The organism is Solibacillus sp. NPDC093137 (assembly GCF_050280445.1).
GTDB classification, from domain to species: domain Bacteria; phylum Bacillota; class Bacilli; order Bacillales_A; family Planococcaceae; genus Solibacillus; species Solibacillus isronensis_B.
The window spans coordinates 979,752-1,095,094 of record NZ_JBNNVH010000001.1 but is presented as its reverse complement, the minus strand read 5'-3'; the positions used below and the strand labels follow the sequence as shown (position 1 = coordinate 1,095,094).

The 115,343-nt window shown below is 35.7% G+C and carries 107 protein-coding genes, 1 pseudogene and 1 riboswitch (2 of these 109 cut by a window edge); of the genes and pseudogenes, 44 read left to right on the top strand and 64 right to left on the bottom strand.

Annotated features, from left to right (window positions below; genetic code table 11):
- The 6 genes from fabG to ACQKN3_RS05565 all read left to right on the top strand — a co-directional run.
- Window positions 1–252 carry the end of a 3-oxoacyl-ACP reductase FabG gene (fabG, locus tag ACQKN3_RS05590; RefSeq protein ID WP_427710005.1) on the top strand. 492 nt of this gene lie to the left of the window's left edge, so the window shows 252 of its 744 coding nt (coding positions 493–744); the start codon falls outside the window, past its left edge; the stop codon is at window positions 250–252.
- A 32-nt stretch (window positions 253–284) separates the two neighbouring features.
- The gene (locus ACQKN3_RS05585) at window positions 285–1,172 is read left to right on the top strand and encodes a branched-chain amino acid ABC transporter permease (RefSeq protein ID WP_427710003.1); all 888 of its coding nucleotides are present in this window, start codon (window positions 285–287) and stop codon (window positions 1,170–1,172) included.
- Window positions 1,126–2,940 carry an ABC transporter permease subunit gene (locus ACQKN3_RS05580; RefSeq protein WP_427710001.1) on the top strand — a complete coding sequence of 605 codons (1,815 nt, stop codon included), beginning with the start codon at window positions 1,126–1,128 and terminating at the stop codon, window positions 2,938–2,940. The genes ACQKN3_RS05585 and ACQKN3_RS05580 overlap by 47 nt, the downstream gene beginning before the upstream one ends.
- A gap of 3 nt (window positions 2,941–2,943) precedes the next feature.
- Entirely contained in the window at window positions 2,944–3,651 is a 708-nt protein-coding gene (locus tag ACQKN3_RS05575) for an ABC transporter ATP-binding protein (RefSeq protein WP_427709999.1), read from the top strand.
- A 77-nt stretch (window positions 3,652–3,728) separates the two neighbouring features.
- On the top strand, window positions 3,729–4,589 hold the full coding sequence (locus ACQKN3_RS05570) for an AraC family transcriptional regulator (protein ID WP_427709997.1): 861 nt from the start codon (window positions 3,729–3,731) through the stop codon (window positions 4,587–4,589).
- A gap of 52 nt (window positions 4,590–4,641) precedes the next feature.
- On the top strand, window positions 4,642–5,871 hold the full coding sequence (locus ACQKN3_RS05565; protein ID WP_427709995.1) for a CaiB/BaiF CoA transferase family protein: 1,230 nt from the start codon (window positions 4,642–4,644) through the stop codon (window positions 5,869–5,871).
- A 320-nt stretch (window positions 5,872–6,191) separates the two neighbouring features.
- On the opposite strand, the gene ACQKN3_RS05560 is transcribed toward ACQKN3_RS05565, so the two are convergent.
- On the bottom strand, window positions 6,192–6,602 hold the full coding sequence (locus tag ACQKN3_RS05560; RefSeq protein ID WP_427709993.1) for a protein-disulfide isomerase: 411 nt from the start codon (window positions 6,600–6,602) through the stop codon (window positions 6,192–6,194).
- A 525-nt stretch (window positions 6,603–7,127) separates the two neighbouring features.
- Here ACQKN3_RS05560 and ACQKN3_RS05555 point away from each other — a divergent pair.
- The gene (locus ACQKN3_RS05555; protein ID WP_251688048.1) at window positions 7,128–7,868 is read left to right on the top strand and encodes an alpha/beta fold hydrolase; all 741 of its coding nucleotides are present in this window, start codon (window positions 7,128–7,130) and stop codon (window positions 7,866–7,868) included.
- A gap of 37 nt (window positions 7,869–7,905) precedes the next feature.
- Here the strand turns inward: ACQKN3_RS05555 and ACQKN3_RS05550 are convergent, their stop codons facing one another.
- A complete protein-coding gene (locus ACQKN3_RS05550) occupies window positions 7,906–8,727 on the bottom strand; it encodes a TetR/AcrR family transcriptional regulator (protein ID WP_251688046.1) in 822 nt (273 codons plus the stop codon).
- A gap of 93 nt (window positions 8,728–8,820) precedes the next feature.
- Here ACQKN3_RS05550 and ACQKN3_RS05545 point away from each other — a divergent pair, with 93 nt between their 5' ends.
- On the top strand, window positions 8,821–11,907 hold the full coding sequence (locus tag ACQKN3_RS05545) for an efflux RND transporter permease subunit (protein WP_427709990.1): 3,087 nt from the start codon (window positions 8,821–8,823) through the stop codon (window positions 11,905–11,907).
- A gap of 100 nt (window positions 11,908–12,007) precedes the next feature.
- Entirely contained in the window at window positions 12,008–13,186 is a 1,179-nt protein-coding gene (locus tag ACQKN3_RS05540; protein ID WP_427709988.1) for a M14 family zinc carboxypeptidase, read from the top strand.
- A gap of 48 nt (window positions 13,187–13,234) precedes the next feature.
- Here ACQKN3_RS05540 and ACQKN3_RS05535 read toward each other — a convergent pair whose 3' ends face one another.
- Window positions 13,235–14,635: an MDR family MFS transporter gene (locus ACQKN3_RS05535; RefSeq protein ID WP_251688040.1), complete on the bottom strand. Its 1,401-nt coding sequence runs from the start codon at window positions 14,633–14,635 to the stop codon at window positions 13,235–13,237.
- Between the two features lie 159 nt (window positions 14,636–14,794).
- Between ACQKN3_RS05535 and ACQKN3_RS05530 the strand changes: the two genes are divergently transcribed.
- The 6 genes from ACQKN3_RS05530 (at window position 14,795) to ACQKN3_RS05505 (ending at window position 20,076) form a co-directional block, all read left to right on the top strand.
- Window positions 14,795–15,331, top strand: a complete 537-nt coding sequence (locus tag ACQKN3_RS05530) for a TetR/AcrR family transcriptional regulator (protein ID WP_427709986.1) — start codon at window positions 14,795–14,797, stop codon at window positions 15,329–15,331.
- A 263-nt stretch (window positions 15,332–15,594) separates the two neighbouring features.
- On the top strand, window positions 15,595–16,551 hold the full coding sequence (locus ACQKN3_RS05525) for a cation diffusion facilitator family transporter (RefSeq protein WP_427709984.1): 957 nt from the start codon (window positions 15,595–15,597) through the stop codon (window positions 16,549–16,551).
- 42 nt (window positions 16,552–16,593) lie between these two features.
- On the top strand, window positions 16,594–16,905 hold the full coding sequence (locus ACQKN3_RS05520) for an ArsR/SmtB family transcription factor (protein WP_079528762.1): 312 nt from the start codon (window positions 16,594–16,596) through the stop codon (window positions 16,903–16,905).
- A gap of 189 nt (window positions 16,906–17,094) precedes the next feature.
- The gene (locus ACQKN3_RS05515) at window positions 17,095–17,634 is read left to right on the top strand and encodes an NADPH-dependent FMN reductase (protein ID WP_427709982.1); all 540 of its coding nucleotides are present in this window, start codon (window positions 17,095–17,097) and stop codon (window positions 17,632–17,634) included.
- A gap of 381 nt (window positions 17,635–18,015) precedes the next feature.
- On the top strand, window positions 18,016–19,536 hold the full coding sequence (locus tag ACQKN3_RS05510) for a succinate CoA transferase (protein ID WP_251688032.1): 1,521 nt from the start codon (window positions 18,016–18,018) through the stop codon (window positions 19,534–19,536).
- A gap of 30 nt (window positions 19,537–19,566) precedes the next feature.
- Window positions 19,567–20,076, top strand: a complete 510-nt coding sequence (locus tag ACQKN3_RS05505) for a YfiT family bacillithiol transferase (protein ID WP_427709979.1) — start codon at window positions 19,567–19,569, stop codon at window positions 20,074–20,076.
- 60 nt (window positions 20,077–20,136) lie between these two features.
- Here the strand turns inward: ACQKN3_RS05505 and ACQKN3_RS05500 are convergent, their stop codons facing one another.
- Both ACQKN3_RS05500 and aac(6') read right to left on the bottom strand, forming a co-directional pair.
- Window positions 20,137–20,577: a GNAT family N-acetyltransferase gene (locus ACQKN3_RS05500; RefSeq protein ID WP_427709977.1), complete on the bottom strand. Its 441-nt coding sequence runs from the start codon at window positions 20,575–20,577 to the stop codon at window positions 20,137–20,139.
- A 15-nt stretch (window positions 20,578–20,592) separates the two neighbouring features.
- A complete protein-coding gene (gene aac(6'), locus ACQKN3_RS05495) occupies window positions 20,593–21,027 on the bottom strand; it encodes an aminoglycoside 6'-N-acetyltransferase (RefSeq protein ID WP_251688026.1) in 435 nt (144 codons plus the stop codon).
- 173 nt (window positions 21,028–21,200) lie between these two features.
- On the opposite strand from aac(6'), the gene ACQKN3_RS05490 reads away from it, so the two are divergent.
- Complete coding sequence (locus ACQKN3_RS05490) at window positions 21,201–21,572, top strand: VOC family protein (RefSeq protein WP_427709975.1); 372 nt, start codon at window positions 21,201–21,203, stop codon at window positions 21,570–21,572.
- Window positions 21,573–21,650: 78 nt separating this feature from the next.
- Here ACQKN3_RS05490 and ACQKN3_RS05485 read toward each other — a convergent pair whose 3' ends face one another.
- Window positions 21,651–22,892, bottom strand: a complete 1,242-nt coding sequence (locus ACQKN3_RS05485) for an erythromycin esterase family protein (RefSeq protein ID WP_427709973.1) — start codon at window positions 22,890–22,892, stop codon at window positions 21,651–21,653.
- Between the two features lie 341 nt (window positions 22,893–23,233).
- On the opposite strand from ACQKN3_RS05485, the gene ACQKN3_RS05480 reads away from it, so the two are divergent.
- Window positions 23,234–23,797 carry a glutathione peroxidase gene (locus ACQKN3_RS05480; RefSeq protein ID WP_251688020.1) on the top strand — a complete coding sequence of 188 codons (564 nt, stop codon included), beginning with the start codon at window positions 23,234–23,236 and terminating at the stop codon, window positions 23,795–23,797.
- A 43-nt stretch (window positions 23,798–23,840) separates the two neighbouring features.
- On the opposite strand, the gene ACQKN3_RS05475 is transcribed toward ACQKN3_RS05480, so the two are convergent.
- The gene (locus ACQKN3_RS05475) at window positions 23,841–24,665 is read right to left on the bottom strand and encodes a Ku protein (RefSeq protein WP_427709970.1); all 825 of its coding nucleotides are present in this window, start codon (window positions 24,663–24,665) and stop codon (window positions 23,841–23,843) included.
- 102 nt (window positions 24,666–24,767) lie between these two features.
- Between ACQKN3_RS05475 and ACQKN3_RS05470 the strand changes: the two genes are divergently transcribed.
- A complete protein-coding gene (locus tag ACQKN3_RS05470; RefSeq protein ID WP_427709968.1) occupies window positions 24,768–26,609 on the top strand; it encodes a DNA ligase D in 1,842 nt (613 codons plus the stop codon).
- A 63-nt stretch (window positions 26,610–26,672) separates the two neighbouring features.
- Here the strand turns inward: ACQKN3_RS05470 and ACQKN3_RS05465 are convergent, their stop codons facing one another.
- From ACQKN3_RS05465 to ACQKN3_RS05450, 4 genes are all read right to left on the bottom strand, one after another.
- A complete protein-coding gene (locus ACQKN3_RS05465; RefSeq protein WP_251688014.1) occupies window positions 26,673–26,828 on the bottom strand; it encodes a uroporphyrinogen-III decarboxylase in 156 nt (51 codons plus the stop codon).
- 116 nt (window positions 26,829–26,944) lie between these two features.
- Window positions 26,945–27,118 carry a hypothetical protein gene (locus tag ACQKN3_RS05460; RefSeq protein ID WP_251688012.1) on the bottom strand — a complete coding sequence of 58 codons (174 nt, stop codon included), beginning with the start codon at window positions 27,116–27,118 and terminating at the stop codon, window positions 26,945–26,947.
- A gap of 121 nt (window positions 27,119–27,239) precedes the next feature.
- The gene (locus ACQKN3_RS05455) at window positions 27,240–27,575 is read right to left on the bottom strand and encodes a L,D-transpeptidase (RefSeq protein WP_251688010.1); all 336 of its coding nucleotides are present in this window, start codon (window positions 27,573–27,575) and stop codon (window positions 27,240–27,242) included.
- Between the two features lie 194 nt (window positions 27,576–27,769).
- Window positions 27,770–28,657 carry an effector binding domain-containing protein gene (locus ACQKN3_RS05450; RefSeq protein WP_427709966.1) on the bottom strand — a complete coding sequence of 296 codons (888 nt, stop codon included), beginning with the start codon at window positions 28,655–28,657 and terminating at the stop codon, window positions 27,770–27,772.
- A gap of 451 nt (window positions 28,658–29,108) precedes the next feature.
- On the opposite strand from ACQKN3_RS05450, the gene ACQKN3_RS05445 reads away from it, so the two are divergent.
- On the top strand, window positions 29,109–29,663 hold the full coding sequence (locus ACQKN3_RS05445; protein WP_427709964.1) for a GNAT family N-acetyltransferase: 555 nt from the start codon (window positions 29,109–29,111) through the stop codon (window positions 29,661–29,663).
- A 356-nt stretch (window positions 29,664–30,019) separates the two neighbouring features.
- Here the strand turns inward: ACQKN3_RS05445 and ACQKN3_RS05440 are convergent, their stop codons facing one another.
- Window positions 30,020–30,367: a hypothetical protein gene (locus ACQKN3_RS05440; protein WP_427709962.1), complete on the bottom strand. Its 348-nt coding sequence runs from the start codon at window positions 30,365–30,367 to the stop codon at window positions 30,020–30,022.
- Window positions 30,368–30,739: 372 nt separating this feature from the next.
- Here ACQKN3_RS05440 and ACQKN3_RS05435 point away from each other — a divergent pair, with 372 nt between their 5' ends.
- On the top strand, window positions 30,740–31,372 hold the full coding sequence (locus tag ACQKN3_RS05435) for a DUF6944 family repetitive protein (protein WP_427709960.1): 633 nt from the start codon (window positions 30,740–30,742) through the stop codon (window positions 31,370–31,372).
- A gap of 37 nt (window positions 31,373–31,409) precedes the next feature.
- On the opposite strand, the gene ACQKN3_RS05430 is transcribed toward ACQKN3_RS05435, so the two are convergent.
- Window positions 31,410–31,577: a hypothetical protein gene (locus tag ACQKN3_RS05430; protein WP_427709958.1), complete on the bottom strand. Its 168-nt coding sequence runs from the start codon at window positions 31,575–31,577 to the stop codon at window positions 31,410–31,412.
- Window positions 31,578–32,095: 518 nt separating this feature from the next.
- Window positions 32,096–32,260 carry an aspartyl-phosphate phosphatase Spo0E family protein gene (locus ACQKN3_RS05425; RefSeq protein WP_427709957.1) on the bottom strand — a complete coding sequence of 55 codons (165 nt, stop codon included), beginning with the start codon at window positions 32,258–32,260 and terminating at the stop codon, window positions 32,096–32,098.
- Window positions 32,261–32,608: 348 nt separating this feature from the next.
- Here ACQKN3_RS05425 and ACQKN3_RS05420 point away from each other — a divergent pair, with 348 nt between their 5' ends.
- Window positions 32,609–32,944: an STAS domain-containing protein gene (locus ACQKN3_RS05420; RefSeq protein WP_427709956.1), complete on the top strand. Its 336-nt coding sequence runs from the start codon at window positions 32,609–32,611 to the stop codon at window positions 32,942–32,944.
- A 455-nt stretch (window positions 32,945–33,399) separates the two neighbouring features.
- On the opposite strand, the gene ACQKN3_RS05415 is transcribed toward ACQKN3_RS05420, so the two are convergent.
- Entirely contained in the window at window positions 33,400–34,278 is an 879-nt protein-coding gene (locus tag ACQKN3_RS05415; RefSeq protein ID WP_427709954.1) for a LysR family transcriptional regulator, read from the bottom strand.
- Between the two features lie 95 nt (window positions 34,279–34,373).
- Between ACQKN3_RS05415 and ACQKN3_RS05410 the strand changes: the two genes are divergently transcribed.
- The 6 genes from ACQKN3_RS05410 (at window position 34,374) to metA (ending at window position 42,117) form a co-directional block, all read left to right on the top strand.
- The gene (locus tag ACQKN3_RS05410) at window positions 34,374–35,033 is read left to right on the top strand and encodes a YczE/YyaS/YitT family protein (protein WP_251687997.1); all 660 of its coding nucleotides are present in this window, start codon (window positions 34,374–34,376) and stop codon (window positions 35,031–35,033) included.
- A 389-nt stretch (window positions 35,034–35,422) separates the two neighbouring features.
- Window positions 35,423–35,629 (top strand): hypothetical protein, encoded by a 207-nt coding sequence (locus tag ACQKN3_RS05405; RefSeq protein WP_427709952.1) that lies wholly within the window; start codon window positions 35,423–35,425, stop codon window positions 35,627–35,629.
- A 160-nt stretch (window positions 35,630–35,789) separates the two neighbouring features.
- The gene (locus ACQKN3_RS05400) at window positions 35,790–36,215 is read left to right on the top strand and encodes an acyl-CoA thioesterase (RefSeq protein WP_251687993.1); all 426 of its coding nucleotides are present in this window, start codon (window positions 35,790–35,792) and stop codon (window positions 36,213–36,215) included.
- Window positions 36,216–36,336: 121 nt separating this feature from the next.
- The gene (locus ACQKN3_RS05395; RefSeq protein WP_427709950.1) at window positions 36,337–40,083 is read left to right on the top strand and encodes an AAA domain-containing protein; all 3,747 of its coding nucleotides are present in this window, start codon (window positions 36,337–36,339) and stop codon (window positions 40,081–40,083) included.
- A 15-nt stretch (window positions 40,084–40,098) separates the two neighbouring features.
- Window positions 40,099–40,842, top strand: a complete 744-nt coding sequence (locus ACQKN3_RS05390) for a nucleoside-diphosphate sugar epimerase (RefSeq protein ID WP_427709948.1) — start codon at window positions 40,099–40,101, stop codon at window positions 40,840–40,842.
- Window positions 40,843–40,914: 72 nt separating this feature from the next.
- Window positions 40,915–41,022, top strand: a riboswitch (SAM riboswitch).
- 153 nt (window positions 41,023–41,175) lie between these two features.
- Entirely contained in the window at window positions 41,176–42,117 is a 942-nt protein-coding gene (gene metA, locus ACQKN3_RS05385; RefSeq protein WP_014823882.1) for a homoserine O-acetyltransferase MetA, read from the top strand.
- 50 nt (window positions 42,118–42,167) lie between these two features.
- On the opposite strand, the gene ACQKN3_RS05380 is transcribed toward metA, so the two are convergent.
- The 4 genes from ACQKN3_RS05380 to plsY all read right to left on the bottom strand — a co-directional run bounded on the left by ACQKN3_RS05380 (window position 42,168) and on the right by plsY (window position 44,840).
- Window positions 42,168–42,938: an ABC transporter ATP-binding protein gene (locus ACQKN3_RS05380; protein WP_427709945.1), complete on the bottom strand. Its 771-nt coding sequence runs from the start codon at window positions 42,936–42,938 to the stop codon at window positions 42,168–42,170.
- Window positions 42,939–43,063: 125 nt separating this feature from the next.
- Window positions 43,064–43,690: a YczE/YyaS/YitT family protein gene (locus tag ACQKN3_RS05375; protein WP_427711603.1), complete on the bottom strand. Its 627-nt coding sequence runs from the start codon at window positions 43,688–43,690 to the stop codon at window positions 43,064–43,066.
- A gap of 146 nt (window positions 43,691–43,836) precedes the next feature.
- On the bottom strand, window positions 43,837–44,127 hold the full coding sequence (locus tag ACQKN3_RS05370; RefSeq protein ID WP_251687986.1) for a HesB/YadR/YfhF family protein: 291 nt from the start codon (window positions 44,125–44,127) through the stop codon (window positions 43,837–43,839).
- Window positions 44,128–44,237: 110 nt separating this feature from the next.
- Window positions 44,238–44,840, bottom strand: coding sequence for a glycerol-3-phosphate 1-O-acyltransferase PlsY (gene plsY, locus ACQKN3_RS05365; RefSeq protein WP_079526708.1), 603 nt, complete (start codon window positions 44,838–44,840; stop codon window positions 44,238–44,240).
- Window positions 44,841–45,143: 303 nt separating this feature from the next.
- Between plsY and parE the strand changes: the two genes are divergently transcribed.
- From parE to ACQKN3_RS05350, 3 genes are all read left to right on the top strand, one after another.
- Window positions 45,144–47,117: a DNA topoisomerase IV subunit B gene (gene parE / locus ACQKN3_RS05360; RefSeq protein WP_427709943.1), complete on the top strand. Its 1,974-nt coding sequence runs from the start codon at window positions 45,144–45,146 to the stop codon at window positions 47,115–47,117.
- A complete protein-coding gene (gene parC / locus ACQKN3_RS05355) occupies window positions 47,117–49,546 on the top strand; it encodes a DNA topoisomerase IV subunit A (protein ID WP_427709941.1) in 2,430 nt (809 codons plus the stop codon). Before parE ends, parC begins: the two co-directional genes overlap by 1 nt.
- Window positions 49,547–49,720: 174 nt before the next feature.
- On the top strand, window positions 49,721–51,337 hold the full coding sequence (locus ACQKN3_RS05350) for an SWIM zinc finger family protein (protein WP_427709939.1): 1,617 nt from the start codon (window positions 49,721–49,723) through the stop codon (window positions 51,335–51,337).
- A gap of 220 nt (window positions 51,338–51,557) precedes the next feature.
- Here ACQKN3_RS05350 and ACQKN3_RS05345 read toward each other — a convergent pair whose 3' ends face one another.
- From ACQKN3_RS05345 to ACQKN3_RS05320, 6 genes are all read right to left on the bottom strand, one after another.
- Window positions 51,558–51,698 (bottom strand): hypothetical protein, encoded by a 141-nt coding sequence (locus ACQKN3_RS05345; protein WP_176142089.1) that lies wholly within the window; start codon window positions 51,696–51,698, stop codon window positions 51,558–51,560.
- A gap of 112 nt (window positions 51,699–51,810) precedes the next feature.
- Window positions 51,811–52,233, bottom strand: a complete 423-nt coding sequence (locus ACQKN3_RS05340; RefSeq protein WP_427709937.1) for a hypothetical protein — start codon at window positions 52,231–52,233, stop codon at window positions 51,811–51,813.
- A gap of 127 nt (window positions 52,234–52,360) precedes the next feature.
- A complete protein-coding gene (locus ACQKN3_RS05335; protein WP_251687976.1) occupies window positions 52,361–53,905 on the bottom strand; it encodes a solute symporter family protein in 1,545 nt (514 codons plus the stop codon).
- Window positions 53,902–54,228, bottom strand: coding sequence for a DUF485 domain-containing protein (locus tag ACQKN3_RS05330; protein WP_251687974.1), 327 nt, complete (start codon window positions 54,226–54,228; stop codon window positions 53,902–53,904). The genes ACQKN3_RS05335 and ACQKN3_RS05330 overlap by 4 nt, the downstream gene beginning before the upstream one ends.
- 492 nt (window positions 54,229–54,720) lie before the next feature.
- Window positions 54,721–56,271, bottom strand: coding sequence for a solute symporter family protein (locus ACQKN3_RS05325; RefSeq protein ID WP_251687972.1), 1,551 nt, complete (start codon window positions 56,269–56,271; stop codon window positions 54,721–54,723).
- 2 nt (window positions 56,272–56,273) lie between these two features.
- The gene (locus ACQKN3_RS05320; RefSeq protein ID WP_427709935.1) at window positions 56,274–56,612 is read right to left on the bottom strand and encodes a DUF485 domain-containing protein; all 339 of its coding nucleotides are present in this window, start codon (window positions 56,610–56,612) and stop codon (window positions 56,274–56,276) included.
- A gap of 543 nt (window positions 56,613–57,155) precedes the next feature.
- On the opposite strand from ACQKN3_RS05320, the gene ACQKN3_RS05315 reads away from it, so the two are divergent.
- Complete coding sequence (locus ACQKN3_RS05315; protein ID WP_427709933.1) at window positions 57,156–57,695, top strand: GNAT family N-acetyltransferase; 540 nt, start codon at window positions 57,156–57,158, stop codon at window positions 57,693–57,695.
- Window positions 57,696–57,713: 18 nt separating this feature from the next.
- Window positions 57,714–59,237 carry a transglutaminase domain-containing protein gene (locus tag ACQKN3_RS05310; protein ID WP_427709931.1) on the top strand — a complete coding sequence of 508 codons (1,524 nt, stop codon included), beginning with the start codon at window positions 57,714–57,716 and terminating at the stop codon, window positions 59,235–59,237.
- Window positions 59,238–59,949: 712 nt separating this feature from the next.
- Here ACQKN3_RS05310 and ACQKN3_RS05305 read toward each other — a convergent pair.
- From ACQKN3_RS05305 to ACQKN3_RS05285, 5 genes are all read right to left on the bottom strand, one after another.
- A complete protein-coding gene (locus tag ACQKN3_RS05305; RefSeq protein WP_427709929.1) occupies window positions 59,950–61,446 on the bottom strand; it encodes a WD40/YVTN/BNR-like repeat-containing protein in 1,497 nt (498 codons plus the stop codon).
- A 405-nt stretch (window positions 61,447–61,851) separates the two neighbouring features.
- Window positions 61,852–62,115 carry a hypothetical protein gene (locus ACQKN3_RS05300; RefSeq protein ID WP_427711662.1) on the bottom strand — a complete coding sequence of 88 codons (264 nt, stop codon included), beginning with the start codon at window positions 62,113–62,115 and terminating at the stop codon, window positions 61,852–61,854.
- A gap of 446 nt (window positions 62,116–62,561) precedes the next feature.
- Window positions 62,562–64,052, bottom strand: a complete 1,491-nt coding sequence (locus ACQKN3_RS05295; RefSeq protein ID WP_427709927.1) for a hypothetical protein — start codon at window positions 64,050–64,052, stop codon at window positions 62,562–62,564.
- 23 nt (window positions 64,053–64,075) lie between these two features.
- Entirely contained in the window at window positions 64,076–65,191 is a 1,116-nt protein-coding gene (locus ACQKN3_RS05290; RefSeq protein ID WP_427709925.1) for a hypothetical protein, read from the bottom strand.
- 64 nt (window positions 65,192–65,255) lie between these two features.
- Window positions 65,256–66,248 (bottom strand): DGQHR domain-containing protein, encoded by a 993-nt coding sequence (locus ACQKN3_RS05285; RefSeq protein WP_427709923.1) that lies wholly within the window; start codon window positions 66,246–66,248, stop codon window positions 65,256–65,258.
- A 126-nt stretch (window positions 66,249–66,374) separates the two neighbouring features.
- Here ACQKN3_RS05285 and ACQKN3_RS05280 point away from each other — a divergent pair, with 126 nt between their 5' ends.
- On the top strand, window positions 66,375–66,722 hold the full coding sequence (locus tag ACQKN3_RS05280; RefSeq protein ID WP_427709921.1) for a helix-turn-helix domain-containing protein: 348 nt from the start codon (window positions 66,375–66,377) through the stop codon (window positions 66,720–66,722).
- A gap of 288 nt (window positions 66,723–67,010) precedes the next feature.
- Here the strand turns inward: ACQKN3_RS05280 and ACQKN3_RS05275 are convergent, their stop codons facing one another.
- The 3 genes from ACQKN3_RS05275 to ACQKN3_RS05265 form a co-directional block, all read right to left on the bottom strand.
- Window positions 67,011–67,709 carry a UPF0489 family protein gene (locus tag ACQKN3_RS05275; RefSeq protein ID WP_427709919.1) on the bottom strand — a complete coding sequence of 233 codons (699 nt, stop codon included), beginning with the start codon at window positions 67,707–67,709 and terminating at the stop codon, window positions 67,011–67,013.
- 115 nt (window positions 67,710–67,824) lie between these two features.
- The gene (locus ACQKN3_RS05270) at window positions 67,825–68,937 is read right to left on the bottom strand and encodes a hypothetical protein (protein WP_427709917.1); all 1,113 of its coding nucleotides are present in this window, start codon (window positions 68,935–68,937) and stop codon (window positions 67,825–67,827) included.
- 198 nt (window positions 68,938–69,135) lie between these two features.
- On the bottom strand, window positions 69,136–69,624 hold the full coding sequence (locus tag ACQKN3_RS05265; RefSeq protein ID WP_427709915.1) for an N-acetyltransferase family protein: 489 nt from the start codon (window positions 69,622–69,624) through the stop codon (window positions 69,136–69,138).
- A 93-nt stretch (window positions 69,625–69,717) separates the two neighbouring features.
- Between ACQKN3_RS05265 and ACQKN3_RS05260 the strand changes: the two genes are divergently transcribed.
- On the top strand, window positions 69,718–70,164 hold the full coding sequence (locus ACQKN3_RS05260) for a MarR family winged helix-turn-helix transcriptional regulator (protein ID WP_427709913.1): 447 nt from the start codon (window positions 69,718–69,720) through the stop codon (window positions 70,162–70,164).
- Between the two features lie 69 nt (window positions 70,165–70,233).
- Window positions 70,234–71,613, top strand: coding sequence for an NAD(P)-binding domain-containing protein (locus tag ACQKN3_RS05255; protein WP_427709911.1), 1,380 nt, complete (start codon window positions 70,234–70,236; stop codon window positions 71,611–71,613).
- A gap of 204 nt (window positions 71,614–71,817) precedes the next feature.
- Here the strand turns inward: ACQKN3_RS05255 and ACQKN3_RS05250 are convergent, their stop codons facing one another.
- The 14 genes from ACQKN3_RS05250 to ACQKN3_RS05185 all read right to left on the bottom strand — a co-directional run bounded on the left by ACQKN3_RS05250 (window position 71,818) and on the right by ACQKN3_RS05185 (window position 88,294).
- Window positions 71,818–72,537 carry a hypothetical protein gene (locus ACQKN3_RS05250; protein ID WP_427709909.1) on the bottom strand — a complete coding sequence of 240 codons (720 nt, stop codon included), beginning with the start codon at window positions 72,535–72,537 and terminating at the stop codon, window positions 71,818–71,820.
- Window positions 72,449–78,724, bottom strand: coding sequence for an ATP-binding protein (locus tag ACQKN3_RS05245; RefSeq protein WP_427709907.1), 6,276 nt, complete (start codon window positions 78,722–78,724; stop codon window positions 72,449–72,451). Before ACQKN3_RS05245 ends, ACQKN3_RS05250 begins: the two co-directional genes overlap by 89 nt.
- A gap of 29 nt (window positions 78,725–78,753) precedes the next feature.
- Window positions 78,754–78,891, bottom strand: a complete 138-nt coding sequence (locus tag ACQKN3_RS05240; protein ID WP_427711601.1) for a GNAT family N-acetyltransferase — start codon at window positions 78,889–78,891, stop codon at window positions 78,754–78,756.
- A 701-nt stretch (window positions 78,892–79,592) separates the two neighbouring features.
- Complete coding sequence (locus tag ACQKN3_RS05235) at window positions 79,593–79,868, bottom strand: Fe-S cluster assembly protein HesB (protein WP_427711599.1); 276 nt, start codon at window positions 79,866–79,868, stop codon at window positions 79,593–79,595.
- A gap of 2 nt (window positions 79,869–79,870) precedes the next feature.
- Complete coding sequence (gene arsA / locus ACQKN3_RS05230) at window positions 79,871–81,637, bottom strand: arsenical pump-driving ATPase (RefSeq protein ID WP_427709905.1); 1,767 nt, start codon at window positions 81,635–81,637, stop codon at window positions 79,871–79,873.
- Window positions 81,637–81,996, bottom strand: a complete 360-nt coding sequence (gene arsD, locus ACQKN3_RS05225) for an arsenite efflux transporter metallochaperone ArsD (protein WP_427709903.1) — start codon at window positions 81,994–81,996, stop codon at window positions 81,637–81,639. Before arsD ends, arsA begins: the two co-directional genes overlap by 1 nt.
- A gap of 18 nt (window positions 81,997–82,014) precedes the next feature.
- The gene (arsC, locus tag ACQKN3_RS05220; RefSeq protein WP_079524113.1) at window positions 82,015–82,440 is read right to left on the bottom strand and encodes an arsenate reductase (thioredoxin); all 426 of its coding nucleotides are present in this window, start codon (window positions 82,438–82,440) and stop codon (window positions 82,015–82,017) included.
- 18 nt (window positions 82,441–82,458) lie between these two features.
- Window positions 82,459–83,748, bottom strand: a complete 1,290-nt coding sequence (locus ACQKN3_RS05215; protein WP_427711597.1) for an arsenic transporter — start codon at window positions 83,746–83,748, stop codon at window positions 82,459–82,461.
- A 9-nt stretch (window positions 83,749–83,757) separates the two neighbouring features.
- On the bottom strand, window positions 83,758–84,072 hold the full coding sequence (locus ACQKN3_RS05210; RefSeq protein WP_427709901.1) for an ArsR/SmtB family transcription factor: 315 nt from the start codon (window positions 84,070–84,072) through the stop codon (window positions 83,758–83,760).
- 343 nt (window positions 84,073–84,415) lie between these two features.
- Complete coding sequence (locus ACQKN3_RS05205) at window positions 84,416–85,510, bottom strand: copper resistance D family protein (protein ID WP_427709899.1); 1,095 nt, start codon at window positions 85,508–85,510, stop codon at window positions 84,416–84,418.
- Entirely contained in the window at window positions 85,507–86,061 is a 555-nt protein-coding gene (locus ACQKN3_RS05200; RefSeq protein ID WP_427709897.1) for a copper resistance CopC family protein, read from the bottom strand. Before ACQKN3_RS05200 ends, ACQKN3_RS05205 begins: the two co-directional genes overlap by 4 nt.
- 26 nt (window positions 86,062–86,087) lie before the next feature.
- On the bottom strand, window positions 86,088–86,522 hold the full coding sequence (locus ACQKN3_RS05195; RefSeq protein ID WP_427709895.1) for a disulfide oxidoreductase: 435 nt from the start codon (window positions 86,520–86,522) through the stop codon (window positions 86,088–86,090).
- Complete coding sequence (locus ACQKN3_RS05190) at window positions 86,515–87,192, bottom strand: DsbA family protein (protein WP_427709893.1); 678 nt, start codon at window positions 87,190–87,192, stop codon at window positions 86,515–86,517. The genes ACQKN3_RS05195 and ACQKN3_RS05190 overlap by 8 nt, the downstream gene beginning before the upstream one ends.
- A gap of 67 nt (window positions 87,193–87,259) precedes the next feature.
- A complete protein-coding gene (locus ACQKN3_RS05185) occupies window positions 87,260–88,294 on the bottom strand; it encodes a flavin-containing monooxygenase (RefSeq protein WP_427709891.1) in 1,035 nt (344 codons plus the stop codon).
- A 212-nt stretch (window positions 88,295–88,506) separates the two neighbouring features.
- Here ACQKN3_RS05185 and ACQKN3_RS05180 point away from each other — a divergent pair, with 212 nt between their 5' ends.
- Window positions 88,507–88,806 (top strand): ArsR/SmtB family transcription factor, encoded by a 300-nt coding sequence (locus ACQKN3_RS05180; RefSeq protein WP_427711595.1) that lies wholly within the window; start codon window positions 88,507–88,509, stop codon window positions 88,804–88,806.
- Window positions 88,807–88,818: 12 nt separating this feature from the next.
- Window positions 88,819–91,437: a heavy metal translocating P-type ATPase gene (locus ACQKN3_RS05175; RefSeq protein ID WP_427709889.1), complete on the top strand. Its 2,619-nt coding sequence runs from the start codon at window positions 88,819–88,821 to the stop codon at window positions 91,435–91,437.
- Between the two features lie 97 nt (window positions 91,438–91,534).
- Here ACQKN3_RS05175 and ACQKN3_RS05170 read toward each other — a convergent pair whose 3' ends face one another.
- From ACQKN3_RS05170 to ACQKN3_RS05150, 5 genes are all read right to left on the bottom strand, one after another.
- Entirely contained in the window at window positions 91,535–91,888 is a 354-nt protein-coding gene (locus ACQKN3_RS05170) for a hypothetical protein (protein WP_427709887.1), read from the bottom strand.
- A gap of 100 nt (window positions 91,889–91,988) precedes the next feature.
- Entirely contained in the window at window positions 91,989–92,957 is a 969-nt protein-coding gene (locus ACQKN3_RS05165; protein WP_427709885.1) for an AAA family ATPase, read from the bottom strand.
- A 15-nt stretch (window positions 92,958–92,972) separates the two neighbouring features.
- Window positions 92,973–95,186, bottom strand: coding sequence for a hypothetical protein (locus tag ACQKN3_RS05160; RefSeq protein ID WP_427709883.1), 2,214 nt, complete (start codon window positions 95,184–95,186; stop codon window positions 92,973–92,975).
- Complete coding sequence (locus ACQKN3_RS05155) at window positions 95,187–95,825, bottom strand: TnsA endonuclease N-terminal domain-containing protein (RefSeq protein WP_427709881.1); 639 nt, start codon at window positions 95,823–95,825, stop codon at window positions 95,187–95,189.
- A 719-nt stretch (window positions 95,826–96,544) separates the two neighbouring features.
- Complete coding sequence (locus ACQKN3_RS05150; RefSeq protein WP_427709879.1) at window positions 96,545–97,033, bottom strand: N-acetyltransferase family protein; 489 nt, start codon at window positions 97,031–97,033, stop codon at window positions 96,545–96,547.
- Window positions 97,034–97,131: 98 nt separating this feature from the next.
- On the opposite strand from ACQKN3_RS05150, the gene ACQKN3_RS05145 reads away from it, so the two are divergent.
- Window positions 97,132–97,578: a MarR family winged helix-turn-helix transcriptional regulator gene (locus tag ACQKN3_RS05145; RefSeq protein WP_340801212.1), complete on the top strand. Its 447-nt coding sequence runs from the start codon at window positions 97,132–97,134 to the stop codon at window positions 97,576–97,578.
- Between the two features lie 76 nt (window positions 97,579–97,654).
- Window positions 97,655–99,055, top strand: a complete 1,401-nt coding sequence (locus tag ACQKN3_RS05140; RefSeq protein ID WP_427709877.1) for an NAD(P)-binding domain-containing protein — start codon at window positions 97,655–97,657, stop codon at window positions 99,053–99,055.
- A 161-nt stretch (window positions 99,056–99,216) separates the two neighbouring features.
- Here the strand turns inward: ACQKN3_RS05140 and ACQKN3_RS05135 are convergent, their stop codons facing one another.
- Window positions 99,217–99,801, bottom strand: a complete 585-nt coding sequence (locus tag ACQKN3_RS05135) for a hypothetical protein (protein WP_427709875.1) — start codon at window positions 99,799–99,801, stop codon at window positions 99,217–99,219.
- 145 nt (window positions 99,802–99,946) lie between these two features.
- Window positions 99,947–100,402: an NUDIX hydrolase gene (locus ACQKN3_RS05130; RefSeq protein WP_427709873.1), complete on the bottom strand. Its 456-nt coding sequence runs from the start codon at window positions 100,400–100,402 to the stop codon at window positions 99,947–99,949.
- 414 nt (window positions 100,403–100,816) lie between these two features.
- Between ACQKN3_RS05130 and ACQKN3_RS05125 the strand changes: the two genes are divergently transcribed.
- Window positions 100,817–102,208 carry an S-layer homology domain-containing protein gene (locus ACQKN3_RS05125; RefSeq protein WP_427709871.1) on the top strand — a complete coding sequence of 464 codons (1,392 nt, stop codon included), beginning with the start codon at window positions 100,817–100,819 and terminating at the stop codon, window positions 102,206–102,208.
- Window positions 102,209–102,613: 405 nt separating this feature from the next.
- Here ACQKN3_RS05125 and ACQKN3_RS05120 read toward each other — a convergent pair whose 3' ends face one another.
- The 5 genes from ACQKN3_RS05120 to ACQKN3_RS05100 all read right to left on the bottom strand — a co-directional run bounded on the left by ACQKN3_RS05120 (window position 102,614) and on the right by ACQKN3_RS05100 (window position 107,334).
- A complete protein-coding gene (locus ACQKN3_RS05120; RefSeq protein ID WP_427709869.1) occupies window positions 102,614–103,795 on the bottom strand; it encodes an MFS transporter in 1,182 nt (393 codons plus the stop codon).
- 573 nt (window positions 103,796–104,368) lie between these two features.
- Window positions 104,369–105,568: an MFS transporter gene (locus ACQKN3_RS05115; RefSeq protein ID WP_427709867.1), complete on the bottom strand. Its 1,200-nt coding sequence runs from the start codon at window positions 105,566–105,568 to the stop codon at window positions 104,369–104,371.
- A 56-nt stretch (window positions 105,569–105,624) separates the two neighbouring features.
- Window positions 105,625–106,188, bottom strand: a complete 564-nt coding sequence (locus tag ACQKN3_RS05110; protein WP_427709865.1) for a TetR/AcrR family transcriptional regulator — start codon at window positions 106,186–106,188, stop codon at window positions 105,625–105,627.
- A gap of 115 nt (window positions 106,189–106,303) precedes the next feature.
- Window positions 106,304–106,453 carry a hypothetical protein gene (locus ACQKN3_RS05105; RefSeq protein ID WP_427709863.1) on the bottom strand — a complete coding sequence of 50 codons (150 nt, stop codon included), beginning with the start codon at window positions 106,451–106,453 and terminating at the stop codon, window positions 106,304–106,306.
- Window positions 106,454–106,788: 335 nt separating this feature from the next.
- Window positions 106,789–107,334, bottom strand: coding sequence for a TetR-like C-terminal domain-containing protein (locus tag ACQKN3_RS05100; RefSeq protein WP_427709861.1), 546 nt, complete (start codon window positions 107,332–107,334; stop codon window positions 106,789–106,791).
- A gap of 153 nt (window positions 107,335–107,487) precedes the next feature.
- On the opposite strand from ACQKN3_RS05100, the gene ACQKN3_RS05095 reads away from it, so the two are divergent.
- Window positions 107,488–108,234 (top strand): SDR family NAD(P)-dependent oxidoreductase, encoded by a 747-nt coding sequence (locus ACQKN3_RS05095; protein WP_427709859.1) that lies wholly within the window; start codon window positions 107,488–107,490, stop codon window positions 108,232–108,234.
- 468 nt (window positions 108,235–108,702) lie between these two features.
- Here the strand turns inward: ACQKN3_RS05095 and arsC (ACQKN3_RS05090) are convergent, their stop codons facing one another.
- The 5 genes and pseudogenes from arsC (ACQKN3_RS05090) to ACQKN3_RS05070 form a co-directional block, all read right to left on the bottom strand.
- Window positions 108,703–109,128: an arsenate reductase (thioredoxin) gene (gene arsC / locus ACQKN3_RS05090; RefSeq protein WP_427709857.1), complete on the bottom strand. Its 426-nt coding sequence runs from the start codon at window positions 109,126–109,128 to the stop codon at window positions 108,703–108,705.
- Between the two features lie 13 nt (window positions 109,129–109,141).
- Window positions 109,142–110,437: an arsenic transporter gene (locus ACQKN3_RS05085; RefSeq protein ID WP_427709855.1), complete on the bottom strand. Its 1,296-nt coding sequence runs from the start codon at window positions 110,435–110,437 to the stop codon at window positions 109,142–109,144.
- A gap of 3 nt (window positions 110,438–110,440) precedes the next feature.
- On the bottom strand, window positions 110,441–110,755 hold the full coding sequence (locus ACQKN3_RS05080) for an ArsR/SmtB family transcription factor (protein WP_251687946.1): 315 nt from the start codon (window positions 110,753–110,755) through the stop codon (window positions 110,441–110,443).
- Between the two features lie 242 nt (window positions 110,756–110,997).
- A pseudogene (locus ACQKN3_RS05075) lies at window positions 110,998–113,129 on the bottom strand (heavy metal translocating P-type ATPase).
- A gap of 16 nt (window positions 113,130–113,145) precedes the next feature.
- Complete coding sequence (locus ACQKN3_RS05070) at window positions 113,146–113,514, bottom strand: metalloregulator ArsR/SmtB family transcription factor (RefSeq protein WP_339199373.1); 369 nt, start codon at window positions 113,512–113,514, stop codon at window positions 113,146–113,148.
- Window positions 113,515–113,723: 209 nt separating this feature from the next.
- Here ACQKN3_RS05070 and ACQKN3_RS05065 point away from each other — a divergent pair, with 209 nt between their 5' ends.
- The 3 genes in view from ACQKN3_RS05065 to ACQKN3_RS05055 are tightly spaced (at most 21 nt apart) and all read left to right on the top strand, a layout consistent with a single transcriptional unit that may run on beyond the window.
- Window positions 113,724–113,933 (top strand): spore coat protein, encoded by a 210-nt coding sequence (locus tag ACQKN3_RS05065; protein ID WP_079526732.1) that lies wholly within the window; start codon window positions 113,724–113,726, stop codon window positions 113,931–113,933.
- Window positions 113,934–113,945: 12 nt separating this feature from the next.
- The gene (locus ACQKN3_RS05060) at window positions 113,946–114,308 is read left to right on the top strand and encodes a spore coat protein (protein ID WP_079526734.1); all 363 of its coding nucleotides are present in this window, start codon (window positions 113,946–113,948) and stop codon (window positions 114,306–114,308) included.
- A gap of 21 nt (window positions 114,309–114,329) precedes the next feature.
- Window positions 114,330–115,343: the 5' portion of a zinc-dependent alcohol dehydrogenase gene (locus tag ACQKN3_RS05055; RefSeq protein WP_427709852.1), read on the top strand. It continues 123 nt past the right edge of the window; only the first 1,014 of its 1,137 coding nucleotides appear in the window; it begins with the start codon at window positions 114,330–114,332; its stop codon lies beyond the right edge, outside the window.

Here is a 115,343-nt window from a genome sequence, read left to right as displayed (position 1 = left end):
TTTTCAAAAACGCTTGCAAAGGAAGGCGGACCAAAGAATATTAACGTTAACTGTGTTGCCCCAGGTTATATTGAAACAGATATGTATAGAACTGTCCCAAAAGAAATTATCGAAGAACATATAAAGAACACTCCCTTAAGAAGGCTTGGAAAGCCTCATGAAATTGCCAGTGTTGTATCTTTCCTTTCTAGTGATGATGCAAGTTTCTTGTCGGGGCAATGCATTATTGTAAGCGGAGCTGCTACAACATGAGACGTCTAGGAAGGTAAGAGAGGAGAATATATATGCAGGAACTAATATTTGCCCTTGCTAACGGGAGCATGTATGCATTAATGGCACTTGCCATTGGAATCATTTATTCTACAACTCGCATTATTAACTTTGCACATGGCTCGGTTATTATGATAGGAGCTATGACAAGCTACTGGTTCTTAAGTGCAGTTCAAATGAATTACATCCTTGCTATTTTGTTAGCTATATCTATAAATATATTGCTAAGTATATTGATTTATAAGACAGCAGTAGAGAGGTTAGGCGATTTATCGAAAAATTCAAGTTGGATTGTCACTCTTTTCGGTGCAAGTATCATTATAGATAATATTGCTCGAATGATTTTCGGGACGGAACCAAAGGCTTTTCCATTCCTTTTTAATGGTCAGGATATCCGTATTTTTGGTGCGAATATTATGGTGCACGAAATTTTGATGATTATTATTGCAATCTCAATTGGTATCGCATATCAATTTGTAATCCAAAAAACTAGTTTTGGAAGAGCGGTGAGGGCTGTATCATATAAACCTGATACAGCAAGAATCATGGGAATTCGAAGTAATGTCGTTGTATTGACGTGTTTCGCAATTTCAGGCGGAGTTGCAGCAATAGCCGGCGCACTTATTGCCCCTTTAACTTTTGCTAGCTATACAATGACATATGCACTTGGCATTAAAGCTTTCGCAGCAGCGCTTATAGGAGGCTTAGGTAATACAAAAGGAGCGTTTATCGGTGGAATTACCTTAGGCTTGATGGAGGGGGTTGTTGGCATGATGATCCCTGGCGGATTAAAGGATGCTGTTATCTTTTTGATTATGATCGTTGTCATAATAGTTTTACCGGGAGGGATCTTAGGTGCCAAAATTTTCAATAAAGGCAACTTCACTGCAGAAAAAATATAGAACTTATTTTGTTATCCTTTGCTTAGCTCTTTTGTTGATTAGCTTACTGATTCCCCTAGTAGCAGGTAGTTACTACTTACGCTTAGTCAGTTTAATATTTATATATATTATACTGGCAATTGCCTATAACATTTCTGCGGGCTTCAGTGGCATAACCTCATTTGCTTTTGCTGCCCATTTTGGTGTTGGGGCGTATGTGTCAGCTGTGGCGATTACAGCTTACAACATGCCGTTTTTCGTCGGTCTTTTAGTAGGTTCAATAGCCGCTGCTGTTGTAGGTCTATTAGTTTCACTTCCCGCATCTAAAGTAAAACACCATTACCTAGCTCTTATAAGTATTGGTTTACTTGAAATGGCGCACCGAGTATTTAATGAATGGACTTGGTTTACCGGGGGTTCACAGGGGATGTTCGTCTCTAGTTGGAGTGTTTTTGGATTTAGTCTAGATACCCTGCAAAGATACTACTTTATTCTAATAATTGTGGTATTTTGTATTATCGTACAAAGGAATATCGTTAAAAGTCGATGGGGTAGAGATTTAATTGCTATGACAGACAACGAGATTGCGGCAGCAGGGGTTGGAATTAACTTTAGTAAATATAGGATTATGGGTTACTTTTTCAGCTCATTGCTCGCTGGAGTAGCCGGAGGAATTTATGCTAGTTATAGTGGTTATTTAAGCCCTGATACCTTCAGTTTTCAATTTACAGTTTTTATTCTTTTAATGGTGGTATTAGGCGGACAAGGGACTTTGAGTGGTCCAATAATCGGTGCGATTATCGCTACATTGATACCAGAGTTATTTAATGCTGCGCCAGATTTAAAACAGATCGTATATGGTGCCCTTCTTATCATCATACCGCAAGTACTTCCAGCCGGTATCGGAGGCACTATTAAGAAGCGTTTTAGAGAAATAGATGATAATCAATATATTATTGAAAAAAGGGAAAAAAAAGTTTTAGAGATTAAGCAAAACCTTGGTAGTAATAATACTAATTCAAATAACGATGAAATTTTAATTATCAAAGGTCTTACCAAGAAATTTGGTGGACATACAGCTGTAGAAAATCTAAACATGACAATCAAAAGAGGAACGGTCCATTCCTTAATTGGTCCAAATGGTGCCGGTAAGACGACAACTTTAAACATGATTACTGGTGTTGATAAGCCAACTGCAGGTACGGTTATTTTTAAAGAGAAGGATATTACAGGGAAAAGTATGGTTGATCTTGTAAGGCAAGGGGTTTCAAGAACATTCCAACATGTAAGACTTTTTAACAATCTTTCAGTCGTAGAAAATGTTGCGATGGGCGGCAGGTTATTTTATAGCTATTCACTGATCGATACGATGTTCCGTACACGGAAAATGAAGGGGGAAGAAAGAAAATCATTTTATGATGCAATGGATTACCTTGATTTAATCGACCTAGGCCATCAAGCGAACAATGAACCGGAGAGTCTTTCAGCTGGTCAACAGAAATTATTAGAACTAGCGCGCGCTCTTAGCATGAAACCGGAACTTCTCGTTCTAGATGAACCATGTGCAGGACTATCAGATACAGAGACTATGGAATTCTCGAAATTGCTGAAAAAAGTTCGGGAGGCAGGCGTTACTGTTTTAATGATTGAACATCACATGGATTTAGTAATGGAAATATCCGATTATATTACCGTACTTGATTATGGCAAAAAAATTGCTGAAGGAGATCCGGCAAGCGTAAATACGAATCCAGTTGTAAGAAACGCTTATTTAGGTGAGGGGGCGTAAACTATGTTACGAGTAGAAAATTTAACTATTGGCTATGGAAAAACGGAAGTTGTTCATAATATCTCTTTTCATGTAAACCAAGGTGAGGTAGTTACAATTTTAGGGGCAAATGGTGCTGGAAAAAGCACGATTCTCAATACAATTGTCGGTCTCCATAAGGCAAAAAGTGGAAACATTATTTTCGAGGACGTAGAAATATCTAATGTACGCCCTGATCAACAGGTTAGTAAGGGAATCCGTATAGTACCAGAAGGGAGACAGATCTTTCCACAACATACTGTAATGGAAAATCTTCTTTTAGGGGCTCATATTGTTAAGGATACAAAAAAAATCAATTCCCGCATTCAATCTATTTACGAACGTTTCCCGAGGCTTGAAGAAAGAAAAATGCAGTTAGGTGGGACTCTTTCGGGAGGCGAACAGCAGATGCTAGCCATTGCACGGTCGCTAATGACTGAGCCATCCTTTTTAATTCTGGATGAACCTTCACTTGGACTTGCACCAATAATCGTTAACGAGGTTTTTGATCTTTTAAAGCAAATTAGTAGTTCAGGTGTTACAGTGCTTTTAGTTGAACAGATGGCAAACAGCGCATTAAAAATATCTAATCGGGCCTATGTAATAGAAACTGGTCGTTTCGTCTTAGATGGAACAGGAGAAGAAATTAAAAATAATACGGATGTTGCAAAAGCCTACCTTGGAAATATATAAGTACTTAATTTTTATTTAATTCATATTTTATACGATAATTAAGATATAAATTAAATAACTCAAAGGTGATTAATCATATGGAAAATAACATGTTAAATATACTTTGGCTTGCAAAAAGTGAATATCCAATAGGAAGTTCTCTAGCAGAGCATTCACATGATTACTATCAAATTCACTATGTCATTAGTGGAGAAGGGGACTTCATTATAGGAAAAGAATGCGTGACAATTAGTCGTGGTATGTTTCTTTTTATTAGACCTAATGATATCCATGGTATTTCTGAAGCACGAGATGTAGATGGGAAAACTTTAAATATGTTGGAAGTTAAGTATGTAGTTTTCGATAACGAGCTTAAAGAAAGATTAAACCAAGTCCCAAATGTATGTCTTGGATCCGAAAATATAGAGGCATTTCTCGAGTTGATTTTTAAAGAAGCAATTGAATTGTCTCCTTGGTATCTACAGATTGCAACAAATCTATTAAATGCCACACTATATTATATAGTTCGAAATCAAAATATTGAAATGTTAAATAACGAAATAAAATCTAAGGAAACGGATAAAATTAAAGACTATATTAATGATAATTATACGAACGAAGTTTCTTTAGATAAAATTGCACAGCATCTTGGACATAGCAAGAATTATATTTGCAAATCTTTTAAGGAAAATACAGGTATGACGATCAATTTATATTTAAATAAGATACGAATCGAACAGGCTACGCAACTATTAGTTAGAACTAATTTAGATATAACAGAGGTTAGTAATAATGTCGGATATAATAATATTTACCATTTCATAAAGACATTTAAGAAAATTGTGGGGACTACACCGGGAAATTTCAGAAAAAACGAACTCAATGGAAATGCACTTGTAAGCTCGCAAGTTAGAGCAATTGCTACTATTCCAATACCTCAAGTGAGGAATGATGTTTAAATGTCTCTTAAGAAATATTTTTTAAATAATTAAAATGGGGTGAAATTTAGTTGTGTCTATTTTATCTGGAATTAGAGTTTTAGATTTAACACACTATATTGCAGGACCTTACTGTAGCCAGATACTTGCTGATTATGGTGCTGACGTAATCAAGGTCGAACGACCAGAAGGGGAAATAGGAAGAACTTCAGCTCCGATGCATGATGATATAAGTTTATATTTTGCTTCAGAAAATAGAAATAAAAGAGGAATTTCAATTGACTTGAAAACTACAGAGGGCAAGGAGATTTTTCAACGTTTAGTTGAAACAGCTGATGTTTTAGTAACAAATTATGGATTTGAAGTACCTAAAAGATTGGGGTTTGATTATGAAGCAATTTCAGCTATAAACCCAAGAATTAGCATGGTTCATATTACTGGATTCGGAAAAACCGGCCCTTATAAAAATTATGGAGCTTATGATGGAGTAATTCAGTCAATGAGTGGATTAGCAGAATTAACTGGACATCCAGATGGACCTCCAACATATGTAGGTTTTTTTATTGCAGATCATATTGCTGGATTGCAAGCAGCCTTAGGTAGTATGTTGGCTCTATTTCATAGGGAACGAACAGGAGTAGGTCGCTTTGTTGATATAAGTATGCTTGATGGATTGGTTTCGTTATTAGGCTTCAGTGTTGCGGAGGCTAAGTTACATGGAATTACCAGTCAAAGATGGGGGACGACTGATCGGTTTGAATTATCGAAAGCATTCCCTACGAAAGATGGATATGTATTTGTATCTTCATATTTAAATTGTCCTGATAAAAAGTGGGTAGAATTATCAGAATTAATAGGTAAAAGCGAATGGGGTAAAAGTAACTCATCATTTTACACGGAAGAGGGGAGATTTAAAAATAGGGAAGTGTTGGAAAAATCAATTTCTGAATGGACTGTTCAACATTCAAAGGAAGAAGCTTTTCAACTTTTACAACAAAAAGGTATTGCAAGCAGTCCAGTAAATGATTTGGAAGAGTTATTAAACAACCCTCAAATACAACACAGAGAAATGATTCAAACTTTAAAAATGGGAGAAAACGATGAAATTGTAGTTCCTGTTCCTGGTGTTCCAATTAAGATACAAGAAAATCCTTCAACAAAATTTACCCCGCCGCCAAAACTTGGAGAACATTCAGAGGAAATTTTGACTGAGTTAGGATTTTCAGAAAAAGAAATTCGGGATTATCAAACTAACAATATTGTAAAAATTGAAAACTGGTCTGACACCAGAATGGTTGATTAAGATGGAAGCAATCAACAATTTTAGATATACGTTGATTGCTTTTACTTGTTATCTTTGAAAAACCCTTACATTGTGACGAGTTCTGGTTCATCTGTTAGTAGATCTAACAGTGATAAGTTCTTGCCGTTTGTCTTCCGAAATGCTTAATTCTTCCTAAGGCAGCCCGCCAAGCATAAAAGCCTTTATATCAACGGTCTAGGAGAATTGCATAAATACCGTGTAGACAATGTTCCATAAAAAAGAGACAAACGTCGATTTAATAACGTTTGTCTCTTTTTTTTGTGTTATTTTGTATAGTAATGAATAAAAATGGTTCTAGGTTATTTTGCCTTGCGAATGTATTCCATTCCCACGGAATCAACGATAATATGGTTCATAAATTTAGTGAATTCTAATGAAACACCGTCATCAGCTGTAATAATATATTTATCACCTTTTACTTCAACCTTAGCATTAGTAAACTCTTTATGGATATGTGGACTATCCATTTCTTCGGATACCACAACCTTGTCAAGTATGCTCTTTCTATCATCATTTATAAAAGTTCCATCAATTGTGAGTCCATCCTCATGCAAGTATATAGTATACCTATCACTTTGATAAAAATGAGATTCAAAATCCTCAGCTTTCGTAACTTTATCAGAATTCTTTGATAAATTTTGTTGGTCACATCCAAATAGACTTAAAACACAGGCAATACTAAGCATTGCTATCGAAAGAATTTTTTTCATAAATTCCCCTCCCTATTTTTAATTAATCGATTTTATAGACCTAATTAGTTATACGGAAATGAATAAATAAAAGTTTCAATTTTCTGAACTCGAAATCTAAATAGCACTATTAGAATAACGAAATATTTCCAAAGCGAAGTTTCGGCACGTTTTAAAATATTTGTTACACTAAAACCCCCGTTAGCTTAAAGATAGGTAATCATGAGCCCATAAGCCTGTCGTTCTTCCTTATCCATTTTAAAACATGCATTTGTAAGAAGAATAATCGCTATAACCCATATTAAGATAACAAATAAAATCTGTATTACTTGTATGCCTCCATCTATCATGTTTTGCAATCTGGTCCGTTAGTTGAAGTATATCCTTTCCAAACCGCCGTTTGGTAACATTAATTATAAACTAGTCCGGTTCCTAAAATCGTATTTGGGAACCTCTTTGTATTTTCAGTTTAAAATGGCTGTTTTTGTTTATTATTATAGAAATCCGGAAAAGGATAAGAGATGAAATAAGGGGAGGACTGGTTAAATGTTAAATTATACTCGAAATGGTTCAGGGGAAGTTGTCGTATTAGTACATGGATTTTTAGGGAGTGCAGCAATATTTGAAAAAATTATGGAGCCATTAACAAAGCAATTTGACGTAATTGCAATCGATTTGCCAGGGCACGGAAAAAGCGAAATGCCGGAAGGGGAATATACAGTATATCGCTATGCCGAAGATATTATCGATGTATTAGTAACAGAAAAAGTTGAAAAGGCTTATTGGATCGGGCATTCGATGGGTGGTTATATTACATTGGCCGCAATCGAGAAACAATATTCTAAAATCGAAAAGGCTGTCTTGCTGTATTCATCCGACTCTTCGGACACACCGGAAGCAATCGATAAGAGAACGAAGCAACAAGAAGAGATTCAGGAACATGGAACTGGATCGTTCGTTGATGGTATTATTCATAACTTCCTTGCGCCTGATGCAAAAACGGAAGATGTACTGTTCGCAAAAGAAGTTGCCTATGAAGCAAAAGAAGAAGGGCTCGTTGCGGCACTTGGTGCAATGAAGTCACGTCCAAACCAACGTGATCTTGTCGATACGTTACCGATCCCAATCCTTGTAATCGAAGGAGAACAGGACAAAGCGGTTACACCGATTACGACATCCAACCCGAATGTGGAAAAAGTAAAAACAAATACAGGGCATCTCGGGATGGTGGAAGATGCTCAAACCGTAGCAAGAGAGATCATCCGTTTCCTGAACAGCGAAAACTAAAAAGAGAGGGATCCATATATATTGGGTCCCTCTCTTTTTAACTGTACTGCTTTTTCAAATATAATGTAATCCAATTAAAGCATTCGTTTTTCTCTAAATTGGCGACAAGACCCATAATGATCGCATTTCTTGGATTATCGCTTTTCAGTTCTTCTATTAATAACTGTATGGAATCGAGTTCTAATTTATTCGTTGTCTGTTGTTGAAGTGACAACAAATCCTCCATTATATGGTCAATCGAATAATTTTCGATCCGTTTGTAAAACTGGGAAGGATGTTCAAGCAGTGCGATTTTACTTTTCGTTGCTAATAAAGTAGTCTTCTCAACAAGTGAATCAGCAAATTTCCCCGAATCGAATGGCTGGCATGAATCGAAAATATACTGCATATACGATTGTACCATCCCATTTATTATAACGACTAAATCGTATTGTCTTCCTTCGATTTGCTCGCCAAACACTTCGAATAACAGCTTCTCCAAATTTTTATTGGAAAGCTCTACATAATAATGAATCCGTTCAATTAATGCTTTATTGATGGCAGAAACGTTTTCCTTCATCAAAATATCCGCAAATCCAGCATAATGTGACAATACTTTCATAGTATGAACAAAGTAGATATGGAGCTTATCTGAAGGTGTATGGCCTTCACTGACTGCTTGGTCAACTTCGCGAATTATATTGTTCATAAAATGTTCAATAATAGAAAAAACGAGCTCGTCTTTGGATTTAAATGATAAATAAAAAGCCCCTTTAGAAATGCCGCAATGATCGGTAATTTGCTGCACTGACGTAGCTTCTATCCCTTTTTCGGCAAATAAATGTAGTGCTGAATCGATGATCAATTGTTTTCTTGTCATAATATTTTCAAGCCCCTTTCAATTGACACGTGACCGACTAGTCATTATTATAGAATGGTGGTTACATATAGTCAAGAAAGGTAAGGTGGAACCGTGAAAGGCTTAGTAAATTTCGTATTGAAAAATAAGCTTGCCGTATGGTTACTAACAATCATAATCGTGTTTTCCGGTATTTATTCATCCACACGTATGAAAATGGAATCGATTCCAGATATTTCGATCCCGTTCTTAATCGTGATGGGTGTTTATCCTGGTGCAACACCCGAGCAAGTAATGGATGATCTTTCAATTCCTTATGAAAAGGCAGTTGAAAGTCTGGAAGATGTAAAGGCTGTATATTCTACATCTTCATCAAATGTTTCACAAGTTCAAGTGGAATATGAATATGGCGTGGATATGGATGAAAAGAAACGTCAGTTAGAAGCTGCTTTAGATAATATTGAGCTTCCTGAAGGTGCACAAGAACCTTCAATCATGGCAATCAGTATGAACATGATGCCTGTCATTGCATTATCAGTAAGTAGTTCGGATGAAGATATTGTTGAACTGACGTCGACAGTAGAGAAAATAATTTTGCCGAAACTAAATAAAATTGACGGTGTTGCATCTGCGACAGTTACAGGTCAACATCTTGAAGAAGTTGCCTTCACATATGATGAAGAAAAGATGGCACAATTAGGTCTAACAGAAGACTCTGTTAAGCAAATGATTCAGGCAAGTGACCTTGCAGTCTCGTTAGGATTATACGAGTTTGAAGATGGCGAGCAAGCTGTTGCAGTTGACGGCAAGTTCAAAACAGAAGAGCAGTTAAAAGAAATGCTGATTCCTGTTACGCCTTCTGAAACCAACCCGGTTCCTTTCGTGAAACTAGGGGATATTGCTGAAATCGAAAAAGTAGGTAAAGTGCAGTCTGTATCTCGAACGAATGGTAAAGATGCGATTGCAATCCAAATCGTAAAAGGTCAGGATGCCAATACGGTTACTGTAGCAAATGCAGTAAAAGATTTAATTGAAGAAGAGCAGGAAGCCATTTCTGGTCTTAAAATCGATATTTCTTTAGACCAAGGGAAACCAATTGAAGATTCTGTCTTTACAATGGTTGAAAAAGCGGTGTTTGGTGGTTTAATCGCGGTATTGATTATCCTATTATTCCTACGTGACTTTAAATCAACAATCATCTCAATCATCTCCATTCCGGTGTCAGTATTCATGGCATTAATGGCATTGCATTGGTTGGATATTACATTGAATATTATGACGCTTGGAGCGATTACTGTTGCGATCGGACGGGTAATTGATGACTCGATTGTAGTAGTAGAGAATATTTATCGTCGTATGCACTTGAAAGAAGAGAAATTACAAGGCCGTGCGTTAATTCGTGAAGCAACAATTGAAATGTTCAAGCCGATCATGTCTTCAACATTAGTTACAATTGCTGTATTCGCACCACTTGTATTTGTAGGCGGTATGGTAGGGGAATTATTCGTACCATTCGCATTAACAATGTCATTTGCATTAATCGCATCATTAATCGTAGCGGTTACAATCGTACCAGCACTTTCACATACATTATTCCGTAAGAAAATTTACGGTGAAAAGTCTGAAAGTCAGCATAAAGAAGTTGGTAAGCTTGCAGTAACATACCGTAATTTCTTGGAAAAAACATTAAACCATAAATGGATTTCATCGATTATTGCGGTAGTTCTATTAGTAGGTTCACTAGCGTTAACACCATTAATCGGCTTTAGTTTCATGGGCTCTCAAGAAGAGAAAGTGATGTACTTAACATACACACCAGGTACTGGCGAATTAATGGATAAAACACTGGAAAATATTGAAGAAGTAGAACAGGAATTACTGAAGCGTAAAGATATCGATGTTTTACAATTATCGGTGAACACAGAAACTTCTACTGATGCTGCTGCAATGATGACTGGCGGCGGTGCAGGCGGTGGTTTAATCTATGCGATTTTCGATCCGGACATGGATGATTTCCCGAAAGCGAAAAAAGAAGTAGAAGACTATATCTTTAATGTTGGCCAATCAGGCGAATGGAAAACACAAAACTTCGCGATGGGTATGTCATCGAATGAAGTTAGCTATACACTATACAGTGAAGATTTAGATAAGTTAAACGAAGCAGTTGCTCAAGTTGAAGATGTTCTAGTGGACATTAAAGGACTTGATGAAGTTGAATCAAATGCTTCAGCACCGTATGTAGAAAATGTAATTAAAGTAGATCAGGAAAATGTATTACAATACGGCCTGACTACTGCCCAAATTTTAATGGCTTTACAAACAAATACAGCAAAAGAAGTACTGACAACTGTTGAAAGTGACGGCGCTGATATTAATGTAGTTGTTCAACGTGAAGCAAAATCTGCGGCAGCGGATATTGATGAATTATTGGAAACACCGATTCAAACGGCAACTGGTCAGACAATGACAATTGGTGACATTGTTGAACTTGAAGAAGGCACAACTTTAAATTCATTATCTCGTCAAAAAGGTGAATACTTTGCGACAGTATCGGCAACGATTACAGACAAAGATATTTCAAAAGCAACATCTGCAGCAGATGAAAAAATTGCTGATTTAGATTTACCGAAAGGCGTTACGACTGGTGTAGGTGGTGTTGCAGCAGATATGACTGAAACATTTACTCAACTAGGTGTTGCGATGATTGCAGCGATTGCAATTGTTTACTTCATATTGGTAGTAACATTCGGTGAAGGTTTAGCACCATTTGCGATTTTATTCTCATTACCATTTACTGTTATCGGTTCATGGATTGGATTATTCGCAACAGGTCTTACAATTTCAGTTTCAGTTATGATGGGATTACTGATGTTAATCGGTATCGTAGTCACAAACGCAATCGTACTTGTTGACCGTATTATCCGTATGGAACATGAAGGTATGAACATGCGTGAAGCGATACTGGAAGCCGGAGCAACTCGTTTACGTCCGATCTTAATGACGGCGATTGCAACAATTGGTGCTATGTTACCAATGGCATTCGGTGGAGCTGGCGGCGGTCTGATTTCTCAAGACTTAGCTGTAACAGTAATTGGTGGTTTATTATCATCAACATTATTAACATTGATCATCGTACCGATTGTATATGAAGTATTATCAAAAATGCTGAAGAAAAATCGTAAAGATGTAAAAGACAATTAATACGAGCAGCCTGTAAGAAGTCATTTCTTACAGGCTGTTTTTTAGTGTAAAGTAATGGGTATAGATGAAAAGTTTTGATATACATAAAAGGAGGCATGAGATGAAGAAATTATTGTTGTTAAGTCTAGTAGTTGCAGCGATTTTCAGTTTCAATGCGAGTTCTGCCAAAGCAACTTCAGACACAATCGGGCTTGGCAAAAACCCTGTGCAAGTAATTGTGAAGAAAAATACGGAATTAATTGATGAACAGGGCAAGTTCATCAAAACTGTAGCAAAAGGAGACAAGCTATTACTGCAGGCGATAAAAGGGAAGTCTGGAGTAATTAAATATTCTTCTAAATCAGCTTACATTCCTTTAACCGATGTTCATTATATCCAATTAGTCGATGGTGCGAAAACAATTCCCTATGACGAAATGGCAGCAAAGCTAAAGCTTGTTTCAGCAATGTATCCGTCACTGACGAAATTGCAGGAAATCGGAAAATCGGTTGAGGGACGACCTTTATATTCATTGAAAGTTGGGACGGGTAAAAAGGAAGTATTAATGGATGCGTCTTTTCACGGACGTGAACATATGACGACAAATGTTTTGATGGAAATGATTGATTCGTATGTTAAGGCTTATGTAAACGGAACGAAAATCGAAAAATACGATGTAAAGAAAATATTAAGTGAAGTGAGCATCGTATTTGTGCCAATGGTGAATCCGGACGGAGTAACACTTGCACAAGGCGGCAAAGTAAAAACATCGATAACAAAACTGAAAGCGATGAACAATAACAGCACCAATTTCAATCGTTGGAAAGCAAACATTAACGGTGTCGATTTGAACCGTCAATTTAATGTAAACTGGCATTTAATTAAAAAGACAAAACCTTCCTTCAAAGAATATAAAGGTAAAGCGCCAAATACAGAACCGGAAGCGCTCGCAATTAAACGACTAATCGATCGCGGCAATCATTTAGCGTATGTCTCTTATCATTCTTCCGGTCAGATTATATATTGGAGCCAAGCGAAATCAAAATTCAGCCGAACGAAAAAGTTGGTAAAAGGGGTATCAAACATTACCGGTTATAAATTGATGCCTGTAACCAAAAAAAATGAACCGATTGCAGCATCTGAAGATTACTTTACAAAAGTAAAAGACCGCCCTGCGATGACGGTCGAAATCGCACCATTTGCAGGGGAAGCATCAGTACCGTTAAAACGTTGGAATAATGTTTGGAAGCAAAATAAAACAATCGGACTGTACGTAGCCAATGAAGCGCGAAATTGGTAAAAAAACTGGTGAACCCCAATTGCGGAGGTTCACCAGTTTTTAGTTTGCTTATTGAGTTGGTATTTTTCTTTTATGCTTTGGAACGAAAAGTACGATGATAAAGGCGATGATCGTTAATATGAACATATAGAAATACGTTGAGCTTGCCGCATTTGCATAACTTTCATTTGCCCGTACGGAAGAGTCAGTTAACTGCAGAGAATATACAGTTACGATAACAGCTGTTCCGATTGCCCCTGCGAGTTGCCTAATTGTATTATTCACTGCAGACCCGTGTGATGCCAGTTCTCTTGGAATCGCATTAAGCGCAGCTGTATTTAAAGGCATTGTAATGAACGCTAACCCGATCCGCAAAATAATAGTACGTACTAAAATATATACATACGTAGTTGTTGAAGATAGGTCAATAACAAGCCACATTGAAATCGCGATTAATAGTAACCCGAAAATAAATAATGGTTTCGCACCATATTTATCAAAAAGTTTTCCTGTAACTGGTGACAATAGTGCATTAATAATCGCACCGGGAAGCAGCAGCAACCCTGCATCCAATGCGGAAAATCCTCGCCCATCCTGTAAATACATCGGAAGTAAAATCAAGTCTGCATACATGATGATCGTAATTGCGACATTAATAATTGTCGTCATGGAATACATTTTATAACGGAATACCGATAAATTCAGTAAAGGATCCTGTGAAGACAGTTGACGTTGGCAAAACAGAAAGATAATGATCAATCCCGCACCAATCGTTGTTAAAATAACCCCATCATCCCATCCGCGACTTCCGGCACTACTAAAGCCGAACAACAAGAAACCAAAGCCGAAAGTTGAGTAAAGTAAGCTGATCAAGTCGATTTTTGATTTTGCGCCTTCATTTACATTCATCAAGTATTTATACGCTAAGCCAATAATAATAACGATGAAAGGAATTAAACTGATAAACAGCCAGCGCCATGATAAATAATCAATAATAAATCCGGCAAGCGTCGGAGCAATGGCAGGTGCAAATATAATTGCAAATCCCACTCGTCCCATAATCGCGCCCCGTCTTTCTTCAGGGAACAAGTAGACGATTACGGTCATCATTAAAGGTAAAATAATGCCGGCACCTACAGCCTGAATCATACGCCCTGTTAAAAGCATGCTGAAGTTCATGGCACATGCTGCGACAACAGAACCAGCTAATAAAAATAGCATTGCACTAATAAACAGTTGACGTGTTGAAAATCGCTTCATTAAAAAAGCAGTAATTGGAACTAAAATTCCGTTCACGAGCATAAATCCGGTTGCCAGCCATTGGATTGTCGTAGGCGCAACTGAAAAGGTGGTCATTAAATCACTTAAAGCAACATTGAGTAACGTCTGATTTAAAGTGGAGAAGAAACAGCCAGCGATCATGACAATCAGCAATATTTTTCTTGTTTGTTCAGATAAATCATTTTGCATTTTAAAACTCCTTACGCTACGATAACTTTATAGACAATCCGTCTAATAAGTATCATAACAAGTAAAACAAGCATTTGACTATAAACAATAAATCACGAACTGTAGACTAATCGACAAATCAGTAAAATATGTAGATATAGTAGTGTTTAATAGACAGGAATGAAGAAAATGGATCCTCGTACAATTCGTACGAAAGAAATGTTGAAGAGAGCGGTATTTAAACTTTTAAACGAAGGGGTTATGCTCAACCAGTTATCTGTACAAAAAGTAACAAAGCAAGCTACGTTAAATCGTACAACATTTTATTTGCACTATGAAGATATTAATCATTTGCTGGATGATTTAACAAAGGAGATTTTTAATGAAGTAACAGAAAAAATAAAGGATTTAAACCATATTCATTTGTTAAATGAAAAGGAACATTTAGTTGAGCTGCTCAATTATTTGGCTTCACAAAAACATGCTTTACGATTACTTTTCCAGTTTGAACAATTTGAGAAAGTGCTATTTCAATTGATGAAGCAATTAATTGATACAAGAAGGCTGAACAGTGACCGGGTTACATCGAATTCTCTTGTTGACAGCCATATAAAAGCAGCTTCCATTGTTGGTGTGATTTCTTGGTGGTTGAAAGGAGGCGGGCATTTTACTGCGGCCTATATTGCGGACCAGATTCACCTCATGTACAGAAGATAGTTTAGTTGCTCCTTGCAACTAAACTATAACTTATACGAAATTGAGAACATGAGAGGTAAAGTCGGCAGTTATTCACTTGGAATAAACCCGAGCGTTTTTAAATACTTAATTGCTGATTTTCGGTAAAACCTGTTTAGTCACAACTACTTTTATGAGTGATGCTCGTCATATACGGGCGTATGTAATTGACAATTTTCTGAATTCGTAATATGTTAATATATGAGTATATGTTCATATATAAAAGAAAAATGGGGGCGTTATAAATGGGAGAGCACCATCATCACCATCATTCACATAGTACGAACAAGAAAGTCCTTTTCATATCCTTTTTAATTATTACCGGTTTTATGATTGTCGAAGCGATTGGTGGGGTGCTGACGAACAGTCTGGCACTGCTGTCTGATGCAGGGCATATGTTAAGTGACGCCGTATCACTTGGAATTGCATTAATGGCTATTATTTTTGCGCAAAAAGTAGCAAATGCCAGTAAAACATTTGGCTACAAACGTATCGAAATTTTAGCGGCCACACTGAATGGCCTGACATTAATTGTAATTGCCCTGTTTATTTTTTACGAAGCCATTGGGCGTTTTATGAATCCTCCTGAAGTTGCTTCAACCGGAATGCTCATCATCAGCAGTATCGGATTGGCGGTTAATATTTTAGTTGCGTGGATTATGATGCGCGGGGCAGATACGAAAGATAATTTAAATATGAGAGGCGCGTACTTACACGTAATCAGCGATATGATCGGTTCAATCGGTGCCATTGTTGCCGCTTTACTTATCCTGTTTTTTGATTGGGGATGGGCGGATCCATTAGCCAGCGTTTTTGTAGCTGCACTTGTGTTACGTAGCGGATATCATTTAACGAAAGCTTCATTGCATATCTTAATGGAAGGTACACCTCAGGATGTAACTGTCGAAGAAATTATTCAAACGATTGAAAAGTATGATGAAATAACAGCGCTTCATGACTTGCACATCTGGACGATCACGAGCGGATTAAATGCCTTGTCTTGCCACGTTGTTGTAAATGACAACTTGACGATTAAAGAAAGCGAGCAACTTTTAGATAAAGTCGAACATGATTTACTTCATCAAAATATTCAGCATGTGACGATTCAGGTAGAGACAAATACGCATCAGCATGATCGTTCGGTTTATTGTACAGCAAAGCAGGATATAAGCCATCAGCATCACCACCATCATCATCATTAATCAATTACGCCTGGCGTATAGGAGAAAAGAGTGTTTAATCGTATGACAATGGAAAAAAGAACCCAACATGAATTGGATGAAGAAACATTGTTTGTCGTTTCGCAAACGTTCAAAGCGTTAAGCGATCCAACACGTATCCGTATTTTAAACATGTTATGCTGTGAAGAACATTCGGTAAATGACATTGCGGAAAAGCTTGATTTAAATCAGTCGGCGGTTTCCCACCAATTGCGTTTTTTGAAGAACTTGCGTTTAGTAAAGTTCAGGCGTGAAGGGACGACATTGTACTATACAAGCGCAGATGACCATGTTATCAACTTGCTTCATCAGGCAATTGATCATGCCCATCATTAAGTAAATAAAAACCAGCAACACGCAAAAGTTTTTTGATAAACTTTTACGTGTTTTTTATTTGGTTTCGTCACTTTAGGATGTTGGGTATATCTATAAACGGAAGTCGCAAACTAAAATCATTGCCCATTTAAGGTTAAGGCCGAAGCAAGACTATCGATTAAATCTATAATAATGGAGGTTTTTTTCTATATGAAAGTTGTAGCAATTGTAGGAAGTATCCGCAAAGAATCATATAATCTAAAAATCGCAAAATATATTCAGGGCCGTTATGCAGATCAATTCAACTTGGAAATTCTCGACCTTGCACCTCTACCAATGTACAACCAGGATATCGAATTGGAAGCTCCCGAAGCTGTACGTAATTTTAAGGCAAAAGTAAAAGAAGCAGATGCAGTTCTTTGGATAACACCTGAATACAACGCCACAATACCCGGTGTTTTGGGAAATGCAATTGACTGGCTAAGCCGTGTGGACAAGGTAATGAACGGCAAACCATCTATAATCATGGGGTCATCAATGGGAATGTTAGGTTCTGTCAAAGCTCAAATGCATTTACGCGATATTTTATTTGCAATCGGCTTAAATTCACCGGTTTTACCTGGTAATGAAGTGTATATTGGGGCCGTTCATGAAAAAATCGATGCGCAAGGACAGCTGACAGATGAAGTGACAATCGCATTTTTAGATGGCGTCATTGCAAACTTCCTGGAATGGATGAGACAGTTTTAATATTATTGGCATCTCTTTTCTTAAAGAAGAGGTGTTTTTTTATGAAATGATTTTATATGACAATATTAACACAAAAATAGGAACTTTGAGCGTAAGATAAAGCGTGAAAGGTCCGGGATCAGCGTTTTGTCAATAGATTAATGTTGCGAAAAAGCAGGTTTTTAAGTGAAAGAAAACTCCCTAAATCCGCTTTTTTATATACTATAGTTTTTTTCTATCAAAATTATAGGAAGTATCTAATGGACGAAAGACGAATCTCTCATTACAATGTAGATAAGGCGATTAAAAAATAAGGTGTAACGGATTTTTTAATTGGCTATATGGATTTACAGAAATTCATCGTAACAACGAACTAAAAATACTATTTTGGGGTGATTGTTAATGGGAAAAGATTTAAGTCAATTCATCAGAAATGAAGCGTTTTTAAACAAAGTTGTATCAGCGGAGGAAGCTGCGTCTTGGATTGAAGACGGCATGAATCTGGGTATGAGTGGTTTTACGCTTTTCGGAGAGCCAAAAGAATTTCCGCTTGCACTTTCTAAACGAGGAGAGCAAGAAAATTTCAAAGTAAATCTTTATACTGGTGCATCATTAGGGCCAACTGCTGACCAATCAATGGCAGAAGCAGGAATCATCAACTTACGTGTACCTTATCAAGGAAATGCAATTATGCGCGGTAAAATCAATAACGGAGAAATTTTCTATATTGATCAGCATTTATCACATACAGCGGAAGAAGTTCGTAAAGGTTCCCTTGGTAAAATTGACTATGCAATCATTGAAGCAGCAGCAATTACAGAAGACGGCCTAGTAATTCCAACAGGTTCTGTAGGGAACTCACCGATCTTTGTAGAAAAAGCTGAAAATGTCATTATCGAAATTAATACAACTGCCCCAAAAGCATATGAAGGGCTTCATGATATTTATGTTCAGAAAGCACAAGGTGAGCGTAAAGAAATTCCTATCTATAACACAGGGGATCGAATTGGTGAAATCGGAATTAAAGTAGACCCTGCAAAAGTAAAAGGAATTGTTTTATCGGAGCAGCCTGATATCCCTTCACCATTATTCGAGCCAAACGAGGAAACACAGAAAATTGCCGATAATTTATTAGCATTCCTGGCAAATGAAGTGGAAGTAGGGAATTTACCTGAATCATTAGCACCGCTTCAATCAGGTGTTGGTTCGGTAGCAAATGCCGTATTAAACGGCATGCAAAAGTCTCAATTTAAAGATCTTGAAGTATTCTCGGAAGTACTGCAGGATGGTGTGTTTGACCTGATTGATGCGGGTATCGTTAAATTCGCGGCAGGTACAGCATTCTCGCTTTCCAAAAAGCGCGTGGACTCACTAGCGGAAGACTTGGAAAAGTACAAAGATAAAATTATGTTCCGACCACAGGAAATTTCGAATAACCCGGAAGTAATTCGTCGCTTAGGTGTTATTTCGTTTAACACAGCAATTGAAGTCGACATTTACGGTAACGTCAACTCAACACATGTTAACGGCACAAAGATTATGAACGGTATTGGCGGTTCTGGTGACTTTGCACGTAATGCGCGCATTACAATTTTCGTAACATCTTCATTAGCGAAAAACGGGGCTATTTCAACAATCGTTCCGTTCGTTTCACATATCGACCATACAGAACACGATGTAGATGTCATCGTAACGGAGCAAGGCTATGCGGACCTTCGTGGACTTCCACCAGTGAAGCGAGCAGAGAAATTGATTGAAATTGCACACCCGAAATATAAAGAACAGTTACGTGCTTATTTCGAAGAGGCAAAAGAAAAAGTAGGCGGCCAAACACCGCATATCCTTGAAAAAGCATTCTCATTCCATAACAATTTAAAAGAGAATGGGACAATGTTATTTGAAGACGACAAAATTAAACACTAATGAGTAAATCGATAAAGGTGGCGTTTTAACATGGATGTAAGATTTCCAATTGGTCCATTGCAAATACCTGAACAAGTGACACTTGACAATGTAAAGGAATGGTTACAACAAACGGAATCATTTACGACACGTTTAAGAGAAGTTGTCGATTCATTAAATGAAGAGCAGTTAAATAAAACTTACCGTGAAGGTGCATGGAATGTTCGTCAGCTTGTACACCATATTGCCGATTCACAGCTGAACATGTATCAGCGACTGAAGCTGGCGCTAACGGACGATAATCCGACAGTACCGGGGTTTAATGAAGAAAAGTGGGCAGTTTTGCCAGACAATGACTTACCTGTAGAAAGCTCGATTAAAATGCTTGAAGGTATTAACGAGCGCATCGTTTCGTTAGGGCAACATTTAACTGAAGACCAGTTGAAGCGGGAATTTACCCATGAAACAAACGGGCCGGTCACAGTTGCCGCAAAAGTTGCAAAATTGGCATGGCATGAGGAGCATCATTTCGCTCATATTAAAATAGCGCTTGAAAATTAATCTGATTTTTATCGAATTGGCTTACCCGAATAGGTAAGCCAATTTTTAAATGGAAACGTACTATTTTATCTCCTTGTATAAAAAGACGAGTCGTTCAATTTCTTCAAAACCATTATTTTTATAAAATTGTTCAGCCGGTATATTTCGGTTTGTGAGCAGTGTCATCGATTCTACTGATTTCTCTTTCAGCTGGATTTCTAAATAGTTCAGCATCGCTTTACCAATACCTTTATTTTGCAATGTCTGATCGACGCACATTTCATGGATGAAATATTCATCGCCACTATACCATTTCCGCTGCACACCCATTATAAAGCCAAGCAGTTCACCATGTTCAATAGCAATTACGCCTAGAAAGTTCGGAGTATGGTAGTAATCGGATAAATACTGAAATGCACTATCATCATTCCAGTTATCATTCCATGGCTCAGCATTAAATACTTTTCTAAATGTTGCTGCGCATGTTGCTAAATCAGCTGCTACTATTCTTTTAAACTCCACAATTAATTGCTCCCTTTATAGTTTTTTTGTAAAGCATATAATGCGATTTGCCTCTGTAAAGCCTAGTTTAAGGTGAACATTAAAACTATCTACATTAGACAATTCACAGTCGCTTGCAAACTCTGTGCATCCTTTTGTTTTAGCCCACTGTTCACACGCTTGCACTAAATCTTGCGCAAAATGCAGTCTGCGGTAGGACTCATCGACATATAAGCCTTCCAAATAACCAACCGGACTAGAATGTGTTCCTTCCACATAATCAAACCGGAGCTGACATTGTGCAAATCCAATCGCTTTTCCATCATCAAATGCTAAGAAAACGGTACTGTTCGGATTGGTAATAACGTCTTCCATGTTCTGTACGAATTCATGTAAATCATTGCCTGGCCAAAGGAGTAAAGCAAGTTGAGCTGCTGCAGTTGCTTGGTTCAGTGTCGCTTCGTTAATCATAAGTTCCTCCTGTTTTATAGAGATGAGTATATTTGCTATTATAGAATAAAATGGAAGTGAATAGTGGTTATATACGGAATTAAAAGACTAGTTAATTTAATAATCGGAAGGGAAAATGCAAGTAGAAATGGAACTCTTTTATGTAGCCGATAAAATAAAGGGGAGAACTTGCTTTGAGTAAATCATTTATTGAACAAGTACACTATATTCGAATACCTGTAAAACATCTGGAATTATCTGCACAATGGTATAGAGATGTATTAGGGTTCCATATACTAAACAATACTCAGGAAAGAGCAATTTTAAAAATAAATGAAGGATCGTTCTTACTGATTTTAGTTCCTACTGAAGATGAAACATTTTCACATTTTACAATCGATAATAAACAAGAATTCAGTATTGGCTTTACCAGTCCTGAACTATTCAAATTTTATCAACACTTAATTGAAAATAAAGTTAAGGTAGAGGAGATAAAAGAAGATAATGGTCATGCCTTTTTCCACTTTTATGATCCCAATGGTAATAAACTTCAAGTTCACTGGTGACTTTAGATAAATAAGAAGAAAACATAATTAGATATTTGAACCTAAAATAGCAAGCCATACGATAAACGTAGGCTTACTTTATAATGGCTTTAATGCTTTTGTCTGTTCAATATAAATAAAGGCATCGTACCTTGAACCAACGTTTGACGGAACATAATTCCCATATGCTTCATATTCAGGGTGATAGACAACACCAATTGCTCGATGGCCAATCCGATCATTGAATAATTTCCGATTCTCATCAGTAAAAATCAGTATTTTATCTTGTCCGCCAGCTGCGTGGAGCTGTCCTTCCCATGTGTTGAGTTTGGAAGAGGGAACTTGGATTATTTGCAAAGGATCTCCCCAGCTGTCAGCAGCGATGACCGTACCTTCATACGTCCCGAAGCCGATCGCAAAAGTATTGTCCATTCCATATTGTTCACGAATAAGTTGACCGACGTTGATCATCTGATCTTCTTTCATGCTTGTGGCGGATGCATCTCCGATATGTGTATTATGTTCCCAAATAATGATTTTTGCATCATCACCGTGATACTTCAATAATTCATTGATCACTTCCACCATATGTGAATCACGTGTATTCCATGAGATTGCATCCTGCATCATTTCGCGGTAATACGTTTCAGCATTTTTCGCGACAAGCGCATTCATCATGACATTTAAATCTTCCTCATGTTTATTCGAGTACTGTTCCTTGTTATTTCGCAGTGATTTCAGCAAATCTGTTACTTCACGGACACATTCATCCGTAAATTGAGCAGTGGAAAGGGCATAATGTTCGGGCATTCTGTTGTAAGGTTCAAAGCAGGAAAATGCCTTCTTTGCGTGCTCAAAATCGGCTTTGTACTTAGGGTTTTCAGATAAAAATTGTATCACTTCATCCATCGATTCAAAGAGACTGTATAAATCAATCCCATAAAACCCGACTTTAGTGCTCAAAGTATTATTTTTATCCTTTAGCCATTCTACAAATTGTTCTACTTCTTCATTTGCCCACATCCATTGCGGCCATCGATTAAAAGATTCCTTCAAAATTGCAGCGGCATTTACATCATCCTCTTCATAACCTTTTACATAGCGGTTCACTGCCTGTGCAGACGGCCAATCTCCTTCTACCGCAATAATATTGAATCCTTTTTGATTAATCAGCAGTTTCGTTAGCTCGGCGCGGACTGTGTAGAACTCCGAAGTACCATGTGAAGCTTCACCGATCATCACAATTTTGGCATTTCCAATCGATTTAACGATTTGATTTAAACTTTTTTCGTTAAAGGGAAGTGCATGCTCTTTTATTGCAGCTACCAGTTTTCTTGGCATGTTTTATTCGCTCCTTTCATACAACGTTATCTTTCCCGTGCTACTCATATGAATACCCCGCTGTGTGTAATTTACTCTGGAACAATGGAAAAACCAATTTATTTTTAAATTATTATGTATAAAAGTAGATTTAAGCGGTGATACTTTTAGTGATGGTCGGTTAGCCATCGAATGATTTGGCGCATGATTCCTCGTGAATCTTATGCGCCTTTAATTTTGCTCATTTTTAAATAATGAAGACAATCGCAATCTTTTTATAACTTTCGGGTTAGTAATTTTGTACTTTAGTGATTTTTATAATATGATAGTTTTATACTATATATTGTAGGGAGAATGACTTAATGAGCATTTATAATTATTTAGTGAAAAAAACAAATGGTGAGATTCTTTCAATGGAAACTTATCGTAATCAAGTAATGTTGGTTGTGAATACGGCAAGCAATTGCGGATTTACATTCCAATATGAAGACATGCAAAAGTTATATGAACGCTATGCAGATAAAGGGTTCACAGTACTTTCATTTCCATGCAACCAATTTGGCGAACAGAATCCGGAAGACGGGGAAACGTCTGCAAGACAGTGCAAGCTTCAGTTCGGTGTTACATATCCAGTGTTTGATAAAATCGAAGTGAATGGTAATGAAACTCATCCACTATTCAACTATTTAAAACACGAAGTTGATTGTCCGGAATTTGTTCGTGAGACAATGCAGCAAAAACATTTATACAATACAATTCAAACGAATTATCCGGATTACTTAATCGGCCGCAATATTCGCTGGAATTTCACAAAGTTCCTAGTAGACCGTAACGGCCGTGTCATCCAACGTTTTGAGCCGGATGCTTCCTTCTTGGATATCGAAAAGGCGATTGAAGGGCTGTTGGAAACTGCTGCTGTAAAATAGAATATATATAAAGCCCATTTCTTTGTTGGAAATGGGCTTTATTCTAAGCATTTTTCTTCGTCCTTGTGGTTGTTGTACGTTTTCTCGTTTTCGGCTTCTTCGTTTTATCGAGTGAAGCTTGTAATGCGGACATTAAATCGGTCACATTATCAGGCAACGGTCGTCTTTCGTTTGCCACAACTGTACTTTCCGCTTTCTTTTCCTCTATCAGCTGCATAAGTGCTGTCCGGTAATCATCTGTGTATTTGGTCGGATCGAACTCGGTTGTCAATTGTTCAACAAGCATAAGGGCCGTATCTAGTTCCTTTTGAACGACTGCTTCGACACTCGGTATATTCGGTACATCTCCGACATCTCGCACTTCATCCGGGAAATGAATGATTTCCATAACAAGCGTATTTTTGTAGACACGGACAATGGCCAATTGCTCTTTAGACCGAATCGTAATTTTAGCCACCCCAATTTTACCAGATTCCTCCAACGTTTTACGTAACAGTACATACGCTTTTCCACCTGTATTATCAGGGGATAAATAGTACGTTTTTTCAAAATAAATCGGGTCGATTTCTTCAAGCTTCACAAAATCTATAATCTCTACTGATTTATCCTCATTTTCTTTTCGCAAATTTTCCAAGTCCTCTTCATCCAAAACAACGAATTTGTTCTTTGTATACTCGTACGCCTTTACGATATCTTCATCTTTCACTTCTGCCTGACACCCTTCACAAACCTTTTTGTAGCTGATTGGTGTATGACATTCCTTATGGAGCTGCCGAAGTTTGACGTCTTTATTTTCAGTTGCCGCATGAAGTTTTACCGGAATATTCACTAAGCCAAAACTAATACTACCTTTCCAGACAGTATGCATGTTGTCACCTCATTTTTCCTTACTATGGGACTAAAAATTTAATTTATGTATTGTCTGCGAAAAAAAACAAAGGATAATTGAAAAACGAAAGTTGGCCAATATGTGAAACCAATGTTATTAACCGATGCACCTGAAATTCCGTTAGGTGATGATTGGTTATATGAAACTAAATATGACGGTTATCGTTCTGTTTTAATTTGGGAAAAAGGTAATCAATCACCATTACTGAAAAGCCGAAATGGAAACGTTTTAAATGAAAAATTCCCTGAAATTATTCGTTACTGTGAAAGTATTTATGACAAAATCGAAGCTTATTTACCGCTTACCTTTGACGGGGAAGTCGTTTACTTACTAAACGATTTTCAAAGTAAATTCTCGTTTGTGCAAAAGCGGGGCAAAATGACCAACCTAAAAAATATTGAATCGAACGCAAATACATTTCCATGCCATTATATTGTGTTTGATTTGCTGAAATTAAAAGGGAAAGATAAGGGAAATAGCCGGTTAACAACAAGAAAACAATTACTATCCGACTTTTTTGAACGTCTCAATTTACCTGGAACTGTTCAATATAGCGATTCAAGAAGACTCCAAATGATCGATGTATTTGAAAATCCGCATTTACTTTGGCAAAAAGTAAAGACCTATAATGGGGAAGGGATTATCGCAAAGAAGCGCAACAGCAAATGGCTGGAAGATACGAGAACAAAAAGCTGGCTGAAAATAAAAAACTGGAAGCACGTAAATGTCATTCTTACAAAATTTGATCAGTCAAACGGTTTCTTAAATGGTGCAATATATAAAGAAGATAAGCTTATGGAGATTGTGTCGTTTAAGCATGGTTTATCTGAAGAAGAAAGCAAAACATTGGTCGCATTTTTTAAAACAAATGGTACGCTGGTGACGAAAAGTATATTTGAAATTCCTCCTTCAATTTGCGTAACCGTTGCTTGTATTGATTTTGACGGCAGTAAATTGAGAGAACCGCGCTTTCATTCTTTCCAGCATCATCTGGAAGTTTCAGATTGTAACTGGCAACAAATGCAAAGACAATTAAACCCGATTCCGGAAAATGTAACAGTCACAAATCCGGATAAACCGGTTTTTCCTGCAAGCAATATTACGAAGGATGATTATTTGTATTATTTGCAGACAGTTGCGCCGATAATGCTGCCTTTTCTGCAGGACCGGTTATTGACGGTCATCCGTTATCCTCACGGAGTTCCAGGAGAAAGCTTTTACCAGAAAAACTATACCGAAAATTTGCCGGATTATATTACGACGCAGTTAGTAGACGATACCCATTTCATTTTATGTAACAATATTGAATCACTTTTGTGGTTGGGCAATCAGCTCGCATTGGAATTGCATATTCCATTTCAGCCGGTCACTTCTAAGCAGCCGACTGAAATTGTATTTGATTTGGATCCACCGTCCGTTGATGACTTTGGATTGGCAGTAGATGCTGCACTGAAGTTCAAAACGATAATGGATTATTTTGAACTGACAAGCTTTGTTAAAACGTCAGGCGGAAAAGGTATGCAAATTTATATCCCATTGCCGCCTAGCAAGTTCTCCTATGAAGAAACGGGTGTATTTACGGAGTTCATATGCAGATTCCTGGCACAGCAATATCCTGATTCCTTTACAGTCGAACGAATGAAGAAAAACAGAGGGAAAAGGCTGTATTTGGATTATGTCCAGCATAGGGAAGGAAAAACGATTATCGCACCATATTCAGCACGCGGCAATGATAAAGGACTAATCGCCACACCGTTGTTATGGGAAGAAGTAAACGAAAAATTAACGCCCGATTTTTTCACAATTCCAAATGTAATAAAGCGTTTAGAGAGCATAGGCAATCCATTTAGAGAGTTTAGGGAAGCAGGTGAGCGTCAGTCATTCCAAGCTGTTCTTGAGCAAATAAAAGGAAAGCAAGTGTAGTTGCAGCGCAAGCAGTCAACTTTAAAAAAAGCCTTTCGCAAATTATGCGAAGGCTTTTGCATGTTAGGAAGGATTGATCACTATTGGGGCGTCCTCATGATGGGCTTGATGAGCCGGGGAGAGCTCATACGCAATCAGTGTTACATTTAATTTTTGCTCCAGTTGTTTAATTGCATCGAGTTTATTCATATCCAGTTCCGCAAATTTCGTATCTTTCACAAAAGCACATCCTTTACAGTTTAGCTTTAGTATGAAAAGTTAATTTATATTTATCCATATTGTTTGTTATTGGTAAACAGGTGGAGACAAATAAAAAAGAGAGATAACATTATCTCTCAAGAATTAATAGCATTATAGTTTAATGGATGCAGAATATTTGTAAATACATCTTTTTTTACAATAAAGTATGTTTTTTTATTATATGTAACGACGACTTGCCCCGGTTTAACAAATACTTTGGCTGTTTTTAAATTAGCATATGGCGCACCCAATAATTTTGAAATGTTCATGATCATGACCCCTTTTTAAGTTTCTATTTTTGTTATTCCCAAAATAATAATAGTTTTAAACTATTTCAGATAGATTTATATTAAAAAATGCCTCCAGTTACAAGTTAACATGAATCCAAATCTACTTATGAATCAAAACTTTCGTACCAATGGGTGCTCTGGATGATAGTTCTAGAACATCGTGATTAAACATTCTAATACATCCATGTGAGCGATTCTTACCGATTGAAGCCGGATTATTCGTTCCATGTATACCATAATGAGGCTTAGACAATCCCATCCAAAGCACTCCGAATGGTGCAGGAGGATTAAGTTGTTTATTGATAATCGTATAAGATCCGGAAGGTGTTGGGGTCAATATTTTTCCAACAGCAATCGGGTAAATTTTTATAAGATTATTGTTATTCATTAACTTTAATTGGTGTTTTGAAGTGGATATGTCTATCCATATCGCCAGGAAGATCAACTCCATTTTTAAAATATAGTATGAAGCAATATAGATAACGATTAATGAGAAGGAACCAAATATTTCAACCTTTTTCCTTGGTGAATACAAAAAAAGACCTGAGCGACCACTCAAGTCCAAAAATGACCACTTATTATAAAATATGTTTTTTAACTACAAATTATTACACTTTCACCACTTTATTATTATGACTTAACTACCGGAATATAAATATCACAAATTTTCCCTTCATCAAGCATACAACGGTCATCGTACAATTCAAAATCATTACAACCTGGTGCGTATTCGTAACCAGACTTATGGAACCATTCATTAAAAATAAAATTCCATGTGCCTTGAATAGCAGCTACAAAGTTTGTGGCATCAGAAGGAGGTGTTGAAAAAACAGCATAAGTTGCGGGAGGTACTTCACGAACATGGTATTCACCAGCAATTTCAGCACCGTCTTTTGGTTCGACCCCGATTACATATTCAAATTCTCCGGTTGTCGGGTCTTCCGGAAAGCATACACCGTATTCATCGTGTTTTTTAATAAAATTTTCCGAATGAAGTTGTTCCATTCTTCCGCCACTCATATAGTCGTCCCAAAAAGCCGGGATGGCAGTTGAGTTTTCTCCGCCAGTTGAAGTCGTTTTAATGGCATAACCCGCAAGTTTAATAGCAGGCAGTGTAACAAATTTAGGTTCCATAACAATTCCTCCGATAAAGTATTTGTACGTGCAGGAAAGGCTTGGCGGAAACGGACGATTACTGTGCGCATGTAAACGGTAAGTTCCTGGTGAACAGCCGTAAAATCGCCGAAAAGCTTTACTGAATCCAGAGTGAGTTTCAAACCCGTATTCTATTGAAATATCGAGAATTCGCTTGCCCGATGAAAGTTCATGTGCAGCAAACGCAAGGCGGCGGTTCCGGACATAGTTCATCACTGAATATCCGGTACCCCATTGGAATACTCGACTGAAATGCCAAGTTGAATAGCCAGCTTGTGCAGCCAAAATATCCGGACTAATGTTTTCAGTGATATTCTCGTCAATAAACTCTAAAATCATCTGTAAAGGTTCTCTTGTGTCCATTTAAATTCCCCCAGCTGTAAAGTAATTCGTACAGTAAAATCAGTATACCAAAGCACTGGTGGAAAACTGTTCCAAAATTGCTGTATTTGGAAATTAAATTAAAAAGAAGCATTATTGTATTTGAAATTGTATTAGATCAAACACTTCAAGATTTACCGTAATTAATAGAAAATATAGATATGCCAAATAACGAATCTGCAGGATTTTTAGAGGAGTGCACCTGGATAAATGCCAGTGCACTTTATTGAGGGTAATGAGAATTTGATACCTGTAAGTATTAATCTGAAAGATGTCATTGTTCTGTCTGAAGATAATCTTGAAATACCAGTATGGAGTGGGAAATTAGACTCGAAAGGATGTTCTAAGATGAATGCGAAATATTAACCTTAATTGAGGACATTTTCGCTAATATCGGATTTAATTAACAAAGCGCAAATTAGAGGTGGTTAAAATGGAGAAGCAGGTTGTTTTATTTCATTCATTAGAGGGTGAAAAAATCTACTTCAAAGAATTAAGGGTAGAGGATGCTCAAGAGATACATCATTATGCGTCAGATCAAGAAGTTTCACGATTTATTGGCTGGAATTTGATGAGTACCTTGGAGGAAACTTCGCACTTCATTGAAATAATGTTAAAACGTGAGTCGGCAGGAACTCATTTATATTCCTCCATTGTTGAAAAATTAACTCAATCAATTATTGGTACAGCTATAATTTTCAACTTTGACCAAGAAGCAAACAAAGCTGAAATTGGTTATGTATTGCATAAACATCATTGGGGTAAGGGGTATGGTACAGAGATTGTTGCATTAATGAGTGATTTTGCATTTAAATCACTTAATCTTCATAAGCTTCATGCTATTGTAGTGCATAGAAATATGGGCTCTGCACGGATACTTGAAAAGAACGGGTATGAATCAGAAGGACGATTAAAAGACCACTATTTTATAGAGGATAAGTATTATGATGCATTACTTTTCGGCAAAATTACTAACCTGGAAACTTAGAGTTCATGTACAGATACAATGAAGAGGTTTATTGACGATAATATTAAATGGTATTCAGTCCCTTCATATTCCATTATAGGGCACAATTCTTGAATAGAAATTGTGCCTTCTTCAGCCAATGACCAGATTGTTGAACAACATTCTTAAGATGTAATATCCAGCGTTTCGCAAGGTATAGACCGTCACCCATACATGACATATATAAGACCATTGTTGAGGCAACGGTCGTCTTTTTTATTTTCGTTATTCTTTTATCCTTAAATCGGGCCAGATGATGGGATTGCCAAAGGAAGCTAAATATAGTCAGTTTGGGGAGGAATAAGAAACTTAAATAAATTAAATTATGATCTATTTATCTAATTTTTAAGGTGTTCTAAATTTCTTTTCAGATGATCTTTAACAATTCCCTTCAAACCTTCGTCTTGGAATTCCTCAATTAAGAGAGGTTCAACGGTTTTAATTACATCTTCACTAAATAGTGTGATTTTATTAATAAGGTCGTCTAAAAAATCAATCTGCTTGTGCATATTTTCAGATTCTATAGAATCTTTTTTTTTGGATTTGTCAGACATCTCCAAAGTTAATCCTGCAGCAGTTGCTTGTAAATCATGACCAAATGTTGCAAATGATGCGCCAATATAAGCTAATTTAGTAGCGTATATTTCTGTGGAATCAGAGGATTGGTTGCAATTGTTTATCCTCATAGTCATCTCCTCCTTTTACATAAAACAGTATTGCTCTTTTGCATAATATGTCATTAAAGTTAAATTGGATAATAAACTGTGGAGTTGTGAAAATAAAGTATATCTCCACTTCAAAGGAACATTCTGTTTACACATTTTATGAATAAAATAAAATTCTCCATACTTGATTTATAAAGTGTTTTATGAACTACTTATGATCAGTAAGAAATACATATATCATTATAAAGGTCCATCTAACCCATTAAAAAAATCATATATTGGAGTATGTATTTAAAGTGAATAGGGATGTATGCCCTATCAAAATAATAAAGGAACTCATCACGAGCTATTTAGCGATGTGCCTATCTAATGAATAGTAGGTGGAGAGAAATAATGAACTCTTTTGAATCAAATCACCGTAATATTTCTGGAAAACAAAATAACTCTTTAAATAAATGGGATAACATGATTTATTCCGATAAACGTAATAAACAGAGTAACTCAAATAAAATTGATAAAAATAACTCAAATATTACTGCCATTGCAGGAAATTGGATTGTAGCAATTGGGTCATTACTATCTGCAATAGCGAGTACACCCTCAAATATTTTTACTCAACAAACACTAACCGATTTTAATTTAATTGGGAATATTTTAGAAGCTGGAGGAAGTGCGGTCGTATCAGAGACCGAGGACGCCTTATTAAATAAAGTTGGCGATCAACTTCAAGCTATAGGCAATTTAGCTACTGTAGCAGGAATACTGTCTAAAAATGAGCAATCAGGTCAACTTTTAGAAAAGCAGGGTAGCCTTCTTCAAGTAGTAGGGTTAGGAATCGTCATTAATACTGAAGGAAAATTAACTCTTTTAGAAACAATATCTAATACCGGTAATATCATTCAATTAATTGGGACTGTGATAGAGGTTTTTGCGGATACTGATACAAAAGAAGGAGAAGTAATGAATGCAGTCGGTGCTTGGATACAAGTGGTGGGAGCTGTTATTACAGCATTGGCTACCGAATAAGATGAATGTTTATATAACATTATCCAATTAATATGGCTTACTTCAGTCTACGAGAGTTCGAACCATTTACTTGCTTTTTAAGTTTTTCTATTTCGCTGGTTAAATAATCAATCTGTTTCTGCATATCTTGATTACCGTTTTTACTTGTATCATTTTGATTTTTTTGTTCTTGCCTTTCTGCTTCTAATGCAAGTACTGCTGCCATAGTTGCAATAGTATCTCCTAAAGTAGTTATGGCTGCACCAACAATTGCTAGCTCGGCAGCCTGAATTGCTAATTGGTTTTGATATCTTGACTTTTATTTTTATTTTTCATGAAAATGCCTCCACTAAAATCTCTATTACAACGTATGCTACCAAAGATAATCATATGTAGGTAGGGATGACAAAAGGAGTTGTGACTAAAATTAAAACAGTTAAACCTGTTAAAAACGGAACACTAAAATCAAAAAAACATGATGTAGAGAATTTGTTATTGTTTTTTTACTTATTCAATTGAAGATAATGATATTCAACAATCGGGGGTTTTTCTTGAATAAGATCCCTTTTGTTATGATGATTTTGGAAGGGATATTTCTAGAAACGTAAAATAGCATCTATATAAATCAAAAAAAATAATTTAAAGCCCGCAATTTGTAAAAAGGTTATGGGCTTTTTTGCATTGCATAGAATTGTCAGAGAATGCATTACACGGTATAGTTTAGGTATATGTAGTTACCATTATTTAGGAAGCAATATTAGAATACTTATTAAGAAATTCATCTAATTCTTGACTGCAATTAACTACTTCAGGATGTGTGAAACCTAAATCGTTAGCCCTTTTATACAAATGTTTTCTTTTTAATTCAATTTTTAGCTTCAATATTATTTTTAATGATAAAAATCTCATATATAAGTTCCTTTCCGGCCTTATTCTTGAATAAAAGAAGTTTATTAAAAAGTAATGCGGGAAGTGGTTTGTAGTATTCACTAACCCTAAACAAAAAGATTAAAAACAATAAGGGTCTATGATCTTTATAAAGTAGTTAAAATTATCTAATTTTATTCAGCAAGGAGATATAATTAAATAACAACTTACAGGCTCTTTTCTATAAGAGATTTTTGCATAAATTCCTACGTATTTCAATGCAAAAATGGTTGGGTTTTGACGAAGGACTCCGCATTTTTATTGTGAATGAAAATGTTTTAATAGTTCTTAAGGCGGGCAAGTATAATTAGGAATTAAGGAGGGAAATAAATGAATTTAAGATTACAAAAGCGGGAAATTGAAAATTTAATACATGGATTTATTGAAGGTGAAATCGATAGTCATACAGCACCAATATTAAAAGGTGAACTAGATTTAATTGTTTTGTCAGACGGCTTAATTATAGAATTAGATCTTTCAAAAGTAACTTATATGGATAGTAGTGGTCTTGGTTTACTTGTTGCCTTCTATAAGAAAGTTATTAAAGGAAATACTTCCCTAAAATTGATAAATCCATCTGAAAGAATGACAAGAATGTTTAATATCACTGGCCTTAGTCAGTTTGTGGATATTAAAATAAGAAAAGTCACTAGTGTAGGCGTGTAATTACTCATGTCCAGATCTTATAAAAGCTGCTTTAGTAACGTTTCAGCGATTTGCATAAAATCCCGTATAAACAATATTCTAATATAAAATCGATAAACGCTGCTACAACAACGTTTACCGATTTTTGTTATGCCCACAAACTTTTATTCAGGAACGGTTGGTTTATTATGTATGCTTTAAAAGTCTTTGCCGATATAACGCATCATCTTAGATAAAAAGAAATTAACTTTTGTAATTCTAATCTTTTTAACCATTTTCCAATGTCATCCTCTTGAAATCCTCTGAAAAATCTAGTCGAATGGGAGTAATCAACTCAATGTAGTTACCATCTAGATCATTAAAATAGATTGCGGTGGTGGCGTGAGAACTGTTAGCTAATGTTCTTCAAAGCCTAATGATGTGCGAATAGCAATTCCTTTTTCATTCAACCAACTCTTAGCTAAAGGATCTCCTTTTTAATTACTTGATTTAAATAAAGCAATAAAATTCCTGCAAATAGGGGAGAATGTCGCTTCTTGCTTATAAAATAATTTCGGTTGAATCGCAATTTCTAATTCAGGTAAATCAACAAAATAAATTCCATCCACATACCCTAGTTGAATTTTAGGTAATATACTGATTCCTACTTCTTTAGCGACTAAATACTGGGCAATCGTAATATCTTTACATTTAGCAACAATATTTAAGGAAATGTTCTTTTCTTTGAGATAAAATATAATATTTTCTAACATCGAATACCCTTCCATAGCTTCTAACGAAATAAACGGGAACTTCATTAAGTTTTGTATCGATACCACATCTAGATCAATCTCATTGGACCATTTCTTTGGTACAGCCAATGCAAAAGGACTAGGTGTTAAGGAGAATTCTTCATACTGTTCACTATTTTCCGGTGCTAAAATAACAGCTATATCTATTTCATTATTAAATAACATTTGTTCTATTTTCTCGGAATCCCCTTTGAAAATTTGTAATTCTACTTTAGGGTAGCTTTCAGAAAATTGCCGTATGACATCTCCTATTAAATGTATACAGCTTGAAGAAACCCCTACACGTAATTGACCCACTTCCCCTTGCATCATATAATCCATTTTCACGTCAAACATTGCCATTTGCTGAAGCATATGAGTTGCATGATTATATAGCATTTGTCCAGCTTCAGTAATCTCCCATTTTTGACGATATCGCTTAATTAATGGTGTACCGTAGCGTGTTTCAATTTGTTTTAATAACATACTTAATGGTGGCTGTGCCATATGTAATACTTCGGCAGCCTTTGAAATGCTTCCCTGATCAACTATTTCTTTAAAATAGCGTAATTGACGTAAATCCACTTAACCACCTCATATATAAAATATATATCTTTATTATTTATTATATATTTTTCAGTTAATATTTCAAAGAGTATACTATTTATAGGAGGGGAAATATGAATCATACAATCACAATTACAAAAAGAATTAGCATTTACATAATTGGTTTATTTCTACTTTCACTTGGTGCTACATTTTCAATTTTGGCAGGTATCGGTGTTTCTCCTGTAACCTCTTTACCTTATGCATTTGCTTTAATTACACCTTTGTCAGTTGGTATTACAACCGTATTAGCTAATTTTGTTTTTATAGTTTTACAAGCAATAATATTAAAAAAAATACGTTGGAAGAATTTTTTCATACAATTAATTATTTCCTTTTTATTCGGTTTTTTTATGGATTTCACGATTTGGTTAACAAAAGGCTTACCTGAAGCAACTTCAATTGTTCTTATTATTGTGTATTTAGCAATAAGCTTAATAATTGTTGCCTTAGCTTTACTGTTATATTTCACAGCGAATTTACCGACGATGCCATATGATTCACTTACGCATGTCATTGCGAACACATGGAAAATGCCATTCAGTAAAGCAAAAATTACTAGTGACATGCTAAATGTCGTACTTTCACTTGTGATTTGTCTACTATTTATTCAATCATTTGGCGCTATTGGTATAGGTACGTTCATTGCTGCCTATGGTATTGGGAAAATAGTTGGTGTTTTGCTTCACAAACTTCAACCCTCATTAAAACAATGGGTGTTTAAAAACAACTAAATTTATTCAAGTAAATACGATTGCTGCTGCTAATAAATCTTTTTTACTTTGATAATAAAAATAAGCCGGGGAAATTCCCCGGCTTTTACTTGTTTATACCCAAAACCTTTTTGAGTAACCTACTTCTAACTGTCATTACAAACCCCAATCCAACAATCAGATTTTACACTTATGCTTGAATCTTATAAAAAGACAATTAGTTGTGCATAACAATCCAGGAATATAATGAAAATATGGGTTTATATAGAGTTGGATGGGTAATTACTATTTATTAGTAGTCAAAATATAGAGCCTTTACGAAGGGATTAAGATTCGAAAATATTACAACCTGTTAGTATGTTACATGTATATTTTTACGTAGTTAAGCGTTATGGAAAAGGAGTCATCCTATGAGAGAAATAAATAAGTCAGCATCTGCTAAATTCCTATCTCTTTTAAAACAGGCAATAAGCATGAATAAAAGGCCATTTCCTTGGGTAAAAGCCTTTTGTGCAGGGATAGCTGCATCTTTACCAGTCTTTATTGGATTGATGTTTGGCAATTTTGAATATGGATTGATAGCTGGGATGGGGGGGACCCCAATTAATAAAGTTTAATAATATATATTTGGATAGTTAATTTATTTATACAAATTCATAATATTATCGTATTCTAAAATTCCCACTTAATGACTTAACCTGTTTAAAATAGAATATTGATTCAGAACCCTTACAACTCAAGCCTTTTAGCGCTATAATACCTCTAGAGGTGAAGAGAATGTATATTTCAGAAACAACAGTAGAAGTGCGCTATGCCGAGACAGATCAGATGGGTGTCGTTTATCATGCCAATTATCTCGTTTGGTGCGAAATCGGGCGTACGCAAATTGTGAAGGATTTAGGATTTAACTATGCGAAGCTTGAAGAAGACGGCTATTTGTCGCCTGTTATGGATTTTTCGATTCAATATAAAGCGGCGATGCGCTATGGTCAAACGGCTACAGTTCGCACATGGATTGAAGAACATACGAAGCTGCGCACTACATACGGCTATGAAATTCTGCATGAAGACGGTACCGTTGCAGTAACAGCGAAATCTCAGCATATTTTAGTGAAGAAGGAAAACTTCCGTCCGGTCGCTTTGAAAAAGATTGATGCGGCATGGGATGCCAAATATGCGGAAGTTGCGAAAATTCAAAGTTAATCGACATGTCCTGTTAAATTGATAACAGGGCATTTTTTCTTTAACGAACTGACGAATATTGTTATAATCATATACGACTAAACGGAACTGTATATAAAAAATCTATGAGGGAGGTGTGTTCATGGCACCAAAAACAATCGCGAATATTCAAACCCGTTGTCATATTTTATTGACGAATACGGCACGTGAAGCGATGAAGGAGCATGTTCCAGATGAACACGCCTTTTTTAATTTACAGCAATATTTCATTGTCGCGATTGAAAAAGTATCGGTCGATGCAGAGCAAACGCATTTGAGCATCTTTTTCGATAATGATAAAAACGTAAAATTAAAAAATAAATTTGAAGAACGCGTTGTCATTATGGACTGTGTATTTGACCGGAAAAACGGTCTTGTGGCAAAAAGCTTTCGAACACGCGGCAAAGGGACACCGGTTGTCACAAATCGCCGCGCCACAATGAAAATCCACTTCGTTGCATCCCGTATTAGTGGCCATACATACCAGGATCCGTTTCTAAAGGCCATTGATGAACTGCCGATTGCACAGGAACGTTTTGATTATGTCAATAAGAGAATCAGCAGCTGGGAAGGCTATTTAAAAGTGTTAAACAAAAATGCGGACATTGAAGATATTCATGCCCGTTTTTCAAGTGTTACGTTTGATGCCGATTTTTCTCATATGACAGTTCGCATCAACAACCTCGATAAAAAGCAGTGGAAACAGCTGGATGGCCTAAGTGCGCGTTTGCGCGGCTATGTGCAGGAAATCGGGGATGTTGCCAAAATCCGCCGAAACGAGAATACCGTTGAAATTGCGTTAAAACCATATTACAGCAATTTGGCGCGGAGAAATGAGCTTCAGTTCCAATCGGAAGACATCGAATTTTCCAATGCTGCGACGAAATCACAGTTAAAGCGGCTTTTAAAAGGGTTTGAACGTTTAAAAGAAGGATTGGCCGCAAATGCGAACCTCGAAACGATACTATTTGAAGATAAGCCGGTCATTGCCGAGCGCAGAAAAACGGTTCCTCTTAATTTTCATAACCGGCTGAATCCTTACCAGCAGCAGGCAGTCGAAGGGGCGATGAGTTCCGAAGATCTGTATGTTATTCAAGGTCCGCCCGGTACTGGTAAAACGACCGTAATTTCGGAAATTTGCTATCAAAATGCAAAAGCCGGTTTGAAAACACTCGTTGCTTCGCAATCAAACTTAGCGGTAGACAATGCGTTAAGCCGACTTTTATCGAACAAAGATATCCGGATTTTGCGTTACGGTCGTACAGAAAGCATCGAAGAAGAAGGGAAAAGGTTTATTGAGGAAAATGTTGCAACGTATTGGCAGGAGCAGACATTTGAAGCAATCGGCCATGAAATTTCGCTGCATGAACGAAAAGAGCAGCTTTTAAATAATGAGATCAATGAGGCTCAAAATGAAATTGCTGTGCTTGAACAGAAACAAAAAGAGCTTGAACTTCAAATTGAACAAAAAGAAGCGGCAAAAGCAGAATTGCATGTTCTGGCTGAAAAGATTCTGGCATTAAAAAAACAATTGACTGAATGCAAAAAAGAACTGGAAGACAATGAACGAAAGCTGGAGAAACTGCAGACATCACAGAGCACAGTAGCCGAAACCGTTGCAAATTTTGAACAGCAAGTAAAAGACGGATTGACTGTCGAGCAATTGACAGAACAAGCACAACAGTTAAAAGAAGCGAGAGAAAACTTCCAGCAGCAACTTACACAAAGTCATTTTAAAGCGCAACTTGATCAATTCCAGCAGCGTTTTGATGCTGTTAAAACGAAAATTGAAAAGACCAACGAAACGTCACAGTATGATTTGCTCGTTGATAAAATTGCCTCTTTGAAAAAAGTGTACGAAATTGAGGAGTTCATGAGTGAATACAATATTCGCCGGAACTATGCAATGGACCGTTTACTTACAGCGCTTGATCGGATTCAGCCGCAAATGGAGCAGTATAAACCGATTAAAGATGTGAAGGAACGTCTGGAAAAGGCATTGTATTACAGTGAAACGGCGTTAGGTATTCATGTAACACCGGACAGGCTGGATATGGGCCATCATTATACGCTTGAAGAAATTCAGGAGTTTTTGACGAAGCTTAGTATCGCTTTTCGGGACCGTCGCGTAAATGTTCAAAACGGAACCCGATCCATTCAGGGTATTCATTTGCGCATGCAATATATCGAGCAGCTGAACAATAAATATATGGATGCGATCCGTGAAACCGTGCTTATTTTCGAAAAGCTGAAAGAGGAAATCATTCTTCAGTTTAAAGAGCAAAATGATGTGAAAGCACAGCATCTTCAGCAGCTGGAAGAAGAGGCAACTACGGTAAAATCCCAAATGGATGCGATCAATGAAAAAATTGATCCATCGATTACGCTGAACCATTCCACGGATGAGCTGGAAGAACTGCTCGCAACAAATGAACTGGATCAGATGAAAACTGAAACACAGCGCCAAAACCGTGAAAAAGTGGAGCTTCAACTGGATAAAAAAGCGGAGGAGCTGGCAGTTTTAAATGAACAGATTGCCCTTGGTACTGAGACTGTCGAACAGTTAACAGTTCGCTTTAAAGGGATCAACAGCGAAGGCGTCCAGCTTGAAAAACGCCGGACAGAACTCGAACAGCTGACAAAACTGAACCCTGAGCAGGCGATCATTGAAGTAAACGAAAAGATCGGGCTTCTTACAGAAAAGATCGAGATGCTTGAAGTGAAAATCAGTTTGCTTCCGGTGACGGCAGAACTTCAAAACGAATGGCACGGTTTACTGAAAAACGCCAATGCCCATGACTTGGACGAAATCCGCAAATTGTATGTGAAACATGCCAATGTGATCGGGACAACTTGTGTTGCATCGGCAAATAAAGAGTTTATGGACAACTATCCGACATTTGATGTCGTGATTATTGATGAAGTTTCGAAAGCAACACCACCGGAACTGTTACTGCCGATGTTAAAGGGCGCAAAGATCATTTTAGTTGGGGACCATCACCAGTTGCCTCCGCTTGTAGGCGATGCGACATTTGAAGAGACATTGGAGCAAGTTGTGAAAGAAAGTACAACATTTGAAGAAAAACGAGAGCTTGAAAAGTTACTGGAAGAATCATTGTTTGAGCGTCTTTATAACAATTTGCCGTCACAAAATAAAACGATGCTCGCCCTTCAATATCGAATGCATAAAAATATTATGTCAACTATCACACCGTTTTACGAAAATGAATCCGAACAGCTGCAGTGTGGGTTAGAGGATTCGGATGCCGTACGCGATCATTTCCTTGAAACATCAAAGGTTACACGAAATCACCATTTACTATGGCTTGATATTCCGAATGCCAAGCCGTATTTTGAAGAGCGTATGAAGGAAGGCTCGAGTTTATTCAATTTAGCTGAGCTGGAACAGATTAAACAGCAGCTTCTTGAATTAAATGCCGCAACGGGACAAGCGAAAGCACAAGGGCTGATTCCACAAGACGCATTAAAATCGGTTGGCGTTATTTCATTCTACGCGGAGCAGGTGAAACGTATTAATCGTCTGATCGAACAGGAAATCAGTGTACCGCATTTACACATCCGTACAGGATCCGTCGATAAATTCCAGGGGATGGAGATGGATGTGATTATCGTCAGCATGGTGCGGAATCATGACAATGAGCGCGGAGAAATCGGGTTTGCGAAAGATTACCGACGCCTGAATGTTGCATTATCCCGCGCACGGGAACTGCTCATAATGATTGGCAGTACCGAAATGTTTACAAAGCGTCCAAAGAGCGCGAAAACACGGGATATGTATGCCCATGTATTAACGACAGTAAAAGAGCAAGACGGCTATTTTGCTGTGTAGAAACAGGGGGATTGAATGGATTTACAAAGTACAGTTATACAGCTGCAGAAAGAACTCATCCAAAATCCGTCCATTGAAATCAAAAAGCAAATGCAATACGCCATTCCGATTCACACATTGGAAGTGAAATATCATCCGGTAATGCGTAATGCCATGGATATTTTAATGAAGATGATGCTCATTTCATTTGAGAAGGCGAAGCTGAAAAATGTGGAGTTATTAGCCGAAATTTTATTGGTGGAACCGTTATTTATTCATGATTTGACGAATAAAATGTTACGACTGGGTATGATTGTGAAGGAACAGGAATTTGCACTAACTGCAAAGGGTAAGGCTCAGCTGGAATCGGGCATTTTTGAAGAGGAACTTGAAGAAACAAGTTATTTTATTCAATACAGCCCGATCCATGAGCAGCCATTGGAGGGTGACCTGGAGGAATTTGCGGATTTGGAAGAGTTTCCGGAGCCTTTCCCGACAATCGAAACAGAAGAAATCGAAGCAATTGAAGAGACAGTGCTGATTGATTTCATACAACAGCAACTTTCCGAACAACCGGTGGCGGAAGATGAAGTACCGCACTATATAACGAGTGTTGTTTCGACGGAATCGATCCAGATTAATGATATACCGGTCCTATGTTTTTTACTGTTTGATCAAAAGGAAAACAGGCATTTTGTGCGGGTATACAATACATTGACACGTGTATGGGATGAACGGCTGGAGACAATCTTATTTACTATAGAAAAAGAGCAGCTTTAGTATGCGTGAAATAATATTTTTGGAATTATTGCAAAATTACAAAGTACATGATACACTAATGACAATTTAATAGACTTATCAAGAGAAGCGGAGGGACTTGGCCCGATGATGCTTCAGCAACCTCTAGTTTAACTAGAAAGGTGCTACTTCCAGCAAGGTGTTGACCTTGGCAGATAAGAACGGGTAGAAGCCCCTCTCAATTCTGTTTTGCTGGAATGAGAGGGGCTTTTTTATTGTTCCGGAACGGTTCGTTTCGCTCGTAAAACAATGCATTGCCTGAATACCACAGATTATTAAAAGTTTATTGAAAAAGTTTATGAGGGGGAAAGTGGAATGCCGATTAATATTCCGAAACATTTACCGGCGGGTGAGCTGCTTAGAAAAGAGAAGATTTTCGTCATGGAGGAAGACCGTGCGAAAACACAACAAATTCGACCGTTAAATATTTTAGTGTTTAATTTAATGCCTGAAAAAGAGAAAACCGAACTGCAGTTGCTGCGCTTACTCGGTAATACACCATTACAGGTGGATGTGACATTTTTAAACACGGCTACATACGAATCAAAAAATGTTTCCAAATCGCATTTAGATACTTTTTACCGGACGTTCGACCAAGTGAAGCACCGTCGCTTTGATGGGCTCATTATTACAGGAGCGCCAGTAGAGAAAATGGATTTTGAAGATGTTGGCTACTGGAATGAGATTACGCATGTTATGGACTGGGCAGATGAACATGTCACGTCGATTATGTATATATGTTGGGGCGCCCAAGCTGCCTTGTATCATCATTTTGGCATCGGAAAATTCGAATTGCCGAAGAAATGCTCCGGTGTTTATTCCCATGTGATTACGGATTTAACAGTAGATTTAGTGCGGGGATTCAGCGATGAGTATGTGGCACCTCATTCACGCCACACGTCGGTTTCAATTGATGAAGTGCGAGCACACCCTGACTTGCGACTATTAAGCTATTCGGATGATGCAGGCGTGTTTATCGTGCAATCGAAAAACAATAAACATATTATGATTACAGGGCATCTGGAATATGATGCAACGACCTTATCGGATGAGTATTTCCGCGATATTGAGAAAGATCCGGACAATACGGAAATTCCGATCAACTATTTCCCGAATAACGACCCGTTGCAGGCACCGAAAAATGTTTGGCGTGCCCATTCGCATCTGTTGTTCTACAACTGGCTGAACTACTACGTATACCAAGAAACGCCGTATGAATGGCATTACGTCGATGAAAATATTGAATATCATATTTAATGCTTATAAATGAAACGAACCAGCAAGAGATGGACTCCTGCTGGTTCGTTTTATTTAATTGCGACCCAGGCACGTTCGCGTTCAATCTGCAAACTAATTTCCCGCCCGAAGAAATCGCTTAATAATTCGTCTGTTAAAACAACTTCGCGTGCATTGGCTTCGACATTTTTTCCGTCTTTCATTAAAAGTACATGGCTAAAACAAGGAAGTATTTCTTCTACATGATGCGTCACGTAAATTAGGGTAGGGCCGTTTTCTGCTTGTGCAATCTGTTCTATTGTTTGCAGCAAGTTTTCCCGTTCGATTAAGTCCAGACCGCCACATGGCTCATCCAATATTAAAATTTCCGGATCCGCCATAATGGCCCTTGCTATTTGAACACGCTGCCGTTCACCTTGAGACAAATGCTCGAATGATTTATTTGCTAAATGGTCACAGTGAAAATGCTTCATAATAGAAACCGCATGGTCAATTTCTTCTTCCGTCACATCATTGAAAAGGCGAAGGGCACCGAATTTTCCGCTGAGCACGATTTCAATTGCATTATCCTGCCAGTTGAAGTTATCGATCATCGCATTGCTGACCCAGCCGATCCGTGTCCGCAGTTTCGGTATATACGTCTTGCCATATGTTTCACCCAGTATTTGGACCTTACCTTCATTTGGCCAAATATAGCCGTTAATAACTTTCAGCAACGTCGTTTTGCCGGATCCGTTTAACCCTAAAATAGCCCAATGCTGTCCCTTTTGAACATGCCAGCTTAAATCATTTAAAATCTTTTTGTCATTGCGATATAAATGGATATTTTCAATATGTATCATTTAAAAACACCTCCACTTACTACTATGCACCTTTTTTCATTGTAGAGAAAGTATTTTTTGAAAATTGTAACAATTTAAATGTAAAAAAAAGAAAGCAAACGCATATTGCTTGCTCTCCTCATTATTTATATAACAACACTTTCGACACCTGCTGCGCGGTGGAACAGCTTTCCGTTCCATTTGAGTGCCCATTGTACGACAGGCCCTAAGCCGAACGCCATAAATACAGTACCGACTCCGACTGGTCCGCCCAATACAAAACCTAATACAGCAACCGTTACTTCCATTGTCGTCCGTGCACGGTTGACACTCCAGCCGAGGCGATGCACCAACAGCAGCATTAATGTATCACGAGGTCCTACACCGAGGTTTGCGACCATATACATCCCGCAGCCGAAGCCGAGCAGGACAACGCCAACAACAAACGCCAATGTTTGTTCTAACAGTGTATTCGCATCCGGTAATACTAACAAAAATATATCAATAAAAATCCCTGTCAGGAACATGTCCAAATAAGTTCCGACTTTCGGCAATCTTTTCGTGAAAAACGTATCAACAGCCAGAATGAGCAAACCTAAAATAATCGACCACATACCGACCGTTAATCCCAAGTTTTTTTGTAATCCGATATGAAGGACATCCCATGACCCAACGCCAAGTATTTGTCCTTTGATCGTCAATGCGACGCCTAATGATAAAACAATGATGCCTGCAATAAAAAATACGCAGCGCCAATAAAATTCCTGTTTCACTTTCACATGTAATCCCTCATCAATCCTCGATATAATCCTTACTCATTATAACGATTGAATCGGCAAAAATGGATTTACAATAAATTCGAAACATTTGAACTTTTTGAGCGGCAAATTGTTCGTATTAGGAAGCTGAAATAGGGCCTTTATTTTTCGTACGAATAAGTTAATTCATCGGATGAATCGGCGACATCTACAACTAAATGATGTTCATTAAAAAACCATTCATCGGATTTTTCGATGTAGTAATGAATATCTTCCACAACCGTTTCAATACCTATTTCATGCGGCTGCTCCCGTGTCATCCCTAACGAAAACCCTTCATGAAAAGGTGAAGAACCTCCATACCTTGCATAAAAGCGAATAAAATCGCCTTTTTCTACTTCCATCTCTTGTTTAAACCAATTGAGCGCTTTTTCTGATAGTTTGATTTCCATATATTTCACCTCTACTGCCATTATGCAGTAAATAAAAAAAACTTACAAAGCTCGCGTTCTGAATTTTTAGTACAAAAAAAGACTGAAAGGAAACCCTTTCAGTCAATCGTTTAAAATCCTTTAATTTTCGGTTCAGTACCGGCTTTAATCCGCTTAATATTTTCACGGTGACGGTAAAAAATGAAGCCTGCCAGAACGACAACCAAAATGAATAATGCATATTCTCCTGTTATCATCCAATGACCAATTACATAAATAACCGCTGCAGCGGATACAATCATAGATGATAAGCTGACCATTTTCGTTAACTTTAAGGCGATGACAAATACAATGATTAAAATTAAAAATAACGGTAAATTATAGCCTAAAATAACACCGCCGCTCGTAGCAACTGCTTTTCCTCCGCGGAAACTAGCGAAAATCGGGAACATATGGCCAGCAGCCGCGATGACACCTAAGATTAAAGGATGGACAGTGCTGTCTGCGAAAAATGGCAATAACGGTAGCAATACCGCAGCCGTTCCTTTCAATATATCAATAAGCAATACGGCGATGCCCGGTTTTTTGCCTAATACTCTAAATGTATTAGTCGTTCCTAAATTGCCGCTGCCTTGTTGTCGAATATCCGTTTTGTAAAAAATTTTGCCAATCCATAAAGCAGATGGAATGGAACCGATTAAATAAGCACAAATAATAATTAATGCGTTGATCAAGTGTTGTGCTCCTTTCGAATTCAGAATTACTACTTGGTACTAATAGTATGTATTGAATATTTTACAATGTTTTTTAATAGAAGGAAAGAGGTATTATTTTTTCGTTCATCGTAAAAAACAGGGAAAAAGTTACATTTTATTGTTTGCTACTGAAGGATATGCTTTTAAACGTTCGTTTTTGATGATACAATTAATCTTTGCAAAGCCTAAATCAGTACCTTTAAACATTGACATCATGCATATTTGAGCGTACGATTAGGTAGTAAATAGAACGTTTGTTTGTATTTTTGGAGGGGATTACATTTGGTAAAAAACCAAGCCGGTATTTCGTATAATGAAGATGCCATTCAAGTATTAGAAGGTTTAGAAGCCGTACGCAAAAGACCAGGGATGTATATTGGTTCTACAGATAGTCGAGGTCTTCACCACTTAGTGTATGAAATTGTAGACAATGCAGTGGATGAAGCGCTTGCTGGATATGGAAATCATATCATCGTGAAGATTCATGAAGATAACAGTATTAGCGTGCGTGACCATGGTCGTGGTATGCCAACAGGTATGCATAAAATGGGTAAACCAACCCCTGAAATTATTTTCACCGTCCTTCATGCAGGCGGAAAGTTTGGACAAGGCGGTTATAAAACAAGTGGCGGTTTACATGGTGTAGGTTCATCAGTTGTAAACGCCTTATCAACATTTTTGGAAGTAACAATTTATCGTGATGGCCAAGTTTATCGCCAGCGCTTTGAACAAGGCGGGAAACCGGCTACATCGCTTGATATGATCGGAAAAACGAAGGAAACAGGAACACTTGTACATTTCCTGCCGGATCCAACGATTTTTTCAGTCGTTAAATATAATTATGATACATTGGCAGAACGCTTACGTGAATCTGCGTTTTTATTAAAAGGATTAAAAATTGAACTAATCGATGACCGCGGAGAAGGAAAACATGAAATTTTCTATTATGAAAGCGGTATTGAAGCATTCGTCACATACTTAAACGAAGAAAAAGATGTATTACATCCGGTTAAATATGTTGAAGGTAGCATTCAGGAAATAGAAGTGGAGTTCGCACTGCAATTTAATGACGGCTATTCCGAAACGATTTTGTCGTTCGTCAACAATGTCCGTACACGTGATGGCGGTACACATGAAACCGGCGCTAAAACAGCGTTGACACGTGTGTTTAATGAATACGCCCGCAAAATCGGATTACTGAAAGAAAAAGATAAAAACCTGGAAGGCACTGATATTCGTGAAGGCCTGACAGCAATTGTTTCTGTACGTATTCCTGAAAATCTGCTGCAATTCGAAGGTCAGACAAAAGGGAAGCTTGGTACATCTGAAGCACGCTCTGCCGTTGATACCGTTGTTTCAGAGCAATTAATGTATGTGCTTGAAGAAAATGCCGAGCTGTCGGCTTCTTTAGTGCGTAAAGCAATTCGCGCCCAACAAGTGCGTGAAGCAGCGCGTAAAGCACGTGATGATGCCCGTAACGGGAAAAAGAAAAAATCGAGTACGCTTCTGTCTGGTAAGCTGACACCTGCACAGTCGAAAAATGCTTCTAGAAATGAATTATACCTTGTAGAGGGTGATTCAGCGGGTGGTTCGGCGAAGCAAGGTCGTGACCGTACATTCCAGGCGATTTTGCCATTGCGCGGTAAAGTTATCAATACCGAAAAGGCAAAGCTTCAGGATATTATGAAAAATGAAGAAATTGCGACGATTATCCATACGATCGGTGCAGGTGTCGGAGCAGATTTCTCGGTGGAAGATGCCGCTTACGATAAAGTTGTCATCATGACCGATGCCGATACAGATGGTGCCCACATTCAAGTATTATTGCTGACATTCTTCTACCGTTATATGCGTCCGCTCATCGAAGCAGGAAAAGTGTATATTGCGTTACCGCCTCTTTATAAAGTATCAAAAGGGTCGGGTAAAAAGCAGGAGCTTATGTATGCCTGGACAGAACAGGAGCTAAGCGCCGCAACGAAAAAAATCGGCAAAGGCTATATTATTCAGCGCTATAAAGGTTTAGGTGAGATGAATGCCGATCAGCTTTGGGATACAACGATGAATCCGGAAACACGTACATTAATCCGCGTAAAAATTGAAGATGGTGCACGTGCAGAACGTCGTATTACAACATTGATGGGCGATAAAGTAGAGCCCCGCCGTAAATGGATTGAATCAAACGTCAACTTCGGCATGGAAGAGGATGCAAGCATTTTAGAAAATGAATTCATCCAGCATGAGGAGGTTAACGAATAATGAGTTTTGTAGAAAAATTTCAAGATCTGCCATTAGAAGAAGTAATGGGTGACCGTTTTGGTCGCTATTCCAAATATATTATTCAAGATCGTGCATTACCGGATACGCGTGACGGGCTAAAACCTGTACAACGTCGTATATTATATGCGATGTTCCATGAAGGTAACACTTTTGACAAACCGTTCCGTAAATCGGCAAAAACAGTCGGTAATGTAATTGGTAACTACCACCCGCACGGTGATTCTTCGGTGTATGATGCAATGGTCCGTATGAGTCAGGACTGGAAAAGCCGTCAGATGCTGGTTGAAATGCATGGTAACAACGGTTCTGTCGATGGTGACCCGCCAGCTGCAATGCGTTATACGGAAGCACGTCTTTCAGCGATTGCCGCAGAACTATTACGTGATATCAATAAAAATACAGTTGAATTCGTACCAAACTTTGATGATCAGGATATGGAACCAACTGTATTGCCATCTCGATTCCCGAATTTATTAGTTAATGGCGCAACAGGGATTTCGGCTGGTTATGCGACGGATATTCCGCCACATAATCTGCAGGAAGCACTTGATGCGGTTTTAATGCGTCTGGACAACAAAAACTGTACAGTCGATGAACTGATGACCGTTATTAAAGGTCCCGATTTTCCTACGGGCGGGATTATTCAAGGTGTTGATGGCATTAAAAAAGCATACGAGACAGGTAAAGGGAAAATTATTGTCCGTTCACGTACAGAAATTGAGCAGTTAAAAGGCAATAAAGAGCAAATTATCATTACCGAAATCCCGTTTGAGGTAAATAAGGCCAATATGATCCGTAAAATGGACGAGCTGCGCGTAAATGACCGCCGTTTAGACGGTATTTCCGAAATTCGAGATGAATCGGACCGTGATGGTTTACGAATTGTTGTAGAGCTGAAAAAAGATGTGCCTGCACAAGGAATTTTAAACTTCCTTTTAAAATCAACGGATTTGCAAGTTTCATATAACTTCAATATGATTGCGATTCATAACCGTCGTCCGATGATGATGACATTGCCGCTTATGTTGGATGCGTATATTGATCACCAGAAGGAAATCGTGCGCCGCAGATCCCAATATGATCTAACAAAAGCAGAAGATCGCTTACATATCGTTGAAGGTCTTATGAAAGCTTTATCCATTTTAGATGAAGTGATTGAAACAATCCGTGCATCAAAAGATAAACGCGATGCAAAAAATAACATTATCGAGAAATTCGGCTTTTCGGAAGAACAGGCAGAAGCAATTGTCAGCCTACAACTTTACCGTTTAACGAATACCGATATTACACAACTGCAAAAAGAGCAAGATGAATTACATGAACTTGTTGTGAAACTGAAAGCCATTTTAGAGGACGAGAAGAAGTTGATCCGTGTTATTAAGTCCGAGTTAAATGACATTAAAAAACGCTTTACTTTACCTCGCCTTTCTACAATCGAAGCAGAAATCGAAGAAATTAAAGTAACGCGTGATGTATTGGTCCCAAGTGAAGAAGTTGTCGTAACCGTAACAAAAGACGGCTATGTAAAGCGGACAAGTCTTCGTTCACACAGTGCGTCAAACGGCAAGGATTTTGCGATGAAGGATTCCGATTACTTGCTGTATGAAGCTAACTTGAACACGCAGCATCATTTACTCCTGTTTACGAATAAAGGGCATTACATTTACCAGCCGGTACATGAATTGCCGGATATTCGCTGGAAAGATCTCGGACAGCATATTTCAAGTATTGTGCCGATCGACTCAAACGAAGAAATTATCGAAGTCATCGGTATTGAAACATTTGAGCAACCGAATATGTATGTATTTACCGCTACAAAAGAAGGGCAAATTAAGCGGTCGGCACTTGCTGACTATATCGTCACTCGTTATTCGAAACCGATTAAGACAATGAATTTAAAAGGCGAAGACGAGATGATTTTTGCGCGTCTTGTTACGGATAAGGAAGAAGTATTGCTTTCTACAAACACGAGCTATACAATCCGTTTCCCTATGGAAGATCTTCCGGTAACAGGTGTGAAAACAGCAGGAGTTAAAGGAATTATTGTTAAAGAGGGCGAGTATCTTGCAGCGGTTGCATTATTAAATCCGGAGCAGGAACAAGAACTCGTTATTGTCACACAGCGCGGTGCCGTTAAACGAATGTTGTTATCGGAACTTGAACTTGGCACCCGGGCAAAACGCGGTGTCGTTATTTTAAAAGAGTTAAAATCGAACCCGCACCGTATTTATACAATTTTAGTTGTTAACTTTAGAAATACGTTTACAATCGAGACCGAAAAAGGTATACAGGAAACAATCTCAGTGACATCCTTAACGAGAGCGGACCGTTATTCAAACGGTTCACTAAGAATTGATACAGAAGGCGATGGGGCAATCTGCCGCGCTTATGTGGAGAAAGTAGAATAAATTTGAAAGCGATTGGGCTTAGCCCAATCGCTTTTTTTGCAAATAAAAAGCAGAACTAGTCCATCCTCAAAATCTATGCGGTCGCTGTTTTTAATGCAAACTCTATTTTTCTAACCGAACTATCATTAACATGCTATTATTATTTATAACAAACAATAAAATTGGGTGAGTTCAATGCATATACATCAATTCGAAAAAAACGTTTCAAAAGTAATTTTGTCAAGAGGAAAGGATTACTATAACAAAAATCTCATTCGAGAATTTAAGCAAATTGCACAGAATGCATGGCGGGCAAAAATTTTAGATACGGATGAGTACTTTGTTTATATCGAGCTGAAAAATGATAAGATTGTCGAATCTTACTGTACATGCCCGTTTGATGGTACTTGTAAGCATGAAGTTGCGGCGTATTATGCGATTCGTGAAAGCTTGATACAGTCAAATGTAGAAGCCGTCGATTTTATGGCCTTCTTTAATGAAAAGACTAAGGCTGAACTGGTTGATGTATTAGTGGAGATTATGGAGCAATATCCATCAATACAGGAACGCTGGATACCGACAAAAGTAAATGTTATAAAAAATGCAACTCACCTCATTCTACAAGCAGAAGAGAAAATTTTAAAAAGTGTGAATCGACTTTTTAAAAGAGGCTTTTGGCAAGCGGATGATTTTGAAGAACCCATTGAAAGCATCTTTGAAGTTATGGAACAAGCACAACAACTGACAAATGAAGATCCACTAACTGCATTTGCACTGTTTGAGGTTTGTTTTGAGCGAATTAGCGATATAGTAGATAATTGTCCTTCGTGGCTTTACGAGCAAACACTAGAAGAAATGCATCGTATTTTTTATGATAGTCTTCAGACAGTTCAATCCAATGAACAAGCAATCGTATGGACTAAATGGCTTTTAGTAAAGTTTGACCAAAATGTAAAAGTGAAAAAAGAGTATTTGTTTTTAATGGAAGCTGCCATAACACTTAGTCCTGTTTCCAATATGAAGTATCATATATTGGAAGCCTTACAGCATCATACCAAAAAAACTGGAGATAAGAAGCTGGCATATGACTTAGAATTTCAATTATTAAAGACTGTAGGCGCTGAAAGTGAAATAGAGTCGTTTTATAAAAAAGTCGATATTCATAGCACATTACGTGTACAAATGATTCATTTTGCGATAGACCGGAAACAATATGCAAATGCCCTTACTTTATGCGCAGAGGGAATTGAACAGGATGCAAGCTCTCTGCATTACCGGAATCAATATTTAATATCGGCGTTTTCCATTCATCAAATGATGGGCAATTTGCCAGCTCAACGCACAGTTGCATTTGAATTGGCATTAGGTGGTCAATTAGACGATATTGATCGATTAAAAAATCTTTATGATGGTGAAGAGGAACTACTACACGATATATTAAATGATTTAATTGAAATTCTTGAGCAACAGCAGCCGCTCCCAAATCACTATCCAATCCTTTTAGAAAAGACTTATCAATGGGACCGATTATTAAAGTATTGTCAACAAGATATTGAGCGAATTTTACGATTTGGCCATTCACTGCAACCACATTACCCGCAAGAAGTTGAAATTTTACATGTACAACATATTTTAGCGCTTGCAAATGTTGCATCTAATCGGGAACATTACAGTCATCTTGCATCTATTATTACATGCTTGCAACAGCTAGGCTATCAGGACAGGGCCATAGAATTAAAAGCCTATTTAATTGAAACATATCCACGAAAAAAGGCGCTACATGATATATTAAATGCACTGAGCATACTATAATCACAATGCATAAAAGAATATGGGGCAGCATAATATAAAAGTAATTCATTGACATGGGAGGCATACTTTCATACAATGAAGTTAGTAAGATTCATGCGTGATGGATCTACAGTAGTACAGAGCGGTTGGGTGGCCCCCAATCGCTTTTTTATTTACCCTTTTATGATGAAAATTAAAAACACCACCTAGATGGCTAGTCTAAGTGGTGAAAACGAATTTTTTACAGCATCATTCGGAAAAAACGATAAATGGTATCGACAATACGAAAAATGTCTGTCGCATAACGAAAAATGGCGAGTTTTTCCTTACGCTTTTTTTCCGAAACAGCCTTAGCCTTTTCTTTGCGTGATGGATAAGACACAGTAGTACACCTCCTTTGCAAAAGGAGTCAGCTGGATGCTGCTTTTCTATTGTACCATGAAATATTAAGGAGAATATTCCTGTTTTTAATAGAAAAAAGCATAGTAAAAGCGTCAAATTCCGGCAAGAAATTCTCCGGATTTTGACGCTTTTTTATTCGTGAGCATTTTTACAAAGGTCCATTTTTGTTCAGGCGGCAAAAGGATATTATTCTGTTTTATCGCACCGATCGTAAATCCCGTATAATCTTCCTCGACGACAAACTGGTAAATATCCTGCTGTTCATCGTTCGTTCCTGTAAACTGGACGACATGCTGGCCACTTCGGGCGGTAAAGTACTCCCAATACGTCAATTCATAATGGCCATCAAATACTTCAGCAATGAGTAACTCTTCGTTAAAAGGCCACTGCTGCGCTTTTACATAATCGATATAAGGGGAGTTCGTCTCAATTTCTTTCCCGTTCAGTACAAAGCCGACAATACAGCCCATCACTACGACACAAATGAATACGCGTATATGCTGTCCAAGCGTCATCGCTTCACTCCTCAAGATAGAATAGGGGAGATTTCACAAAAACAGTGGAGTTATAAAAAATCAGCCTCTAACAATGTTAGAAGCTGATTCGTTTTTCCTCAACTCGTCAAAGTAAGGAAGGTTATTTTTAGTGAGAAATGTCTTGTACAGAAATACCTGTTTGAGCTTTTACTTCAACTTCACGGTATTTCAGATCATTTCTTTCTTTAGAAATTAATGTACCGATAAATCCGCCTAAGAAGCCAAGAGGTACAGAAATTAATGCAGGGTTCGTTAACATAATTAACGGTTCACCAACAAAGATTGCTTTACCTTCAACCGGATTCCAAACGTTTGGAGATACGGCAACTAAAATCAATGCAGAGATTAAACCTGTTAACATTGCTGTAACTGCACCTGATGTGTTGAAACGTTTCCAGTAGATTGTGTAGATGATTACCGGTAAGTTCGCTGATGCCGCAATACAGAATGCTAATGATACTAAGAAGGCTACGTTTAATGTTTGAGCACCTAAAGCTAATAGAATCGAAACAATTGAGATAATAATTGAACCGATACGAGCTGCTTTAACCGCTTCTTGTTCAGTAACTTTACCTTTTTTAATAATTTGACCGTAAATATCATGTGATAGGGCAGAGGCACCAGAAAGTACTAAACCTGCTACTACCGCTAAGATTGTTGCGAATGCTACCGCACAAACGAATGAGAACAGAATGTCGCCGCCTAGCGCTTGTGCTAGTAGTGGGGCAGCCATGTTACCTGCCGGGTTTGCTGCTACGATTTCGTCTTTACCAACGAATGCTGCTGCACCGAAACCTAGGAAAATCGTTAATACATAGAATAAACCAACAATCCAAGTAGCCCAAATTACTGAAGAACGAGCTGTTTGTGCGTCTTTTACTGTGAAGAAACGCATTAGGATGTGTGGAAGACCCGCTGTACCAAGTACTAACGCCAATAGCATTGAAATTGTATCAATACCATTTGTATAACGTAAACCTGGATTTAAGTAAGCTTCACCATGCTCTGTTACCGTTGTCATTTGTGTAAACATGTTCGCGATAGAGAAGTCGAATTTTGCTAATACTAAGAATGAAATAATAACAGTACCTAACATTAATAGACATGCTTTAATGATCTGTACCCAAGATGTTGCTGTCATACCACCGAATAATACGTAAATTGTCATCATGACACCAACTAAAAGTACCGCCATCCAGTATTCAATACCTAACAGTAATTGAATTAAGGCACCTGCACCTACAAGCTGAGCGATCATGTAGAACAATACGATTGTAATTGTAGATAATGCTGCTGTACCACGAACTTTTGCTTTATCGAAACGAGCTGTAATCATGTCGGCTAATGTGAATCGGCCTAAGTTACGTAATGGCTCTGCTACGATATATAAAACTACTAAATAGGCTACTAGGTAACCGATCGAGAAGAAGAAGCCATCAAATCCGAATAAAGCAATCGAACCTGCGATACCTAAGAATGATGCTGCCGATAAGTAGTCACCAGCAATGGCCATACCATTTTGCCAGCCCGTTAATCCGCCGCCAGCTGTGTAGAAATCCGACGCACTAGATGTACGTTTAGATGCCCACCAAGTAATGACTAAAGTTAAACCTACGATTGCTACGAAGAAGAATATCGCTGTAAAACTCATTTGCTTCTACCTCCTTCATATTCCGCAATAATCGCTTTCGCTTCTGCGTCATATTTATTAGCACGTGCTACATAGAAGTGAGCTAATCCCCATGTCATTACGAACAACCCTGCTGAATAAAGCCATACCCATGTAATATCACCAATCGCTTTTTGATGTAAGATATCTGTAAACGAAGTTAAGATTGGTAATAACATATAAAGTACTAAAAAGATTGCGGTAATCGACCATAAAAATGAATTCTTTTTCCTCGCCAGTTGCCTGAAAGATTGCTGTGATGCAATTCTCTCATAATCAATAATTGGCTTTTGATTATTCCCCATAAACATTCCCCCATTTTGTGATAATTATTACTGCTTAATGTACGTAAAATTCTGCTTTTAGGATTTTACATTTTCATTCTATTTTAGCTGTAACAAAATTGCAACACTTTTTAAATAAATTATGGGGGAAAATTTTTTGCAAAAATAAGTTTAATAGAGAAAAAATAATACATTAACGGGAGAATATTAAAATGTTATATTTTGGATAATCAATAGAAAGGTAGGATTTACATGGGTTTGGAGGGTCCTGAACATGAAAGAATTACAAAAAATCTGAAAATTAATTATAAGAAAGTATTATTCATTTCTATAAGTAAAAGTAATATTTAAAAAATAATTTATTTTACAAAAAACTAAAATCAGTATATTCGAAAAGTTATATTCATGTAAAAAATGGTATAAAAAAGCAAAAACTGCTCAAAAATAGCAAATATTTTCGAGACAGTTTTTAATATTTTTAATCTATTGTTCTAATTTATTTTCTTATAATAATTAATGTGAAACATCTTGTACAGAAATACCTGTATGTGCTTTAACGCGGATCTCTTTATAAACACGTTCTGCTTCTGCTTGTTCCACTTTGTGTGCTGTTAATATAGAGCCTAGGTACCCTGCAAAGAAGCTTAAAGGAATTGTAATGATGGCAGGTACCGCTAAGTTCACGATTGGTTCACCAACAAAAATTGCATTTCCTGTAGGACTCCAAATGTTTGGACCAAGCGCACCTAATATTAGACAAGATACTAAACCAGTTACCATTGCAGCAACCGCGCCGTTTGCATTGAATTTCTTCCAATAGATTGTATAGAGGATAACCGGTAAGTTTGCCGATGCCCCGATACAAAATGCAAATGATACTAAGAAGGAAACATTTAAGCTTTGCGCAAATAATGCCAAAAGGATTGAAACAATCGCTATGGAAATAGAACCGATTCTTGCAGCTAATACTTGTTGCTTTTCCGTTAATTTCCCGTCTTTCAGAATCTCACCATAAATATCATGCGAAATTGCTGATGCACCTGTTAATACTAATCCGGAAACAACCGCTAATATAGTAGCAAACGCAACGGCACAAATGAATGATAGTAAAATATTGCCGCCTAAAAACTCTGCCAATAGTGGGGCAGCCGTGTTACCAGCAGCATTTTCTGCGATGATTTTATCAAATCCGACGAAATGCATTGCACCAAAACCTAAGAAAATCGTCAGTGAGAAGAAAATCGCCGTAATCCATGTTGTCCATGAAATCGATGCACGCGCCGTTTTCGCATCTTTTACTGTAAAGAATCGCATTAAAATATGCGGTAAACCCGATGTACCGAGGACTAATGCAAGCATCATCGAAACCGAATCGATTGTAGATGTGTACTTCATACCAGGAACTAAATATTCGTCCCCGTAATTTGTGCTAACCGTATCAAACATTTTCACTAAATTGAAATCAAACTTTGAGAATACTAAAAATGCCAGTAATGTCGTACCGAACAATAATAGACCTGCTTTAATAATCTGTACCCAGCTCGTAGCCGTCATTCCGCCGAACAGTACGTACGTCGTCATCATGACACCGACAATTAAAACAGCCATCCAATACTCGATACCGAATAAAAGTTTAATTAATGCACCAGCACCAACTAATTGGGCGATCATATACAAAATTACGATAATAATCGTACCTGTAGCCGCTACACCGCGAATCCGTTTTTCATTAAAACGCGATGTCAGCATATCCGCCAATGTATAGCGTCCTAAATTACGCATCGGTTCCGCTATTATATATAGAAGAACTAAGTTTGCAACGACATAACCTACAGAGAAGAAGAAGCCGTCAAAGCCTGTTAATGCAATCGCTCCGGAAACCCCTAAAAACGCGGCTGCAGATAAGTAGTCACCAGCAATGGCAAATCCGTTTTGCCAACCTTTTAAACCACCGCCAGCTGTGTAGAAATCACTTGCTGAAGAAGTTCTTCTGGCAGCGATATATGTAACGATCAGTGTTAAACCTACGATACCAAGAAAGAAACCTGCTGAAACGAGATTCATTGTTATGCACCTGCCTTTTCATATTCTTGTAAAACAGCAGCTGCAGCTTTATCGAATTTAGATGCCATTTTTACGTAGAGTGTACATAAGATAATTGTCATAATGAATAGGGCAAGCGAGTATACCCATACCCAAGTAATACTGCCGACAGCCTTCTGTTGTAACACAGGTGTGAATGCCAGCACCGGTAGTAAGATGTAAAATGTCAAAAATGTTATAGTTATTCCGAATAAAAATGTGTTTTTCTTCTTTACAAATTGATTGAATGTTTCCATGCGATCGATTTTTTCATAGTTAATGCCATCGCATTTCGCTGAGATTTTGTCCCCTAATTGACTCAACGGAATTCCCCCTTATGAAAAATTATTCTGTTTTAAACGGCATATTACTATTTGAATCCGTTAATAGTACTCATTGTAAGAGGGGATAGAGTATAATGCAATAACAATTTTTCTGAAAAGTTGGAATGTTTGAAATGGTAATGAAGTAGAATTATCAAGTTTTAAGGAGATAAAATTAAAGAAGATGTGTTTAAAATTTACAAAAGATTATTATTTGGGGAAAGGAAAATAATGAAAAACATATTTTAGCTAGAAATTAAATTACATAAAGCACGATATTATATTTCGACAATTAAAATATCTGTAATTTTAGCTGATTTCGTATAATTCAGCACATTGTACTATAACACAAAATGGATAGTAAAAATCTGATATACTAACAATGTAAAAATTTTTATATGACTTGAGGGAGTTTATTCATCTAGGTGAATCTGATTATTTACAAAACATGGAATGATAATGTTAATATTTTGACCATGTATGAGAAAAAACCCGAGATATTCCAAATAACAAATCAGAAAAATATCAAATTGGAGGAATACGATGTTGAATTTGACTACGAAGCGGTTAACGTTCGAACGTTATACGGAAAAGGATCTTCCATTTGTGGTAGACCTCGTTTCGGACCCTTTCATGATGAAATTTATTGGCAATGGACAAATAAAGGATAAACATTATGCGATTCATTTAATTGAACGGATGCTTGAACAATATCAAAACTTTGGGGATTACGGGTTACATAAATTGATTCATCGTCAAACGGGAGATTTTATCGGTCACGCGGGGCTTGTTGCACAAGTTATTGACAATACATTTGAAATTGAGCTCGGGTACTGGATTAAACGTACTTATTGGGGACAAGGCTACGGGTTTGAAGCAGCACAGGCCCTTGCAAACTATGCAGATGAAGAAATGTGGTTGCACCGGTATATTTCAGCGATTCAAGTAGGAAATGAAGGATCGAAAAGAATTGCATTAAAAAACGGGATGCATTTGGAGAAAACCATTGAAATGGACGGGAAAATGGTTGAAATATATGTTAAGCTCAATTCATTTGAAGAAGATGAAACGGAAGCGTTATAAGAGGAGTATCGACACATTGTGAAAACGTATTTTGAAAGCTACGAACAGTATAAAAGGCAAGGGAATTCAATCAAAACAACGACCATTACAGCAAAACAGTTGCTGCCTGCGCTTATTGCCCATATGGAGCGTATGGACAGGCAGTTTACGCTGCATATTATCGGCCAGCTGCCAGTACCGATCGATTCTTTAATTAAGGAAGCTTTTGATCAGTGCCATCTAGAACAGCCATTTTATACACAGCATTGTGAAAAGCGCAGCTACAAATATCGCCAATTAACGAAAAACCGGATTAAAGTGGAGTTTACGATGCGTTACCGTATGGCGCGGCAGGAAGAAAAATGGATAGTTGATGAAATTCAAACCATTTTAAAGAATCGAATACATCCAGACATGTCGGCGTTGCAAAAGGTCTTAATTGTCCATGACTTTATCGCAAGAACCTATAGCTATGAACGTCATACTGAAGGTTCACCATTTGCTGTGTATACATTTATGAATGAAAAACACGGTGTTTGTATGGCGTACGCGCTTCTTTTTGAAAAGATGATGGAAGCACTTCGGATTCCTTGTTATTATGTGATTGGAAAAGCAGCAGGTGAGGGAACAGAGGGGCATGCATGGAATATGGTGCAGATGGATGATGATTGGTACCATGTGGACGTGACTTGGGATGATATCGGCTCAATTCCTGGTAAAGAAGTTCGCTATCGCTATTTTTTAGTTGCGGATGAGAAAATCCGTCTTGATCATGAATGGAATGAAAATCATTATCCAATCTGTACGAGTACTAAATTTGAAGCATTTCATCGTTTATATGATGGCTGTCTTGTCAATTCTAGTTTATATTATGCTCATCCTCGAAATGGTTATTTGTATGAAATGAACATTGCGGATGATCCTTTTCAGGCAAAACAGAAACTTGCTGTTAACATTCAATTTTGTTTCAATATAGATGGATTTTTATATTTCAGGAATGATTCTCATAATAGTTATTTGTATCAATTTGAACTAGTTGCTGAGAAATTAACGCAATTAAGCGCGGTAGCAGTTATACGAATCTATGAAACTGAAACATCATTGGAAGTCTTGTATGCAGATAAAACGACAGATAGTATTCAGAAGTTGATTTCAGCGGATACAGAAAGTGAAAATTCTCTAATAGCTGAAACAGATGAAAATCGCTTGGAAGTTCCGTTAAAAACATTTGGGGACAGCTGGGTAGCTTCAGTTGAACAAGAAGCGGATTGTCAGCCAATGTTGTTTAAAAGCGCGGATGGAATCGAATTGATTGTAGAAGATCGTTGCAAACAATTAACGGTAGATATATATATTAATAGAGGTTTACATATACAAATAACGAGTAACCGAAAAAATGTGGAATTCAAACAACCAGCACAGTTGAAGGTGCCAATTGCGATAATACCGGGCTTGGAGCAGCAATTAAGTAAACAAAACATGTTGGAGTATTTTGCTGATGAAAAATTTATTTATATACAATTATATAAAAGCGTTACGATCCAACTAAAAATGAAAAAATAAGCGAATGGTCATAATTTAACGGGTCCGGTTAAATTATGACCATTTCAGTAAAAAAACGCATTTTGTCTCACTATTATAAGTATACTTTTGAAACGAGATGTAACTTCCTATAATATATATTATGACCGTGTCCCTATTTTTAAAATGAGTTGCAGCCTTTTCGCTCGCCACTTGGAAATTGATGTACAATTGTACATGGACAAGACTTTCTTGTCTTTTTGGACAAGAAGTTCTTGTCTTTGATATTTAATACCAATTGATTAAAAATTGGACGAGACTTTCTTGTCTTTTTATTTTTATTATATAATTAAATTATCAGTTTGGCTATCTTGGTCTAAAAGATCAGGAATCTGGAATCCCCCAACTTTTATGGACAGTAAAATCCAACTTTTTTCAAATCTTCCTCTACATTCTATTTTAACTTAATTTACTGTAGCTTTTGTTACTTTGTAATAAAGTTTAATCAAAAATGCCTCACAAACCCGTAATTTACGGTAAAAAAGAAGAACCCATTTTGAAAGAAAGTTTGATCAAAATGGATTCTTCTTTTGCATATAAAAGTTTCCGTTTTATAAAAGATCATTTTCTAACTGTTTTGCCCAACAATCGCGCCCGATTGTTGAAAATTAAATAGTGATTTCTGTCTTCTGCTTGTTAAACTAAAGCATCCGTTAGTATAAGTGAATGTACAATGTTTTTATGGATACCCATCTTATTGTCGCAGTTGGGTTGTCATCTCTTCCCATGAATAATTTGGTGCAGTTGCAATCCATAACGTATCTTCCATGATATCAACATCCGAAACGATGAAATCAACAGAATTAAACACTTTTTCAGGTTTTCTTTCATCTTTTGTGTTGATGGAATAAATAGCTTCATCTCTATGTGTATATCCGAATAGTTTCTCTCCTTTTTTAATAAATTTTACTACCACTTCATCAATTTTAGTATTTGTCCAAATTCCTCCTTGAAGATTACGAATCCAGATTCCACTTTGTGTGGTAATGAATAGCTTATTATTGATCACTTTCATATCTAGAGGTTCGTCATCACTATTCGGCATGGTTATCTCGTTCCACCCATTATTTGTTTTTTTAAAAATCTTCCTTTCCTCTGTTAACCCTACCAAATCACCATTATCTGATATTTGAACCACATAAAATGGTTTAGGAACAATAGTTTGTTCCCAACTCTCCCCTTGATTGGTCGTATAGTATATCTTGCCGTTTGCTATCAAAGCTATTTGATTGTTGATTGAATAATCGATGGTCTCAATCATATAGTCCAATGAAAGAATTTTCGTTCCTTTACTTTTAGAGGTAATACCTGCCCATAATTCTTTTTCCGTAGCTAGATATAATTTATTATTACCATCAAACCATGCGTGTGTTACATAATTATTTGCTTGAAGCTCTGTCCATATTTTTCCATTGTTCTGACTCCATTCAATAAAAGGTTGCTTGGTTGTACTAAATTGGGTTGGTTTTTTGTCTCCCCATACGACCAAATTGTTGTTTCCAGCGACAACCCCCATTATGGCCATCCCTTTTTTTGTTAGGTTATCGGAATTATCTGTACCCATACGTTTTGATATTAATCCTCCGCCATATGGTAATTTATGAATGGCGCTGACCACATCTCCGTTTTGAGCATTGAATGAAATTCGAGTAAAATGATTATCTCGGTCATTTCCAACCACTGTTAGAATTGGAATACCATCGATATTATTAAGTGTAAAATGATATCCTGTTGCCCAATCTTTTCCTTGTTTAAGTCCATATTTATCCTTTGCTAGTTGGAGAACATCAGAGCTATCCAACTTAATCTCATCGTAGGGTATTGCTGGACCCGGAGTTTGCTTACTCGGTCTAAACTCGGTGATTTTCTTTTCGGAGATACCAATTAGAACATAATCTTCTGTACCTGGAACTATAAAGATCATAAACCAATTAAAGCGTTTTCCAGTTTCTCCTCTCGACCCTCCCATCGTTTCATCCACACTGTTTATACTTTCGAGTGTTGCGTTTACATTCCATTCTTTTGCTCTCTGGAGTCCAATGTTAATCGCTTCTTTTAGCGTAACTTCACCATCTGAAGCGATTCCTTCGCGACCAAATAAATTACCAAAAACTAAAAAAATAACTAACAAACAAGAGAGTGTTTTTAAGAACCTCAAAATTATCACCGTCCCATAACTAAATAAGTACATTTATTAATGCGCCTATTAATAAGGATGGAGTAAATACTTCGTTATATCCTACTTAAATTCAATATAAACAAACAAACTACTCCCTTTATCAAAGAATCCTTCTTGCAATAACCTGCTATTAGTTTAAGTGAAATTCATTACAATCTCTTCATCCATTACGATATTCTAAATCTGTTATTCAATAATATGGCCCTATAACGGAAAAACGCGATCTTCTTATTGAAGAATCGCGCCCGATTGTTAAATAAAGTTCCTCAACTAAAGCCTTCGTTGAAGATGATTTAATTATTTATTCATAATAATATTTGTATCTATATATCTTATATTATCCATAAAAAGAGCCACCATCAAAATGGCTCTCCTTCAACAATTGTGACCCGTTTATTCTAACAAATAGCAACTCTCTCAAAAAAGGGCACGAAGTATATCAATGTCATAGGCTAATAGTACTGTGACGAAATTAAATGGTTTACCACTTGCTTTAGCGATAGTTTCTGCTCGTTCAGCCCCAGTTAGCGTTTTTGGTCCCGTTCCTGTATAAATTGTACCATCATGCCCCTCACTTAGAAGTAGACCTGCTGCAGCTACAGCTAAATCGTCACGAGAAACATAGCTTACTTTCTTCCTGACTGTAATAAATAAACAAGGATCTTCATCCTTCACTGGCATTATAGGAAACCCCTCTTGATCCAGTAATATGTATCTTCTGTTGTTATTCTCTATGAGAACTTCTTGTACCCTCATAGCACATCTTTCCTAAAGATAATAACGCTCGGTCGAAAGATCTCACTACGCCTCCCGCTGTGGGCTACGTCCCCTTGCAAAAAACAAACATATGTTCCTGTTTAGTTATACATAAAATACGATTATTTCAACATCTAATTAAGAATTCTACTATGTAAAGGAAAAGTGGATATATGCTCATATATTGAACATAATATCCTTTTATTGGTTTAGTCTATTTAATTTATAAACAGTTCAATTTTATTTCAAAGCCACATTACGTTTACAAAAAGCACTTATTAAAAAAACTTCGAATCAGTTTATAATAACCGGATTCGAAGTTTTTTTCTTTTATTTACTAACTTTATAAATAATGTTTGAAATTATATGACTTAAAGATTGGTTTTCCATTTAATCAAACGATTATCAATCATATAAAAATTAGGTTTATACAGCTCATACGAATTAATAAATGAGACTTCTACTACTTCTCCACTATTATCCCTTTTTAATATTTGGATAAAAGGAGGCAAATTATCCAATTGGAAATATTCTTTTTTTGAATTTAGTGATTTACATAAGTGTTGTTGGAATTTTAAATATAAAAAATTAAATAATACTTTACTAAACACATTGGCTATCAACTTAAATGAATACCCTTTATTTTTAAAATCACTAATAATATCATTGAATTCGTGGTTATTTAATAATGAAGGATACATTTGTGTAAAGTAGAATGTAAAAGGATGTCGGAAATTAAAACTTGGCTCATCAATCCCCAGGTAATTGTATACTTTATAAGGGGTCTGGTATACTCCATAACATGAAACTTTCCATTCTATATATGCCTTAATATATGGATCTTTTATAGTAACTTTTTTCATTTCTTTTTTTAAATTTATTTTTCGCTTTATTTTATTTTGGATATATCTATCAACTGATTTTAATATTGCTTTTGATTGAATAAAAAGCTCTAAATCTAGAATCTGATTTAAATACTCAATATCAATTGATCTTTTAAATTTGCTGATTTGTTGTATCGTATCCGGTTCTTGCAATCGACTTTTCTGATAATTCCTCAATAATTCTCTATGGATATACCCCACTTTTTGAATTTCATCATATTCTTTTATATATGCTGGTTTATATGTGTATCTTTTTTCAATTACTACTGGTATTGATTTCTTTCTGGATAAGACTTCTAAAAGACGTTTATTTATTAAGTTGTAAACAGGCTTATTAATCGCAGAGGTTTCACAGTCAGTGGAAAACACATATTTAGCGCTATAATTACTATGTGAAATTGTATTAAATAATGTAAATATAAACTTATCTTTAATTTTTTTTGGATAAACCCATCCTAGTTTCGTAATAAATAAATTATTTCTTTCCAATATATTAGATTTACAGTTTTGACAGCAAAATCCTTTTTCGTTATACCCTAAGTCATAACTTCTAAAAGGTTTATCACATTCAGGACATAGATCTGTTAATTTTTCTTTTGGATGGAATGGACAAGAAGCAATAAAGTGATATTGATGAAGAAAACTATGATAACCTTTTGAAATACAAATTTTACAGAAGCACAAATTGTCGTTAAAAATAGATAAATCTGATAATGGTGATTTTGATAATTCATTTAATTGATCGTTAAAATTGTCTATATTAATGTTTAAGGTTTTCGATAATTTCTCTTTAGCGGTTGATTTTAAGAAGATAAAGGATTTATTTTTGATGCTTTTAGAAGAGTAATATGACTTTCTATTTTCTGTAAAAAAGTAGAAAAATTCTTTACCGTTAATTCGATTAGCAAATTTAAATTTTTCAAATATTCCCCATAATGATTCGTGTTCTTGTACCCAGTCTTTATTCCAGGTAATCATAGAAGCCCTCCCTGTTATCTAATCTAATAGTGAACGGTTAGTAACATATTGTCTTCATTAATTGTGGTAAGTATAAATGCTGCGATATGATTTTCATCATAAAGTTTGTGTTCAACATAATTGAGTAATTTATAGTAAGAAATATTTAGATCATAAAATAACAAATATCCAATAAAATTGCATATACTCTTTTCTATCGGCGTATCGATTCCATTATTATGATCTAGAATATGAATGATATTTTGTTTTTCTTTCTTCAGCTTAATTGTCGAAAATAGGTCCCATTCAGATTTTATTTCCTCAAATTGATAACGGAGTTTTAAATAACACTTACAATGGTTGCACAAGTTCGCTAGTCTCCCCAACTTAAAATAGCTTTTCAAACATTTTCTGTTACAATGCCCTCTTATACGTCTCAAAAAAGCCTTATAAATTGTTTTTAAATCTTCAGAGGATGTATTACCTTCCACCATATTTTTATTTAATTTTATTTTGGCCACGCAATTTAATAAATCAAAAAATTGACTCTGTTTCCCCCTTAAAGAAGCAGTTTTGTTATAGAAAACGAGCTGATTTGGTAAAAACAAGGGCTGTTCAAAGTTCATTAAAGCTGTTTCTCGCCATTTTGTTTGTAATTTAAAAAAGAAAGGTTCTTCTACTAGATAATTACCACAAACACATTTATAAAAACTTCTTTCTGAAAATACACTTTCTAAAGAAAGGACAGCTTTGCATTTCTTGCATTTATTCAATAAGGGTTCTGTGCGATGATACGGACAAAATTCAAAAATATTTAGTTGGTGTAACGTACTGTGATAGCAAGATTGAATACATTGCGTGCAATAACGGAAACTTTTAGCGATTATATTGTTGAAAGTCATGCTTTCCAGATTATGTAGGCCCCATCTTTCAATTTGGGAAGTGAAATATTGTATAAGATCTATAGACAATTGCTTAGATAGCACATCGTAATTTATATTGAACGGAAATAGGTCTTCAAATAAATATTGACTCTTTATGGAACTAACGTAACTTCTTTTTAAAAAAATATTGTTAATTTCATTCGCCAGTTTAAATTTCATCAAAATAGACCAAATAGATTCATCATTTGAAATCCAATTATTTGACCAAGTAATCATTTAAATTCACCCCTTTTATAAATTAAAAAAGCTGACAGCATATTGCTTAGCCAGCTTAGTCGTCTTATTTAACACAATTCAAAATGTCTTTAGCCAACATTTTAGATCCGGCTACCCCTTTTAAATACTTTAAATCTCCAATAGAAAGCCAATCTATATTACTTAAATTCGCCATTTTGTTAGCGATTTTAACTGAATCCGGTTGTTGAGATTTTGAAAGATAATTTTCATTTAGAATCGTATTACCTGCAATCGCTAATGCATTTAAACAAGTTATGTGAGTCATTCTATATAATTTATTATCCTCCCACTCATCGGGAAACAATTCTTTAATTAAATTGAAGTAAAATAGCGCTAAATTTAACTTTTTTTCTTTCGGCAGTAAAGCTAACTCTGAACCTTTTGTAAGAAGATGAACGATATTATAGAGGTTTTGCAATGTGATATTACGCTCTTTACTTCGCATACCTATTAAAGTTCCTTTAGAGAAAAAAGGGCTTTCGGGTTTAAGAATGAGGTTTGTAGCTACCCAGCTTAAATCATCCGTATTTCGGTTAAGATAACGGCTTAATGAAGTCCCAATCCCCTTTGCTTTCGTGTTTATGACATCGAAAAGTAAAATTTCTTCATCTTCATCTAAATAATGAAATGCTAGGAATGGGACATTTAATGTAGATCCTGTCTCTTCCATATATTCTTTGATTCCTCCGAGACGATGTTGGCCATCCATCAAAGCGGCCTTGTTTTTACATAATAATCGTCCAAAAGACGGGCGATTTTTATCATAGGCATGAAACTCCCAATTCCCTGCTGCATTTAAAAGAATAGGCGTATAAAGAGCGCCCTCCCCTTGTGATAAATAATTTGCAAAATCCGTACAACGCTTTTTCGTTATTGGGCGCTGGTAACCTTTGCCTGATGGATCGTTATAAAGCTTAGAATAAGAAAACTGTATAGCAATTTGCGACGAGACAGCACCTTGATATGCTACTCTGCCTCTCATTTTAGTCTGAACAACATTTTCTATTGCAATATTAGAATTTAATAAATTACTCAATATCTTAACTCCTTTTTGTTACTACTAAGTATAATAATACTTTTATGTATAGTATTCAAGTTTTTTGTGCTTATGATTATCTTTTGGATTTTTAAATCTCACATAATCTTAAAGTGAGGTGATAAAATGTCAGAACTAATTAAAGTTATATGTGCAAACATTAGAGAAGTTAGGAAAATTAAAGGTTTAACTCAGGAAGAATTAGCCGAAAAATGCGGTTTACATACCACTTATTTAGCAGGTGTTGAGCGTGGAGAACGTAATATTACTATGCAAACACTTGAAAAAATAGCGCATGGATTAGAAATATCACCGATCGAATTATTAAAGTTTGAAGGATTAGACATTGATGAGCAATTTTTTAATAAGCAAGAGAAGCTAAAGGTATTATTAAACATAATGAATGACTTTAATGAGCGTGAAATAAGTAGAATTATTAATATTGTTCAAGAAATAAAACAAATGTATAAATAAATATATATCTATATAGTTAAAGCAGCAATTCCATCATGGAATTACTGCCTTTTTAAGACAATGTAACGTTACTATTACTTCTTATACTTAAGTTAGGGGTTAATAACCTTTCTTTTCCCTTAAAACATTGTCTTTCCACTCTCCTATATACAAGAATTATGCCAGATTATAAAATAAGAAAAATTCTTGCATATAACATAGCATTTTATGAATTATCCATTCTTTATTATCTACAATTGGTTAATAAGTTTAATATGAATGACGTAATATCATCATAAAATTTCGAAATCAACCAATATCCCATGAAATTGATTTGGCAATATCAATCTTAAATACATCGGTAAATATTTCTAATAGATGTTGTGCTGGCTCTTCACCTCCACAGCATTCAGGAGAAATAGCTACAGTAATCAGATCCCACTTATAAACATTTTTAAGATAAGTTAAGCAATTGTATATTTCTTCATCAGGTTTTAATTTAGATTTTCCCCCATAAAAGTTTTCTTCATTAAAAAAGTCTAAATCTAAGTTTAGTATTAATGATTTGTCATTTACAAATGAATCTAATACTCCATTTTCAATAATTACTTTAAATTCAGACATAGTTCGTACTCTTTGTCCTGTATATGTTCTCCCCTTAACATAATTAGTTGCCCATTCCTCAAAGGGTTCGCCGCTAAAGTCAGAAACATAAATAATATTATTAATTGTACCTCTACCAAATGCTGGCCAAATAAATGTGTCATAGGTTATATAGTTTTCTGTAAACCTTTTTAAAGAGGACAATTCTTCAATCTCCAAATATTCTGGATTGTCTTGTAGTACGAATGGACAGTCATCGAGATGTGCATCTACATGGATTAATGTAGCGTTAGGATTAATAAGTGATTTTTTTCTCGCAAGTTCCCATATATAGAAAGCCCATTTATGATTATCCATTATGTAAATATTTTTATCAGGAAAAAAGATCTTATTTCCATCCCTCATTTTTTTCACCCCATTGCGTTAAGATTGCCAAGAGATATTTACGTTTTTAAACTCTTTAAATTTTTTCTTCCACCAAGCTATTTTTTCGTATGTTGGTACAACACTCGTGAAAAATTTAACTAAACCACCTAATAGGAATTTCTAGGTGTGCTGGATTATTCCTATCCCATTCTGGATTAATATCCTCTTCTGTTAGAATAGGAGAATATAATAGGTGTTTAATTAAATCAGATGACAAAACGAAGCGTACTTCCCCTTCAGCCCTATTAGTTCTAATCGTTATTTTAGATTTTTTATTTGGATTTTTCATATAGCATACAGTAAATCCGTAATTTAATTGATTTAATAATACTATAAATGTGTAATTTCCTTCCCAATAATCATCTCGTAATTCATTTCCTCGTTTTTTTAAATCTTTAAGATTTGGTTCTTCTTCCAAATTAATTTCTTGCAAATAAATTCTTTCATGATTTAAGAAGCTAGAAGAAACTAACAATAAATCGTCTTTTCGAGTTAGTGATACTTGATAATTTAAACGAAGTTTTTTTTCCCCATTAATTTGAGTTACAGCATACATTAAATATGTGGTGTTCCAAATTCTTTGTACTCCTTTTGAATGTACATATCCCCCCCAAAAAAATCCACCTACATCAAACGACATTAAAGGGTTTTTAATGGCGAAATTTTGTAAAAATGCAAGCGTATATACTAAACTTTTTCCATCTCCAAAGGTATTATTTGTGACAAAATCTACAAACTGTGAGCTTTTCTCACTTAAATATTGGTGTTTTCTTCCAGAACCAAGGTGTATTGAAGAGTGTTCTTCTTTGAACTGACCGTTACCCATGTAATTATATGAATACAGCTTAGGCATATCTTGTACCATAAACCCCAGTAGTATTTCTACACGAGAAAATGGTCCGGCTAATAACACACTTTCGAATGCGGTTACAGGTTCTAAACCCTTTTCAAGTTCTTTTCTATACGTTTCCAGTACCTCTAGTGCATCTTTAACATCGCCTGCAAACGTAACTAAAACATTGCCAGGGAATTTAAATACTTTATACCTTCTATCTTGCATGGTTTTATTTTCTTTTTTAACATATTCACCAAAAGTAGTATATTCACCAAATGTTTCTTCAATTTCTTGATTTCGTCCACTTGAAGTCATACTATCAGCTATCAAAAAAACTGCAGTTTTAGATTTAAAACCCAAACAATATGTCACACTTCTAGCCTCCCATATATAAGGACTTATTTAACTAATATGTTCCTTTATTTTAAGTATACAAGTTCTCAAAAGGAGTTGTTACTGTATCTGTTAAAAAAGTCTTTCAATAGACTACAACAGCAATTGCAACATAGAATAACTACTTTTTTAATACCTTGTTATTATCATTTCTAATACTTACATAATTAGAAGCTGTTATATAGCCTTTCTTCTTTCCATTAAAATATTGTCTTTCCACTCACCATTGAGTTGAGCAATTTTTTCACGAACCCCAACCACACGGAAACCATTCTTATAATGTAAATTGAGACTAGCATTATTTTCTTTAAAGATTTTGGATTCCAGTGTCCAAAATCCTTCGTTTTCAGATGCTAAAATCATATGATTCAATAACAAATTTCCTATTCCCTTCCCTTTCACATCAGGCGCAATATAAATGCTTACTTCGCCTACCCCTTTGTACACGTGCCGTTTTGAAACTGGTGTTAATTTACACCAACCTAAAATTTGATTTTCTTCCAAAGCAACAAATGAACAAGTTGGTATTGCTTCACCAAACCATTCTTTAAAAGATTCGGGTGCCCTCGATTCGAATGTAGCCATTTTTGTATCGATTCCTGCCTCATAAATTCGCTTTACATCTAGCCAATCTTCACTTGTAACAAATCGAATTTTAATCGCCATAAATTAACCTCCTATTAAATGAATATTAAAATAATAAAATAAATAGTTGCAAATTACAAGTATTTTTGTTTAAATTTAATAAGAGGTGATTGAATGGAAAACAAACGCGAAATTTTCCACATACTAACACGAAGATTTGGATTATTAAACAAAAATTGTTGCTCTGTTGGATCATTTGAAATATCTACTATCCAAAGTCAAATTCTTTACGAAATAGATAAGCAGCAAACACCTTCAATGCAACAAATTGCTGAAACACTTGCAATGGATATTACGACATTCAGCCGGCAAATTCAAACACTAGTAAAAATGGAATTGGTTAAAAAAACTCCTTCTATTCAAGATAAACGTGTATCCATTTTATCGTTAACAACGCAAGGGAAATTTGTCGCAACGACTATAGATGAGTCAATGAATGCTTACTTAGAAGAAGTATTCTCTCATATGAACGACTTTGAAAAAGAGACTGTTCTCCGTTCAATACAGCTTCTAAACGAAGCAATGTCTAAATCGACGGTTTGCTGTACCCCAATTTACTAAGCAAGAACTTCTTGCTTTTTTATTTATTATATAGTTGCAAAATACAAGTAATTTAGGAGGATGTTAAAAATGAACATACCGTTAACAATTAAATCACAGGCTTCTAGCTGTTGTGCACCAACACCTAAGTCAGCTACGTCTTGCTGTGGACCTACGGAAGCAACACTAAAAGAGTCACCCCTTAATGAAACACCATTTGAATTAAATAAAGAGTACCCTGTTGCTATTCTTGGAGCAGGTCCAGTGGGTTTAGCTGCTGCTGCCCATCTATCTTTAGTTGGTAAAGCGTTTATCCTTCTTGAAAAAGGCTCAGATGTTGCTGAAAACATTAAATCTTGGCAGCACGTTCGTCTATTTTCACCATGGCAATACAATGTTGATAAAGCTGCTAAACAATTGCTACTTAAATCTGGTTGGACTATGCCGGAAGAATCCGTCCTTCCAACAGGTCAAGATATTCGTGAAGAATATTTACAACCATTAGCAAATTTACCTGAAATCAAACCTTATATTTCCTTTAATACAACCGTTGTAGGTATTAGTAAAAAGAATCAAGATAAGATGAAATCAGCTAATCGCAACTCTGCACCGTTTGTAATTTATACAGAACAAAATGGTGAGACAGTCCGTATTTTTGCTAGTGCTGTTATTGATGCTACGGGCACGTGGGCTACACCAAATCCTGTCCATGCAGATAATGTATGGACTTCAGCAGAACAAATGCTAGCTGAAAAGATCTTTTATGGTATTCCAAATGTTAAAGCATTAAAGGAACGCTATAAAGGGAAACGTGTGGCTGTTATAGGAGGTGGGCACTCAGCTATTAATACGATTTTAGAGTTAGATAAACTAGAGGATGTTGAAATTACATGGGTTTTACGTAAAAAACATGTAGAAGATGCCTATGGCGGTGAAGAAAAGGATGAACTTGCTGCTCGAGGTGAATTAGGAAGTCGCATTCATGCTTTAGTAGATGAAAGAAAAATAAAAGTCTTTACCCCTTTTTATATTGAGGAACTTACACAAACCTCAGCTGGAATTATTATAAAAGGCGAAGGAGCTACTGGTGAACAAAACCTTCCGGCAGTTGATGAAATCATTTCGAATACAGGAAGCCGTCCAGACTTCTTATTCTTAAAAGAAGTCCGATTATCGATTGATGCGGCTGTTGAAAGTGTAGAAGCATTAGCACCACTTATTGATCCAAACGAACATAGCTGTGGTACGGTTCGTCCACATGGTGAGTTAGAATTACGTCATCCTGAACCTGGTTTTTATATTGTCGGAATAAAAAGCTATGGTCGTGCGCCAACCTTCTTAATGGCGACTGGCTATGAGCAAGTACGTTCAGTTGTCGCTTACTTAACGGGTGATGTCGAAGCAGCTCTTAAAGTAGAGCTAGATCTCCCTGAGACAGGTGTATGTAGTTTAGATTTAAATAGAAAATAGCATTACTAATTGCTGTTAACAAAGTATCCCCTTGAAGCCATTTTCAAGGGGATCGCTTTATTAGTCTTAGAAGTAATTGTATGGGAATTTATCAATAATCTTTTAATTAAACATATTTTACATATAGCAATGGTAAAAATTCTCTCCAAAATATTTGAGAGGATAATAAACCTATTTAAAAGAAGTCTATATACTAATTATAAATCACTCGTAATTATCAAGTTTTTCATTATAAAATTTAAGAATGACATCATTTAATTCATTGAATTTTTCTAATATTTCAATATTGTGTTGTATTTGTTCCTTATTATTACTTGTTACATTCTTAGTTTCTTCATCAAAGTAGACATCATCCCTCAGCAGTCTAATTAATAAACTATCATTTTTCTCTTCAAACAACGTTACTTTTTTCAACCACTCAGAAGTTGATTCATCAGAAGCATCTAGTGCAGCTTGGTTAAGCGCAAATTTAATCCATACTCTAGCTATCTTATCGATTTCATTCGCAATATCCAACCAATCCTGAACTTCTTTAGAAAATTCTTTTTCTTTAATATACTTATTATTAAAGAAAAAACTCTCTTTACTCTCAGGATTTAAACGAGATAGCGTATTAAATATAGATTCAAAGTTTTCAAAAGGTCGCACCCCATTAGGAAATCTTGCTCTATGGCTCCATAATTTCAAAATCATATCAAGACATTGTTCTTCAACTAATTTCTTTTCTTCTCCACTTTTTTTCTCAACTAATATAATTTGTTCTGCAATATAGTGAGCCATCCAACGTGCAAGGGTGTCTACTCCAGGGTCTAGATCAAGTTCTTTTGCTAACATCCTACCTAAATTCATAATATTTTTCTGTATCTCTAAGTTTTCCATCTCTTGAGAAAATAAAAATTTTGTTAACGGGCGGTTTATATTCATCCGATTCACCTCTCCTCATATCATAATGTTCTTTTACATTTCTTTTAATTTGAATTTCAATAATTATTTCACATTGAAATTCTAAACAAAGTTTTTTCAAAAATGAAAGAGAAGCTTTTAGACGGTTTCCATAACGCGTAGACTCATCATTATTTATAGACATCTTACCCCAAATTTCACAAATAACTGACTCTTTTTCCTCATCTGAAAATCTCCACTTACGTTTTTCGGAATCAACTAATAACGATAGTTTTTCAGATATTGCATTCCCAATTTCATATGGAGGATATTGTAATTCCCCTGCATAAGGGTCAAATTCATCTAAACCTTTTTCAATATATTGTCGAAATATCCAACCTTTAAGAATCAATGGATCTTGATTAAATTCCATTTCAATTTCTTTATAATCTGGTATTTTAAAATCATACGGGTTTGAGGAAGTACTTAATGCATTTAATAAAGATTGTGATCCCTCTACCGAAACAAGAGCACTAGAAATACTAAAGGATTCTGAATAACCATTGTCTTCATCTTGCCAAAATCCACCGACATTTAACCAAAGTTCATCATCTTCGTAATTTAATAGACCTTCTAAAAAATCAGAAATATTAATATCTGATTGCCAATTTGAAGGTTTAGATTGATATACCCAATCCCTTCTTAGTTTAGGCATAGGATCACGGCGATCATATAACCAATACCCATCACTCCGTGTTAATAAATGCTTTCTTAACCATTCATCCCACTCATTTTCAGAACTATCTTTAAGTTGAATAATAGGCATTTTGGAAAGTAATTTCCCAGCTACTATAAGCATCGCATGATAAGAAATATAGAAATTATAATTATCAATCAAAGGATAACTGCCATGACTGTGATAAGTATTTTGTTGGTTCCGTGAGGATTTCCATAGTGATTGACGTAGATCTGCTTGATAACCGTTATTGGATTTAATGTTCCATTCATTTATTACAACATCATTTACGAGGTCCTCTACTTGCTCTTCAGAAATACCGAATACTCTGCCTAATGGACCAAACCAGTAACTAGTAAAATCATACCCATGGTTAAAGCTTAATTTACTATTAACTTCTCCGTTAGCGTGCCAATAGCTATCTTTCTGTTCCCGCCTATAATGCACCTCAGTTTTTGGAAGTAGACTTATTCCCGTCTTTTTTAGATTATCAATTTCTTCTTTTTCATATTCTTCTGGATATGATTTTGCTAAATTAAGTGCTATTTGGGATGCATACTTTTGTATAAGAATATGCGATGAATTTTTTAAAGCATACTCATTAAACATATCTTTATATTTCACTAAAATATGTGATTGATCTAATGCAACCCTTGAAAGTGCAATTAACAAATACAGCCTGGCATGTAAATTATAAAAGTGGTATTTATTAGCACCAAATGCACCTACATTATCTTTTTGAACCCAAGAGATTAATTCATCAATTATGTTGTCACATTTTGCCTCAGCAAGTATACGGACACAATGAACAGCTTGCCATCTTGTCGTACTTATCGGAGAGCCCATTGCAGACCAAATAAAACCAGCAATTGAATTATTAATATCATCTGAGGTAGATAACTTCAAGCTCCAATTTCCATCAGAAAAATCATCATTAATATGCAATTCAAATCTTTCTAAAGTATAAGTAAGTAAATTTGTAGCTTCAGTTGTCGAAATATAGTTTGTAGCTAAAGTTACAAAGCCAAAGAACGAACTAGCATTCACTATATCTGCTTGTGTAGCTAAACCTTCGATAATCCCTTTATTAATACTAGCGATATTATCATTATCTATACTCAATTTTTCCGTAAAATATTGTTTCGTATCTCTTTCAACAAGAACTGAGGCATAATTTTTACCTAATAATTCAAGGGTTTTAGGCCATTCATTTTTAACACTAATTTTCCTACACCAATTTTTCGGAAGATTTGAGAATACATATTTTATGTCATATATATCTAGTCCATCTGCACTTACTAATTTATATAAAAAACTAGTGGCATCCTTATCTTCAATTTGCAAAAGTATATATTCCCAAAACAATTTTCGATTTTTTCTTTCAAATGGAAGTGATTCAAATAAATTAAATGCTTGTGTAATCCCTTCAGATGTTAAGATTTCGATATTTCCCAATAAATCCGACCAATTCTCTATATCTTTATCAATACTCTGCGAATTAGGGATTAAACTTTCTGTTTCAATTGGATTATTCATTCTTTGTGAGTATATTATTCGGTCCACACTCTTCATTTTCAATTCGTATTTATTTGCTATTTCAGTGATTTTATTTCTACTATCGCTAAAAATACCATCTAGATTTAATTCGTGAATTATCGAATCTAAAATGTATTGCTTTTTTTCTTTTTTTTCTTCTCTTTCAATGCACAAAACAGCAAAATCAATTAATTCAACTTTATTTAAAAATGGATTCATAGACCAAGCTACTGATGACGATATATACTTCTTAGATACTCCTTCATTTAATAAAGAAAGCAATTGGTACTCGTAAGATCCTATTTCTTTATCACGCCATCTACTTATAACTGCTAATGCTGTTACAGGTGACAATCTCATTCCTGTTTTTACAGCCTCATTTCTATCCCAATATTTTTCACGTGCTACATTTTCACCAACAAGTTCAGCACAACGCATAAACCTATAGGCAATATCTTTTGAAACATGTTCAGTATTTTCTCTACGATTTGCTAGCGAAACAACAGCTTCCCATCTTTCAACTATTTCATCTCCAAATTTTGATACAGCATCAACACCCAAATTAAAATAAACAGCTGCATCATCGGAGTTCGTATTTATTACAGAGCGAGCAAGGTTGATATACCAATTTGCTTTTTCTTCTGGGCTTACATCTTTCGCTATCTTAATCGCCTGATATGCATTTTCTTCAAAATCTCTTTTTATATTTGCTAAACCTTTTATTCTAAAAGCAGCTCTAACTAGTTTAAGATGGGAATCAATCATCAAGTTATTAGATTCAAAAATATAGTTCTCATAAAATTTCCTAGCTTTTTTTTCATCTTCAAACGTACTAAATATAAAAATTTCAGAAATAATCTCGATAATTTCAAATGGTATAATATCGAAATCTTTCCATCGGGAAGCTCGCGATGCACTAGAGTTTTTTTTCACCTCTTCAATATCATTAAAGATGGCTTCAACATTGCCCAATATTGTAGTTAATCTAATTTGATACCAAGGTATTAAGCCTCCGAGAACCTCTTTAAATTCTCGGATATCTTGTTCTTTTCTATAACTACTTTCCCCTATTACTTCCTGGGGCAATAGTTCATCATAATCTAATATTTTATTTAAGAGAGCATTTCTTAAAACAACAGATCGAAAATAAATTTGACGATCAATATTTCGATAATTGCTAACAATAGATCGACCAGCTCTTTCAGGGTAATAATGTCTCAAAATCCTTAGAATTTTTGTAGTTTGTAGTTTTCTAACTGCACATGATTCCAAAAAAGTTATTAATGAAAGAAGAGTTGTGTCTTCATCTGAATATTTAGATATAGATATTCTAGTACGTTTTGATGTAAGTAAATCTAAACATGTATTCAATAATTCATCCGTTGGTATCCTTCCAACCTCAAACATCTCATGGGTATATGCTATTATTAACTCTTGACTCCTTACCCCTTCTAAAGCTAGTTCTTTCGCGATTTTAAAATCGCCCATGTCTATAAGACGTTTGAACAATTTTCTTGAAACATAATAAGTAACTTTGCTTGGTTTCCATCCTAAAAGGAAATTTACTGCACTATCAGCTCCATACAAATTTAAATGAGTATAAACAAATTCCACTATATCATCATATTGTAATTTTTCATTATGTCTTTGTCTGCCTTCAACTTCTCTTAGTTTTTTTTGCTGTTCAAAGTATATATGAAGCCAATTTACTGCGGCCCTTAGGTAACTTCTTGATTCCCCCTTAAAATGCGGAATACTTGATAAGAGTGAAGCAGAATATATATTTTCAGAACCATTCCATTCTCCACAAAATGAACGACGAAATGCTAACTCTTGCAGTTTTTCTTCATTTAATAGAGGTGCAATTAAATCAATATTCTTATTTAATAGCTCAGACTGACGCTTATCACCTGCTATCTCTTCTCCAGCACGTAACGCTATATTTATTGCATCAACATAACGTTTTTGATTTAAAGCAGCCTTAAATGCATATTGCAACCGATAAATTCTAACATTACGTTTATCTATAGGGGTATTTGGTAGAAAGTCATCTGATATTGCCATATCTACTAGTTCAGAATATTCTTGAGCCTGCATCAATAGTGAAGGTAATGCCGTAGCTACATATGCAAACTCACTAGATAAAGGTTTTAATTGTTCAATATAATATTTAAGTTGTTCTTTGCTCGCTGCATATGTTTCTCTAAACCAAGTCTCAGTAGGCTCATCTCGAAATTGCACTGAATCATCTATAAGCCAAAGTGGTCTGCCCATCTCTGCTACAAAGCTTTTTATTGTTGATTCTTCAACGTTAGCAACTCTCGATAATATCTTCAAAGGAAGAAATGGAGGAAGTGTAGCTAATCCTATACAGATATCTTCTACTTGTTTCTGATAATTTATTGTAAGTTTATCTTTTATAGTAGATAATGCTCTATTTAATTGGAATTTAATTTGTTCATCAACATTGGTTCCGATTGTAATAAGACTATTAAATAATTCTTCTGCTGTACTGCTAACACTTAATGCATTTGATTGAACTCGAGGATTACCATTTGTTAATCTGTAAAATTCTAGTCCATCATACTTGGAAATTACCGGGAATTTAGCCTTCAAAAAACTGTATGATTCTTCCTCATTAAATGGTTCCAATTTCAATTGCTTTACATTACTTTTAGGATCAAGCAAGTGTATTCGTTCAGTTCTACATAATGCAACTAACTTAATTCCCTCAATTACATCTTCACGAAGTAATTCATGTACAAAACAGTTTTGCCCAAATTCTTTTGCAGCCATTTCAGCATTATCTGCGGCGTCAATCAATAGTACCAGGCTAGCATTATTATGTTCTTTCCTTAAGGAAGTCACAGCCGTTTTAATTCTCTCTAAAAACTTTCTTAATATGTCATCTTCAGTTGCATTTGATTGTACTATCAAAGGATCACATAAATCCTTTAAGGCCAATTCATTTACTATTTGTATTAATCCATCACGATGTCGATGGCGAAGCTCACTTCTATTTCTATACCGGCCTCCCCCGAAACAATCGTAAATAATACCTATAGAACCTGCTGATAAACTTCTGATTACTTGTCTAGCAAAAAAAGTTTTACCAACTCCACCTGGAGCATGAATAATTATTGGGTCTGTAGTATTCATAATACTTTCCTGTAATGCACTATATTGAATCCTATCGACGACAGTATGTATTTGTTTTTCAAATTCTACTGGTGCTGGAAATAAATCTCGTGTTGAAGTAACTCCAAAATATCTAAGTATTTCTTCACGAATAATTTTCCCATCAGTGTCCGGTAATGCTTTGTCACGAATTAATGCAGTAATGTTTTCAACAATTGGACTGTCAACAGAACCTGCTAATAATTGAGCCATCTCAACATGTAGATCATATTTTTGAGCATTGTAGTCGCCTTCCCCATCAGCAAACTTTAAACACATACAAAAATCCTTTAATTTTTCTTCACTTAAATCCGTATATGATTCAAGTGTCTTCATATATTGTCCAGTTGCTGTCTCTGAATTCGCTATTTTAAATATATTTTTTTTAAAATTCATATTAACTGGTCTGTTTGTTACAATTGTGAATGAGATATTTGGTACTGGTGTTTTAAACTCATTTTCTTCAAGATGGACCACATATCGTTGAGCAAACCCTGTTATAGTATCTTTTAAATCACTGAGATTAAAAGGTTCGTCCTTTCTAACCGTAGTATGCTTTAATTGATAATAAAAAACATTTTCAGAATTATCTATTTCTGATTCTGAATATTCTGCAACATCTATTACATATTCTCCTGCTTTTTTGTTTTCTTTAGATCCTTCAATTCTTATTTCTTTAACACTAGTTCTAGGATGTATTAATCTAAGACAACGTCTGGCAGCCCACCTGTAGTGAAATATATCACCTGCTCTAGAATATCTAACTAACTCGTTTTCCAAATTTCTTCACCTCATTTTTCTAAATAATTTTAAATGGTAATAGCTTCAGTACCATAACCTTGGTTCCACGATTTATAACTAAAAGAATAAATTAACTCACAATTTTCAGTAGAATTATCGAAATCATACAAATCGATATCTCCAATTAGTTTATCAATTGCCTTCAATTTAATTCTCAATATCAAAATTCCTTGGTTTTATATCCACTAACAATTCTGGCTACTCAACCAACTGTTTCTGAAATAGACTTGTGGGCTGGCATTATTCTATGGTTTGTCACCCGTTCAGAACTTTGCCATGTTTTTCTAATAAAGAATTATAATCAGTAAAAAACTCTTACTATTTGTTGCAGTTCCATATAAATTAAAGCAGGAGATTTTCTACTATTCCATTCATTTGTAATCCAATTGAACCTTCAAGCCTTTCCTAGTTAAGTCCCTTTTTAGTTGGTTATTATTTCTTATACGCTGTTCCAAGCACTGAGTACTGTGACAAATGAATGTGAAAAGAAATGTTCTTTCAATTGTTTCAGTTTTATTAATTCTTTAAATTATATAATCATAGATACCTCTTTATATGTATTTTTCTATACATTCTAACATATATATCCATAATTTTTTTGTAAAGATGCTGTTCAATTATATGACCCGATTGCGGAATAAGACAACCTGCATTTTTATACAGATATTTAAACTCACCCTAACAAACAAAAAATCCACCTCATATTTAGAGATGGATTTTCTATTAATATTTTTGAAGCTCATCCCTTGCTTGTAAAAACTCTAGTCTTTCTCGGCTTTTCATCACAAGTTGTGCATATTTAAAAAAGTATTCAGCAGTTAAAGTACTAGAATGATGTAATCGCATATTAGCAGCTTGATTGTTCGTAGCCTAGTAATACTAAGCCAAGCTGGCCATTTTCTTCTTCTGCGTGAATTGTTACGTCTGTTAACTGCTGGGCAATTTGTGGGTCTACGGCGATTTCAATTCCTTCAAATGTCTCTACTGTATCTGCTTGCTGTGCTGGAGCAATTTCTGCACTTAAATTCATACCACAACACCCTGCAACACCGTAAAAGCGCAATGTTCCACCTTCAGCTTGTGCTAATACTTGCTCTACAAATTGTTTACCTTCTGGACTCATCTTCACTTTAGCGTCTCCCCTTTTAATTCATGTAATCCGTCTTTTCCAACTGGCGATTCCTTTACCCAAGGAATCGTCACAAAACGTTTTTTGCTTAATCCTGTTACTTCTTCTATCCATTTAACCTCAGACTGCTGTTTTTGAATCAGTGTTGGACTTGTTAGTGTAAGACCAGAAAATGATTGATTAACAATCCACCAATCCACATGTAATCCTGCTCGCGCTAAATCCTCTTGCAGACGTGATGCTTCGTACACAGGTGTGGCTTCTGGTAACGTAACGATGGCTACACTCGTATAATGTTGATCACGTAACCGTGGTAATAAATTCGAAACAGCGACAGGTACATCCCCTTCTGAACGGGAAATTTCCCTATGATAGCTTTCCGTTGCATCGAGCAGTAACAGTGTATGCCCTGTTGGCGCTGTATCAATGATAATAACTTCATCTTGATGCGTTTCAACCAGATTGGCAAATGCTCTAAAGACCGCAATTTCTTCCGTACAAGGTGAAGCTAAATCTTCTTTTATAAAAGCGAGGCCGTCTTCATTCATCGTCTCACTTGCTTTCGCTAGCACTTCTGCTTCGTAATTCGCAATTTCTGCTTTCGGATCAATACGACTAACAGTTACGCCTTCTTGTTCCTCTTCATCCAATGTCCAATTTAAATGGGCTGCTGGGTCTGTTGTTGTTAAATGTACACGCATACCTTCTTCAGCTAGTCTTAGAGCAATATACGAGGCAATGGTCGTTTTCCCTACGCCACCTTTCCCCATTGCAAAAATAATCTTTGGTTTACGTGCCACGTAGTCCGCAATCATTTCTTCAAGTTCTGGAGTATTTAGGGAAGTTTGCTCATTCTCTTTTGTCTGGAGCTCTGAATCCATCATCCATGCTTCCATTCGTTCAATGCTTGATAAAGAAAACGGTACAAAGGGTAAGTAATAATGGTCAAATGCCTTTAATGGTTCTGGCATTTCTTTTAACGCGATAACTTGACGTTCATAAAATGCTTGCTCAATCGGGTCATCACTTGCAGATTGTAAAAAGCCGTTAATGATTAACTGCTGATTACGCAGACCTATCTCAAATAATTCTTCTGATGCACGAGCTGCTTCCTTTAATGGATTTGTTTCAGGTCGTGTGACAAGCATCAGTGTTGTTTGCATCTCATTCGTTAATTGAGCAACAGCATGCTTATATACTTCACGCTGTGGTTCCAGCCCTTTTAATGGACCTAGACAAGACGTACCTGTCGTATTTTCATCTAAAAATGTTGACCATGCTGACGGTAACTGCAATAAACGAAGTGTATGGCCAGTTGGTGCCGTATCAAACACAATCGTATCGAACTGCTCTGTATATGCTTTGTTTGTTAATAGCATGGCAAATTCATTAAAAGCGGCAATTTCAACGGTGCAAGCACCTGACAATTGCTCCTCCATATTTTGGATCACGACTTCTGGCAACTTCCCACGATAAGGACCAACCATTTGTTCCTTATAGCTTGCTGCAGCTTGCTCAGGATCAAGGTTTAGTCCATAAAGATTTTCTGTACCATTAATTTTCGTTGGTTCATTTTTTAAGTCCTGACTAAATATATCTTGTAAATTCGAAGCAGGGTCAGTGCTAATTAACAACACTTTCTTTCCCTCTTTCGCTAACGCAATGGAAAGACTGCTAGCAGTCGATGTTTTGCCAACTCCGCCTTTTCCTGTAAAAAATAGAAAGGGTGTTGTCGGGAAATGCTCACGTGTAAAGCGTTTCATTATTTATTCACTCCGATTGATAGACGTACTTTCGGCTTTTTCAAAAGGTCATCTTCACTTAATCCTGACCACTCCGCAAACTGAACTGTTGTCGGGTAGTTCCCCTTTAATACCAGTTCACCATCAACGAATGTCGCCGGCAAGCTATCCATACCGTCCTTCATCAACAAATCATTGACTGCTTTATTATCGATAAACATTTCCGGATTATTTGTTAAATTGAAACGTTCAGCTGACACGTTCGTATTTTTTAGGTTATTCATAATAAAAGACATGCGTAATAACTCTGGGTCAATCGCTGGTCCACATACGCCTGTTGGACAGCACATCGCCTGTTCAAAAATTCCGATTTTTTTCATGTCCATCCCTCCGAACAATTATTTTTTTAACTCTTCGTTTACGAACTGCTCAATACGTGCACCGATTGCATCACGGACTTGTTGGAATACGGCCCATTTTTCTTCTTCTGTACCTGTAGCTTTTGCTGGGTCTTCAAATCCCCAATGCTCACGACGTACGCCTGGAGGGGTCATTGGACATTTATCTGCTGCATCACCACAAAGTGTTACGACTAATGTAGCTTTATTTAAAATATCCGGGTTAATTAAATCTGAGGTGTGGTGAGAAATATCAATTCCCACCTCATTCATTGCCTTGATCGCATTTGGATTGACACCATGTGTTTCAATACCTGCAGAATACACTTCCCAATCTTCCGGTAATAGCTTCTGTGCCCATCCATCTGCCATTTGCGAACGGCAAGAGTTTCCTGTACATAAGAAATATAGTGTTTTTTTTGTCATTTGAATAAACTCCTTTAATTAAAAAATAAGTAATGTAATATAAAGTCCGATTAACGTAAAGATTAAGATAGGTATTGTTAACACGATCCCCGTTTTAAAATACGTACCCCAAGAAATTTTCACACCTTTTTGAGATAGTACATATAACCATACCAAGGTCGCGAGTGATCCAATTGGTGTAATTTTTGGTCCTAAGTCTGACCCGATAACGTTAGCATAAATTAACGCTTCACGTAACGTGCCATCCGTCGTTGTTTCAGCGATGGCTAATGCATTGACCATCACCGTTGGCATATTGTTCATGACCGATGAAAGGAATGCCGCTATAAAGCCCATGCCGACCGTCGCCATAAATAATCCTTGCTCGGCTGTCCATTCAATTACGCTAGCTAAAGCAGGCGTTAATCCTGCATTGCCTAGTCCGTAAACAACAACGTACATCCCAATTGAGAAGAATACGATATTCCAAGGTGCACCTTTCACAACGGCTTTTGTATCAACGACAGCACTTTGTCGTGCCATGACTAAGAAGAATATTGCAATAATGCCTGCTACAAGCGATACCGGTACACCAATAAATTCACTTGAGAAATAGCCAACTACTAAAATTGCTAAGACAAACCAAGACAACTTGAACATTTTCATATCTTTAATCGCAAGACGTGGTTCCTTTAACATCGATTCATTGTATTCACGTGGAATCGACTTATTGAAGTAAATCAACAGCACAACAATTGTTGCCACAAGTGCGAAAAGGTTTGGAATGACCATACGAGAAGCATATTCCACAAACCCAATGTCAAAGAAATCTGCTGATACGATGTTGACTAAGTTACTCACGACAAACGGTAAACTCGTCGTGTCCGCAATAAAGCCACTCGCCATAATAAACGGGAAAATCATTTTTTCGCTAAACTGTAAATTACGCACCATCGCTAACACGATAGGCGTTAAAATCAGTGCAGCTCCGTCGTTCGCAAATAATGCAGCAACGACAGCTCCAAGTAAGCTGACATACACAAACATTTTAACACCGTTGCCTTTTGCAGCACGTGCCATATGTAGTGCAGCCCACTCGAACAAACCAATTTCATCTAATACTAGTGAAATTAATATAATCGCAATAAACGATAATGTTGCGTTCCACGTAATATCAATTACTGCTCCGACATCGTTAAAATCAACAACACCAACAAGTAATGCGACGATAGCTCCAGCCATTGCCGACCAGCCAATGTTCAATCCCTTTGGCTGCCAGATGACAAAAATCAGTGTGATGATAAAAATGAGTGCCGCAATAAAAAACATATTCAATTTTTAGCCCTCCACACATTCAGAGTTAATTTTACATCCACAGGTCGTATCTTCATTAATTGAAGCAAGAATATTTTGCATTAACGAAGTTTGATTTTCTTGAATACGATAATGCTTCCATGTTCCCACCTTGCGTTCTGTAATAATGCCTGCCTCCTTTAGTTTACGTAGATGCTGACTCACGGCAGGCTGTGAAATATTAAGGACGTCTGTAAAATCACATACGCAAACTTCCCCTTTTTTCAGACAGGCTAAAATGCGTAAACGATTGGCATCCGCAACAGCCTTTAATTGTTTTTCCATTAATTCGAGCTCCATTTGTACCCCTCCATAGCTATATAATAATATACTTATATTATGATTAAAAAATAAATCACTATATAATGATATGCTTATATTATGTTATGGACATTATTTTTGCAACCATAATATTTAATTTACTGGTTTAATTTGAAAGAATGTTTGAGCAATTACACTTCTTCAATTCTTATTTTATATAAATAAGAAGAATCCATTTTGAAAAAAATTTATCAAAACGGATTCTTCATTAGCAGTTTGAAGTTGATTTTTATAAAAAAGTTTGGTCATTTTACACCTGTGTTACTCTACATATGTACCCGATTGTTCATTAGAAATCATACAAAATTATTGTTATTAAATCTTAAAATATACTTGCCATTAACCCTAAATATAACGAAATGATACATAACATCCCCATGAAAAAAGGAACAACTGCAGTTATGTTTTTCTTAAAACTATAATGGATAAGACACATAAAGATGGCTGCTACAATTAAAAATAATAAACTTATTGTATTAAACCCGAATTCCAAACTCATTGAAGGATAAATAACACCCGAATAAAAATAATCGAATATAGACGAAGGACCACTTCCTGAGAGCGTAGTCTTTATACTATGTGGAGGCTCTTGTTGCCCTAAAACACCAGTCGATACAAACGTAAAGAACAAGAGTATGCTTTCGAACTTCAGCCAAGGTATTGGGTTAATTTGCTCTTGTCGTTTCAACTTGTGTCTAATCCAAAATCCATTAATAAAAGCAAAGAATAATATTGGGATGATGGTCAAATGCTTCACTAATAAGGCTTGTCCATACGGCAACATCCATGAGTCCCTATACTCGTTCACATCGATAACCAATGTCATTAGAAATAATCCAGTTCCCGAAATTAAAAGGAAACATATGATTGCTAAAGGGGTAAACCACTTTAAATATGAAAGCCAATTTTCTTGGTTCTTTGAACACCACCCAACAACTAATAGAATACCGACCCATACTGTAACAGCTAGAAAGTGCAATGAATGAGAAACGAAACCACTCCATTCAGTAAGCGAAGCTGCATGACTAGCCCATCCCAATGCTAAAAGCAAGACTAGAGTAAATATAAGGGAAATACCAGACAACACTTTGCTTTTTAATACGGCGAATAATGAAACAAATAGGTAAAAGAATATTGCAAGTATGACTGTGAAATTCCAAGCCTTCCCGACTTCAAATCCTCCTAAAACATTCTCCACTGTAGTAATGAAGCCGATATCTTCATAAAGAAATAATATAATTCTAATTACTGGTGCAACCGAAAAGAATACAATTCCTAATACCGACAATTGAATTAATCTTTTGGGGATGTGAATTGTAGGTTTCAATCGTTCCGGAATAAATTGAATAATAAATGCACCCATCAATAGCGAAAAGCAGAGATACAATAGACTTTCAGAAATATAAATCCAAATCATTTATTTTGCCTTCTTCCTATAATCCAGCCAATAAATCCACCAGCGATAGTAAATAAAATGACAAGAATTACAACAAGAACATCATTTGAAGCTATTTTAGAAGGAGCTTCAACTTGCTGCTCTACTTGCTTTTCTTCTATTTCTTCCGTAGGTACAACAGGTGTTTCTTCTTTTTCTTCAGATGCTACTGGATTTTTTACTTCTTCATTGTTTACTATGAATGAATAAGTTCCTAGAATTGGGTGACCGTCTTCCCCAATAATCTTCCATTCTACTGAATATGTACCATTATCTAAGGGTGTCATAAAACCGCCTGTTATTATGCTGTCATTTACTAGCATATTAATGGCGATTTCCTCGTTTTTCTCATTAAAGACTTTTACTGTACTAGTCGGCTCGATTTTCGTATTAAATTCTAAAACAATTTCATTAATTTCATCAGTTATGTTCTCCCCATCGGCGGGTGATGAACTAGTTAAACCAGTATGTGCATAGACACTAGTGGAAAAAACGAACAACAAAAATAGTGTCAAACTTATTATTTTATTCATTTTATTTCTTCCTAACTCAAATTTATTTACTTCGCTTTCTTAAATAATAAAATCATGCAAATACTTATTAAGGTAAAGGCTATTAAAGCTAAAAATGGGATTGTGATAAATCCGAACCAATTGATGTATTGCGCACTACATGGTACACCACTTACACATGGTTTAAATCCACCAAAGCTTGGAACTTTCTGCTCTAAATAATGGAAAAATGAAATAATTCCACCGACAATCGATAGTGGTAAGACATACTTTTTTACAGATAAATCACTCTGGAAAGTTCCGATTCCTAAAATGACAAACAATGGATACATAAAAATTCGTTGGAACCAACATAAATCACAAGGAATAAACCCTTTTATTTCGCTAAAATAAAGGCTTCCTGAAGTAGCTACAAGTGATACGAACCAAGCAAAGTATAATATCCATACCTTTTTATCATTTTGAGTACGAGTATCACTCATTTTTATCAACCTCTAACTCACGATTTATTACTTCTTTTATTGCCTCATAATCGAATGGATCTTCCATTGTACTACCATTGATTTTGATGGTAGGTGTTTGTGATACTTGATGTTCCTCAAACAATTCTTTATCGGTAATTACTTGTTCCATCGTTAATTCCTCATCAATGTCCCGTCTTAGCTGTTCTTGATTGATGGATGGATATTCACTTGCAATCTCAAGCAATTTCTCTGTAGTCACCCATACATCATCATGTTTTGCTGCTTCTGGTTGAGCATCAAAAACTTTTTTGTGAAAATCCCAGTATACTTCTGGGTCTTGTTTATATACAGATTCAGCTCCCAATGAAGCAAGTACAGACTCTTCCCCATGGAACAAAACGTTCACATAAGAAAAATTAACGTCTCCAGATAATACATAATCTTCTACGAGTTGAGGATAAATCATTTCCCCCCAAGCTTTACAGGAAGGACATTTATAATCCCCAAATTCAACTACAGTTACTGGTGCATTTTCTTCACCTAATAGGGGTTGACCCGTTAGATCTACTTCTTGCCTTACTATATCTGTTTCGTTAGGGGCTTTATTATTACTTACTACCACAATAGCAGCAATTAACACTACTGCCACTAATGTAAGGATTACAGTAATTTTCATAGTTTTATTCATCAGATTAATTCCTTTCATATCTACTAGATTGTGTCAGATTCAAAAATATTTAAACGTTTCCTTGAATTTATAACAGGAGATGGTTCACAATATATTCAGCATCGTATCCTACACCTTGCAGGATTGACGATCCACGACGGTACTGCCAAGGTAGTCCAATAAAGAATAACCCTCTCACATTTGAAATGCCCCGATTATGAATGACTTTCTCTTGTTCATTAAATGCTTCTTTTATCTTTAACCAAGGGAATTTTAAATCAAAGCCTGTAGCCCATATAATATTATCAACTTTTAAGGTAGTTGAATCTTTAAAGGTTATTTCTTCATGTATACCACTCACTACCCGAGGCTTTACGAAAACTTCTTTTCGCTTAATTGCTTCTCTTAATTCAAATCCAAAAATTGGATCCCCCTTTTTTTGAATTACTTTTCCTAAAAAGGAATTCGAACTCACTTTTAATATTCCGAATTGATCCAACCACCAATACATGCTCTTATTTAAAAAAACTAAAGGTAAAAAGGATAATTTTTTACTAATCGCTAAATAAGTTTCCTTATCTTTCGATAATTCTACTGCGATTTGAGATCCACTATTTCCTCCACCTACTACAAGGACATTTCCCTCTTTTAATTGACTCGGGTTTTTATATTGCGAAGAATGAAGCTGGTTAATATCAATTGATAATTCCTTTGAAAAAGCGGGTACTCTTGGTGATTCAAATGCTCCTGTTGCTAAAATGAGATTTTTTGATTGGAATACCCCATGGTTTGTTTCTATGTAAAATACGTCCTGCTTTTGTTGCACATTGATTACTTCAGTTTGGAACTGAAGTGGTAAATCGAATACAGACGCATATTGCTTTAAATAACGAGCTATTTCCTGCTTTGTCGGAAAACCGTGAGTTTCTCCTTCAAGCGGTAGTCCTGGTAAAGCATCATACATTCTTGGAGTGAACAAAACTAAAGAGTCATATCGGTTAATCCAACTTTCACCAACCTCTTTTCCTTTATCTAAAATTAAAAATTTCTGATTTTGTTGTTTTAAAAAGTAACCGACAGCAAGACCTGCTTGTCCTGCTCCTATAACGATTGTGTCATACAATCTAACTCCCCCTCTGCTTTAATTACCCATTTTAGATACGCAGTTTTTTAATTACAATCAGTTTGTTATGAATATTCAACTCGCTTTCTAATTTTTTCATTTAAATAAAAAATTTGACACACATATTAGTTGAAGCTAATATGATAATAGCATAACGTATTCGTTTTTACTAATACAATTGGAGGGATTTTGTGGAAAATATTAAAACCGATATGAAAGTTAAGTTAATTCATGGGTTTTCAAACAAGACAAGAATAAAAATTCTTGAATGTATAAAAAATAATGAAAAAACAGTGACGGAAATTGTAGACGAAATTAATGGGAATCAGTCGAACATTTCACAACACCTTGCTTGTTTAAAAGGCTGTGGAATTATTGTCGGTCGAAATGAAGGTAAATACATTTATTACAGCTTACGAAATCAACATATAAGAGATTTGTTAACCATGTTTGATGTTGTTCTTGAAGATGTTGAAAATGATGTTGCATGTTGCGAGCGTCATATAGATTAGGAGGAGATTGTATTGGCTAAAGAATGCTGTAGCTCAAATAATAGTTCTAAAACAGCGGAGAATATTTGTTGCAGTTCTACTGTTAAAAAGGATACAAATCAAGAAAAATCAAATTGTTGTTCAAGTAACAAAGATTCCGGAAGTACGTCTATTTCGGTTTCAAATCAAGATATCGCGAGTTGTTGCAATAATAACGGCTCGAAAGAATCTGAAGATGAAGAAGAAGCGAGTTGCTGTAGTAATTCATCCATAGAGAGTTATACAAGCGATTCTGAACAACAGGCAACCCAGTCAATGCCAACTTCTTCCCTATCAGTAGAAAAAATGTCATATCGAGTTCATGGAATGGATTGCGGTGCATGTGCAGTAACCATTGAAAAAGGGTTAAGCAAACTGAAAGATGTTGCAGAAGTTAAGGTTAATTTCAGTACAGGGAAAATGCAAGTTGCTGCGGCTAGCGCTGATGCATTACTTCCAATTGAAAAGGAAATTAAAAAACTGGGCTTTTCCGCAGAACCTTTAAACCAAAAAGAAAATATAAAAACATTTAATATCAGTGGAATGGATTGTAGTAGTTGCGCAAAAAGCATTGAAAATCACTTAAATACCCTTCCATCAGTTAAAAGTGTAAACGTCAATTTCTCTACCGGAAAAATGAAAATTGAACATTCGAATAGTGTACAGGAAGTCATTTCCGAAGTATCTAAAATCGGTTTTCAAGCATCATTAGTAGGTAAGAACCAACAGTCTCCAACGGAGCAAAAAGGTAAAAAAATAAACGACAGCACTTTCGTAATATTGTCTGGTGTATTGTTGGCTTTTGGTTTTATTGGATCATTTATAGGAATACCTCCTTTACTGTCGACTATTCTATACGCTATTGTAATGGTGGTTAGTGGAATTAAGCCCGTTAGAAGTGCTTTCTATGCAATTAAAAGTCGTTCATTGGATATGAATGTACTCATGTCTGCTGCAGCTATTGGCGCTGCTATTATCGGAGAATGGTTTGAAGGTGCAACCGTTGTTTGGTTATTTGCGATAGGTAACTACCTTCAAAATCGTTCAATTGAACGGACTCGAAATTCCATTCGTAATTTGATGGACTTAGCTCCTGCGGAAGCATGGATTAAAGTTGGAACTGAAATTTCAAAAGTATCGGTCGAAGAAGTTAGCGTTGGTGACATTATTGTTGTGAAACCAGGCGAAAAAGTCCCACTCGATGGTGAAATCGTTCTTGGAGACTCTAGTATAAATCAAGCACCGATTACAGGAGAATCCATTCCTGTTGATAAGACGATTGGTGATGCTGTCTATGCAGGTACGATTAACGAACACGGTTCCCTTGATATTAAGGTAACGAAGTTAGTTGAAGATACGACGATATCAAAAATTATTCAATTGGTCGAAGATGCACAAGAGAAAAAAGCACCGACAGAAGCCTTTGTCGATAAATTTGCAAGTATTTATACACCGATTGTATTTATAGTGGCATTAGTCATGATGGTACTACCACCTCTGTTTGGTTTTGGCACTTGGGGTGATTGGTTCTATAAAGGCTTAGAACTACTTGTAGTAGCTTGTCCTTGCGCTTTAGTTATTTCTACTCCAGTTGCCATCGTTTCAGCAATTGGAAATGCTGCGAAGAACGGTGTTCTGATTAAAGGCGGAACGTTCCTTGAAAAAGCAGGTTCAATCACTGCTATTGCATTCGATAAAACTGGTACGTTGACTGAAGGAAAACCAAAAGTAACTGAAATAAAAACTTTTGACAATTCTGAAGAGGAATTACTTTCAATTGCACTCACTCTTGAAGAATATTCAACACACCCTATAGCAAAAGCGATCGTTAATCATGCGAATGACAAAAGCATCAAATCTAAAAATGGGGATGCATTTAAGAGTATTGTAGGTAAAGGGGTTCAAGCAACGATTCAAGAAGAAACATATTACGCTGGAAATCTAAAGTTATTCGAAGATCTTAATGTCTCCTTAGAAAATGTGTTTGAAGATGTTCAAGAAATTCAAAGTAAAGGTAAATCTGTTGTCATCATCGGATCACAACAAGGGATCATAGGGATTATCGCAGTTTCTGATACTATCCGAGAAACATCTGCCTTTGCATTAAAAGCATTAAAACAAAGTGGCGTTAAGCAAACGGTCATGTTGACAGGAGATAATGAAGGAACAGCGAAATTGATTGCATCCGAATCAAATGTAAACCGATATTTTGCAGAATTATTACCAGAAGATAAAGTGGATGCGGTAAAGCAATTACAAAATGAAGGTCATAAAGTAGCAATGGTTGGAGACGGTATAAATGATGCGCCAGCACTTGCAACAGCCGATTTAGGTATTGCCATGGGTGGTGCTGGCACAGATACTGCTATGGAGACGGCAGATATTGTTTTAATGGCTGATAATCTTGAAAAACTACCACATACAATGAAGTTAAGTAAAAAAGCGATAAGGATTATTAAACAAAATATTTGGTTCTCTATCATTATTAAAGTCGCTGCTTTAGCCTTAATCTTCCCTGGATACCTTACACTTTGGATGGCTGTATTAAGTGATACAGGTGCTGCTTTAATTGTCATTTTAAATTCTATTAGATTACTGAAATTTAAGGGATAGAACAGAAAAGAGATGCTTCTAAACGAGGCATCTCTTTTACATAAAAAAGGTTTTTTTATATCTAAACTACTAAGAGAATTTGATTAATCTTAGACTATCAATTATTAATTACTTTTTCACAATTCTTTATAACAGGGTAAATAAACCTCCTAGAACATTTCATAAAGTCTTCCCAACAACTTTCATGTATGCCTATTCTGTATGGTAAATAATCGGGGCTACTATCAATAAAATAACTAGAAATAAAATTATAGGTATGGCAAGAGCCATACATTGTATTTCTATCGTTATTTATTACAATGTAGTGACCTCCATTCTCATTACGCCCCCATCCTTCCCCATGAAAATCCATAGGTGGTTGGATTACAGTTATGTGATAATTACCTTTCTCACCTTCCATAACAAAATGGTTGAAATTTTCTTTCTGAGTGTGTTTAAGCAATCTTACCATGAATTTCCTCCTTAATTTTATCCTCCATTGTATGTTTATTAAAGGATAAATAGGAAAATAACACTTGAGTAATAATTCTTTAATTTTACTCTTATCATTGCTAATCTAAATCAATTAGTACGAGCTCGGATTGAACATATCCAGAACTCATGATAGCCATACGAATATGTTGCTTGCTAAGAGCATTTAATCGCTCTCCATTGACACCATATTTTTTTAGTATGAATTCAATTGTAAGGACTGCATACTGCATTGGAATTTCTTTTTCTTTAGTAAGACCTTTTTCAATTTGAATAAGGCGAAATTCATTATAAATATCCTCAGCATAGTTGGATAATACAAAATTTCCAGCAAATTCATCTCTAAAAAAATAGCGTGTATATGAAATCCTGGAATTCATAGGGAATTCTGTTCCTGTATCGTATTCATCTAAAAGTATTCTGAAGTCACTTAAGTCTTTAAGACCGCTAAAATGATAACTATCACTCATAAATCGACCTATTATTTGAAGCTGCTTTTGTTTTATTAATTTTTTTCGCTGATCAATTAATTCTTCATGACCCACTAAAATAGTTGTTAATGTAATATCAAGCTCATCCAATTCATTATAGACATCCATTAACCAATCATATTCCATTATGTTTAATTTTTGAGCATCGTCTATAAAGAAAATAATTTTATTTTGCATGCTTTTTTCAGCAGCCGTTATCAAAAAGTTCTTTAAACGTTCTCGTTTCTCATTAGGTCTGCCCTCAAAAATATTAGAATGGCCAACTCCAGTTAACAAATCTTCAAAGAAATTATTTTCCCTTGAGCTTCTATATGAACGACATCTAATATGAAAAATCGGTATGTTTTCTCTTAAATCCTCAGGTAATACTTTTATCAAATATGAAATTGCTCTTGTTTTTCCCAATCTTGGACGTCCATAGATAATGGCTCCGGGAAAACGATTTTCAATCCAATTACTTACTATATAACATAATTTATCAATTTCATTAGTTGCGATTAAATATTTTCCTGTTTCAATTGGGTGCTTTCCATCAGGTATGTTTAAATTAATAGTCAATAGTTGGCACATCCTTTATAAAGTGATTGATCTCCTTTTCTTTGTACGTGCGCTACGCCCTTCTTCAATAAGCCTATCAAAATATGAATTTTCTAAATTATTTATACTATCATTATTGTCAATATTGTTATGTGACTTTTGTTCATCAACAATTGATTTTCCTAAATCAATTGTTTCCTTTGGTGTTGGGTTTTCTTTTTCATTCGACTTTAATCTTTGAATATGTTTTTCTTGTTCTTGTTCTTTCTGTTTGATTATCAAATCTTGGACATCATGGTTTTCCTTAGTTTTATTTATATTTTGAACAGCTATTTTCTTTTGTTGTTCTATAACGAGGTTTTGTAATTCTGTATGATTATTGTTTATAATTTGTTTTTTTCTAATTGTTTCAGCTTTCATGTTATTAATATTGTATTTTTTATTATAAATCTTATATTCTGCTAATACATTCCTCAATGCTTTATCAGTAATTGCCCGAGCTTCCAAGAATTCTTGAAATTTATCCATTGGATCGTCATATTCAGTATAACTAAAATAGCGTTCCCGCTTAAATTTATTTATAGTATCTTTAATTTTTAAAGAATGTGGTCTTATTCCCCATTTTCCAGCAGCTCTGAATGTACCATAACGTGATCCGTCACTTCTAAAAACTTCTACAGTCCTTAAGTCTTCAGTGTTTACTAGAATGGTTACTTTCTCATTAACCATAGAAAAATCATTACTTAATTCAATGCTTGAATACCGAGACCCTTTAAAATTAATATAAGGACGGCGACCTTCATTTAGATTCCCTTTTACCGTTCGATTAACTACTAAAGGAAATAAATTAATTGTATTTCTTTGATCTTCTGGCAATTGCTTTAATGTATAGCCTTGGTCTAATCTACTTTCGAAGACTTCTAGTGGTGTAAAACCATCATTACTGTCATGCGGTGTAGCATTATAATTTGCAATTACTACTTCGCACAATTCTTGAATAAGTTCATAAGTTATAGAAAATTTTAAAGCCTTTTTTTCTGCTTCGTTTCTTATAGGATCTAACGGGTTACTACCTGTAGTGGAAGGAAGCCTATGAAAAGTATTTTGTTCAATTGTATTAAAAAATCTTTCTACTAAGGGGCGTTTAACCGGAACACCAACTGGCCCCATATTTATAGAGCATCCGATATATTTTTGTAATAAATCTTTTATTTCATTTGATAAATGTGATTTAGCGTTATCATAACAAATCTCGTCCCACACAGCGTATTCAGCTTCAGGAAACTTATATGAAGGAAAACCGGCATCGGGAGCATAATTTAATCCAGTGATAGTAAACTCTTTAGGTTGCCAAGGAATAATAGCTGATTGAAAACACTTTTTTACATCATCAGAACTATATTCTCTCTTAAGGCACAAATGGTAACCAATTATACAGCGAGTTGCAACATCTTCTACTGTTAATAACCAAATCCTATCCAGTCTACTACTTATTTTTTCTCCACCTGGTGTTGTAAATTCAATCGTAAATAACGCATCTATCCGATGTCCATCAAATTCAACTCTTTCAAGAGGTCTAAGTATTTCAGTGTTGGAATTACGGGTATTATTTGTATGTTTTAATAACATCGAAGATTGACCACCATTATTTTTTGCAACTTCTGTATAATAACTATTAGAAACCTCTATTAGAAACCTCTTAACAGATTTTAATGCCAAGCTAGCAGTATTAAAAGGATATTCCGAAGGTCTAATTCCACATTTTTTACATTCTTTTATAAATTTGCGATGCATGTTTTTATAACTTAATTTCAATTCTCTGGCAGAATTTTTTCTAGTAGACGCACGAAAATATTCTTCAATTAGGAAATCTTTTAATACTGGATATTTTTTTAATAACAAGGTGAAAGAACCAGAATAATTGGAATCAATATCTTGATTTTCTGTCTTTCTTTGATATTCATCTGTTTGTAAGTAAGGAATTAATGCTCGATAACCGTAAATTTTATTATCGTTGTCAACTTTGAAACATTTATCTATAAATCTGTATATATCATTTTTATGAATACCTGTTATTGAAGTTATATCTTTTAATGGAATATTGGTCTCGATAAATAATTCTATAGCTTTTTTTCTATTGTTAAAACGCTTTAATGTATCTGAATCCCAATCTCCTGTATAAACTGGAGACCATTTATTTAAGTCAATGTCATCTTCTGATAAACCTTTGTTCTCTAATGACCTCCGCATTTACAACCACACCTCCGTTTTTTTCCCAAATGGCATTAAATTATAATTTGATCTGATTTCATTAAGATAAATAAGATGCGCAATAACAATTAGAGTTTGACTATTAGAAATTTTAGAATGATACGATAATTGATCAATTGTCATTTTTTGTGAAGCTACTGAAATAACTTTTTTTATTTTTTCGAGTACTACTAAATCTTCTATTGGTGTCTTTATCATATTTATTATTAACTTCATATTTGAAAGTTTAATACTTGACTGCTTTATTTCTTGTTCTGTCACTATTCTATGGTTTTTAAGATTAGATTCACACCATCTTTTTTGTATATTAATTTGTTTTATTACTTTTTCTTTTGATAAATCTGAAGTGTACTTAATTTCAATAAATTCCTCATATCCATCTTCATATTGAATCCACATATCAAAAATAGATGATAGTTGTTTTTTTTCAGCAATAAAACTCACTCTGAGAGGTTGTTCACAAAAATTTTTAACATTAGAATTGAATTCCAAGTGAAGCCAATGTTCATATTCCAAATCACTAAATAAATAAACAGTTCTTTTTAATTTGTTACTATAGGCTAGCCAACGATTATTTCCAAACTTTTTACTTGTATCTGTAATTACTGGTGTATACATTTTCATCACCCTTTAAATACAATTTGGTATATCCTATAAAGCATATTTCCGCCAGTTTAAATCCAATTTATTATATTATACTTCACACTTTCAGAAAATTCAAAAAATAGTTAGTATAGAAAGTCTTGTCCTTTTTACACCAAAACAAGAAAGTCTTGTCCTTCATTGAGGACAAGACTTTCTTGTCTTTTATTTAAGAAAAGCTTATATTATAGGATTTAAACCATAAAAAAAAGACAAGAACTTCTTGTCCATTTACAACAATTACAAGAACTTCGGGACACCCTATTTTTGGATATTAATACTGAAAACTTAGAAGTTCGGGTCTGAAGTTCTATCCATATTGGATTTAATAATAGATAATCAAACCTGCTCATCTAATAACGAACAGGTTTGATTATTATTTAACTGGAGTATTGATCTCTTTTATAAATGCTGCATAATCAGATTGTTTTAATACAAATAAATTAGAATTATTCCAATGACTTATATCAGCTAAAAACTCATTACTTGAAATACTTTTTTTAATTTATTATTCCTCCCTTTTTCACTTAATATTTCTTGGAAGTCTATAGTATTTTGTGTACATTCAGATATATAGTCTTTAAACAGCTATTGTTTTCAATAAATAATAAAAACCTCGATAAATCTTGTTGTTCTAAACCTAGGCAGTGTCTTTCATAAAGTAATTATGTTCAATGATGCATTCTATATTTGTATTAGATAGAATTTCTTCTTTCTAATAGCACATTATCTTTCCATATTCCATCTAATTGAGCAATCTTTTCTCGCACTCCAACAATACGAAAGCCATTCTTGATGTGTAAGTTGAGGCTAGCAACATTCTCTTTAAAGATTTTGGATTCTAGAGTCCAAAAACCTTCCTTTTCAGAAGCTATAATCATATGCTTTAATAATAAATCACCGATTCCTTTCCCTTTAGCGTGTGTATCTATATAAATACTTACTTCTCCTACCCCCTTATACACATTTCGTTTGGAAACGGGAGATAATTTACACCAACCTAAAATATGAATTTCCTCATATGCCACAAATGAACATTGAGGATTTGTTTCACCAAACCATTCATCATAGGATGCTGGTGCTTTCGATTCGAATGTAGCCATTTTTGTTTCTATCCCTGCTTCATAAATTCGTTTTACATCTTGCCAATCTTCACTTACAACAGACCGCACTTTAATTGCCATCGATTAACCTCCATTTAAATTAATTGATAATTAAAATAATAAATACAATAGTTGCATTTTACAAGTATTTTTGATTTAATTTTATTAGAGGTGATTGAATGGAAAACAAACGCGAAATTTTTCACATACTAACACGAAGATTTGGCTTATTAAACAAAAATTGCTGCACTGTTGGATCGTTTGAAATTTCTACAATCCAAAGTCATATAATTTATGAAATCGATAAAAAGAAAACACCTTCTATGCAACAAATAGCAGAAACACTCGCAATGGATATTACGACATTCAGTCGTCAAATTCAAACACTTATTAAAATGGATTTGGTGAAAAAAACACCGTCTCCACAAGATAAACGTGTGTCGATTTTATCATTAACAACACAAGGGAAATTTGTCGCAACAACAATTGATGAGTCCATGAATACCTATTTAGAAGAAGTATTTTCACATATGAATGATTTTGAAAAAGAAACTGTGCTACGCTCTATTCAACTACTAAATGAAGCTATGTCCAAATCAAAGGTATGCTGCACCCCTCTTTACTAAGCAAGAGCAATCTTGCTTTTCATTTTCAAAATATAGTTGTACTTTGCAACTAAAAAATTTGATGGAGGATTTTCAAATGGAAATTAAATTAACGGTTAAATCACAAACTTCAAGTTGTTGTTCAGCTACTCCTGAACCAACTACAACATGCTGTGGACCTACTGAGCAAACTAAAAAAGAAACATCAAGTAATGAATTGGCATTTCATTTAAATAAACAATATCCTGTGGCGATACTTGGTGCAGGTCCAGTTGGTTTAGCTGCAGCAGCACATTTAGCAGTAGCTGGTGAATCTTTTATTGTTTTAGAAAAAGGTGCTGACGTTGCGAAAAATATAAAATCATGGCAACATGTTCGTCTATTCTCTCCTTGGCAATACAATGTGGATAAAGCAGCTAAAGAGCTTTTACAGAAGCACGGCTGGAAAATGCCACAGGAGAATCAGCTTCCAACAGGTCAAGAAATTCGTGAACACTATTTACAGCCACTAGCCAATATCCCTGAAATTAAACCATTCATTTCATTTAATACAACAGTGGTTGGTATAAGTAAAAAAAATCACGATAAAATGAAGTCTGCTAACCGTGATCAGGCTCCGTTTGTTTTATATATTGAACAAGACGATGAAACAAAACAAATTTTAGCAAGTGCAATCATTGATGCTACAGGCACGTGGACTCAGCCAAATCCGATTCTTTCAGATAATGTATGGACAAAAGCTGAAAAGCAATTAGCTAATAATATTTTTTATGGCATTCCAAACGTAGATGAATTGAAAAATCGCTATTCAGGAAAACATGTCGCTGTTGTAGGTGGCGGACACTCTGCGATTAATACAATTTTAGAGTTAGAAAAGCTTAAAGATGTTGAAATTACATGGATTTTACGTAAAAAACATGTGGAAGATGCATATGGTGGTGAAGACAAGGATGCACTTGCCGCACGAGGTGAACTAGGTAGCCGAATTCACAACTTAGTTGATGAAGGTAAAGTAAAAGTATATACACCTTTCTATATTCAGAATCTTGAACAAACAAAAGATGGCATCATCATCAAAGGCGAAGATCCAGACGGTGAACAACAACTTCCTGTAGTTGATGAAATCATCTCCAATACGGGTAGTCGTCCAGACTTCTCTTTCTTAACTGAAATTCGATTATCGATTGACGCTGCTGTTGAAAGCGTAGAGACGCTTGCACCACTGATTGACCCAAATGAGCATAGTTGTGGTACCGTGCGTCCCCACGGCGAGCTAGAGTTACGTCAACCAGAAGCTGGCTTCTATATTGTTGGTATGAAGAGTTACGGACGCGCACCAACGTTCTTAATGGCAACTGGCTATGAACAGGTTCGCTCCATTGTCGCTTATTTAACAGGTGATATAGAGGCTTCGCGTAAGGTGGAATTAGATTTACCTGAAACGGGTGTATGTAGTTTAGATTTAAGTGCATCTAATACCAAAACAACATGTTGCTAATTAAAAGGGCCACGCTAGCTGAACCAGTGTGGCTCTTTTAATTAACAAGAAAGTCTTGTCCATGTACATCAATTTCTAATCAACAATATGGCCCAAAAACGCGAACTTCTTATTGAAGAATCGCTTCCGAATGTTTAATAATATTGATTTATATTAACTGGTTAATGAGTACTATTTAATTCATTATTTTTTATTGGTTTAATTGTAGAATAAATTAACTCGCCAGTTTCGGAAAGTGCTCTAATGTTTACAGGCATTAACATCTCATAATCTGATTTAACAAAGAAAAATTGCGCTCCCACACTGTTAACGATCAAAGCATCTTCAAAGAAGCCTTTCTTTGTTTCAACTTCTATTCTCTTAATAATAGGATTGATAATTTGACCAAAATAGTAGGATCTGTTTCGTTCCTTTGAACCTGATGCACTCCAAGTAAATTCATCATCTTCAATAGGTGGAAAATATGTTGAAATTAATGTAGATTCTAATCCCCCATCATTTCTTAACTCCCAATTCCCCAACCAATTTTGCTCTAACCGACCCATCATAATTGAATCCCAATTTCTAAGTATGGTTAACCAGTCCCCATCTATTTTTCTAACAAGATAGACCTCTTCTGTTGCAGAAGACCATTTTTCCGTAAATTTAAATACATCCTCTTCTGTGGGTGGTTGTTTGTGATTATAAATTAGAAATACAGTTATCGATACCGTTAATGTTACTATCCAAATAAATATCTTCCTCAATTAATCCCCCCCTTTTTCTGAAAAAGGCGAACTTCTTTTCAAGAATCCCGATTGTGGAATATTGTTTTATGTATCCCCAAATTTTTCGTTTGGGAGCGTTTATTGAATTTACTATTTTTATCCTTTTCCACTAATTTTGTATTATTTATTTTGCGATAAACATGAAATATTGTTTAATAAGATTTTTTATCAGTGGATTAAGTCCTTCAGGTAACTCACTTACTCTAAAAAACATTACTTCGGTAGTTTCTTGACCATCTGCTTTAAGAACACCACCTTTAATTTCTTTTGAAATATATGCAATTGTAACAGGGTAAAATTGGTCGCCGTTTGGTAACTTCACAAAATGCTGTTTTCCAGAATAGACACCCGCTAAATCAAGTTTACCTATTTCAAGCCCTGTTTCTTCTAATACTTCTCTTCTTCCTGCTTCTTCAGTAGACTCTCCTAATTCGATAAACCCGCCGGGAACACCCCATTGCCCATCATTTCTTCTTTGCAGCAATAAATCTCCATTTTCGTTAATCACAGCTACCGCAACTCCAACTAAATTGAGAGGTTGGTTACCCACAATCTTGCGTAAATCTTCAACATATCCCATAGTTTCCTCCTAAAAAATATAATAAGTGTTTACCTAATTATATTTCAACAACTTCAAAAAATTTCCTTTTATAAACCTTGAAAAACACTTCCAGGGCCTCATTCGAAAGTATTTCTTAAAAAAATGTTATTCAATAATATGGCCCTATAACGGAAAAACGCGATCTTCTTATTGAAGAACCGCGCCCGATTGTTGAGTAATATTAGATTTTTATTGGTTAATTCTAAGTACACATATCTTGGGGACACATTACATATGAAGCAAACCTTTGGTGGCATTTAAATACATAATTGACCTATCAAAAAAACTTTAAAAAATGTTGAAACTATTTCTCGTTTTTTCCGTCGGTACAGGGCATTACATAATAAAGGAGACTTAATAATGAAGAAAATAAGTATCAAAAGTAGGTCTTTCATGTTGAAAGCCAAACTAACAATAGTAGGGATTATTTTAATCATTATTGCTGCAAACCCATTCCAAGCAGAAGCGGCTACTCAGTTTTCTGATGTGAATAGTCATTGGGCGAAGAAAGAAATCATGTATTTATCTGATCTCAATATTATCGGTGGCTATCCGGATGGAACATTCAACCCGAATGAGCCGATCACGCGATCACAAGCATCTGCTATGCTCATCAAAGCACTAAAGATTCCGCTGAACGAAGATACATCAATTCAGTTCAAGGACGTGGCGAAAGATTCCCCTTACTACAAAATTCTCGCGACGGTGAATGAAAAAGGAATCCTTCGCGGTAACAATGGCTTCATGCGTCCCGGAGAAGAAACATCACGCGCGCAAATGGCTGCAATCTTACGTCGTGCATTCGACATGCCGCTTGATAAGCAACCGACATTCATTGATGTCACACCAGCACACTGGGCATATCAGGATATCAACGGAATCGCAAAACAGCGTGTAGCAGGTGGTTCTAACGGCAAATTTATGCCAAAAGACGCTGTCACACGTGCGCAGTTTTCGGCATTTTTAGTGCGTGCAATGGATGATAAAATGAAATTAAGCAACTATCGTTCATATGTCAGCATAAAAGGTAAAGCAATTGAACAGGATGGCTTGCTCTACTCTATCGCTAAAGACAAAGATGGTTATAATCAAATTATTAAAGAAAATATGGAAACCGCTAAACAAGAGGTTTTATTAAAAGATGAAGACATCCCACGTAGTCCTTGGGATTATTCCCCTTTGTACTTGCATAACAATACTCAATTGATTCTCTATAACAATGAAATTTTTATTCCTTATCATAGTGGCGATTTTGCTGAAGCAGACGAAGTTCCATATGCTTATGCAGTAATGAAAATGAATACAAATGGACAGGAACTGAAGAAAATGAAAGAACCTTCAGGCAGTAACTTCCGTAATATGTTCGTTTGGAACGACCGGATTTTCTATACGGATGTAGATGCAGAGAATTGGAATTACTTGAATCGTCGTATTGTACAGGACAATGAGAAATTTGTGGACAGCAAGCTAGAACTTTATTCTACAAAGATGGATGGCAGTAGTGATAAGAAAAAAGAATACAGCTTTGATGCGCGTATAACTTTTGATGTATACAGTTACAGTTACGGAGATGGAACACCTATCGAGGCGGGTGGAGAAAATAAATCTGTATTATATGACCATTCTTCAATTTATTACTTTAACAATAAAGGTATCTTCAAATATAGTTTGCTTGATAAAACGACAAACAAGCTTTCCAATGTTTTAGCTAAGGATATGAATATTTCAGATACACAATTAGTTGTGACAGATCTAAACGGAAAGAAACATATACTAAAGAAATAACCTATAAACAAAAAAGTGGTCTTTTGATAAATCGTACTTACTTATGGTACGGTTAACCCATGTTAATCCAAAAGCCTTTTAATTTACCAATAATTCCTTTGAATTCTTATTCAAGAAAAGCGCCCGATTGTTGAAGATCGTTATTCAACTAAAGGCCCTGGAATCGAAATATTGGAGCGAAAAAAATGAAGGTTTACAGCGTTAATAAATTTTCTCTGTATACAGGTTTTTATTCAAATAACAACTCATAACGTTTTCTCCATGTTTATATACCATTGCATAAAAAGCTGTATAAACAAGGTTACATACAAAAACCCGCAAACGTTGATTTAACAATGTTTGTGGGTTTTCTGTACGTGTCCAAACTTTGATTTGGGAACGTTTATTTTATATTTAATGTATGATTTATACGAATCTTTTTTGCACATAACCAAAATAAATAGCGGACAGTAGTAAAATTAGCCCCGAACCAATGAAAAGCCACTGAACAGAAAAGATAGTTGCTAACGTCCCTGCAAGCAATGTTGATAAACCAAATAATAAAGATGTTAATACACCTTGGGCACTATAAACTTTCACAAGTTGTTCATCCGTTGCTTTTAATTGTAGCCACGTACCAAGCAGAATGCCTTTGAACTGGTCAAAAACTCCGAAAAATAGACTTAATATTAGTGCTACTATTGCAATTTGGTTTAATCCAAACAATAACATCACAATAGCAACAGCAACTGATGAAAACAATACGATATTTTTTAAATTCCTCTCGAAAAATTGGTCAAATTTAGTGAAAATAAAACCACCAATAATCAATCCAATGAAGAAGGTTGTATTAATATAACCCCACCATGCCTCAGATACATGTAGTACATCAGCCACAAAAAGATACATAATGGCTGCGACCCAAACGACATTTGCAATGGATTCAAGGATAATCATTACATGAATCGTACGGAACGAATGATTATCCCAAATAAGTTTAAAGCCCTCTGTTAGTTCCTGTTTTTTAGCAACATTTAATTTTCTTTCGAATCGCGTATTGTCTGTAACGAACAAAATAAAAAATGTAGAGAGAATAAAAAGGAATAATGTCATCCAAATCACTATTCCCCCACTAGTTGCTGCCACAAGTATCCCGCCAAGTGCCCAACCACCAAGCCGTGTTGATTCATCAAGCATTGATAAAATTCCATTTGCACGTAGAAGCTGTGAATTTTCTACGATTCGAGGAATCAGCGCAGTACTAGCTGGTTGTGCAAACCCATCTAAAAAAGCGACTGCAAAAATGATTATTAGCATAAAGGATAATGACAGTGTATAAAGCGAACCTACTGCCAAAATCAACAATAAAATCGTTTTTAATGCTTGCGAAATAACAAGTAATTGTTTTAAACGGTAACGATTAAACAGTAGAGGCGCAAAACTGCTACTAATCATGCGACCAGCCATATTTAAAAATGGTAATAGTGCCATAAAGAATGGTGACTCACTTGCTTGATATAAAATAGAAATTAACCCGACGATATAAAAAACGTCACCTAAGTTGGCAAATAATTGACTAATCCATAAATAATGAAACGATTTTTTCATCTTCACTACCCTTTCTTATGTTAAAAATTCAAAAGGTAGTTAAAGTTACACTCGTATCTCCTCCAATTCACTCCGATACACCACTAGCTAACATTTAAATAGAAGAACAAAAACGAACTATAATTATCCATTTTTGGCAGGAAGATGAAATGTTTATTTTAATTATAACGTAAAAATTATGCATTTAAAACAAGTTCACAAAGCGGTTTTTGGGCACATTTTGAAATATTTGTTGCTCTAAGCATCCATTTAAATTCCGGTTCCTTTTGAAAGTTTCTTTTTAATAACAAAGTAAGTTACTACACCTAAGCAAATGTATATAATCAACATATAACTTCCCAATAACATTGAGTTCTTAAATACAGTGGTTAGTGTGTAGGCGGCTTATGTTTCAAATCAATCTTAAATTTTTCATATCCACAGTCAAAACTAAAAGACACAACCATTAACTATTTCAATCGTTATTCCCCTTTCTGCTTTAATAACCTTCCCCGTTAGCTTAAGTGGCCCTTTAACTGAAAAGGTTCCATTCCGTATCCAAGGAAAGCGCCCGATTACGATATAAGTAAAAACCTATTTAGTTGTTTCCATTGAGGGAAGTATGAGAAGACAAGCTATACCGATAATTAGTAGATAGGCGGATAATATAAATCCTAAGCTAATGATACCGATTAAGTCTATTAGGTAGCCAAATAGCAAGTAACCTGGTATGCCTCCCCCAACACTAATAATATGATAAACACTAAATACACGCGCAAGGTGTGTACCCTGTACATTGGTTTGAAGGTAACTCACAACGAAAATATTTAATATACCTTGAGAAACCCCGCCAACTATTAATAAAAACTGTAACAAAGGCAATGGCAATTTCAGTGCAAAACATAAAATAGCAAAACTAAAAGCAAATAATGATATTAAGAACCCATATTTTTTATTTAAATTGTTGTATAGAAATGGACTAATTAATGAACCTATTACAATTCCGAGTATTCTCGGGGTTGTAAATAAGAAAAAGTATTCGGCTCCTTTACCATATATCACTTTTAAATAACTAATTAAGTAAATATCAATTGCAGAGCCAACCATCCAACCTAAAAAAAATATAATAAACAGCCTGAAAATAATTCGATCTTTTTTAATATAGAGAAGACCTTCTTTAATTGAATTCACTAAGGGAACTTTTTCTGATATATAAATGTTATTTTGATAAGCAGGTTGAATAAAGAAAACAGTTAGAAGAGAAGCAAAATAAAAAATAGTCACGACGAGTAAACTCTCATATATAGTAAAACCGAATTTAAATAACAGAGCTGCAAAGGAATAAGCAATCAGTTTACCTGTCATATTAATGATACGAAAAAGGCCATTAGCTTTAGGGATTGACTGACTATCTATAATATGTGGAATTAAGCTGGCACTTGAAGTAGTGAAAAAAGCATTCATGAGTGTGATTAAAAAAATCAGTACATAAATTATAAGAACCGATTTGTTTTGAAAATAACTGATGTAATAAAAGAGCAACAGTAGGACTATTCGAATAGCGTCGGAAGAAACCATTATTTTTTGTAATGGTTTTGCTTCAACAAATGCCCCGATGTGTAAACCAAATAATAAAACAGGAAGTGCCGAAAATAGAAAATATAGCGAAGTATCGACACCAGTCCCTCCCAATGTCTGCAGCATACTCAGTAAAATAACAAATAATATTGCATCTCCAAACGCACTAAAAAAGTGAGCAGAAAATAGTAAGAGGAATTTTTTATTGTTAAACATGTTTCACCTCATCCATTTTAATTGACCAGTGGTTAATAAAGAGTGAAAATAAAACTCTAGCGAACTAGAGTTTTTAGTAAAAAATCGGTATAGGATTGTGCTTCTTCTTGCGCTTGTTCGAAATTTTCAACGCGTCCTTTATAATAAAGGACAAAGCCGTGAAGCGCTATAAATGTCGAGTGGATGTTATTTTCATCTAATGTATGCTTATGTAGGCATTGTAAAGTATGATTGAACTTTTTTAAGCTTTCTTTTGGAGCGATTTGTTGTAAGGGATCATTTAAACCATCGTGTTTAACAAACATAAAATCATACTGGCTTTGATTGTCTAAGCCAAATTGAATATAGTTAGTTAATACATATTTAGTACCTTCAAGGCAATCAAATTTTAAGGCACTATCTAATAAGTTGTTTAATATTGTGAAATACTTTTCAATAACCGCATTAAATAAATCTGTTTTATTTTGAAAGTGGTAGTAAATAGAGCCGTGACTAAATCCTAAAGCACTTGCAATAGAACGCATCGACACTTTTTGAAAATCAATTTGAAGAAACTGTCGGTCTGCCTCCTCAACAATCATATCCTTTGTTAATCCATTCTCAACTTTCTTTCGTCCCATAAATTACACCTCTATTTGACCAATGGTTAATTTTATAATAAAGCATAAAATTTATTAATGCAAATTAAATATTGGTTAAACCAAATACCTGCCATATAGATTGCATTCTGTGTAATTACTGATTATAATTTGGATCTGAATAATCATAGTTTACGTCATCACCATAGGTATCCATAATGTCTTCAATTGCTTCAATTGGATTTGAGTTTAAATTATCAAATGAATTAGTTCTAAAATCTATGAGAACCCCCTCTTTGCTTGCCAAAATTACCCCTCCCTATCTTTAGTTCTACATATAAGACGTTACTAACAAGAATAATATTGCATTTATTTACTAAAAAAAGCTCAATTTGTTAAAAAACAAATTGAGCTCTAATCAAATTACCGAGATTATTCTTTTTCTAGCAATGAACTTGGTGCCATGCTTCTTATAGGGGAAGCAGAGGCACTCGCTTCCCTTATACTTAGTCATTCAACCTTATCAGAAACACATTATGTAAAGCACTACCTTTGTGAAATCCTATTACCTAATGGTGGCCTTACCATTAGGTTTATCCATATACTCTAGGTAATCCCTGACTTGTAACTAAAAATTCTTCACTAAAACGATTTAGAAAAAAATAATACCGTTTGCATACTCATTTCTAGTGGGCTCTTTTGGTAATTACTTTTACACCAATGATTAATAACGCCTATCGTGGCACTGATACAAAATGTGTAATATAATTCCTCATCCATTTCGCTTTGCCCTGATTTTGAAATAATCTCCTTTGGAACTTGCATATAATATTGGCTGAAAAGTGAAAGATATTTCGTTGGTAACTTTTCTGAAAAGAGTACATTATAAAACACTCGGTTATTTAAAATATGTTGAAAAACATTCGTTAAACCTGTTTTTTCTCCAACAGTAATTTGTTTGTGTGCCTTTTCATATTCAGTTGTTAATTCTTTCATAATGCCAATCATATGCGTTTCGAATAAATCATCAATGTTCGTGTAATGTGCATAAAAGGTCGAACGATTGACTTCCGCTCGCACGCATAGTTTTGTAACGGTAATATCTGAAAAGTTATTCGTTTGTAATAATTGGAGCAATGCTTGAAATAATGTTTTTTGCGTTTTAAGTATACGTAAGTCCTGTTTCATTCCATCGTCCCCATCCCTTTTTTCCAACAATATCACACTTTATGTTGGATAACATACAATTAATGCTTCTTTGTTGTTCTATTGGTTGCAGCAATCTTTATAATTTAAAGTACTTATACATCCTTAGTTGTATAAAGTGAAGGAGGACTCCAAATGAATAAAGTTGTATTAATTACTGGTGCTGCAACAGGTTTAGGCCGTGCAACTGTTTTAAAATTAGCAAAGCAAGACTATAAAATCGCTGTTGTAGATTTTAACGATGTAGAAGGTCAAAATACTGTGACAATGGCCAAAGATTTAGGGGCGGAAGCGATTTTCATTAAAGCGGACGTATCAAATGAAGAGCAAGTAAAAAATTATGTGCAGCAAACAATCGAAGCTTTTGGCAAAATTGACGTATTTTTCAACAATGCAGGCTTAATGGTGCCATTCCGTTTAATTCATGAATATGATGAAAACGAGTATGATCGTATTATGAATGTAAACGTGAAAGGTGCATTTTTCGGCGTAAAATATGTGATACCACATATGCTTAAAAATGGCGGCGGAACAATTGTGAATACCGTTTCTTCAAACTCTTACAAGCCAACAGCATATAACGGTGTCTATTCAATGTCGAAGCACGCGGTAAATGCTTTAACTAAATCAATCGGTCAAGATTACCAAGAGAAGCAAATTTTTGCTGTCGGTGTAGCACCTAATGCGATGCTTACGAATATAGCAGCAAATGCAACAGTAACAATGAACGAAGAAATCGGCAAAGCGATTTTCGTCACTACACCACCAAACATCGCAGCAACGCCAGAGGAAGTAGCAGATGCAATGCTGTTCGCAATGAACAATAGCAAAATGTTAAACGGCTCAACGATTAACTGCGCTGGTGGTCAAATCTTTAACTAATGTTGCAAGCAAACATTGCGAAGGAATCACTCAGGCTGAAGCAGCATTATGGCTTATGTAAGAGCAATCTTCATTTGTACTAGGACAAACATTAAATGTTGATGGTAGTTGGACAGTCAACTAACTAAATCAACAATATAATCAACTGAAAATCAAAATCAATAAAACTTTCATATACAAAATATCATTCAACTATTAAAGCAGCTGAGATTAAAATGAAATCTTAGCTGCTTTAAGTTTGATCTTGAATTTTCAATATATATATTAGATGACAGGTGAAACCATTACTTTAGCATCTTCTTCTGTAAAGAATTAGATTTAAACGGATTTTTTTGTTACTGATTTGGTCATCATTACTGCCTCTCCTAGTTAGATTAAATAACACTTGTCAATAACTAAGATAGTACAGCCTGAATATTATCGCCTGTTCAAAGATTCCACTTACCTCTCGGCGACACATCTGTATACTTATTTTTTTAACTCTTCGTTTACAAACTGCTGTATACGAGCACCGATCGCATCCCGTACTTGCTGGAACACTGCCCATTTTTCTTCCTCTGTACCCGTAGCTTTAGCGGGATCTTCAAATCCCCAATGCTCACGGCGCACACCTGGAGGAGTCCTTGGACACTTATCCGCCGCATCTCCGCAAAGTGTTACGACTAATGTTGCTTTGTTTAAAATATCTTGGTTAATTAAATCCGAAGTATGGTGAGAAATATCGATTCCTACTTCATTCATTGCCTTAATCGCATTGGGATTGACACCATGCGTTTCAATTCCAGCTGAATACACTTTCCAACCTTCCGGTAATAGCTTTTGTGCCCATCCGTCCGCCATTTGTGAACGGCATGAATTTCCTGTACATAAGAAATATAGTGTGTTTATTGTCATATTATAAACTCCTTTAAAAGATTCGTAATGTAATATAAAGTCCGATTAATGTAAAAATTAAGATCGGCACCGTTAACACAATCCCTGTTTTAAAGTACGTACCCCAAGAGATTTTCACACCCTTTTGAGACAATACATATAACCAAACCAGTGTCGCAAGTGACCCGATTGGTGTAATTTTTGGACCTAAGTCTGAGCCGATAACATTAGCGTAAATCAATGCTTCACGTAACGTACTATCCGTCGTCGTTTCTGCAATCGCTAAAGCATTGACCATCACAGTTGGCATATTGTTCATGACAGATGATAGAAATGCCGCGATAAAGCCCATTCCAACTGTAGCTGCAAATAAACCTTGCTCTGCTGTCCATTCAATTACACTAGCTAACATAGGGGTTAATCCTGCATTGCCTAGTCCGTATACAACAACGTACATCCCGATTGAGAAGAATACGATATTCCAAGGTGCCCCTTTCACAATGGCTTTTGTATCAACGACTGCACTTTGTCTTGCCATGACTAAGAAGAAAATCGCGATAACGCCTGCTACAAGCGAAACCGGTACACCAATAAATTCACTTGAGAAATACCCAACTACTAAAATTGCTAGTACAAACCAAGATAACTTGAACATTTTCATATCTTTAATCGCAAGTCGTGGTTCTTTTAACATTGATTCATTGTATTCACGTGGAATCGATTTGTTAAAGTAAATCAGCAGTACAACAATCGTTGCCGCAAGCGAGAACAAGTTCGGAATAATCATACGTGAAGCATATTCCACAAACCCAATATCAAAGAAGTCTGCTGATACGATGTTGACTAAGTTACTCACTACAAACGGTAAGCTCGTTGTGTCTGCAATAAAGCCACTCGCCATAATAAACGGGAAAATCATTTTTTCGCTAAATTGTAAATTTCGCACCATCGCTAACACTATTGGCGTTAAAATTAGTGCCGCTCCGTCGTTCGCAAATAATGCAGCCACAACCGCTCCAAGCAAACTAACATACACAAACATTTTTACACCATTGCCTTTTGCTGCCCGCGCCATATGTAATGCAGCCCACTCGAACAGACCAATCTCATCTAATACAAGTGAAATTAAAATAATTGCAATAAACGATAATGTGGCATTCCATGTAATATCTATTACTGTCCCGACATCGTTAAAATCGACCACACCAACAAGTAATGCAACGATTGCTCCAGCCATTGCCGACCAGCCAATATTCAGTCCTTTTGGCTGCCAGATGACAAAAATCAGGGTAATGATAAAAATGAGTGCCGAAATAACAAACATATTCATATTTTAGCCCTCCACACAGTCACTGTTAATTTTACATCCACATGTCGAATCCTCATTAATTGAAGCAAGTATATTTTGCATTAACGAAGTTTGATTTTCATGAATACGGTAATGCTTCCACGTCCCGACTTTACGTTCTGTAATAATGCCAGCTTCCTTTAGCTTTCGTAAATGCTGACTCACAGCAGGCTGTGAAATTTTAAGGACGTCCGTAAAATCACATACGCATACTTCCCCTTTTTTCAGACAGGCTAAAATGCGTAAACGATTGGCGTCCGCAACAGCCTTCAACTGCTTTTCCATTAAATCGAGCTCCATCATATCCCTCCATAGCTATATAATAATATGCTTATATTATGATTAAAAAATAAATCACTATATAATGATATGCTTATATTATGTTATGACCATTATTTTTGCAACCCTATTATTTACTATTGCATCAAAGAAATGAGAAAACAGTTCAGTTCGCAAATCCTTTTTTTAGATAAAAAAGACTCACTTTAGAAAAACGTTGATTAAAAGTGAAAAGGGCTTCCATATTCCGGAAGCCCTTTTCATTATTCTTTTACTCTTATAAGCCGTAAACTATTTAGCGATACCAAAAGTGTGGCTCCCATATCTGAAAGTATGGCAATCCACAATGTTAACCAGCCGGGTATTACTAAAAGTAGCGCAAGGAATTTAATACCTACCGCAAAAGCAATGTTAACCTTAATAACATTTAATGCTTTTCGGCTTAACTTTACAGTGAATGGCAGTTTCTTTAAATCATCGCCCATTAAGGCAACATCAGCGGTTTCTAATGCTGTATCGGTACCAGCACCACCCATCGCAATACCTACTGTAGAAGCTGCTAACGCAGGTGCATCGTTTACACCGTCGCCTACCATCGCTACATTGCCATACTCAGCTCTTAATTTTTTTATAAAACTCAATTTATCTTCAGGCATTAAGTCGGCTTGTATTTCTGATACCCCAACATAGTCACCTATTGCCCTAGCAGTTCCTTTATTATCACCCGTAAGCATGATTGTTTTTTGAACGCCAAGTTGATGCAATTTATTAATTACCTCTTTGCTTGATTCACGGACTTCATCAGCAACAGCAATAATTGCAAGTATTAATTTTTCAGTTCCAATTACCATTACAGTTTTACCTTGATTTTGAAATTCGGATTGTGACTGAAATTTATCGAGTCCATTTCCTTAAATAGTTGGGGACTACCAATATAATAAGTTGTTCCCTTAATTGTACCCTTAACGCCTTTCCCTGTAATTGAAGTAAAGTCTTCTACTACAACACCCGTAAAAGAAATTGAATCATTTTCTGCTTTTTTAACAATTGCCGATGCAAGGGGGTGTTGGGAACGATTTTCAAGCGCCGCAATCACTGCAAGTAAATCTTCTTCATTTATATTATTTTCAGTCATTTTATAATCTGTAACAACGGGAATACCTTTTGTTAAAGTCCCTGTCTTATCAAATGCGATTGCTTTTAAAGCGCCCATTTCTTCTAAATAAACGCCACCTTTAATAAGGACACCCTTATTAGCTGCATTTCCGATTGCCGAAACAATAGAAATAGGTGTAGAAATGACGAGTGCACATGGACAACCAACTACTAAAACGGATAATCCTTGATAAACCCAAGTTTCCCAACTACCATCAAAGAAAAGAGGTGGCACTACTGCAACTAAACCTGCGATCAGCATAATAATGGGTGTATAATACTTTGCAAATTTATCTACGAATGCCTGTGAAGGTGCTCGTTCAGCTTGTGCTTCCTCAACTAATTCAATAATTTTTGAAATGGTTGTATCTTCGACTAATTTTGTTATTTTAACTTCAAGTAAACCTTCTTCATTTAATGTACCTGCAAATACTTCATCATCTACTGATTTACCGACAGGAACTGATTCACCCGTAATAGCGGCCTGGTTTACAGAAGAATAACCATTTACGACAACACCATCCATCGCAATTTTTTGACCAGGTTTTACAATCATGATGTCCCCGACTGTGGTTTCTTCTACATGAAGCATTAATTCTTGACCATTTCTTCTAACGAGGGCCTCTTTTGGAGCGATATCCATTAATGAGCGAATTGATTGTCTTGCTTTCTCCATTGAATAGCGCTCGAGTGCTTCGCTGATCGCAAAGAGAATCACAACAATCGATGCTTCTGCCCATTCACCGATGAACGCTGCACCAATTACAGCAACTGTCATTAAAGTTTTCATATCAAAATCAAGACGACGCAAGTTTTGGAAACCGACTTTAAAAAGAGAGTATCCGCCAATAACAATTGATGTGATAAACAATAACGAAGTGATGAGATTATCTTCCCCGTTTATAAACTGTGAAAGATAGCCAAAGACAATAAATAACCCGGCATACATTAAAGTACTGTGCTTTTTATAAAAAGGTACTTTTACCTCTGTAAGTCCATTATTCCCATTCGTATAATTGCCTTCTTCGCGAACAGGCTTATCAGGAATCACTTTCAGATTCTCAAAAGCACCTGCTTTTTCTAATTCCTCGATTGTCGCATCCCCATACACGCTAATTTTCGAAGCGCCAAAATTCACCTTTGCTTCCTGAACCCCACTTAGTTCTTTTACATTGCGCTCAAACTTCCCTGCACAGTTTGCACAGGAAAAACCCTCAACTCTAAATACCTTTTTATCCATTAATGAGTCCGTTGAATTATTCAACTTGAACACCTGCCTTTTGATGGGCAAATGCTATTTCAATGAGTTGTTTTACATGATCGTCATCCAATGAATAATAAACTAATTTCCCTTCTTTACGGTATTTAGCTATTCCGAGATTTTTAAGTAGTCTTAAATGATGTGAAGCTGTAGCTGTAGTTGCTCCTACAATATTGGCAACGTCACAAACACACAGTTCATTTTGTGACAATGCATAAGCAATTTTAATTCTTGTATCATCTGATAAGGCTTTGAAAATTTTGGCTACTTCTATTGGGTTTTCCATAGATAATTTCTTTTGAATCCAGACGACATTGTCCTCATTTATACACGTGATTTCACACACATCATTTGCTTTCTGCAAAGTATTCACCTCTATATTCTAATATACGTTTGATTGTATATATTAGGTTATGCTTCTTCATCTAAATAGTCAAATGAATATTTGAATGAAGTATCGATGTTATTCGACAATAGAATAAATTGCATTATCCTTGATTTAAAGGCAAATTTGTATAAAGAGATTTACTCCAGGGTAGACTTTTTAAAGAAAAATCTGGAGGTGCGTTTAACGTGTTAGAGAAAAAATTAGCTCTTCATGAAACAATGGAATTTCATGAAGTTATAAACTTTATGACAACTAGTTTACTTAAATCGAAGTTAAGTCAAGGTGTTGTCTTTGATGATGATTTAAGGGCTTTATTAGATAAAAATGTGAAATTATCTACCCCAGCACTTGCCGCAATGGTTAAGCTCTACTCTAAATCGGAACTGGTATATTAGGAGGTCAAATTTATGGAAGACTATTTAGATCCAATCAATTCAATCGGAATGCCTGAACTAACGGATTCGGGAGTTGCGCTTGAGTTTTTGCTTACAACAAAGACGGGAATTCGAAATCTTTCAATCGCCTTAACCGAAACAGCTTCCCCAGCACTGCAAAAAATCATGAGAACGCAACTCAATGTGATGATTGATCTATATTTTGAGATTTCTGAGCTTATGATGAAAAAAGAATGGCTGAAGCCTTATCATCTAGAAGGTCAAAAAGAGTTGGATATTAAATCTGCTGAAAATGCGATAAGTATTGCACAGTTGGATTTATTTCCTAAGAGCATGAACCGCAAAGGAATGTTCCCTACCCCACCAAAAAAGTAAACGGAAACGAGGGATTTTTTAATGAAAGCTGTTACTTTTCAAGGTATAAAAAATGTTGAGGTCAAGGAAGTAAAAGACCCTAAAATTAAAAAAGCCGATGATATTATAATCCGTCTAACAACAACAGCTATTTGCGGATCTGATTTGCATCTGATGCATGGAATGATACCAAATATAGGCCAAGATTATGTCGTTGGGCATGAACCAATGGGAATTGTAGAAGAAGTCGGCAAAGATGTGACGAAGGTTAAAAAAGGTGACCGGGTTGTCATTCCTTTTAATATTGCCTGTGGTCAATGCTGGTATTGTAATCACGAGCTGGAAAGTCAATGTGATAATGCAAATGACAATGGTGAAATGGGCGCCTACTTCGGCTATTCAGATACAACAGGCGGTTTTCCTGGAGGACAGGCAGAGTATATGCGTGTTCCCTATGGCAATTTCCTCCCTTTTAAAATTCCGGAGAAATCTGAAGTTCCTGATGAAAGTCTCGTTCTCCTTGCCGATGCTGCCTCTACTGCTTTTTGGAGTGTAGAAAATGCCGGTGTGAAAAAAGGAGATACGGTTGTTATTCTTGGTTGCGGACCTGTTGGGCTATTGGCGCAAAAATTTACTTGGTTAAAAGGTGCAGAAAGAGTAATCGCAGTTGACTATATAGGATATCGTCTTAAACACGCAAAGAAGACAAACAAGGTCGAAATCGTTAATTTTGAAGACCATGAAAATTGTGGTGAATATTTAAAAGAGATTACAAAGGGCGGCGCGGACGTTGTCATTGATTGTGTCGGGATGAGCGGAAAAATGACGCCATTAGAGTTTCTGGCAAGTGGTATAAAACTGCAAAGTGGTGCTATGGGAGCGATTGTGACCGCCAGTCAAGCAGTACGCAAAGGAGGAACAATCCAAATTACCGGTGTTTATGGTGGCCGGTACAACGCTTTCCCACTCGGTGACATCTTCCAACGCAATGTAGCAATACGCACCGGACAAGCCCCTGTCGTGCATCTCATGCCTCATGTCTATAACTTAATCGCT

What these genes read in the sequence shown, in the direction of transcription:
- ACQKN3_RS05585 (WP_427710003.1), top strand. Translation starts at nt 285, where the DNA reads ATGCAGGAACTAATATTTGCCCTTGCTAACGGGAGCATGTATGCATTA.
- ACQKN3_RS05575 (WP_427709999.1), top strand. Translation starts at nt 2,944, where the DNA reads ATGTTACGAGTAGAAAATTTAACTATTGGCTATGGAAAAACGGAAGTT.
- ACQKN3_RS05570 (WP_427709997.1), top strand. Translation starts at nt 3,729, where the DNA reads ATGGAAAATAACATGTTAAATATACTTTGGCTTGCAAAAAGTGAATAT.
- ACQKN3_RS05560 (WP_427709993.1), bottom strand. Translation starts at nt 6,602, where the DNA reads ATGAAAAAAATTCTTTCGATAGCAATGCTTAGTATTGCCTGTGTTTTA.
- ACQKN3_RS05555 (WP_251688048.1), top strand. Translation starts at nt 7,128, where the DNA reads ATGTTAAATTATACTCGAAATGGTTCAGGGGAAGTTGTCGTATTAGTA.
- ACQKN3_RS05550 (WP_251688046.1), bottom strand. Translation starts at nt 8,727, where the DNA reads ATGACAAGAAAACAATTGATCATCGATTCAGCACTACATTTATTTGCC.
- ACQKN3_RS05540 (WP_427709988.1), top strand. Translation starts at nt 12,008, where the DNA reads ATGAAGAAATTATTGTTGTTAAGTCTAGTAGTTGCAGCGATTTTCAGT.
- ACQKN3_RS05535 (WP_251688040.1), bottom strand. Translation starts at nt 14,635, where the DNA reads ATGCAAAATGATTTATCTGAACAAACAAGAAAAATATTGCTGATTGTC.
- ACQKN3_RS05530 (WP_427709986.1), top strand. Translation starts at nt 14,795, where the DNA reads ATGAAGAAAATGGATCCTCGTACAATTCGTACGAAAGAAATGTTGAAG.
- ACQKN3_RS05525 (WP_427709984.1), top strand. Translation starts at nt 15,595, where the DNA reads ATGGGAGAGCACCATCATCACCATCATTCACATAGTACGAACAAGAAA.
- ACQKN3_RS05520 (WP_079528762.1), top strand. Translation starts at nt 16,594, where the DNA reads ATGACAATGGAAAAAAGAACCCAACATGAATTGGATGAAGAAACATTG.
- ACQKN3_RS05515 (WP_427709982.1), top strand. Translation starts at nt 17,095, where the DNA reads ATGAAAGTTGTAGCAATTGTAGGAAGTATCCGCAAAGAATCATATAAT.
- ACQKN3_RS05510 (WP_251688032.1), top strand. Translation starts at nt 18,016, where the DNA reads ATGGGAAAAGATTTAAGTCAATTCATCAGAAATGAAGCGTTTTTAAAC.
- ACQKN3_RS05505 (WP_427709979.1), top strand. Translation starts at nt 19,567, where the DNA reads ATGGATGTAAGATTTCCAATTGGTCCATTGCAAATACCTGAACAAGTG.
- ACQKN3_RS05485 (WP_427709973.1), bottom strand. Translation starts at nt 22,892, where the DNA reads ATGCCAAGAAAACTGGTAGCTGCAATAAAAGAGCATGCACTTCCCTTT.
- ACQKN3_RS05480 (WP_251688020.1), top strand. Translation starts at nt 23,234, where the DNA reads ATGAGCATTTATAATTATTTAGTGAAAAAAACAAATGGTGAGATTCTT.
- ACQKN3_RS05475 (WP_427709970.1), bottom strand. Translation starts at nt 24,665, where the DNA reads ATGCATACTGTCTGGAAAGGTAGTATTAGTTTTGGCTTAGTGAATATT.
- ACQKN3_RS05460 (WP_251688012.1), bottom strand. Translation starts at nt 27,118, where the DNA reads ATGAACATTTCAAAATTATTGGGTGCGCCATATGCTAATTTAAAAACA.
- ACQKN3_RS05450 (WP_427709966.1), bottom strand. Translation starts at nt 28,657, where the DNA reads ATGGACACAAGAGAACCTTTACAGATGATTTTAGAGTTTATTGACGAG.
- ACQKN3_RS05445 (WP_427709964.1), top strand. Translation starts at nt 29,109, where the DNA reads ATGGAGAAGCAGGTTGTTTTATTTCATTCATTAGAGGGTGAAAAAATC.
- ACQKN3_RS05440 (WP_427709962.1), bottom strand. Translation starts at nt 30,367, where the DNA reads ATGAGGATAAACAATTGCAACCAATCCTCTGATTCCACAGAAATATAC.
- ACQKN3_RS05435 (WP_427709960.1), top strand. Translation starts at nt 30,740, where the DNA reads ATGAACTCTTTTGAATCAAATCACCGTAATATTTCTGGAAAACAAAAT.
- ACQKN3_RS05430 (WP_427709958.1), bottom strand. Translation starts at nt 31,577, where the DNA reads ATGGCAGCAGTACTTGCATTAGAAGCAGAAAGGCAAGAACAAAAAAAT.
- ACQKN3_RS05425 (WP_427709957.1), bottom strand. Translation starts at nt 32,260, where the DNA reads ATGAGATTTTTATCATTAAAAATAATATTGAAGCTAAAAATTGAATTA.
- ACQKN3_RS05420 (WP_427709956.1), top strand. Translation starts at nt 32,609, where the DNA reads ATGAATTTAAGATTACAAAAGCGGGAAATTGAAAATTTAATACATGGA.
- ACQKN3_RS05410 (WP_251687997.1), top strand. Translation starts at nt 34,374, where the DNA reads ATGAATCATACAATCACAATTACAAAAAGAATTAGCATTTACATAATT.
- ACQKN3_RS05405 (WP_427709952.1), top strand. Translation starts at nt 35,423, where the DNA reads ATGAGAGAAATAAATAAGTCAGCATCTGCTAAATTCCTATCTCTTTTA.
- ACQKN3_RS05400 (WP_251687993.1), top strand. Translation starts at nt 35,790, where the DNA reads ATGTATATTTCAGAAACAACAGTAGAAGTGCGCTATGCCGAGACAGAT.
- ACQKN3_RS05395 (WP_427709950.1), top strand. Translation starts at nt 36,337, where the DNA reads ATGGCACCAAAAACAATCGCGAATATTCAAACCCGTTGTCATATTTTA.
- ACQKN3_RS05390 (WP_427709948.1), top strand. Translation starts at nt 40,099, where the DNA reads ATGGATTTACAAAGTACAGTTATACAGCTGCAGAAAGAACTCATCCAA.
- metA (WP_014823882.1), top strand. Translation starts at nt 41,176, where the DNA reads ATGCCGATTAATATTCCGAAACATTTACCGGCGGGTGAGCTGCTTAGA.
- ACQKN3_RS05380 (WP_427709945.1), bottom strand. Translation starts at nt 42,938, where the DNA reads ATGATACATATTGAAAATATCCATTTATATCGCAATGACAAAAAGATT.
- ACQKN3_RS05370 (WP_251687986.1), bottom strand. Translation starts at nt 44,127, where the DNA reads ATGGAAATCAAACTATCAGAAAAAGCGCTCAATTGGTTTAAACAAGAG.
- parC (WP_427709941.1), top strand. Translation starts at nt 47,117, where the DNA reads ATGAGTTTTGTAGAAAAATTTCAAGATCTGCCATTAGAAGAAGTAATG.
- ACQKN3_RS05350 (WP_427709939.1), top strand. Translation starts at nt 49,721, where the DNA reads ATGCATATACATCAATTCGAAAAAAACGTTTCAAAAGTAATTTTGTCA.
- ACQKN3_RS05340 (WP_427709937.1), bottom strand. Translation starts at nt 52,233, where the DNA reads ATGACGCTTGGACAGCATATACGCGTATTCATTTGTGTCGTAGTGATG.
- ACQKN3_RS05335 (WP_251687976.1), bottom strand. Translation starts at nt 53,905, where the DNA reads ATGAGTTTTACAGCGATATTCTTCTTCGTAGCAATCGTAGGTTTAACT.
- ACQKN3_RS05330 (WP_251687974.1), bottom strand. Translation starts at nt 54,228, where the DNA reads ATGGGGAATAATCAAAAGCCAATTATTGATTATGAGAGAATTGCATCA.
- ACQKN3_RS05325 (WP_251687972.1), bottom strand. Translation starts at nt 56,271, where the DNA reads ATGAATCTCGTTTCAGCAGGTTTCTTTCTTGGTATCGTAGGTTTAACA.
- ACQKN3_RS05315 (WP_427709933.1), top strand. Translation starts at nt 57,156, where the DNA reads ATGTTGAATTTGACTACGAAGCGGTTAACGTTCGAACGTTATACGGAA.
- ACQKN3_RS05305 (WP_427709929.1), bottom strand. Translation starts at nt 61,446, where the DNA reads ATGTACTTATTTAGTTATGGGACGGTGATAATTTTGAGGTTCTTAAAA.
- ACQKN3_RS05300 (WP_427711662.1), bottom strand. Translation starts at nt 62,115, where the DNA reads ATGCCAGTGAAGGATGAAGATCCTTGTTTATTTATTACAGTCAGGAAG.
- ACQKN3_RS05295 (WP_427709927.1), bottom strand. Translation starts at nt 64,052, where the DNA reads ATGATTACCTGGAATAAAGACTGGGTACAAGAACACGAATCATTATGG.
- ACQKN3_RS05290 (WP_427709925.1), bottom strand. Translation starts at nt 65,191, where the DNA reads ATGATTACTTGGTCAAATAATTGGATTTCAAATGATGAATCTATTTGG.
- ACQKN3_RS05280 (WP_427709921.1), top strand. Translation starts at nt 66,375, where the DNA reads ATGTCAGAACTAATTAAAGTTATATGTGCAAACATTAGAGAAGTTAGG.
- ACQKN3_RS05275 (WP_427709919.1), bottom strand. Translation starts at nt 67,709, where the DNA reads ATGAGGGATGGAAATAAGATCTTTTTTCCTGATAAAAATATTTACATA.
- ACQKN3_RS05265 (WP_427709915.1), bottom strand. Translation starts at nt 69,624, where the DNA reads ATGGCGATTAAAATTCGATTTGTTACAAGTGAAGATTGGCTAGATGTA.
- ACQKN3_RS05260 (WP_427709913.1), top strand. Translation starts at nt 69,718, where the DNA reads ATGGAAAACAAACGCGAAATTTTCCACATACTAACACGAAGATTTGGA.
- ACQKN3_RS05255 (WP_427709911.1), top strand. Translation starts at nt 70,234, where the DNA reads ATGAACATACCGTTAACAATTAAATCACAGGCTTCTAGCTGTTGTGCA.
- ACQKN3_RS05250 (WP_427709909.1), bottom strand. Translation starts at nt 72,537, where the DNA reads ATGAATATAAACCGCCCGTTAACAAAATTTTTATTTTCTCAAGAGATG.
- ACQKN3_RS05235 (WP_427711599.1), bottom strand. Translation starts at nt 79,868, where the DNA reads ATGAGTCCAGAAGGTAAACAATTTGTAGAGCAAGTATTAGCACAAGCT.
- arsA (WP_427709905.1), bottom strand. Translation starts at nt 81,637, where the DNA reads ATGAAACGCTTTACACGTGAGCATTTCCCGACAACACCCTTTCTATTT.
- arsD (WP_427709903.1), bottom strand. Translation starts at nt 81,996, where the DNA reads ATGAAAAAAATCGGAATTTTTGAACAGGCGATGTGCTGTCCAACAGGC.
- arsC (WP_079524113.1), bottom strand. Translation starts at nt 82,440, where the DNA reads ATGACAAAAAAAACACTATATTTCTTATGTACAGGAAACTCTTGCCGT.
- ACQKN3_RS05215 (WP_427711597.1), bottom strand. Translation starts at nt 83,748, where the DNA reads ATGTTTTTTATTGCGGCACTCATTTTTATCATCACACTGATTTTTGTC.
- ACQKN3_RS05210 (WP_427709901.1), bottom strand. Translation starts at nt 84,072, where the DNA reads ATGGAGCTCGAATTAATGGAAAAACAATTAAAGGCTGTTGCGGATGCC.
- ACQKN3_RS05205 (WP_427709899.1), bottom strand. Translation starts at nt 85,510, where the DNA reads ATGATTTGGATTTATATTTCTGAAAGTCTATTGTATCTCTGCTTTTCG.
- ACQKN3_RS05200 (WP_427709897.1), bottom strand. Translation starts at nt 86,061, where the DNA reads ATGAATAAAATAATAAGTTTGACACTATTTTTGTTGTTCGTTTTTTCC.
- ACQKN3_RS05195 (WP_427709895.1), bottom strand. Translation starts at nt 86,522, where the DNA reads ATGAGTGATACTCGTACTCAAAATGATAAAAAGGTATGGATATTATAC.
- ACQKN3_RS05190 (WP_427709893.1), bottom strand. Translation starts at nt 87,192, where the DNA reads ATGAATAAAACTATGAAAATTACTGTAATCCTTACATTAGTGGCAGTA.
- ACQKN3_RS05180 (WP_427711595.1), top strand. Translation starts at nt 88,507, where the DNA reads ATGAAAGTTAAGTTAATTCATGGGTTTTCAAACAAGACAAGAATAAAA.
- ACQKN3_RS05170 (WP_427709887.1), bottom strand. Translation starts at nt 91,888, where the DNA reads ATGGTAAGATTGCTTAAACACACTCAGAAAGAAAATTTCAACCATTTT.
- ACQKN3_RS05160 (WP_427709883.1), bottom strand. Translation starts at nt 95,186, where the DNA reads ATGCGGAGGTCATTAGAGAACAAAGGTTTATCAGAAGATGACATTGAC.
- ACQKN3_RS05155 (WP_427709881.1), bottom strand. Translation starts at nt 95,825, where the DNA reads ATGTATACACCAGTAATTACAGATACAAGTAAAAAGTTTGGAAATAAT.
- ACQKN3_RS05150 (WP_427709879.1), bottom strand. Translation starts at nt 97,033, where the DNA reads ATGGCAATTAAAGTGCGGTCTGTTGTAAGTGAAGATTGGCAAGATGTA.
- ACQKN3_RS05145 (WP_340801212.1), top strand. Translation starts at nt 97,132, where the DNA reads ATGGAAAACAAACGCGAAATTTTTCACATACTAACACGAAGATTTGGC.
- ACQKN3_RS05140 (WP_427709877.1), top strand. Translation starts at nt 97,655, where the DNA reads ATGGAAATTAAATTAACGGTTAAATCACAAACTTCAAGTTGTTGTTCA.
- ACQKN3_RS05130 (WP_427709873.1), bottom strand. Translation starts at nt 100,402, where the DNA reads ATGGGATATGTTGAAGATTTACGCAAGATTGTGGGTAACCAACCTCTC.
- ACQKN3_RS05125 (WP_427709871.1), top strand. Translation starts at nt 100,817, where the DNA reads ATGTTGAAAGCCAAACTAACAATAGTAGGGATTATTTTAATCATTATT.
- ACQKN3_RS05120 (WP_427709869.1), bottom strand. Translation starts at nt 103,795, where the DNA reads ATGAAAAAATCGTTTCATTATTTATGGATTAGTCAATTATTTGCCAAC.
- ACQKN3_RS05115 (WP_427709867.1), bottom strand. Translation starts at nt 105,568, where the DNA reads ATGTTTAACAATAAAAAATTCCTCTTACTATTTTCTGCTCACTTTTTT.
- ACQKN3_RS05110 (WP_427709865.1), bottom strand. Translation starts at nt 106,188, where the DNA reads ATGGGACGAAAGAAAGTTGAGAATGGATTAACAAAGGATATGATTGTT.
- ACQKN3_RS05100 (WP_427709861.1), bottom strand. Translation starts at nt 107,334, where the DNA reads ATGAAACAGGACTTACGTATACTTAAAACGCAAAAAACATTATTTCAA.
- ACQKN3_RS05095 (WP_427709859.1), top strand. Translation starts at nt 107,488, where the DNA reads ATGAATAAAGTTGTATTAATTACTGGTGCTGCAACAGGTTTAGGCCGT.
- arsC (WP_427709857.1), bottom strand. Translation starts at nt 109,128, where the DNA reads ATGACAATAAACACACTATATTTCTTATGTACAGGAAATTCATGCCGT.
- ACQKN3_RS05085 (WP_427709855.1), bottom strand. Translation starts at nt 110,437, where the DNA reads ATGAATATGTTTGTTATTTCGGCACTCATTTTTATCATTACCCTGATT.
- ACQKN3_RS05080 (WP_251687946.1), bottom strand. Translation starts at nt 110,755, where the DNA reads ATGGAGCTCGATTTAATGGAAAAGCAGTTGAAGGCTGTTGCGGACGCC.
- ACQKN3_RS05060 (WP_079526734.1), top strand. Translation starts at nt 113,946, where the DNA reads ATGGAAGACTATTTAGATCCAATCAATTCAATCGGAATGCCTGAACTA.